Origin of the sequence: Shewanella sp. GXUN23E (assembly GCF_050865035.1) — a bacterium.
Classification (GTDB): Bacteria; Pseudomonadota; Gammaproteobacteria; order Enterobacterales; family Shewanellaceae; genus Shewanella.
On sequence record NZ_JBOZWP010000003.1, the window covers coordinates 173,015 to 288,357 of the forward strand.

The 115,343-nt window shown below is 54.3% G+C and carries 111 protein-coding genes and 1 pseudogene (2 of these 112 running past the window's edge); 64 read left to right on the forward strand and 48 right to left on the reverse strand.

Annotated elements, in window-relative coordinates; translation table 11 throughout:
- Positions 1-356: the end of a rhomboid family intramembrane serine protease GlpG gene (gene glpG / locus ACRRUX_RS04535; protein ID WP_432527614.1), read on the forward strand. Its footprint begins 478 nt before the window's first position; 356 of the gene's 834 nt are visible here — the last part of the coding sequence; its start codon lies beyond the left edge, outside the window; the stop codon is at positions 354-356.
- Positions 357-492: 136 nt separating this feature from the next.
- On the opposite strand, the gene elbB is transcribed toward glpG, so the two are convergent.
- Positions 493-1,146, reverse strand: a complete 654-nt coding sequence (elbB, locus tag ACRRUX_RS04540; protein ID WP_432527616.1) for an isoprenoid biosynthesis glyoxalase ElbB — start codon at positions 1,144-1,146, stop codon at positions 493-495.
- Positions 1,147-1,532: 386 nt separating this feature from the next.
- Between elbB and polA the strand changes: the two genes are divergently transcribed.
- The gene (polA, locus tag ACRRUX_RS04545; protein ID WP_432527618.1) at positions 1,533-4,289 is read left to right on the forward strand and encodes a DNA polymerase I; all 2,757 of its coding nucleotides are present in this window, start codon (positions 1,533-1,535) and stop codon (positions 4,287-4,289) included.
- A gap of 817 nt (positions 4,290-5,106) precedes the next feature.
- On the opposite strand, the gene yihA is transcribed toward polA, so the two are convergent.
- A complete protein-coding gene (yihA, locus tag ACRRUX_RS04550) occupies positions 5,107-5,757 on the reverse strand; it encodes a ribosome biogenesis GTP-binding protein YihA/YsxC (protein ID WP_432527620.1) in 651 nt (216 codons plus the stop codon).
- 167 nt (positions 5,758-5,924) lie between these two features.
- Between yihA and ACRRUX_RS04555 the strand changes: the two genes are divergently transcribed.
- The 4 genes from ACRRUX_RS04555 to ACRRUX_RS04570 all read left to right on the forward strand — a co-directional run bounded on the left by ACRRUX_RS04555 (position 5,925) and on the right by ACRRUX_RS04570 (position 9,182).
- Complete coding sequence (locus tag ACRRUX_RS04555) at positions 5,925-6,548, forward strand: c-type cytochrome (protein WP_432527622.1); 624 nt, start codon at positions 5,925-5,927, stop codon at positions 6,546-6,548.
- Positions 6,549-7,395: 847 nt separating this feature from the next.
- Positions 7,396-8,055, forward strand: a complete 660-nt coding sequence (locus ACRRUX_RS04560) for a methyltransferase domain-containing protein (RefSeq protein ID WP_432527624.1) — start codon at positions 7,396-7,398, stop codon at positions 8,053-8,055.
- Positions 8,056-8,122: 67 nt separating this feature from the next.
- Positions 8,123-8,674, forward strand: coding sequence for a Der GTPase-activating protein YihI (gene yihI / locus ACRRUX_RS04565; RefSeq protein ID WP_432527626.1), 552 nt, complete (start codon positions 8,123-8,125; stop codon positions 8,672-8,674).
- A 40-nt stretch (positions 8,675-8,714) separates the two neighbouring features.
- Positions 8,715-9,182, forward strand: coding sequence for a DUF2489 domain-containing protein (locus tag ACRRUX_RS04570; protein ID WP_432527628.1), 468 nt, complete (start codon positions 8,715-8,717; stop codon positions 9,180-9,182).
- 68 nt (positions 9,183-9,250) lie between these two features.
- Here the strand turns inward: ACRRUX_RS04570 and ACRRUX_RS04575 are convergent, their stop codons facing one another.
- Positions 9,251-10,528 (reverse strand): amidohydrolase family protein, encoded by a 1,278-nt coding sequence (locus tag ACRRUX_RS04575; RefSeq protein ID WP_432527630.1) that lies wholly within the window; start codon positions 10,526-10,528, stop codon positions 9,251-9,253.
- Between the two features lie 173 nt (positions 10,529-10,701).
- On the opposite strand from ACRRUX_RS04575, the gene hemN reads away from it, so the two are divergent.
- Positions 10,702-12,078: an oxygen-independent coproporphyrinogen III oxidase gene (gene hemN, locus ACRRUX_RS04580; protein ID WP_432527632.1), complete on the forward strand. Its 1,377-nt coding sequence runs from the start codon at positions 10,702-10,704 to the stop codon at positions 12,076-12,078.
- A gap of 63 nt (positions 12,079-12,141) precedes the next feature.
- Here hemN and add read toward each other — a convergent pair whose 3' ends face one another.
- A complete protein-coding gene (gene add / locus ACRRUX_RS04585; protein ID WP_432527634.1) occupies positions 12,142-13,149 on the reverse strand; it encodes an adenosine deaminase in 1,008 nt (335 codons plus the stop codon).
- A 216-nt stretch (positions 13,150-13,365) separates the two neighbouring features.
- Here add and ACRRUX_RS04590 point away from each other — a divergent pair, with 216 nt between their 5' ends.
- Together ACRRUX_RS04590 and ACRRUX_RS04595 are read left to right on the forward strand one after the other, a co-directional pair.
- Positions 13,366-15,222, forward strand: a complete 1,857-nt coding sequence (locus tag ACRRUX_RS04590; RefSeq protein ID WP_432527636.1) for a DUF885 domain-containing protein — start codon at positions 13,366-13,368, stop codon at positions 15,220-15,222.
- A gap of 99 nt (positions 15,223-15,321) precedes the next feature.
- Positions 15,322-16,281 (forward strand): alpha/beta fold hydrolase, encoded by a 960-nt coding sequence (locus ACRRUX_RS04595; protein ID WP_432527638.1) that lies wholly within the window; start codon positions 15,322-15,324, stop codon positions 16,279-16,281.
- A 122-nt stretch (positions 16,282-16,403) separates the two neighbouring features.
- On the opposite strand, the gene flhA is transcribed toward ACRRUX_RS04595, so the two are convergent.
- The 7 genes from flhA to ACRRUX_RS04630 are packed head-to-tail and all read right to left on the reverse strand — an operon-like array spanning position 16,404 to position 22,642.
- The gene (flhA, locus tag ACRRUX_RS04600) at positions 16,404-18,485 is read right to left on the reverse strand and encodes a flagellar biosynthesis protein FlhA (protein WP_432527640.1); all 2,082 of its coding nucleotides are present in this window, start codon (positions 18,483-18,485) and stop codon (positions 16,404-16,406) included.
- 14 nt (positions 18,486-18,499) lie between these two features.
- Positions 18,500-19,630, reverse strand: a complete 1,131-nt coding sequence (flhB, locus tag ACRRUX_RS04605; protein ID WP_432527642.1) for a flagellar biosynthesis protein FlhB — start codon at positions 19,628-19,630, stop codon at positions 18,500-18,502.
- Positions 19,627-20,406: a flagellar biosynthetic protein FliR gene (gene fliR, locus ACRRUX_RS04610; protein ID WP_432527644.1), complete on the reverse strand. Its 780-nt coding sequence runs from the start codon at positions 20,404-20,406 to the stop codon at positions 19,627-19,629. The genes flhB and fliR overlap by 4 nt, the downstream gene beginning before the upstream one ends.
- 1 nt (position 20,407) lies before the next feature.
- Entirely contained in the window at positions 20,408-20,677 is a 270-nt protein-coding gene (locus tag ACRRUX_RS04615; protein WP_432527646.1) for a flagellar biosynthetic protein FliQ, read from the reverse strand.
- A 16-nt stretch (positions 20,678-20,693) separates the two neighbouring features.
- Positions 20,694-21,476, reverse strand: a complete 783-nt coding sequence (gene fliP, locus ACRRUX_RS04620) for a flagellar type III secretion system pore protein FliP (protein WP_432527851.1) — start codon at positions 21,474-21,476, stop codon at positions 20,694-20,696.
- On the reverse strand, positions 21,421-21,768 hold the full coding sequence (gene fliN, locus ACRRUX_RS04625; protein ID WP_432527648.1) for a flagellar motor switch protein FliN: 348 nt from the start codon (positions 21,766-21,768) through the stop codon (positions 21,421-21,423). Before fliN ends, fliP begins: the two co-directional genes overlap by 56 nt.
- Entirely contained in the window at positions 21,761-22,642 is an 882-nt protein-coding gene (locus ACRRUX_RS04630; protein ID WP_432527650.1) for a FliM/FliN family flagellar motor switch protein, read from the reverse strand. The genes fliN and ACRRUX_RS04630 overlap by 8 nt, the downstream gene beginning before the upstream one ends.
- Before the next feature lie 510 nt (positions 22,643-23,152).
- Here ACRRUX_RS04630 and ACRRUX_RS04635 point away from each other — a divergent pair.
- Genes ACRRUX_RS04635 through ACRRUX_RS04670 form a run of 8 tightly spaced genes read left to right on the forward strand, consistent with a single transcriptional unit; the run spans position 23,153 to position 30,830 of the window.
- Positions 23,153-23,995: an OmpA family protein gene (locus tag ACRRUX_RS04635; protein WP_432527652.1), complete on the forward strand. Its 843-nt coding sequence runs from the start codon at positions 23,153-23,155 to the stop codon at positions 23,993-23,995.
- A complete protein-coding gene (locus ACRRUX_RS04640) occupies positions 23,992-25,296 on the forward strand; it encodes a sigma-54 interaction domain-containing protein (protein ID WP_432527654.1) in 1,305 nt (434 codons plus the stop codon). Before ACRRUX_RS04635 ends, ACRRUX_RS04640 begins: the two co-directional genes overlap by 4 nt.
- 23 nt (positions 25,297-25,319) lie before the next feature.
- On the forward strand, positions 25,320-25,655 hold the full coding sequence (fliE, locus tag ACRRUX_RS04645) for a flagellar hook-basal body complex protein FliE (RefSeq protein WP_432527656.1): 336 nt from the start codon (positions 25,320-25,322) through the stop codon (positions 25,653-25,655).
- A 9-nt stretch (positions 25,656-25,664) separates the two neighbouring features.
- Positions 25,665-27,338 (forward strand): flagellar basal-body MS-ring/collar protein FliF, encoded by a 1,674-nt coding sequence (gene fliF, locus ACRRUX_RS04650; protein ID WP_432527658.1) that lies wholly within the window; start codon positions 25,665-25,667, stop codon positions 27,336-27,338.
- Between the two features lie 19 nt (positions 27,339-27,357).
- The gene (locus tag ACRRUX_RS04655; protein ID WP_432527853.1) at positions 27,358-28,344 is read left to right on the forward strand and encodes a flagellar motor switch protein FliG; all 987 of its coding nucleotides are present in this window, start codon (positions 27,358-27,360) and stop codon (positions 28,342-28,344) included.
- Between the two features lie 4 nt (positions 28,345-28,348).
- Entirely contained in the window at positions 28,349-29,071 is a 723-nt protein-coding gene (fliH, locus tag ACRRUX_RS04660) for a flagellar assembly protein FliH (protein ID WP_432527660.1), read from the forward strand.
- A 5-nt stretch (positions 29,072-29,076) separates the two neighbouring features.
- Positions 29,077-30,393, forward strand: a complete 1,317-nt coding sequence (locus ACRRUX_RS04665) for a FliI/YscN family ATPase (RefSeq protein WP_432527662.1) — start codon at positions 29,077-29,079, stop codon at positions 30,391-30,393.
- A gap of 26 nt (positions 30,394-30,419) precedes the next feature.
- The gene (locus ACRRUX_RS04670; RefSeq protein WP_432527664.1) at positions 30,420-30,830 is read left to right on the forward strand and encodes a hypothetical protein; all 411 of its coding nucleotides are present in this window, start codon (positions 30,420-30,422) and stop codon (positions 30,828-30,830) included.
- A 97-nt stretch (positions 30,831-30,927) separates the two neighbouring features.
- Here ACRRUX_RS04670 and flgN read toward each other — a convergent pair whose 3' ends face one another.
- The 3 genes from flgN to flgA form a co-directional block, all read right to left on the reverse strand.
- Entirely contained in the window at positions 30,928-31,389 is a 462-nt protein-coding gene (gene flgN, locus ACRRUX_RS04675) for a flagellar export chaperone FlgN (RefSeq protein ID WP_432527666.1), read from the reverse strand.
- Position 31,390: 1 nt separating this feature from the next.
- On the reverse strand, positions 31,391-31,666 hold the full coding sequence (gene flgM, locus ACRRUX_RS04680; protein WP_432527668.1) for a flagellar biosynthesis anti-sigma factor FlgM: 276 nt from the start codon (positions 31,664-31,666) through the stop codon (positions 31,391-31,393).
- A gap of 150 nt (positions 31,667-31,816) precedes the next feature.
- On the reverse strand, positions 31,817-32,542 hold the full coding sequence (gene flgA, locus ACRRUX_RS04685; RefSeq protein ID WP_432527670.1) for a flagellar basal body P-ring formation chaperone FlgA: 726 nt from the start codon (positions 32,540-32,542) through the stop codon (positions 31,817-31,819).
- A 161-nt stretch (positions 32,543-32,703) separates the two neighbouring features.
- Between flgA and ACRRUX_RS04690 the strand changes: the two genes are divergently transcribed.
- From ACRRUX_RS04690 to ACRRUX_RS04800, 23 genes are all read left to right on the forward strand, one after another.
- Positions 32,704-33,054 (forward strand): flagellar basal body rod protein FlgB, encoded by a 351-nt coding sequence (locus ACRRUX_RS04690; RefSeq protein ID WP_432527672.1) that lies wholly within the window; start codon positions 32,704-32,706, stop codon positions 33,052-33,054.
- 22 nt (positions 33,055-33,076) lie between these two features.
- Positions 33,077-33,493: a flagellar basal body rod protein FlgC gene (flgC, locus tag ACRRUX_RS04695; protein WP_432527674.1), complete on the forward strand. Its 417-nt coding sequence runs from the start codon at positions 33,077-33,079 to the stop codon at positions 33,491-33,493.
- A gap of 9 nt (positions 33,494-33,502) precedes the next feature.
- On the forward strand, positions 33,503-34,168 hold the full coding sequence (locus tag ACRRUX_RS04700) for a flagellar hook assembly protein FlgD (protein ID WP_432527676.1): 666 nt from the start codon (positions 33,503-33,505) through the stop codon (positions 34,166-34,168).
- A 12-nt stretch (positions 34,169-34,180) separates the two neighbouring features.
- Positions 34,181-35,380 carry a flagellar hook protein FlgE gene (gene flgE, locus ACRRUX_RS04705; protein WP_432527678.1) on the forward strand — a complete coding sequence of 400 codons (1,200 nt, stop codon included), beginning with the start codon at positions 34,181-34,183 and terminating at the stop codon, positions 35,378-35,380.
- 9 nt (positions 35,381-35,389) lie between these two features.
- Positions 35,390-36,127, forward strand: coding sequence for a flagellar basal body rod protein FlgF (locus tag ACRRUX_RS04710; protein ID WP_432527680.1), 738 nt, complete (start codon positions 35,390-35,392; stop codon positions 36,125-36,127).
- A gap of 14 nt (positions 36,128-36,141) precedes the next feature.
- On the forward strand, positions 36,142-36,927 hold the full coding sequence (gene flgG / locus ACRRUX_RS04715) for a flagellar basal-body rod protein FlgG (protein ID WP_432527682.1): 786 nt from the start codon (positions 36,142-36,144) through the stop codon (positions 36,925-36,927).
- Between the two features lie 20 nt (positions 36,928-36,947).
- A complete protein-coding gene (gene flgH, locus ACRRUX_RS04720; protein ID WP_432527684.1) occupies positions 36,948-37,610 on the forward strand; it encodes a flagellar basal body L-ring protein FlgH in 663 nt (220 codons plus the stop codon).
- 11 nt (positions 37,611-37,621) lie between these two features.
- The gene (locus ACRRUX_RS04725; RefSeq protein WP_432527686.1) at positions 37,622-38,740 is read left to right on the forward strand and encodes a flagellar basal body P-ring protein FlgI; all 1,119 of its coding nucleotides are present in this window, start codon (positions 37,622-37,624) and stop codon (positions 38,738-38,740) included.
- Positions 38,740-39,162 carry a rod-binding protein gene (locus ACRRUX_RS04730; RefSeq protein ID WP_432527688.1) on the forward strand — a complete coding sequence of 141 codons (423 nt, stop codon included), beginning with the start codon at positions 38,740-38,742 and terminating at the stop codon, positions 39,160-39,162. Before ACRRUX_RS04725 ends, ACRRUX_RS04730 begins: the two co-directional genes overlap by 1 nt.
- The gene (gene flgK / locus ACRRUX_RS04735) at positions 39,159-40,535 is read left to right on the forward strand and encodes a flagellar hook-associated protein FlgK (RefSeq protein ID WP_432527690.1); all 1,377 of its coding nucleotides are present in this window, start codon (positions 39,159-39,161) and stop codon (positions 40,533-40,535) included. Before ACRRUX_RS04730 ends, flgK begins: the two co-directional genes overlap by 4 nt.
- Before the next feature lie 14 nt (positions 40,536-40,549).
- Positions 40,550-41,467: a flagellar hook-associated protein FlgL gene (gene flgL, locus ACRRUX_RS04740; protein WP_432527692.1), complete on the forward strand. Its 918-nt coding sequence runs from the start codon at positions 40,550-40,552 to the stop codon at positions 41,465-41,467.
- A 90-nt stretch (positions 41,468-41,557) separates the two neighbouring features.
- A complete protein-coding gene (locus tag ACRRUX_RS04745) occupies positions 41,558-42,577 on the forward strand; it encodes a hypothetical protein (RefSeq protein WP_432527694.1) in 1,020 nt (339 codons plus the stop codon).
- A gap of 103 nt (positions 42,578-42,680) precedes the next feature.
- Positions 42,681-43,481, forward strand: a complete 801-nt coding sequence (locus tag ACRRUX_RS04750) for a flagellin (RefSeq protein ID WP_432527696.1) — start codon at positions 42,681-42,683, stop codon at positions 43,479-43,481.
- A gap of 375 nt (positions 43,482-43,856) precedes the next feature.
- Positions 43,857-45,218 (forward strand): flagellar filament capping protein FliD, encoded by a 1,362-nt coding sequence (gene fliD / locus ACRRUX_RS04755; protein WP_432527698.1) that lies wholly within the window; start codon positions 43,857-43,859, stop codon positions 45,216-45,218.
- A 14-nt stretch (positions 45,219-45,232) separates the two neighbouring features.
- Complete coding sequence (gene fliS / locus ACRRUX_RS04760) at positions 45,233-45,613, forward strand: flagellar export chaperone FliS (protein ID WP_432527855.1); 381 nt, start codon at positions 45,233-45,235, stop codon at positions 45,611-45,613.
- Positions 45,614-45,621: 8 nt separating this feature from the next.
- Entirely contained in the window at positions 45,622-46,113 is a 492-nt protein-coding gene (locus ACRRUX_RS04765; protein ID WP_432527700.1) for a hypothetical protein, read from the forward strand.
- Positions 46,103-47,461, forward strand: coding sequence for a flagellar hook-length control protein FliK (locus ACRRUX_RS04770; RefSeq protein ID WP_432527702.1), 1,359 nt, complete (start codon positions 46,103-46,105; stop codon positions 47,459-47,461). The genes ACRRUX_RS04765 and ACRRUX_RS04770 overlap by 11 nt, the downstream gene beginning before the upstream one ends.
- 14 nt (positions 47,462-47,475) lie before the next feature.
- Positions 47,476-47,922 (forward strand): flagellar basal body-associated FliL family protein, encoded by a 447-nt coding sequence (locus ACRRUX_RS04775; protein ID WP_432527704.1) that lies wholly within the window; start codon positions 47,476-47,478, stop codon positions 47,920-47,922.
- An 8-nt stretch (positions 47,923-47,930) separates the two neighbouring features.
- Complete coding sequence (locus ACRRUX_RS04780) at positions 47,931-48,650, forward strand: RNA polymerase sigma factor FliA (RefSeq protein WP_432527706.1); 720 nt, start codon at positions 47,931-47,933, stop codon at positions 48,648-48,650.
- Positions 48,651-48,669: 19 nt separating this feature from the next.
- Positions 48,670-49,524, forward strand: a complete 855-nt coding sequence (gene motA / locus ACRRUX_RS04785) for a flagellar motor stator protein MotA (RefSeq protein WP_432527708.1) — start codon at positions 48,670-48,672, stop codon at positions 49,522-49,524.
- Positions 49,524-50,516: a flagellar motor protein MotB gene (locus tag ACRRUX_RS04790; protein ID WP_432527710.1), complete on the forward strand. Its 993-nt coding sequence runs from the start codon at positions 49,524-49,526 to the stop codon at positions 50,514-50,516. Before motA ends, ACRRUX_RS04790 begins: the two co-directional genes overlap by 1 nt.
- A gap of 1 nt (position 50,517) precedes the next feature.
- Complete coding sequence (locus ACRRUX_RS04795) at positions 50,518-50,949, forward strand: PilZ domain-containing protein (protein ID WP_432527712.1); 432 nt, start codon at positions 50,518-50,520, stop codon at positions 50,947-50,949.
- Between the two features lie 5 nt (positions 50,950-50,954).
- The gene (locus tag ACRRUX_RS04800) at positions 50,955-51,239 is read left to right on the forward strand and encodes a hypothetical protein (RefSeq protein ID WP_432527714.1); all 285 of its coding nucleotides are present in this window, start codon (positions 50,955-50,957) and stop codon (positions 51,237-51,239) included.
- A gap of 33 nt (positions 51,240-51,272) precedes the next feature.
- Here the strand turns inward: ACRRUX_RS04800 and ACRRUX_RS04805 are convergent, their stop codons facing one another.
- On the reverse strand, positions 51,273-53,714 hold the full coding sequence (locus ACRRUX_RS04805) for a putative bifunctional diguanylate cyclase/phosphodiesterase (RefSeq protein WP_432527716.1): 2,442 nt from the start codon (positions 53,712-53,714) through the stop codon (positions 51,273-51,275).
- 205 nt (positions 53,715-53,919) lie between these two features.
- Between ACRRUX_RS04805 and ACRRUX_RS04810 the strand changes: the two genes are divergently transcribed.
- Positions 53,920-55,209: a mechanosensitive ion channel family protein gene (locus ACRRUX_RS04810; protein WP_432527718.1), complete on the forward strand. Its 1,290-nt coding sequence runs from the start codon at positions 53,920-53,922 to the stop codon at positions 55,207-55,209.
- Positions 55,210-55,357: 148 nt separating this feature from the next.
- Complete coding sequence (locus tag ACRRUX_RS04815) at positions 55,358-56,455, forward strand: hypothetical protein (protein ID WP_432527720.1); 1,098 nt, start codon at positions 55,358-55,360, stop codon at positions 56,453-56,455.
- Positions 56,456-56,779: 324 nt separating this feature from the next.
- Here ACRRUX_RS04815 and hutH read toward each other — a convergent pair whose 3' ends face one another.
- The 3 genes from hutH to hutC all read right to left on the reverse strand — a co-directional run bounded on the left by hutH (position 56,780) and on the right by hutC (position 60,995).
- Positions 56,780-58,312, reverse strand: coding sequence for a histidine ammonia-lyase (hutH, locus tag ACRRUX_RS04820; protein ID WP_432527722.1), 1,533 nt, complete (start codon positions 58,310-58,312; stop codon positions 56,780-56,782).
- Between the two features lie 2 nt (positions 58,313-58,314).
- Positions 58,315-59,994 (reverse strand): urocanate hydratase, encoded by a 1,680-nt coding sequence (hutU, locus tag ACRRUX_RS04825; RefSeq protein WP_432527724.1) that lies wholly within the window; start codon positions 59,992-59,994, stop codon positions 58,315-58,317.
- A 284-nt stretch (positions 59,995-60,278) separates the two neighbouring features.
- The gene (hutC, locus tag ACRRUX_RS04830) at positions 60,279-60,995 is read right to left on the reverse strand and encodes a histidine utilization repressor (RefSeq protein WP_432527726.1); all 717 of its coding nucleotides are present in this window, start codon (positions 60,993-60,995) and stop codon (positions 60,279-60,281) included.
- 231 nt (positions 60,996-61,226) lie between these two features.
- Here hutC and hutI point away from each other — a divergent pair, with 231 nt between their 5' ends.
- Entirely contained in the window at positions 61,227-62,453 is a 1,227-nt protein-coding gene (gene hutI / locus ACRRUX_RS04835) for an imidazolonepropionase (RefSeq protein ID WP_432527857.1), read from the forward strand.
- Between the two features lie 584 nt (positions 62,454-63,037).
- Here hutI and ACRRUX_RS04840 read toward each other — a convergent pair.
- Positions 63,038-64,591, reverse strand: a complete 1,554-nt coding sequence (locus tag ACRRUX_RS04840; protein WP_432527728.1) for an anti-phage dCTP deaminase — start codon at positions 64,589-64,591, stop codon at positions 63,038-63,040.
- Between the two features lie 72 nt (positions 64,592-64,663).
- Positions 64,664-64,900, reverse strand: coding sequence for a hypothetical protein (locus ACRRUX_RS04845; RefSeq protein ID WP_432527730.1), 237 nt, complete (start codon positions 64,898-64,900; stop codon positions 64,664-64,666).
- A gap of 284 nt (positions 64,901-65,184) precedes the next feature.
- Between ACRRUX_RS04845 and ACRRUX_RS04850 the strand changes: the two are divergent.
- From ACRRUX_RS04850 to ACRRUX_RS04870, 5 genes and pseudogenes are all read left to right on the forward strand, one after another.
- Positions 65,185-65,286 (forward strand): annotated as a pseudogene (locus tag ACRRUX_RS04850) (alpha-amylase family glycosyl hydrolase); the annotation flags it as partial.
- A 90-nt stretch (positions 65,287-65,376) separates the two neighbouring features.
- Positions 65,377-66,411, forward strand: coding sequence for a transposase (locus ACRRUX_RS04855; protein WP_432527732.1), 1,035 nt, complete (start codon positions 65,377-65,379; stop codon positions 66,409-66,411).
- A 294-nt stretch (positions 66,412-66,705) separates the two neighbouring features.
- Positions 66,706-67,878: a hypothetical protein gene (locus ACRRUX_RS04860; protein WP_432527734.1), complete on the forward strand. Its 1,173-nt coding sequence runs from the start codon at positions 66,706-66,708 to the stop codon at positions 67,876-67,878.
- A gap of 263 nt (positions 67,879-68,141) precedes the next feature.
- Positions 68,142-68,414 (forward strand): GFA family protein, encoded by a 273-nt coding sequence (locus ACRRUX_RS04865; RefSeq protein ID WP_432527736.1) that lies wholly within the window; start codon positions 68,142-68,144, stop codon positions 68,412-68,414.
- Positions 68,411-68,869, forward strand: a complete 459-nt coding sequence (locus ACRRUX_RS04870) for a GNAT family N-acetyltransferase (protein WP_432527738.1) — start codon at positions 68,411-68,413, stop codon at positions 68,867-68,869. The genes ACRRUX_RS04865 and ACRRUX_RS04870 overlap by 4 nt, the downstream gene beginning before the upstream one ends.
- A 379-nt stretch (positions 68,870-69,248) precedes the next feature.
- Here ACRRUX_RS04870 and ACRRUX_RS04875 read toward each other — a convergent pair whose 3' ends face one another.
- Both ACRRUX_RS04875 and ACRRUX_RS04880 read right to left on the reverse strand, forming a co-directional pair.
- The gene (locus tag ACRRUX_RS04875) at positions 69,249-70,517 is read right to left on the reverse strand and encodes a Rid family hydrolase (protein ID WP_432527740.1); all 1,269 of its coding nucleotides are present in this window, start codon (positions 70,515-70,517) and stop codon (positions 69,249-69,251) included.
- 705 nt (positions 70,518-71,222) lie between these two features.
- Positions 71,223-72,131 carry a LysR family transcriptional regulator gene (locus ACRRUX_RS04880; protein ID WP_432527742.1) on the reverse strand — a complete coding sequence of 303 codons (909 nt, stop codon included), beginning with the start codon at positions 72,129-72,131 and terminating at the stop codon, positions 71,223-71,225.
- 148 nt (positions 72,132-72,279) lie between these two features.
- Here ACRRUX_RS04880 and ACRRUX_RS04885 point away from each other — a divergent pair, with 148 nt between their 5' ends.
- Both ACRRUX_RS04885 and ACRRUX_RS04890 read left to right on the forward strand, forming a co-directional pair.
- On the forward strand, positions 72,280-72,960 hold the full coding sequence (locus tag ACRRUX_RS04885) for a type 1 glutamine amidotransferase domain-containing protein (RefSeq protein ID WP_432527744.1): 681 nt from the start codon (positions 72,280-72,282) through the stop codon (positions 72,958-72,960).
- Between the two features lie 304 nt (positions 72,961-73,264).
- Entirely contained in the window at positions 73,265-73,945 is a 681-nt protein-coding gene (locus ACRRUX_RS04890) for a haloacid dehalogenase type II (RefSeq protein WP_432527746.1), read from the forward strand.
- Positions 73,946-74,074: 129 nt separating this feature from the next.
- Here the strand turns inward: ACRRUX_RS04890 and ACRRUX_RS04895 are convergent, their stop codons facing one another.
- The 4 genes from ACRRUX_RS04895 to ACRRUX_RS04910 form a co-directional block, all read right to left on the reverse strand.
- Positions 74,075-75,490 carry a phophatidylserine decarboxylase associated domain-containing protein gene (locus ACRRUX_RS04895; protein ID WP_432527748.1) on the reverse strand — a complete coding sequence of 472 codons (1,416 nt, stop codon included), beginning with the start codon at positions 75,488-75,490 and terminating at the stop codon, positions 74,075-74,077.
- A 240-nt stretch (positions 75,491-75,730) separates the two neighbouring features.
- Complete coding sequence (locus tag ACRRUX_RS04900; protein ID WP_432527750.1) at positions 75,731-76,255, reverse strand: type II secretion system protein; 525 nt, start codon at positions 76,253-76,255, stop codon at positions 75,731-75,733.
- Between the two features lie 283 nt (positions 76,256-76,538).
- Positions 76,539-77,900: a hypothetical protein gene (locus ACRRUX_RS04905; protein WP_432527751.1), complete on the reverse strand. Its 1,362-nt coding sequence runs from the start codon at positions 77,898-77,900 to the stop codon at positions 76,539-76,541.
- A gap of 258 nt (positions 77,901-78,158) precedes the next feature.
- Positions 78,159-78,818 carry a cytochrome b/b6 domain-containing protein gene (locus tag ACRRUX_RS04910; RefSeq protein ID WP_432527752.1) on the reverse strand — a complete coding sequence of 220 codons (660 nt, stop codon included), beginning with the start codon at positions 78,816-78,818 and terminating at the stop codon, positions 78,159-78,161.
- 168 nt (positions 78,819-78,986) lie between these two features.
- On the opposite strand from ACRRUX_RS04910, the gene ACRRUX_RS04915 reads away from it, so the two are divergent.
- On the forward strand, positions 78,987-79,481 hold the full coding sequence (locus tag ACRRUX_RS04915; RefSeq protein ID WP_432527753.1) for a helix-turn-helix transcriptional regulator: 495 nt from the start codon (positions 78,987-78,989) through the stop codon (positions 79,479-79,481).
- A 97-nt stretch (positions 79,482-79,578) separates the two neighbouring features.
- On the opposite strand, the gene rnk is transcribed toward ACRRUX_RS04915, so the two are convergent.
- From rnk to ACRRUX_RS04935, 4 genes are all read right to left on the reverse strand, one after another.
- Positions 79,579-79,959, reverse strand: coding sequence for a nucleoside diphosphate kinase regulator (gene rnk / locus ACRRUX_RS04920; protein ID WP_432527755.1), 381 nt, complete (start codon positions 79,957-79,959; stop codon positions 79,579-79,581).
- A gap of 130 nt (positions 79,960-80,089) precedes the next feature.
- On the reverse strand, positions 80,090-80,215 hold the full coding sequence (locus ACRRUX_RS04925) for a hypothetical protein (RefSeq protein ID WP_432527757.1): 126 nt from the start codon (positions 80,213-80,215) through the stop codon (positions 80,090-80,092).
- Positions 80,216-80,558: 343 nt separating this feature from the next.
- Positions 80,559-81,368, reverse strand: coding sequence for a hypothetical protein (locus ACRRUX_RS04930; RefSeq protein ID WP_432527759.1), 810 nt, complete (start codon positions 81,366-81,368; stop codon positions 80,559-80,561).
- A gap of 127 nt (positions 81,369-81,495) precedes the next feature.
- Entirely contained in the window at positions 81,496-82,248 is a 753-nt protein-coding gene (locus ACRRUX_RS04935) for a class I SAM-dependent methyltransferase (protein ID WP_432527761.1), read from the reverse strand.
- A gap of 451 nt (positions 82,249-82,699) precedes the next feature.
- Here ACRRUX_RS04935 and ACRRUX_RS04940 point away from each other — a divergent pair, with 451 nt between their 5' ends.
- From ACRRUX_RS04940 to ACRRUX_RS04950, 3 genes are all read left to right on the forward strand, one after another.
- Complete coding sequence (locus tag ACRRUX_RS04940; RefSeq protein ID WP_432527763.1) at positions 82,700-83,572, forward strand: mechanosensitive ion channel family protein; 873 nt, start codon at positions 82,700-82,702, stop codon at positions 83,570-83,572.
- A 112-nt stretch (positions 83,573-83,684) separates the two neighbouring features.
- Positions 83,685-84,545, forward strand: a complete 861-nt coding sequence (locus ACRRUX_RS04945) for a hypothetical protein (protein ID WP_432527765.1) — start codon at positions 83,685-83,687, stop codon at positions 84,543-84,545.
- Positions 84,546-84,866: 321 nt separating this feature from the next.
- Complete coding sequence (locus tag ACRRUX_RS04950; protein ID WP_432527767.1) at positions 84,867-86,042, forward strand: MerR family transcriptional regulator; 1,176 nt, start codon at positions 84,867-84,869, stop codon at positions 86,040-86,042.
- Between the two features lie 54 nt (positions 86,043-86,096).
- Here the strand turns inward: ACRRUX_RS04950 and ACRRUX_RS04955 are convergent, their stop codons facing one another.
- Entirely contained in the window at positions 86,097-87,284 is a 1,188-nt protein-coding gene (locus ACRRUX_RS04955) for an MFS transporter (RefSeq protein ID WP_432527769.1), read from the reverse strand.
- A gap of 101 nt (positions 87,285-87,385) precedes the next feature.
- Between ACRRUX_RS04955 and ACRRUX_RS04960 the strand changes: the two genes are divergently transcribed.
- A complete protein-coding gene (locus ACRRUX_RS04960) occupies positions 87,386-88,159 on the forward strand; it encodes an AraC family transcriptional regulator (protein ID WP_432527771.1) in 774 nt (257 codons plus the stop codon).
- Between the two features lie 7 nt (positions 88,160-88,166).
- On the opposite strand, the gene ACRRUX_RS04965 is transcribed toward ACRRUX_RS04960, so the two are convergent.
- The 4 genes from ACRRUX_RS04965 to ACRRUX_RS04980 all read right to left on the reverse strand — a co-directional run bounded on the left by ACRRUX_RS04965 (position 88,167) and on the right by ACRRUX_RS04980 (position 91,421).
- A complete protein-coding gene (locus ACRRUX_RS04965) occupies positions 88,167-89,039 on the reverse strand; it encodes an MBL fold metallo-hydrolase (RefSeq protein ID WP_432527773.1) in 873 nt (290 codons plus the stop codon).
- 13 nt (positions 89,040-89,052) lie between these two features.
- Complete coding sequence (locus ACRRUX_RS04970; protein WP_432527775.1) at positions 89,053-90,270, reverse strand: alpha/beta hydrolase-fold protein; 1,218 nt, start codon at positions 90,268-90,270, stop codon at positions 89,053-89,055.
- Positions 90,271-90,510: 240 nt separating this feature from the next.
- Positions 90,511-91,044, reverse strand: coding sequence for a SixA phosphatase family protein (locus ACRRUX_RS04975; protein ID WP_432527777.1), 534 nt, complete (start codon positions 91,042-91,044; stop codon positions 90,511-90,513).
- A gap of 56 nt (positions 91,045-91,100) precedes the next feature.
- Positions 91,101-91,421 carry a heavy metal-binding domain-containing protein gene (locus tag ACRRUX_RS04980; protein WP_432527779.1) on the reverse strand — a complete coding sequence of 107 codons (321 nt, stop codon included), beginning with the start codon at positions 91,419-91,421 and terminating at the stop codon, positions 91,101-91,103.
- Between the two features lie 242 nt (positions 91,422-91,663).
- Between ACRRUX_RS04980 and mtnC the strand changes: the two genes are divergently transcribed.
- Together mtnC and ACRRUX_RS04990 are read left to right on the forward strand one after the other, a co-directional pair.
- A complete protein-coding gene (mtnC, locus tag ACRRUX_RS04985; protein ID WP_432527781.1) occupies positions 91,664-92,347 on the forward strand; it encodes an acireductone synthase in 684 nt (227 codons plus the stop codon).
- A gap of 311 nt (positions 92,348-92,658) precedes the next feature.
- A complete protein-coding gene (locus ACRRUX_RS04990; RefSeq protein WP_432527783.1) occupies positions 92,659-93,090 on the forward strand; it encodes an acyl-CoA thioesterase in 432 nt (143 codons plus the stop codon).
- A gap of 46 nt (positions 93,091-93,136) precedes the next feature.
- Here ACRRUX_RS04990 and ACRRUX_RS04995 read toward each other — a convergent pair whose 3' ends face one another.
- The 8 genes from ACRRUX_RS04995 to ACRRUX_RS05030 all read right to left on the reverse strand — a co-directional run bounded on the left by ACRRUX_RS04995 (position 93,137) and on the right by ACRRUX_RS05030 (position 100,312).
- Positions 93,137-93,538, reverse strand: coding sequence for an acyl-CoA thioesterase (locus ACRRUX_RS04995; RefSeq protein WP_432527785.1), 402 nt, complete (start codon positions 93,536-93,538; stop codon positions 93,137-93,139).
- Between the two features lie 125 nt (positions 93,539-93,663).
- On the reverse strand, positions 93,664-94,116 hold the full coding sequence (locus tag ACRRUX_RS05000) for a methyltransferase family protein (protein WP_432527787.1): 453 nt from the start codon (positions 94,114-94,116) through the stop codon (positions 93,664-93,666).
- 17 nt (positions 94,117-94,133) lie between these two features.
- Entirely contained in the window at positions 94,134-94,913 is a 780-nt protein-coding gene (locus ACRRUX_RS05005) for a phytanoyl-CoA dioxygenase family protein (protein WP_432527789.1), read from the reverse strand.
- 73 nt (positions 94,914-94,986) lie between these two features.
- Positions 94,987-95,676 carry an aspartate/glutamate racemase family protein gene (locus ACRRUX_RS05010; protein ID WP_432527791.1) on the reverse strand — a complete coding sequence of 230 codons (690 nt, stop codon included), beginning with the start codon at positions 95,674-95,676 and terminating at the stop codon, positions 94,987-94,989.
- 204 nt (positions 95,677-95,880) lie between these two features.
- Positions 95,881-97,680 carry an AMP-dependent synthetase/ligase gene (locus ACRRUX_RS05015; protein WP_432527793.1) on the reverse strand — a complete coding sequence of 600 codons (1,800 nt, stop codon included), beginning with the start codon at positions 97,678-97,680 and terminating at the stop codon, positions 95,881-95,883.
- A 119-nt stretch (positions 97,681-97,799) separates the two neighbouring features.
- The gene (locus ACRRUX_RS05020; RefSeq protein ID WP_432527795.1) at positions 97,800-99,062 is read right to left on the reverse strand and encodes a hypothetical protein; all 1,263 of its coding nucleotides are present in this window, start codon (positions 99,060-99,062) and stop codon (positions 97,800-97,802) included.
- Positions 99,059-99,925 (reverse strand): ABC transporter ATP-binding protein, encoded by an 867-nt coding sequence (locus ACRRUX_RS05025; RefSeq protein WP_432527797.1) that lies wholly within the window; start codon positions 99,923-99,925, stop codon positions 99,059-99,061. Before ACRRUX_RS05025 ends, ACRRUX_RS05020 begins: the two co-directional genes overlap by 4 nt.
- A 9-nt stretch (positions 99,926-99,934) precedes the next feature.
- Positions 99,935-100,312 (reverse strand): GntR family transcriptional regulator, encoded by a 378-nt coding sequence (locus ACRRUX_RS05030; RefSeq protein ID WP_432527799.1) that lies wholly within the window; start codon positions 100,310-100,312, stop codon positions 99,935-99,937.
- 89 nt (positions 100,313-100,401) lie between these two features.
- Between ACRRUX_RS05030 and ACRRUX_RS05035 the strand changes: the two genes are divergently transcribed.
- The 4 genes from ACRRUX_RS05035 to ACRRUX_RS05050 all read left to right on the forward strand — a co-directional run bounded on the left by ACRRUX_RS05035 (position 100,402) and on the right by ACRRUX_RS05050 (position 104,148).
- Positions 100,402-101,931, forward strand: a complete 1,530-nt coding sequence (locus tag ACRRUX_RS05035; RefSeq protein WP_432527801.1) for an alpha/beta hydrolase — start codon at positions 100,402-100,404, stop codon at positions 101,929-101,931.
- A gap of 5 nt (positions 101,932-101,936) precedes the next feature.
- Positions 101,937-102,671 carry an ABC transporter ATP-binding protein gene (locus ACRRUX_RS05040; RefSeq protein WP_432527803.1) on the forward strand — a complete coding sequence of 245 codons (735 nt, stop codon included), beginning with the start codon at positions 101,937-101,939 and terminating at the stop codon, positions 102,669-102,671.
- Entirely contained in the window at positions 102,671-103,810 is a 1,140-nt protein-coding gene (locus tag ACRRUX_RS05045; RefSeq protein WP_432527859.1) for an ABC transporter permease, read from the forward strand. The genes ACRRUX_RS05040 and ACRRUX_RS05045 overlap by 1 nt, the downstream gene beginning before the upstream one ends.
- 86 nt (positions 103,811-103,896) lie before the next feature.
- A complete protein-coding gene (locus ACRRUX_RS05050; RefSeq protein WP_432527805.1) occupies positions 103,897-104,148 on the forward strand; it encodes a hypothetical protein in 252 nt (83 codons plus the stop codon).
- A gap of 110 nt (positions 104,149-104,258) precedes the next feature.
- Here the strand turns inward: ACRRUX_RS05050 and ACRRUX_RS05055 are convergent, their stop codons facing one another.
- Positions 104,259-105,263 (reverse strand): GlxA family transcriptional regulator, encoded by a 1,005-nt coding sequence (locus ACRRUX_RS05055; protein WP_432527807.1) that lies wholly within the window; start codon positions 105,261-105,263, stop codon positions 104,259-104,261.
- Positions 105,264-105,372: 109 nt separating this feature from the next.
- Here ACRRUX_RS05055 and ACRRUX_RS05060 point away from each other — a divergent pair, with 109 nt between their 5' ends.
- Positions 105,373-105,558 (forward strand): hypothetical protein, encoded by a 186-nt coding sequence (locus tag ACRRUX_RS05060; RefSeq protein WP_432527809.1) that lies wholly within the window; start codon positions 105,373-105,375, stop codon positions 105,556-105,558.
- Between the two features lie 75 nt (positions 105,559-105,633).
- On the opposite strand, the gene mog is transcribed toward ACRRUX_RS05060, so the two are convergent.
- Entirely contained in the window at positions 105,634-106,167 is a 534-nt protein-coding gene (mog, locus tag ACRRUX_RS05065; RefSeq protein WP_432527811.1) for a molybdopterin adenylyltransferase, read from the reverse strand.
- A 585-nt stretch (positions 106,168-106,752) separates the two neighbouring features.
- Between mog and ACRRUX_RS05070 the strand changes: the two genes are divergently transcribed.
- Positions 106,753-108,069, forward strand: coding sequence for an anaerobic C4-dicarboxylate transporter (locus tag ACRRUX_RS05070; protein WP_432527813.1), 1,317 nt, complete (start codon positions 106,753-106,755; stop codon positions 108,067-108,069).
- Positions 108,070-108,403: 334 nt separating this feature from the next.
- Complete coding sequence (locus ACRRUX_RS05075) at positions 108,404-110,254, forward strand: hypothetical protein (RefSeq protein WP_432527815.1); 1,851 nt, start codon at positions 108,404-108,406, stop codon at positions 110,252-110,254.
- Between the two features lie 972 nt (positions 110,255-111,226).
- Here ACRRUX_RS05075 and ACRRUX_RS05080 read toward each other — a convergent pair.
- The 3 genes from ACRRUX_RS05080 to ACRRUX_RS05090 all read right to left on the reverse strand — a co-directional run.
- Positions 111,227-113,047 carry an alpha-1,3-galactosidase-related protein gene (locus tag ACRRUX_RS05080; protein ID WP_432527817.1) on the reverse strand — a complete coding sequence of 607 codons (1,821 nt, stop codon included), beginning with the start codon at positions 113,045-113,047 and terminating at the stop codon, positions 111,227-111,229.
- Positions 113,048-113,239: 192 nt separating this feature from the next.
- Positions 113,240-114,442, reverse strand: a complete 1,203-nt coding sequence (locus ACRRUX_RS05085; RefSeq protein WP_432527819.1) for a hypothetical protein — start codon at positions 114,440-114,442, stop codon at positions 113,240-113,242.
- Positions 114,443-115,188: 746 nt separating this feature from the next.
- Positions 115,189-115,343 carry the 3' end of an NAD(P)/FAD-dependent oxidoreductase gene (locus ACRRUX_RS05090; RefSeq protein ID WP_432527861.1) on the reverse strand. Its footprint extends 1,030 nt past the window's final position, so only the last 155 of its 1,185 coding nucleotides appear in the window; its start codon lies off the right edge, out of view — the gene reads right to left on this strand; its stop codon occupies positions 115,189-115,191.

Below are 115,343 nucleotides of genomic sequence, written 5' to 3' on the forward strand. Positions count from 1 at the left end.
TGCTGTGGTGGTGGTATCTGGGCGGTAAAATTGAAAATCGCCTCGGCAGTGGCACGCTGGCCATATTACTGCTGGTTGGTGGCACCCTGCCCAACGTGCTGCAGTATGTGATCAGTGGTCCAGGCTTTGGTGGCCTGTCCGGCGTGGTATATGCCCTGGCCGGTTACACCTGGGTGATGGGACAGCGTAAACCTCAGGCTGGCATTGGTCTGCCAAACTCCTACATGGGATTTATGATGGTGTGGCTGCTGCTGGGCTTTACCGATCTGTTTGGTCTGTCCATCGCCAATGGCGCCCATATCGGCGGATTGATTGTTGGCCTGTTGCAGGGATTATTCGACAGCCGCAAACGCTGACAAAGCTTCAATTCAATATAGAGTCTCTATTAACCGCCTCTAGCCTCAATACACAACCTAAATAAAAAGCCCTGCACAATATTGCGGGGCTTTTTTCGTGGTGACCAACATGATCACGAGACAAGCTCAGAGTTGGTTAAGCCAGCTCCAATACCTTGTGTACCAATTTCTCAATACCTGATGCCGCTTCGCCAATGTTGGCCGCCAACATGTAGGCAGGTGTACTGACCAGCTTACGTGCTTCATCCACGACTATCTCGTGAACCGCAGCACTCTGGTGATCGCCGCCCATGGCATTAAATGCCTCAGCGGTACCAGCGTCTGTGCCTATGGTACCTTTGGCTCCAGAGCCGTAAAAATGGGGGATCATCACAGGTGATATGCAGATGAAACCTACTGGCTTACCGGCATCGACAAACTGACTGATGAAGGCTTTAACCTGAGGATTGATTTCACAGTCGGCCCCTTTGATGGCAAAGTTGCACAGATTTTTGGCGGCGCCAAAGCCACCGGGAATGATCAGCGCGTCGAATTCACTGATGTTCAGCTCAGCCGTGGCTTTGATCTCACCCCTGGCGATGCGGGCAGCCTCCACCAACACATTACGACTGGCTCCCTCTTCGACCTCGCCGGTCAGATGATTAACCACATGTAATTGCGGTATATCAGGAGCGAAACACTGGCTGGAAGCCCCGGCTTTGGAGAGGGTCAGCAGGGTCAGCACAGACTCATGAATTTCTGCGCCATCGAACACACCGCATCCACTGAGAAGTATCGCAACTTTTTTCATTAAAACGCCCCTCTTATGTCATATGGTTTTAACAAATCGTTTATAAATTGGTTGATCTGGTCATTATTCGTGCTAATTTAGTTCAGCGTAATTGCCACCTGTTTAAAAATGCCTCACAGGTTCAGCGAATTACCACAGGGAATTAAAAAATCCACAAATCAGGATGATTTGCCAGAAATTTTACCGATCTCACACACTTTTTTAATTCCATTATTTATCAGTCACTTACTGCCAATGCATTTTGCCGTTCAAAAATGTCCTCAGCTTGTTGACTTTTTTCACTCACAGACTTATCCACAGGCTGTGGGGCAATTTGGCGTGGCCGATTTTCCTGCTCTGTGGCATGCTACTCCCATCTCAGATTAATGACTACTGAACCCAGATTTATGCCAAATATCCCCAACAACCCACTCGTCCTTGTGGATGGTTCTTCTTACCTGTACCGCGCCTATTACGCTCCACCACATTTGACCAACTCCAAAGGGGAAGCAACGGGTGCAGTATATGGTGTGGTAAACATGCTGCGCAGTCTGCTCAAACAGTTCAGCCCAAGCCATATTGCCGTAGTATTTGATGCCAAGGGTAAAACCTTCCGCAACGACATGTATGCCGAGTACAAAGCCCATCGGCCGCCAATGCCGGATGATCTGCGCACTCAGATTGAACCGCTGCATCGCATCATCAAGGCGATGGGGCTGCCGCTGATCTCTATCCCGGGTGTTGAGGCTGACGATGTGATCGGCACTCTGGCATTGCAGGCCAGTAAAGACGGCCGCGCCTGTTTGATATCCACAGGCGATAAAGACATGGCGCAGTTGGTGGATGACAACATTACCCTGATAAACACCATGACAGATACCATCATGGGCCCGGCGGAAGTTGCTGCCAAGTTTGGTGTTGGTCCAGAGTTGATCATTGATCTGCTGGCCATGATGGGCGACAAGGCCGACAACATTCCTGGCCTGCCCGGCGTAGGTGAAAAGACCGCGCTGGCCATGCTGACCGGCGTGGGTGGAGTAGATAAGCTGTTGGCGGACCCGGATGCCGTGGTTGCCGTGGGATTCCGTGGAGCCAAGACCATGCCTGCCAAAATTCGCGACAACGCGGAAATGCTGCAGCTCTCTTACGACCTGGCGACCATCAAAACCGACGTCGAGCTGGAACTTGGCTGGCAACAACTGGACCACAAGACAGCAAACAAAGATGAGCTGATTAAGTGTTTTGGTGAGATGGAGTTCAAGCGCTGGCTGGCAGAATTGTTGGACAGTGGCGAATCGGTTGCGTCAACTCAGGTAAACACCGAAGAAGCCCACGACACACAAGTTGTGCTCGAAACCGACTATGAAACCATTCTGACGCAGGCACAGCTGGATAGTTGGTGCGACAAGTTGGCCAACGCCCAGCTGATTGCCGTGGATACCGAAACTACCAGTCTGGATTACATGGAAGCCAAACTGGTCGGCATCTCCTTTGCCATTGAACCCGGCAAGGCCGCTTATCTGCCACTGGCCCATGACTATGTCGACGTGCCAAAGCAGCTGGATATGGATAAAGCGCTGACCCAGCTCAAGCCCTTACTAGAAAACCCGGCGCTGAAAAAAGTGGGGCAGAATATTAAGTACGATATGGCCATTTTCGCCAATGTCGGTATTGAGCTTAAAGGCATCACCTTTGACACCATGCTGGAGTCCTATGTGTTCAACTCTGTGGCCTCACGTCACGATATGGATGGCATGGCGCTTAAGTATCTGGGACACAAGACTGTCAGCTTTGAGGAGATTGCCGGCAAAGGAGCCAAGCAGTTAACCTTTAACCAGATCCCACTTGAGCAAGCCGCTCACTACGCTGCAGAGGATGCCGACATTACCCTGCGCCTGCACCAGCACCTTTGGCCAAGGCTGGAGCGTGAGCAGCAACTGGTGACTGTATTCAGTGAACTGGAAATGCCGCTGGTTAAAGTGCTGTCCCGCATGGAACGTGGCGGCGTGCTGATTGACGCCATGTTACTGGCCCAGCAAAGTGATGAACTGGCCCGCAAAATCGATGAACTGGAAAACAAAGCCCATGAAATTGCCGGTGAGCCCTTCAACTTAAGCTCCACCAAGCAGTTGCAGGAGCTGTTCTTCGACAAACTGGGTTACCCCATCATCAAGAAGACACCTAAAGGTGCCCCATCCACCGCCGAAGAAGTCCTGGTCGAGCTGGCGCTGGATTACCCGCTACCCAAGATTATTCTGGAGCACAGATCCCTGACCAAGTTGAAAAGCACTTACACAGATAAGCTGCCATTGATGGTCAATGCCAGAACCGGTCGGGTGCATACCAGCTATCATCAGGCCAACGCCGCAACCGGTCGTCTGTCCTCCAGTGACCCTAACCTGCAGAACATTCCTATCCGTACCGAGGAAGGACGCCGTATCCGTCAGGCCTTTATTGCCCCGGAAGGAAAGAAGATCCTGGCAGCCGACTATTCACAGATTGAACTGAGAATTATGGCGCACCTGTCTCAGGATGCTGGCCTGCTGCAAGCCTTCGCCGAAGGCAAAGACATTCACCGCGCCACCGCAGCGGAAGTGTTTGATGTCGCCTTTGAAACCGTCACCCCTGAGCAGCGCCGCCGCGCCAAAGCGGTCAACTTTGGGCTTATCTACGGTATGTCGGCCTTTGGCCTGGCACGACAGCTGGACATTCCCCGCGCCGAAGCCCAAAGCTATATCGATACCTACTTCAAGCGCTATCCGGGCGTCCTCAAGTATATGGAAGATACCCGCGCCTCAGCTGCAGAGCAGGGCTATGTGTCGACCCTGTTTGGCCGTCGTCTGTATTTGCCGGAAATCAAGGCCCGAAACGCCATGCGCCGTCAGGCCGCGGAACGTGCTGCGATTAACGCGCCAATGCAGGGTACTGCTGCCGACATCATCAAAAAGGCCATGATCAGCATTCAGGAATGGCTGGACAAAGACACCTCTGGTGAAATCCGGATGATCATGCAGGTACACGATGAACTGGTATTCGAGGTAGATAGCGACAAGGCTGATTCGCTGAAAACCAAGGTGTGCGAGCTGATGGCAGCCGCCGCAGCGCTGGATGTTGAATTACTGGCAGAGGCAGGCATAGGCGACAACTGGCAACAGGCTCACTGATCGCCCGCAGACTCAGGAAGCTAAAATCAGGCACCAGAGCCCGGAAATGCCTTTGGTGCCTGACAAAATACAGACGTAAAAGGGAGCATGGACAGACAACAAAGCCCATGTCCCAGAAACAGAAAAGTACAATCCATCACAGTTCAGTCACTGAACGGTAATGCGTAACCAAACGTCAATTCATACTGCAAGGTAACCGCTTCAGTCGGAAACCTGTAGCAGAGGGATTGGCGTTTTTTATTGCTGACACACCCCGAATTCGTCATCCAGACCACATTAATGTAATAAAAGAACAATCCAAAACGGTTTAAGGCATAGCTAATCGAGATCTATGTCACATTGTTCGTTGTTTTTTTAGAAAACTGTTTTTCAATTTCCGGCAAATGGCGTAATATTCTTGGCGTAGGGTACAGAGGTTAAGATGTTCTATCTTTCAGACCTTTATTTCACTTTTTAGTGATTGCCAAATTCTGGCGCCCCGGCAAATTATTTGCCGGGGCTTTTTTTATGCCCGTAAGAAAATTTAGAGTAATTACTTTAAATGTTCATTTTTTCGCTGTATGCTTTCTTCATTGAGAGCCAAACACAGTCTTCGGCCCCAATCCGAAGTCTTGATGGAACTTGAGTCTTGTTGAATATTTTTTAGCTTCTCCCCAAAAGAGCTAAGTATTTTTTGGCCGGTGACCCAGTCCCCGGCTATTTTTTTATGTGTGCTTTCCATCCAGAATCCCATTGGAGTGCCGGTAAATCAGGCCTGGCAAACAACAGGCATAAAAAAAGGCGCCCAACGGGCGCCTTAATCGATGAACAGCAACAGTTACTCTGCCGCCTCCTCTGCATCTTCCAGCCAATCCGGATGGCACCATTCATTCAGGATATTCAGCACCTTGGCTTTGCCGGTTCCCTTCAGAGATGAGAAAGGCTCAATCTGCACCCAATCGCCAAAGTCCACCAATGCCTTACGCACTTCATTGACGGTTTTCATTCTGGCGCTTTGTGCCAGCTTGTCGCATTTTGTGAGTAGCGCCAATACAGGGATTTCACTGGCGACCGCCCACTCGATCATCTGCATATCAAGATCTTTCAATGGGTGACGGATATCCATCAATACCACTACGCCACTCAGGCAACGGCGCTCCTGCAAATATTCACCCAGTGCATTTTGCCACTTTATCTTCATGGCCATCGGCACCTGGGCAAAACCATAACCGGGCAGATCCACCAGACGGCGCTGGTCATCCAGAGCAAAAACGTTGATCAACTGGGTACGACCAGGCGTCTTACTGGTACGGGCCAGGTTCTTTTGTTCTGTCAGCGCATTCAGCGCACTGGACTTACCCGCATTGGAGCGGCCGGCAAAGGCAATCTCCACACCAGTGTCACCGGGCAAATGCTTGTCCAGATGGGCAATATCCGGGGCACTGATCAGGAATTTTGCCCGGCGAAAGTCGATTTGGGGATTTGTCACGTATTACTCCAAAAAAGGATCAACTTTTGTCATAAATATCGAAGAGTTGCTTACATTTTCACGTTTTCATGTAAAATATAAGACGGATCACAGTTATCGTATCTTATCATGCTTGCGGGTCTTCCTTGTAAGCTCAGGACAATAAACAAACAAGAAGTTGGAACGCCATGAAAAAGTTAGCCCTCGCGTTGTCAGCCGTCGCCGCCATCTCGCTACCCGTTAGTGCTCAAGGTGACGCTGAAGCTGGAAAAAACAAGTCTGCTGTTTGTGCTGCCTGCCACGGTGTTGACGGCAACAGCATGATTGATATGTATCCCAAACTCGCCGGACAACATGCTGCTTATGTAGACAAGCAGTTGCATGATTTCAAAGATGCCATGGCCTCTGGCGGAGCCAAAGGTCGGATGGATCCTATCATGATCGGCATGGTCGCTGCACTGACTGAGCAGGATATGGCAGATCTCGCTGCGTTTTATGCTTCACAAACTCAGGCACCTGCACCAGCCGCTCAGGCTCCAGACTTGGGTGAAAAGCTGTATAAGGGTGGAGACATGTCGCGCGGCATCACAGCATGCGCCGCCTGTCATGGACCAAATGGTGTAGGCATGGAGTTGGCGGGCTTTCCCATGGTATCTGGTCAGCATGCAAACTATATCAAAATTCAGCTAAACAAGTTCCGCGATGGTACCCGCAACAACGACCTCAATGGCATGATGGGCGACGTTGCCAAGAAGCTCAGCGACCAGGATATTCAGGCTCTTTCGGTATATATTTCCACACTTAATCAATAACCTGTTGCTAACACAAAGGCGCCTTCAGGCGCCTTTTTTGTAAATCCAGTTTACGTTAACGTCACCATTGCGACATTTAACCTTGACACAAGTCACACATTCAAGTTTAATGACTCCCGCATCGGAGCGAACCCAACTGGTTGTGCAATAACTTAAATAACAACAATCAGAGTTCGGTGCTTTACATTCAAGATATAAGAATAACGAAGTCAGATAATAACTATAAAGCTGAAGACCACTCGTCAAATAATAATAACGAGTAGAGATCTCAACTTGAGATTCAGGTCAGGGACTATCGGGAATGGCCATCATGGCCTAGAGCTGTAAAGGCACTCCCAAACGTCGAGGGAACCACTCCACCCGGAGACTGATAGCAGGATGCCATCAGTGCAATGGAAGCATAGCTTTGGATGCAACGGCTGGATGCTGGTGTCACTGGATGTGAACAACATGGATGGTTGTATTTCGTCATAGATGACGGTTGATGTGGTGGTAGTTGAGACCATCTACGGAAATGGCCTGGAGGACTCAGGTCAGGACGAAAACGTCTGGAAGACAAAAACGAAAAACAAATTGCATGGAAAGCAAACAACAACAAAAGGACTAGACCGGGAAAGTCACATAGCCAGTACGGATACTGGGATATCAGAATAGGTGTCACAGACACAATATTCAGGCGGCAGTGAAAACTGCCGCTTTTTTTATTGCTCACTTTATTCTTAAGCTTATTGCCGTTGCCATTCATCCTTTTGCTCACTGAGAAATCCGCGATGCTCACTGATGGGTCAGTGCCAGTGCAGGCGTTTGGGTATATAATCTCGCTAAAGTTGTAAGATCCTGATCTCCAATGCCAATATGTCCCCTGTGCCAAGACAGTCGCCCTTCCCGTTTCTTGACCGACAAGAAACGCAGCTACTTTCGCTGCCCAAGATGCCAATTGGTATTTGCCGATCTTCACAGCCAACTGCCTCCTCAGGCCCAGCAGCAACGCTTTAACAAGCTCAATCCGGCAAGACAGAAGCAACTGTCTTTGTTCATTAATGTACTTATCGAGCAGCTTGCCGGCATCACCAGTGGTCCTCTGGAGGGGCTCAATTTTGGTGGATTGTTGCCCGATTCGGTTGTGACCCTGCTGCAACAGCAGGGCTATAGTCTGAGTCAATACGATCCATTTCTGGCACCGGATCATACTGTGTTGCGACATAGCTACGACTTTGTTTGCAGTTATCGGGTATTTGAACACTTCAACTATCCACTGCGGGAGTGGGCCCTGTTGTGCCGTACCCTGAAACCCGGTGGTTTTCTGGCTATCAGCACCCGCTTGCTGACCGATCCACAACAATTTGCCAAATGGCACTATAAAAACAATCCAGCACACGTCAGTTTCTATTGCCAGGAGACTTTTGAATATCTGGCCGCGCACCACGGCTTTACGCTATTATTTGCCGCAAATGACCTCATTCTGATGCAAAAAGCAGCAGAATCTGATATAACACGCACCCCCTGATTATCCCCAGCCCGCAAGACTGCGCTGGCACATGGGATAAGGACACGAATTTTTAGTAGAGAATCCTATGTCTCGCAGCAAAAAAACACGCAATATCAATGAGAACGGCGCTAAATTTGCGCCAAGAAGCAAAAAAACTGAACGCAAGGTTGCCACCAAGAAGCGTGATACCGGTAACAAGTCCGGCAGCCGCTCCAACGAAGGCTCCCTGCAACAGGCTTCCGGTAATGGTAAAGGCGGCAATCAAGCCAAAGATCCACGCCATGGCAGCAAACGCCCTGTGGCGCTGGCGCTTCCTGGTCAGACTCAGCAACCTGTGGCAGAAAAGGCGCAAAAGCCAAAGCAGCCGAAGATGACTGACGAGCAGCGCCTGCTGATGCTGGAAGAAGATCCACGTCTGAATGAGCTGCTGGATATGCTGGAAGAAGGCCGTGATCTGCCTGCGGCCGATCAGAAGTGGCTGGACAAGCAACTGGCTGAAATTGAAAAGCTGATGGAGAAGCTCGGTCTGTCTGAAGAAGAGGACTTTGCACCAAGCAAGTCAACGTCTGATGATGATCTGCTGGACAGATTCGAGTCCGGCTTTGACGCTCTGAAGCAATATCAGGATAAAGACTGAGGACTTAACAGTCGGTTTGGACACCCGGTAAGGAGGCACAGTGTACACCCCCTGGATAATCTTGGGCGCAGCTATCATTCTGACCTTAGGCGGCTACGCAGCTTATCTGTTAGTCAAATTGCAACAGCAGCGCCAGCAGATCGCCAAAGCCAGAGCAAAAAAGCAGGCTGAAGCCGATGCCAAGCGAACTGCTATTTTGGATGACATCCGTTATATCGCGCAGGCGATGGTCGATGACAGATGTGAGCTTTCAGAAGGTGTGGTGCGTATTGCCAGATTATTTGACCGGCTGTCACTCTCTGAGCGGGTGGCTCCCGACTATCCGCAGCTGTTCAGCCATTTTGCGGTGATCAAAGACCATCCGATTATGGACGCCCGCCAAGCGCTGCCCAAACAGGAGCGAATGAAACTGGATCTGCAGCGGATGAAGTCAGAAGCCGAGCATGAAGATGCCATTCTGGCGGAGGCCAAACGACTGGCAGAGTTCTCTCTCAAGCCAGCACACTGAGCCGGTGATTCAACACAAAAGGCGTTGCCACCATAGGGTTGCAGCGCCTTTTTGATTTGTGACAAAACTCAGTTCTGCACCACGGTTTCGCCGGATTTCATCACCCAGGCTGGCGACAACAGCAGACTGATATCCTCAAGCGGGTTCCCTTTAACCCCGACGAAATCGGCATAGCGGCCAGCCTCGACCGCACCAACTGACTCATCCCCCAGCACCCTGGCCGCCACCGATGTGGCACTCTTGATGGCATCCAACTCATCCATACCTGCCTGGGTCATCAGCACAAACTCGCCGGCATTCTCCCCATGGGGAAATACCCCGGCATCAGTACCAAAGGCGATCAGTACACCAGCCTTATAGGCATCGGCAAAAGTCTGCTTAATTTGCGGACCGATTTTCTCCGCCTTGGGACGCACAATATCGGGATAGAAACCGTCGACTTTGGCCTGTTTGGCCACATATTCCCCGGCAGACAATGTCGGCACCAGCGCCACACCTTTCTTTTTCATCAAACCAAACAGCGACTTATCCATATAAGTGCCGTGCTCTATGGTGGTGACTCCCGCCTCAATCGCGCGGCGAATGCCCTCTTTACCATGGGCATGCACCGCCACCTTAAAGCCATAGTCATTGGCGGCACGAACCACTGCCTGCAATTCATCCTGGGTGAACTGGGGATTTTCACCACTTTTGGCCACAGACAACACCCCGCCCGTGGCAGTCAGCTTAATCAGATCAGCGCCCTCTTTGTAACGCTGCCGTACCGCCTTGTAGGCATCTTCCGGGCTGTTTATTACCCCCTGCGCAGGGCCGGGATCGCCCATCAAATCATGTTTATGACCATTGGTAGGATCAGCATGTCCGCCTGTTGTAGCCAGTGTTTTGGACGCTGTGTAGATACGTGGCCCGGGCAGCAACCCGGCATTAATGGCATTACGCAGCGATACAGTGACATTATCCCGGTCGCCCAGATCCCGCACGGTGGTAAAGCCAGCTTTAAGGGTGATATTGGCGTTGGCTGCGGCTCTGAGCGCCAAATCAGCCGGATTCTGGGTAAAGGGATCCATATAGGCACCTTTGCCACCTTTGGAGCTCAAATGAGTGTGCATATCGATAAAGCCCGGCATCAGGGTGCCATCCCGCCAGTCAATCACCTCATCATCTGTCCCGGGCTGACGGTAGCCGGATTCGACTGCAACCACCCGCTCACCGTCCACCACCACGGTGACGGCCTCCCTGGGCCGATCATCCAAACCGTCGATTAATCGCCCGGCGTGGATCAGCGTCTGGCCGTGAGTCGGCGCACAAATTGCCAATAAAACCACAGACAAGCAAAAACTTTTCATAGATAGTCCCTATCCAATCATCACATGGAGCTGGTGCGAAGTGATGAAAACACCGTCAAACCGCGCCGGATACACTTGTTAGCGGCAGTTGTTTTTTCTACCTGGATCAATGTTATTTGATCGTAAAAACGGCATACTTCGCACAATACTAAATTACCCTCGGAGGACACGCCTTGAATCAGCCCACCAAAATCAGCTGGGATCAGTCGATGATCGAAAAATACAACTACAGCGGTCCCCGTTACACCTCTTACCCGACGGCGCTGGAGTTCAACGATCAGTTCACTGAAGCGGATTTGCTGAAGGCGATCGAGCACAGCAAGAGCGACAAGTTGTCACTCTACATACATATTCCTTTCTGTGCCAAGCTCTGCTACTACTGCGGCTGTAACAAAATCGTAACCCGCCACCAGCATAAGGCGGATCAGTACATTGAGTATCTGGCCCGGGAAATTGCCAACCGTGCCCCTCTGTTTGAGAAGTACACTGTCACTCAGATGCACTGGGGCGGTGGCACGCCGACCTTCCTGAGCGAAGAGCAAATCCTGCGTCTGAGCAAGCTGCTCAAGCAGCACTTCAACTTCGCCGATCAAGGTGAATTCTCCATTGAAGTGGATCCGCGTGAAATCGAACTGACCATGCTGGATACCCTGAAGGAAGCTGGCTTTAATCGTATCTCCATCGGGGTGCAGGACTTCAACAAAGAAGTACAGGTGGCCGTAAACCGTGAGCAGGATGAAGACTTTATCTTCGCGCTGATGGCCAAAGCCAAAGCCATGGGCTTCCAGTCTACCAACGTGGATTTGATCTATGGTCTGCCACACCAGACACCGGAAACCTTTGCCCAGACCATCGCCCGTATTCTGGATCTGTCTCCGGACCGTTTGTCTGTGTTCAACTATGCGCACCTGCCATCCCGTTTTGCTGCACAGCGCAAGATTAAGGATGAAGATCTGCCATCGCCACAGCAGAAGCTGGACATGCTGCAGCAAACCATTGAAACCCTGACCGGTGATGGTTATCAGTTTATCGGTATGGACCACTTCGCCAAGCCGGATGATGAGCTGGCCAAGCTGCAGAACGAAGGTCGCCTGCACCGCAACTTCCAGGGTTACACTACTCAGGAAGAGTGCGATCTGCTGGGTCTGGGTGTGTCTTCCATCTCCATGATCGGCGACTGCTACGCCCAGAACCAGAAAGATATCCGTCCTTACTATGAGTCACTGGACGAAACCGGCCATGCCCTGTGGAAAGGCTGTAGCCTGAACCGTGACGACGAAGTGCGCCGCGCGGTGATCAAACAGCTGATCTGCCACTTCGACCTGGATATGGCGCAGATGGATGAGAAGCTGGGCATCACCTTCGAAGAATACTTCGCCGAAGATCTGAAACTGATGCAGACCTTTATCGATGACAAGCTGGTTGATATTACCGACCGCAAGATCACCGTCAGCCCCACCGGCCGTCTGCTGATCCGCAACATCTGTATGTGTTTTGATGTGTACTTCCGCGAGAAGGCTCGTCAGCAGCAGTTCTCCCGGGTTATCTAACGGGATGCCAGGACAGCAAAAAGCCGCTCAGTGAGCGGCTTTTTTGTATTTAAACAGCAAGGCTCAGGGCAAATAATCCTGCTTGGCGTAATACAGCGCCTGCCGCTCACTGGCTGATAGAAATGCCATCTCCACACCATTGCGCTGCACCTGCTCCAGCTCGGCATCGGTCAGCCCCAACTCAGTTTGGGCAATCCGGTATTCATGCCCAATATCGATATTGCTGACACCCGGGTCATCAGTATTCAAACTCACCGGCACGCCCGCATGCAGGAAGGTTTTCAGCGGCTGCTGCGCATAGCTGGCCACGGTGGAGGTCTGCACATTGCTGGTCGGGCAGGACTCGATGCCGATATTGTGTTTGGCCAGATACTCCATCAGCACCGGATCCTTAACGGCATTCACCCCGTGACCAATACGGGTCGCTCCCAGGTCGCGCACCGCATGCCAGACACTTTCCGGGCCTTTGGCTTCACCGGCATGCACAGTGATCCCCAGCCCGGCATCCCGCACCCGCTTAAAGTGGGCATCGAACAGTTCTCCGGGGAAGCCTATCTCATCACCGGCCAGATCCACCGCAACGATTTTAGGACGCTGGGACATAATCGCATCCAGCTCAGCCTTGCAGGCCTCAACCCCAAATGAGCGCGACATGATACCGATGAGATTGGTTTTCACATGGGTCTCTTTCACCCCCAGTGACACCCCATCAATCACGGCTTCCACCACACCTTCCAGCGGCAACCTGTGGTTCATCGCCATATAGTAAGGGCTGAATCTCAGCTCGGTGTAGTCCAGCCCTGAGACATGGGCGTCCAGCACATTCTCATAGGCCACCCGCTTAACGGCATCCAGATCGGCCAGCACGGCCACCATCCAGTCCAGCTTTTTGAGGAAATCCACCAGACTGGCTTCTTTCCCCTGGATTTGCACGAAAGGCGCCAGCAATTCAGGTGAGGCCGCCGGCAAGGCAATGCCGTGTTGTTGCCCCAGCTCCCAAATCGTATTGACCCTGACATTACCATCCAGATGCCGGTGCAAATCCACCAGTGGAATGGAACTGTTAATCATGCAAACCTCACTGTTATTGTTCTGATATGTATATAAGGAGTCTATCACGGCAAACAATTTACTGATAACTCAGTCACAGGTTTGAGCGCCCTGAAATCCACCAGGTTTTGCTGAATTGACCAGATTTCAGGCATAATCCTGCAACAATAATAATCAAAGTCATAACATTGCGCCTGTGAGTGTCATGGCGATGAACAATAATCACAAGGAAAGAAGATGCAGAAACTTGCCCTCGGTGTCGCCATCAGCCTAATCCTGAGCGGATGTCAGCTCAGCAACGCACCAACATCCCCGAAGCAGGCCCAAACCGGACAGACGGCTCAGACACAAAGTTCGCAGGCGCATAGCCCTGAGCAACTGGTGAACAGCCCTGAGCAACAGATGCAAAACTCTGAGCAACTGGCGTTGGCAGATATCATAGCGGCGGACTGGCAGCTTAAACTGATGCGCAGCCCGTCACTGGCTGCCGCCAAAGGGGATAAATCTGCCGCCGGTAAGCTGACCGACATGTCGCCTCAGGCGCTGGAGCAGGAGTATCAGGCACAGCTGGCATTGCTGCAGCGGCTGCGCGCCCTTGACAGCGACAAGCTCAGCCAAACCGAGCGCATCAATGCCCAGATCCTGGCCTATCAGCTGGCCGACAGCACTGACATGTACCGCTTTAAAGACCACTATGCCCCCATCTCCTCAGAAAGCGGGTTTCATGCCTATATCACCAGCATCAGCCAGGGCCGCTTCAACACGGTGGAAGACTATGACAACTATCTGGCAAAACTCAGCGCCCTGCCTGCCTACTTTGCCCAGCAAACCTATTGGCTGAAACAGGGACTGGCCGCAGGCATCACGCCGCCCAAAGCCACCTTGACCGGCTTTGAAGACAGTATCAGTGCCTATCAGGTCGCGGTGGAGGACAGCGGTTACTACAAGCCCTTTACCCACTTCCCGGCCCATTTCAGTGAGGCCGATAAAACCCGCTTGCAGGCCGCAGGCCGTAAGATGGTTGAGCAGCAGGTATTGCCTCTGTATGACGACTTCTACACCTTTATGACCCGGGAATATCTGCCCAATGCCCGCAACACGATTGCCGCGGCCGATCTACCCGATGGCACTGAGTTTTATGAAAACCGGGTGCGTCACTACACCACGCTGGAGATGAATGCTGATGAGGTGCATCAACTGGGCCTTAAAGAGGTCGCCCGGATCCGCGCTGAGATGCAGCAGATCATTGATGAACTCAAATTTGACGGCAGCTTCGCCGACTTCCTGCACTTCCTGCGCACCGATCCGCAGTTTTATCCAAAGACCCGGGAAGAGTTACTGAAAGAGGCCGCTTATATAGCCAAAAAAGCCGACGCCATGCTGCCCAAGTACTTCGCTACCCTGCCACGCACCCCTTATGGCATCAAGGAAGTACCGCCTGAAATTGCCCCCAAATACACCACAGGCCGCTATTCAGGCTCAGACGATGCCACCGAACCGGGTTACTACTGGGTCAACACTTACGCACTGGACAAGCGCCCCCTGTATGAGATGGAAGCCCTGACCCTGCACGAGGCCGTGCCCGGCCACCACCTGCAAATCGCCCTGAATCAGGAGCAGGATGCCCTGCCCGACTTTCGCCGTTACAGCTATATTTCCGCCTTCGGTGAAGGCTGGGGCCTGTATGCCGAATATCTGGGGCTGGAAGCCGGTTTCTATCAGGATCCCTACAGTAATTTTGGTCGCCTGACCTATGAGATGTGGCGCGCCTGCCGGCTGGTGGTGGATACCGGACTGCACGTCAAAGGCTGGAGCCGTCAGCAAGCCATCGACTATATGGCGGCCAACACTGCCCTGTCGCTGCACAATGTCACCACCGAGGTGGACCGCTATATCTCCTGGCCGGGTCAGGCGGTGTCCTACAAAATCGGCGAACTGACCATCAAACGCCTGCGCAAACAGGCAGAAGATGCGCTGGGTGAGAAGTTCGATATCCGCACCTTCCATGACGCCATTCTGGAAAATGGCTCAGTGCCACTTAAAGTGCTGGAGCAACAGGTGGCCGACTATATTGAGCGTCAGCAAAACAGCTGAAACCATGCCGTGTCGGGGCCTTGAGTGTCGACACGGCTTCCCGCTGCCGCAGATCCCCGTTACACTGTCGCCTGTTTTTACCGTCAGGAAACCGTTTTAATGACCAAACCTCATGTATTTTCAGAAGAAAACTTCACCGGCAGCAAAGCTGGCCAACAGCAGCTGGCGACATTCTGGGAGCAGGTCAGTACAGGTTTCATCTCCGGCAGCAAAGGCTGCAACATTGCCTGGTGCAGTATCCGCCATCCGCACAGTGACAAAGCCATCGTCATCAGCAATGGCCGGGTCGAGTCCTTCCTCAAATATCAGGAACTGATTTTCGATCTGTATCAGCAGGGCTTCAGCGTGTACGCGCTGGACCACAGAGGCCAGGGTCTGTCCGGCAGAATGACCGCCAACCCCTGCAAAGGCCATGTGGGCCAGTTCGATCACTATGTGGATGATCTGCACAGCTTCATCGTGGAAGTGGTCAAACCGGCCAGACACAAGCAGCTATACCTGCTGGGTCACTCCATGGGCGGCTGTATCGGTACCCTGTATCTGCAAAAGCATCCGCAAACCTTCCGCGCCGCCGCGTTTTCAGCGCCCATGTATGGCATTCGCCTGCCGGCGCCCAAGGCGATTATCCGGGTGTTGGCCAAACTGCTGGATAAGCTCTCGGCCAGTGACCCCTGGTATGTGCTGGGTGGCGGCGATTACAAATGCCAGCCGTTTGCCGGTAACGATCTGACCCACAGCGAGGCAAGATACGGCGTGTACCGTACCCTGTATCAATCCCGGCCGCAGATCCAGCTGGGCTCACCCACCAACCACTGGCTGGTGCAGGCGCTGGATGCCAGTGAGCGTGCCATTGACGCGGCCCGCAATACCCGGGTGCCGTTGCTGATCCTGCAGGCCGAGCAGGACTCCATTGTCGACAACTCAGGTCAGGATGCGGCACTGGGCGGTCTGTGTGAGAAACAGGTGATCCCCGGTGCCCGCCATGAAATCTTTATTGAAACCGACGAGCGCCGCACTCTGGCCTTGCAGACGGTGCTGGCATTCTTCGCCCGTCACTGAGCTAAAACGACGCCACTGAACTAAAACGTCGCCGGACACCAATAACAAAGCCCGGTGCGCTGCCTGCGCACCGGGCTTTTAATTACTGCCACTCATGAGGCTGAGCTGACACCGAACAACAGTTAGCCCAGTTGACCGGCCACCTGCAGATCCCGGCTTTCCGGGATCTCATTGTAAGACAGTACATTCAGCCCACGGGCGAACGCCAGCGCATAACGGCCCAGCAGTGGCCGCAGCTGCGGCGGCACCAGCAACATGGGGTGATGGCCTTCAGCGCGGGCCTGTGCCAGCATCACCGGCATCTTCTGCTGCAGCTGCGCCAGCAGCGCCGGCTCCACCGGGAAGCTGTCCAGCGACACCTTGCCCGCCTGCTGCGCCTGATTCAGCGCCGTCATCAGGGTACGCTCCAGCTCAGGCGCCAGGGTCATCACCCTCAGCTCATTGCTGTCACCGGCAATCTGGTTAACGATATTGTGGCGCAGGGCGCAGCGCACATCTGCCGCCAGCAGCACAGGATCTTTGGTGTTCTCGCTGCAATCCAGCAAAGTGGTGGCTATGGTGCGAATGTCCTTGAGCGACACCTGCTCACGCAGCAACAGCCGAAATACCCTGAGCTGCTGGATAGGCGTCAACGCCAGTCCCAGCGACTCAGCCAGCTTGGGCGACAGGCGCGCCAGCCGCTCCTGCAGTGCCACCACATCATCGTGCTGCAGCATCTCTGACAACTGCTCGCGCATCAGGCGCGACACATGGGTGGCAATCACAGTGGCATTGTCCACCACTGAGTAACCCAAATTCAGCGCCCGCGATTTGTGCTCAGGGTCAATCCACACAGCTTCCATCTGGTACGCCGGGTCCCGGGTGAGGATACCGTCCAGCTCGCCAAACACCTGACCACTCTTGATCGCCAGCAGCTTGTCCGGCTCCAGCTCACCGCTGCCGGCCGGATTACCCGCCAGATTGATCTGATAACGATTGGGCGGCAGCGACAGGTTATCCCGCACCCGCACCTCAGACAGCAAAAAGCCCGCCTGCTCCGACAAAGTGCGGCGAATGCCGGTCAGCCGTTTAATCAGCTCCGCCCCGCGGGTGCGCTCCACCAAAGGCACCAGCCGGTAACCCAGGCTCACCTCCACCAGATCTGTGTAGGGCAGCGCATCCCAACTGGGCGCTGCCGGTTCCGCCACCGCGGCCTCGGTTTTCAGCTCCAGTGCAGGCTCACCCTGGTATTGCTGCACGCCCCGCTGCTTCCAGGCCACAAACCCGAGGATCAGCGCAAAGCTTAAGAACACCAGCGATGGCATGCCAGGCACCAGCCCCAGTACCACCATCACCAGTGCCGCCGTGGCTATGGTCCTGGGATTGGCCAGCAACTGCTGACTGAACTGCGCCGGCATCTCTTCAGAGTCCGACACCCGGGTAACGATAATGGCGGCAGCTGTCGCCAGCAGCAGCGATGGGATCTGCGCCACCAGGCCATCACCGATGGACAGCAGAATATAGGTTTTAAAGGCAGCCGCGGCGCTCAGATCGTGCATGAAAATGCCGATGCAGATACCGCCAATGATGTTGATGGCCAGGATCAGTAAACCGGCAATGGCGTCGCCGCGGACAAACTTGGAAGCACCGTCCATCGAGCCATAGAAGTCCGCTTCGCGGGTCACTTCCTGACGGCGTTTGCGGGCCTGCTCCTGATTGAGAACGCCGGCGTTGAGATCCGCATCAATCGCCATCTGTTTACCCGGCAGGGCATCCAGGGTAAAGCGGGCCGACACTTCAGAAATCCGCTCGCCGCCTTTGGTGATCACCACAAAGTTGATGATCATCAGAATGAGAAAGATCACCGCGCCGACAACATAATTGCCGCCGATCACCACCTCACCGAAGGCCTGGATCACCTTACCGGCGGCATCGCCGCCCTGATGCCCTTCAATCAGCACCACCCGGGTGGAGGCCACGTTCAGTGTCAGGCGCATCAAAGTTGCCAACAGCAGCAGGGTCGGGAACACAGAGAAGTCCAGCGGCCTGCGTATCGACACGCTCACCAGCAACACCATGATGGCCAGTACTATGTTGAAGGTGAACAGAATATCCAGCAGCCAGGGCGGCAGCGGCAGAATGATCATCGCCAGAATCGCCAGCAATATCACTGGAATGGCCATGTAAGCCCGGTTATCTGCAAATGTACTTTTGAACCAGTTCATCAGGCAGGCTTCCTTTAGTCTTTGCGCAGGTGAGGTGGAATATCGAAAGCAGGCAGCGGCGATGGCATCGCCGATTTGCCCTGTCTGGCGGCGCGGATCTGCAGCACATAGTGCAGTACATGGGCGACCGCCTTGAACAGACCCGCGGGGATCTGTTGCTCAATCTGGGTAGAGTGGTACACGGCGCGCGCCAGCGGCGGCGCTGACACAATTTCGACGCTGTGGCGGGTGGCCAGCTCCCGCATATACAGGGCCACTTCATCAATGCCTTTGCCAATCACAAAGGGGGCCTCGGCGCGTTTGGGGTCGTATTTGAGTGCCACGGCATAGTGGGTCGGATTCACCAGGATCACATCCGCCTGCGGCACACTGACTTCGGCGCGGGAGCGCGCCATCTGCTGTTGCAGCGCGCGGATTTTCGCCTTGATCTCCGGCTTGCCCTCCATCTGCTTGTGCTCATCCTTGACCTCCTGCTTGCTCATCTTCAGTTCTTTTTTGTGCTGAAAGTACTGATAAGGCACGTCAATGAAGGTGATCAGCAGCAGCCCAGCGCCCAGATACATGAGTGCCAGGCTGATCAGCTCCACGCCTCGGGATACCGCCTCATCCACAGGCAACTGGCTGATATTCAGCAGGTAAGTCAGGTGATGACGGAGGAACAGCCACATGATGGACAGCAGCAGGCTGACCTTGAGCATCGACTTGAGCAGCTCCACCAGCGAGCGGCTGGAAAACAGCTTGCCCAGGCCTTTGATTGGGTCGACGCGGCTGCCCTTGAATAGCGCCAGTGTGAGGTTGAAAACCGGGCCGCCGGGCAGTGCGCCACTGACCAGAGAGAGGATCAGCACCATCAGCATCAGCGGCCCGAGAATGTGCAGCATCGCCAGCAGACTCTGTCCGGCATGGCGCATCATCATCCCCGGGGTATCCAGCTCCTCCCGGGTCAGCATCATGTTGTAAGCGGCCAGCTCCCGCACCCCGGCAGCAAACCAGTCGGCGCTGGTGAACAACAGCAGCGAGCAGCTGATGATAAGCACGCTGGAGGCCAGATCCTTGGAGCGGGGAACCTGCCCCTGCTCTCTGGCTTTGCGCAATTTCTGGGGAGTGGCCTGCTCTGTCTTATCGGCGCTGCCCTGCTGACTCATGGCTGCCCTCCGATAAACTCATACATGGCCTGCAGCGCCTGCAAACAAATATCCGAATAACGGGTCGGCAGGCCGGAAAATGACAGCAGCACACACAGCAACCCCATGATCATCGCCATGGGAAAGCCCAGAGAGAAGATATTCAATGAAGGCGCCGAGCGGTTAAGCACGCCAAACGTCAGGTTCACCACCAGCATAGCCAGCACGGCCGGCAGTGCCAGCATAAAAGCGGCGCCAAACATCCAGGCGAAGCGCTCCACCAGGCCCATCAGCGGCAGTGCCAATATGCCTTTGCCCACCGGCCACAGCTGAAAGCTGTCCACCAGCACGCCAATGGCCACCAGATGCCCATCCAGCGCCAGAAACAGCAAGGTGCCGTACATCAGCAGCATCTGCCCCAGGATCGGTTCACTGCTGCCGCTGCCCGGGTCATTGACCAGCGCCATCGCCAGTCCCATCTGCATCGACATCATGGCCCCCAGCAGGGTCATCACATGGATCATCAAGGTCAGAAACAGCGCCAGCATAAAGCCAATCAGCAGCTGCTCGGTCGCCAACCACAGCGCCGCCAGCGACAGCGGGTCTACCACAGGCACGGCTGGCAGCACAGGCCCCAGCAAGGCCGCCATGGCAAAGGCCAGCAGAATGCGTACTGTGGCAGGAATATGCACATGCCCGAGAAACGGCATCACCATAAAGGCGCCCATCAGGCGGCAAAACGGCCACCAGAAGGTACCGATAAACTGGCTGATGTCGGCGGCAGAAAGACTCAGCATATCAGCCGATCACATGGGGAATGGCGTGGAACAGCCGGTCAAACAGATCCAGCAGTTGCTGCAAAATCCACTGCCCGGCAAAGATCACCATCAGCAAGGTCAGCACCAGCTTGGGCAGAAAGCTCAACGTCTGTTCATTGACCTGAGTCGCCGCCTGAAACACGGCGATCAGCAGCCCAAGCACCAGCCCGGGCACAATCAGCACCAGCACCAGCATCACCACCAGATAGATGGCATCGGCAAAAAACGTGGTGATTTCCATCAATTCCATAGCAGGGTTCCGGGCGCTAGCCAAAACTGGCGGTGAGCGTGCCTACAGTCATCGACCAGCCATCGGCCAGCACAAACACCATCAACTTGAAAGGCAGCGAGATAATCAGCGGCGACAGCATCATCATGCCCATCGACATGAGCACAGACGCCACCACCAGATCGATCACCAGAAACGGCAGATACAGCAAAAAGCCAATCTGAAAGGCGGTTTTCAGCTCAGACAGTACAAAGGCCGGCAACAGCACAAAAAACGGGATTTCATCGGGTTTGAGAGTCACCGGCTCATCGGCGATTTTGAGCATCTGCTCCAGATCGGTTTCCCGGGTCTGCGCCAGCATAAAGCCCCGCAAAGGGGTCTCAGCACGGCTGACCAGCTCAGGCAACTCAATCTGACCGGCGTCATAGGGCAGATACGCCTGCTGATAGATCTCCTCCCCCACAGGGCGCATGATGAACATGGACAGCACCAGCGCGATGCCAATCAATACCTTATTGGGGGGGCTCTGCTGCAGACCCAGCGCCTGGCGCAGGATCACCAGCACGATAATGATGCGGGTAAAGCAGGTGGTCATCATCAGCATGGCGGGCAGAAACCCCAGCACTGTCATCAGCGCCAGGATCTCCAGTTTGATATTCACCTTCTGGGCATCATCGCCCTGACCATAGGTCAGCAGCGTCAGGCCATCGGCCGCCTGGGAAGGAAACACGGCGAGCAGCAGCAAGACTGCCAGCCACAGCGGATTAATCCTGCATTGCGGCAATGCCACCGGCTTCAACCTCCAGCAAGCGCACTCCATAGCGACCATTAACTTCAACCACTTCGCCCCGGCCCAGCAGGGCACCGTTGACGCGGATATCCAGCGGCTCACCGACCATACGATCCAGGGTGATCACATCGCCCTGCCCCAAACGGGTCAGCTCACCCAGCGACATCTCGGCACTGGCCAGCTCCAGACTCACCTGCACCGGCAGTTGATTAAAGAACGCCATGCCGCGACTGGGCTTGCTTCTGGCCACCGGCGCTTCGTCGGCAAACAGATCATCATCCAGCAGGAAATCGTCGTCATTTAACAAAGTGGACTCAGACACGGGTTACTTCCTCTTCTTGATAGGCATCTTGATTCAAACGGGCGACCAGCGCGCCCTCATGGGCATGCACACTGGCGTAAAACAAAGGCCGCAGTCCCAGGGAAACCGGGCAGCGGCGATGCAGATTGAGTGGCAACACATCACCCACATTCAACTGTGACAGGGAATCTACCGGCAGATGCTGACGCCCCACCTCGAGTTTCACCTTCACCGGGATCTGCAGCAGGCGCTGCTCCAGCCGAGCCGCCAGATCGTCGGCAACCTGATGCTGGATAACCGGGGCGCTGAGCAGATTCAGCAGCGCATCTGTCATGGCAAACTGCATGGGCGCTGCCGGATAGTCCTCAGCAAAGGTCAGCTGCCAGCACGCCGCCACATCGGCAGGAATACCGGCGGACAGCACTTCCAGCTGCAACTGTTCATCGTCCAGGGGCCTGAGCGGCATGGTGGCCAGCGCCGCTTTGATAAGCTTCAGCCCAAGCCGGAATTCCGATTGAGTCGGCGCACGCAATGGCGAAAACAACAGGCCGCTCTGACCGCCGTAGTGACTGCTGGCCAGCTGCTCGAGGGTGCAGCGGTCGATACGCCACAGCGCCAGCACCCGACGCTGAAGGCTCAGGGAAAACCAGACATGGTCGCTGCACGCCGTCAGGCTGTGCGCTTCGGGGCTGAGCGTCACCCGCTGAATACCGGCGCCACCCTGTCGCATCAGGGGCTTGAGCACCTGATTGATGTTGCTGCACAGGCGCTGTTGTCCCTGCTCCAGCGCCAGTAACAGACGGCTGCGGGCTAGCTTTTCCTGCACCAAATCCACCGATCTCACAGTCACCTGACTGCCTGCAGGCAGCACCTTTGCTTTGGCAGTAGTTTTCATCCGATTGCCCCGAAATTTATATTTCTTTGAATTGATTTCTTAAATCATATTTTTGACAGCTGACAATTAATTGTCGCCTTAAATATCGCAATTCAAGTCGCGCACATTAATAAACCAAAGTTCATTTATAAGCGACAAAAATAAATCAAAACTTTAATCCAGTGATTAATATTTTTATATTCAGCTCAGTTTTTAATCATCCACATAGATAATTAAACCCGTTTAATTATTATTTGACGCAGCCAGTCAAAATGCCAGTTTATTGACACAAGAACCCAGCCCTGACGCGGAAAACAGAGAGGTTGACACCTTAACACCCCTTAAGCTAATTTGTGCCAACTTTATTTATTCAAGCTAATTTCGCTTGATGCTAAATAGAAATAATTCGAACTTCAAGATAATAAAAAATATAAGAAAACATTCTGTTAGCTTCTCTAACACACGATCAAGTTGAGGATGATTATTATCATGCCGGTTGTTTGTTATTTATTCGGCGCAATATTGTTAAGCATGACTTTTATTTGTCAGGCAAGCGCACAGCCAACCCGTTATCAAACCCCGCTTGAACAGGTGCAATGGCAATTTGAAGGCGATATTTTTCATTGCCGCTTATCCCAGGACATAGCCGGCTTCGGCAGTCTGGCACTGACCCTGCTGCCAGGCAGCGCGCCTGAGCTCAGCCTCAATGCCGACTGGCTCAGCCAGGCCGGTACCACAGTGGCCAGTACCGTCGGCTCCAGCTGGGCACAGGACACAGTCACAGATACCCGCATTCCCATGCACTGGCAGGAGCGCCGCGCCATTGCCCGGGGCCAGCAACTGAACCGGTTCATTGAAGCGCTGGAGCAGGGACACAGCTGGCAGGTCGATATTGAGCAGCACCAGCAGGTCGCCTATCAGCTGACCGCCGCTCCAGTGCGGGTCAGCGCAGCAGTCCAGGCCTGGCGTCAGTGCCGCCGCGATTTGCTGCCACAACCTTTTGAATACGTAAGACAAAGAGCCATTCAGTTTGCTTCTGCCAGTGCCGACCTGAGCGCCGACGCCGAGCAGGATCTGCGTGCCATCGCCCAATATGTCAGAGCCGATGCCGGCGTCAGCGGCGTGATGGTGGATGGCCATGCCGACAGTCAGGGCAACCGCATTGCCAACCTGGTACTCAGTCAGGAGCGTGCGCAGAACGTGGCGTCGCGGTTGATCGAGCTGGGAGTGAACGCCGATAAACTGCAGGTATTCCACCACGGCACCCGCCAGCCTATCGCCGCAGATGACTCTGCCGCCGGACGGCAACTCAACCGTCGGGTGGTCGTCAGACTGGTTCGCGCCGCCGGTACATCACAGGAGGCCGCGCGATGACGCTGCGCATTTCCCTGCCACAGGGCTGTATTTCCGCGCGCTGCCAACAGCAGCTGGATGCGCTGGGCTTCAGCCTTGAATGCGGTATTGCCGCCCCCTGGCTGACACTGGTGGATCTGTCCGGGTGTCAGGCCGCTGAGGTCAGCGCCCGGCTCAAAGGACTGCGCAGTCGTAATCTGGTGGCGCTGCTCAATCCCGAACAAACTGAGCTGGCCAGTGCCGCCATGGGCTGTGGCGCCCAGGACTATCTGCTGCTGCCGCTGGATGAAGTGCAGCTGGTCAATCTGGTGCAGCGCCTGCACCGACTGGAGCAGGCGGATCAACATCTGGTGGCCGCCTCGCCCATCAGCAAACAGTTGCTGATGCTGGCCCACCGCGCCGCCATTACCGATGCCAGCGTACTGCTGACCGGTGAAAGCGGCACCGGCAAAGAGCCGCTGGCGCGCTACATTCACCGCCATTCAGGCCGCAGCGACAAACCTTTTATCGCGGTCAATTGCGCCGCCATTCCCGAACATATTCTGGAATCCGTGCTGTTTGGTCATGTCAAAGGCGCCTTTACCGGGGCAACCCATGATCAGCCGGGCAAATTTGAGCTGGCCAACGGCGGCACCTTGCTGCTGGATGAGATTGGCGAACTGCCGCTGATGCTGCAGGCCAAGCTGTTGCGGGTATTGCAGGAGCGGGAAATCGAGCGGGTAGGCAGTCACAAAACCATTAATCTGGACATTCGCATCATCGCCGCCACCAACAGAGATCTGCGCCAGGCCGTGTCACTGGGGCAGTTTCGCGAAGATCTGTTCTACCGCCTTGACGTGTTGCCCCTGAATATCCGGCCGCTGCGGGAGCGGAAGGAAGATATTCTTCCGCTGGCGGAACATTTTATTCAGCGCTATCAGCACCTGACCCAGGGCCAGAGCTGTTATTTCTCCGACGCGGCCCGGCAATTGCTGCTCAGTCACAGCTGGCCGGGCAATGTGCGCGAGCTGGAAAACTGCATCCAGCGCTCACTGGTACTGCGCCGTGGCCAGGCACTGCAGGCTGCCGAACTGGGCATTCAGGGCGCGCCCTCGCTGCCAGCGGCCACACCGTCAGATCCCCCCGGTGAAGGCCTGAAGGCATCAAAGAAACATGCAGAATTCCAATACGTTATCGATACCCTCAAGCGCTTTGCCGGACACAGGGCGCGCAGCGCCGAATCGCTGGGCATGACCACCCGCGCCCTGAGATACAAGCTGGCGCAGATGCGTGATGCCGGTATCGACATCGACCAGTTGCTTGAACAGGCGCAGGCCGCCTGATCTTCACCCCAAAGGAAGTCACTATGTCACTCCCACTGAACAGTACAGCGACGGATATGCGCCAGACCATGCAGGTCCATCAGGAGCTGGCCAAAGGGGCGATTAAGCCCGCCAATATTTTTGCTGAGCAGGCGGTGCCTGTGTCCTTTGCCGATTTGATGAAGCAGAAGGTCGCCTCGGTCAATCAGGATCAGCAGCTGTCCAGTGCCATGGTCCGGGCCGTGGATACCGGCCAGAGCGATGATCTGGTGGGCGCTATGGTCGCCAGCCAGAAGGCCAGCCTGTCCTTCGCCGCCCTGATGCAGATCAGAAACCGCCTGGTTCAGGCATTCGATGACGTCATGAAGATGCCCATTTAAGGACCCCCCATGTCGACCACCTTAACTCCTTCCTCTTCCGGCTTTGTCACTGATCCCGGCACCGGTATCAAGACAGTGAAACAAAAACTGCAGCGCTTCACCAAAGGCGATCAACAGGTGATCGCGCTGGCGATTCTGGCCTCTGTGGTTGCCTGCGTTATCGTGCTGCTGCTGTGGACCAGCTCCCAGGGCTATCGCCCGCTGTACGGCAGCCAGGAGAAAATCGACTCCGCCAGCATCATCGAAGTGCTCGATGGCGAGGGCCTGAACTACCGGCTGGATGCCAACTCAGGGCAAATTCTGGTACGTGAAGATCAGCTGGGTGAAATCCGCATGCTGCTGGCCGCCCGTGGCGTCAAGGCACAGGTGCCATCCGGCATGGAATCCCTGGGCGATGCTGCGCTGGGCACCAGCCAGTTTATGGAGCAGGCCAAGTACCGCCACAGCCTCGAAGGTGAGCTGTCGCGCACCATTATGGCGCTGGAGCAGGTACGCCATGCCCGGGTGCATCTGGCCATTCCCAAGCGCACCCTGTTTATCCGCGCCGAGCCGGAAAAGCCCACCGCCTCGGTACTGCTTGAACTCTACTCAGGCACTAAACTGCAGGAAGCGCAAATCGCCGCCATCGCCAATCTGGTGGCCGGCAGCGTCACCGGCATGACCCCGGACATGGTGCAGATAGTAGATCAGGCAGGTAACTTCCTCAGTGCCGATGTCACCTCCAATCAGGACATCACCCAGGCCAGGGACAAGCAGCTGAACTACACCCATGAGCTGGAGCAAAGCCTGATCAAACGCGCCGAAAGCATGCTCGACCCAATTCTGGGGGCAGGCAACTATCAGGTGCAGGTGGCTGCCATGGTCAACTTCAATCAGGTCGAGGAAACCCGCGAATCGCTGGATCCGCAGGCGATTGTGACCCAGGAAAACCTCAAGACAGATGAAACCAATAACTCCATGGGGCTGGGCATTCCCGGTGCGCTGAGCAATCAGCCAGCCACGGCTGCAACCGAAGACAGCAACAACAGCCGCAATCTCAGCCAGCACCAGAACCGCCAGTACGCAGTTGGCCGCGCGGTGCGCCATACCCGCTTCCAGCAGATGCAGCTGGAAAAGCTGTCGGTCTCTGTGCTGGTCAACAATGCCGTGGCCGGTGATACCGGCTGGCAGCCGCAGCAGCTGGAGCAGATCACCACTATGGTGCAGGACGCCATCGGCTTTAACAGCGCGCGCGGCGATACTTTCAGCATCAGCAATTTTGCCTTCCTGCCCGCCAAGGAGGTGGTGTTTGAGCCCCTGCCCTGGTGGCAAACCAAAGATTATCAGGCATACCTGAGATACCTGATCGGCGGTCTGCTGGGGCTGGGACTGATTCTGTTTGTGCTGCGCCCTCTGGTCAGCCATCTGGTGCGCACCACCAGCGTGCCGACAAGCCCACAGCCACAACCTGCGCTGTCACAGCAAGCACCGTCAGCCGAGCCGCAGGCCGACGACGAATACCAGGGCCACAGCCTGCCCGGCGCACAGCCACAGCTAATGCAAACCGCACTGGCGCAATCACTGCCACCACCGGGTTCACCGCTGACCGTCAAGATGCAGCACCTTGGCCTGCTGGCCAACGAAGAACCGGCCCGCGTCGCCGAAGTGATCAGCCATTGGATAAGAGACAAAGACAGTGAATGACGAACTGCTGAACATCAAAATGGATAACCTGGAGCAGGCCGCCATGTTGCTGCTCAGCATGGGAGAGGAAGGAGCTGCGAAGGTAATGGCCCACCTCGATCGGCATGACGTGGAGCACCTGAGCTACAAGATGGCGCGGCTGTCCTCCACCACTCAGCAGGAAGCCGAAGCTGTGCTCAATCGCTTCTTCGGCCGTTACGAAGAGCAGGCCGGTATCGCCCGCGCGTCGCGCACTTATCTGCAAAAAACGCTGGATCTGGCGCTGGGTGACAGGGTCGCCAAGAGCCTGATCGACAGTATTTATGGCGATGAAATTAAAACCCTGGTCAAGCGCCTGGAGTGGGTCGATGCCAAACTGCTGGCCCGCGAACTGCTGCACGAGCATGTGCAGCTGCAGGCGGTGATGCTGGGGCTGCTGCCACCGGAAACTGCCGCTCAGGTGCTGGCACACCTGCCGCGCATCAATCAGGATGAAGTCCTGGTTCGCATAGCCCAACTGGGCGAGCTGGAGCGGGATGTGGTCGATGAACTGCGCCAGTTAGTGGAGCGCTGCATGCTGATGGCCATGGAAAAGAGCCACACCCAGGTGTCCGGCGTCCGTCAGGTAGCCGACATCCTCAACCGCTTTGACGGTGACCGCGAGCAGCTGATGCAGCTTATTCGCATGCACGACAAAAAGCTCGCCAGTGAAGTGGCCGATAATATGTTCGACTTCATCATCCTGGGTCGCCAGAAGGCCGAAGTGCTGCAGGAAATCATCGCCGCCGTCGATGCCGACACCCTGGCGCTGGCACTCAAGGGCATAGACGCAGAGCTCAAGCGCACCCTGCTGGGCGCCCTGCCAAAACGTATGTCGGCCGCCATTGAAACTCAGATGGACGCCCTGGGTGGCGTGCCTTTGAGTCAGGCCAATGACGCCCGCCGGCAGATCATGGAGATCGCCAAAGAGATGATGAGCGACGGCAAGATTGAACTGCAGCTGTTTGACGAACAGGTAGTGGAGTAAGCCCATGGAAACAAGACGTTGGCGCCTGAACGGCACCTTTGCCCGCCGTCACCAGTTCGCGCCGCTGCAGGCCCGTGAAGCGGGAGAAGCCGACAGCGGTGAATGGCAGGATTATCAGCAGGCCTTTGATAAAGGCTATGACGAAGGGATCAGTCAGGGCTTTGAAGCCGGTCGTCAGAATGGCGAAGAGGAAGGCAAGCGCGCCGGTTATGCCGCCGGATTTCATCAGGGCCGGGTTGAGGGCCAGCAACAGGGCAAGCTGGATATCGATCAGCAGCTGAATGAGATCATTACCCCCATCAGCGCCCTCAGGGCGCTGCTGCAGGAAGGCCACCAGCAACAGGTGCAGGAGCAGCAACAGCTGATCGTGGATCTGGTGCGCCGGGTTGCCCATCAGGTGATCCGCTGTGAACTGACGCTGCAGCCGCAGCAGATCATGGCACTGGTCGAGGAAACCCTCAGCGCCCTGCCCGCCAGCAGCAAAGATATCCGCATCCACCTGCAACCGGCGGCGGTGAATGAGCTCAAACAACTGGCGCCGGAGAAAATCAAAGACTGGCAACTGGTGGCCGACGCCGGGATCAGTCAGGGCGGTTGCCGCATTGTCAGTGATCAGTGCGATGCCGACGCCTCCATGGAAACCCGGCTCGATGCCTGTATGGATCAGGTCGAGGCGCATCTGGCCCGCCAGGTACAGGCGGACAAGTCCGGCGCAGCCGGAGCCTGAACGCCATGACTGCCGAGCTGCTCAACTGGCCGACTGTGCCCGTTGCCAAAGTGTATGGTCGCCTGACCCGGGTCAACGGCCTGCTGCTGGAGGCGGTGGGCTGTCATCTGGGCACGGGCGAGCGGGCACTGGTGGAGTGCCGTGACGGCTCGCGGGTGGAAACCGAAGTGGTCGGTTTTCACGGCGATACCCTGTGCCTTATGCCTATCTCCCACACCACAGGCCTGATGCCGGGCGCCAGAGTGATGCCCATCGATGCCAGCTACCGCATTCCGGTCGGGCCCGGGCTGCTTGGCCGGGTACTGGACGGTCTGGGAGAGCCCATGGATGGTCTTGGGCCACTCAGCGGCATTCATCTGACGGCGCCCTGTACCCGAGCCCCCAATCCATTGCAGCGCCAGCCCATCAGCCAACCGCTGGATGTGGGCATACGTGCCATCAACGCCCTGCTGCCCGTCGGGCGTGGCCAGCGCCTGGGGGTGTTTGCCGGACCCGGTGTTGGCAAGAGTGTGCTGCTGGGGATGATGACCCGCTTCACTGAAGCCGATGTGGTGGTCGTCGGGCTTATCGGCGAGCGTGGCCGCGAAGTGCGGGAATTTATCGAGCAATCACTGGGCGAGGCCGGACGCCGCCGCGCCGTGGTGATCACCGCGCCGGCCGATACGCCGCCACTGATGCGGCTGCGGGCCATGCGCCTGTGCCATCAAATCGCCTGTCAGTTCCGGGATGAAGGCCGCCAGGTATTGCTGCTGGTCGACTCCCTCACCCGTTACGCCCAGGCGCAGCGGGAAATCGCCCTGAGTCTGGGCGAACCTCCGGCCACCAAAGGCTATCCGCCTTCGGCATTCGCCCAGCTGCCGTCACTGGTGGAAATGGCGGGTAACGGCAGTCATCCCGATGGCAGCCTCACCGCCTTTTACACTGTGCTGGCCGAGGGTGATGACCCCAGCGATCCGGTGGCCGATGCGGCCCGTGCCATTCTCGACGGCCACTTTGTACTGAGCCGCAAGCTGGCAGAAGCCGGTCATTTCCCGGCGCTGGATATCAACGCTTCGGTCAGCCGTCTGGCGTCACAAATCGCTTCTGGCTCGCAGCTGGAGGCCATTTCAACCCTGAGGCAACTACTGGCGCGCTACCAGGAAGTGCGCGAACTGCTGCCACTGGGCGGCTATCAGCCGGGGCAGGACGCCCAGCTGGATATGGCGGTGCGCGCCTATCCCGTCATCGCCGGGTTTCTGCAACAGGGCACGGATGAATGCCACACCACCACAGCCAGTCTTGAGCAGCTGACACAGCTGCTGGCCCAGATACGTCAATCATAGATACGTCAGTCATAGGTTCGTCAATCATGAATGCCCTTATCAGATTATCAGCGCGCGAAGAGGATAAACTCAGGCAACTGGGGGAGCACCGTCGTGAGCTCGGACAAAGGGTTGCACAGCTGCAACAGCAGCTGATCAGCTTAAGGCAGCTCAGTGAGGAATATCAGGGTGGCCGTCACAGCCATGCGCTGCTGTGGCAAAACCAGCAGCAACTGTGTAATCAGCTTGAGCCGATGGACAAGGCGCTAGAGCGGCAACTGGCGCTGACTGTGCTGGAGCAGCAACGGCTGGATAAACTCTGGCAGGCGCAGCTGGGCCGCTGGCAGGGACTGAACTGGCTGGTTCAGCAAAAAAAGCAGGCACTGCAGCAATGGCAGGCCCGCCAGGAACAAAAAGCGACGGATGATCTGGCCGGCAGGCGCAGTCTGCGTCAATAGTCCAAAGAGGAAGTCGGCAACCTTCTGGCTAATCGATACGCCAGCACTCGTTTAACATGCCATTGTTCATATATCTTGTTCAGCCCAATCAGCTGCATCAGCGCGCAGCATATGAATCGCAAGGATAAGGCGTCTGCCCGGCAGCGCCCTTAGGCTGGCTGTGCAGCAGATCGCGGATAAGCTCCTGCTGGCGCACCAGCAAACGGCCATTCTGCTCATTGGCGGCCTGACAGCTTTGTCCCAGTGCCAGCAACTGCTGCCAGCGATCTTTAACCTGCAGCGCCACCGCCCCGGGTAACGCCCTGAGCAACTTGTCCATACCCGCGCCATCGGCGCTGACACCAATAGCCTGCAGCAACTGACTGCGCTGCTCAGCACTTTGGCTGAGGCGAGTGACCAGTGCATCCTGATGGCGATTGTGCTCAAGCAGCGCCTCGTTATCCCGTCCCAGCATCAACTGACGTTGACTCGCCAGCAGTTGCTGCAACTGCTGATAGTCAGCCACATCCTGTGTGATGCCGCGGATAAGCGCCTGCAGCAGGGTTTTCTTGTCTGCCATATCAGGCGTGCTGACGTAGCATGGCAGAGGCGATCTGACTGACATCCAGATCGAAAGTGCCCTCTTTCAATGACTGACGCAGCGCGGCAACCTTGTCGGCATCAAAGTCGCTGGTCGTTTTCAGCTGCTCATGGCCCTGCTCCAGCAGGTGCCAGTCCTGGCTGACGGCTGTCTGTTGCTTGGCCGGCTGAGACTCAGCCTGCTTTACTTGCGTGGATGCGGGCTTCTGGCCGCTGACCAGAGTGACCGCTGGGGTCGTGGTCTTTCTGATTTCCATCAGTGGTCTCCGTTATAGGCTTCTATCCGGTTAAAACGACCGCAGCCGTCAGCGACTGAAATCGACCCATAAAACAACCAGGCTTTGGCTGTCACAGGGCCTTGACTAACACCCGGCGGCAGCTAAAACCTTGCTGTTACCAAACCTGAACTAAAACCGGGTTGCCACCACGCCGGCGGCGATGGGGTAAGCGGTAATCACCTTGCCCGAGCTTAAATTCTTCACCCGGATGGCCTGACCTTCAGCGCCATTTTCCAGCGCCTGTCCCGGCATGCGGGCGACAAATCCGGCACTTTTGGCCTCGATCACCACCTGCTCACCGGCGCTGACCCAATCCTGCAGCTGTAACTGTCGTTGACTGACAGGGGTGTTGGCACGAATGCGCCTGACCACCTGTTTCCCCTGCAATTGCTCAATACGGGTGACCAAAGCTGTATCTGACGCACTTAATGTCTGCCATTGCCAAACAATATCGCCGGCAGCTATGGCTTCACCCCGGGTTTTACTCAGCCTCAGCACCGGCAGTTTGGCCTCCACTTCCACGCTGGCGCGCAGCACCAACTGCCACTTGGGCGCATCACAGCTGGCCCGCAGGGAGATCTGCCCCCACAGGGCAGCCGAATCGGACACTGTCTCAACATCCGGTGTCTGCTCACAGCGGGAGAGTCTGGAAATCCCTGATGGCAGTTTAACGTCCACCCGGGTTTTCAGTGGCGCCAACCCGACACCCTGACGCCACCCGGTCAACCGTTCCAGCAGCAACTGCTGACTTTGCTGCTGCAATTGCGTCGCCGCGCTCGCCACAGGCTCAGTCGCCAGCAGCGGCAGTGACACTGTCCACAGCGCCATCAGCAGGAACCCGATCCATCCCGGCACGGGGAAACGCCGGGGGGAAGTCCCAGCGGGAAAACGGGAAAAGCCTGTTCCGCCAAATCGACGAGAAAAAGAATAACTCATTGTATTTGCTTAATTTAATAAGTTGGCACGCTATTTGGTATCTAGCTTGAAAATGCCGACATACCTTACTGGGAGCCACCATGACTATCAAGCTTGATGAAGCCCTCGGGGTTCACCCCCAGATGCTGGACTTCAGAGTTGAGCGCAGCAAGATGCTGGCCAGCAACCTGGCCAATGCCGAAACCCCTGGCTATCAGGCCAAAGATCTGGACTTTTCCGCCCTGATGACGGGGCTGAATGCCGGTATGCCCATGTCCCGCGAGTATCAGACAGGCTACCGCATCCCCCATCAGGCCAGTGCCGATGGCAATACCGTTGAGCTGGGCGAAGAGCAGGCACGCTTCTCCCAGAATGCCATGGATTTTCAGACCAGCCTGACCTTCCTCAACATGAAGATCAGCGGTATCCGCGGCGCCATCGAAGGCAAATAACTCAGGGAGTTAACCACAGACCATGTCATTCAACGAAATTTACAGCATCTCCGGCAGCGCCATGACAGCCCACACAGTGCGGCTCAACACGGTCGCCAGTAACCTGGCCAATGCCGGGGTGGCTGCCGAAACGCCGGAGCAGGCCTACCGCGCGCTCAAGCCGGTATTCGCCACCAGCTATCAGCAGGTGGCGGGCAAAACCCCGGGCGCCGGGGTGGAAGTGGCCGCCATCGTCGAGGCCGATGCGCCGCTGCAGATGCGCTACGAACCGGATCACCCGTTTGCCGATGAAAAAGGCTATGTGGCCTATTCCAACGTCAACACCATGGAAGAGATGGCCGACATGATGGCCGCCAGCCGCGCCTTTGAGACCAGTGTTGAGATCATGAACCGCGCCCGCAGCATGCAGCAGGGGCTGCTGCAGTTAGGCAACAAGTAAGGACACACCATGTCAGTACAACTTCAGGCCAACGCCGCCAAGGCAAGCCAGGGCAACAATACGGTCACCCCCAATGCCAATGACGCCGCCGCGCTGAAAAATGAATTTATGACCCTGATGATCGCCCAGATCCAGAATCAGGACCCCACCAATCCCATGGACGCCAACGAGTATGTCAGCCAGCTGGCGACCTTCTCTCAGGTGGAAAGCCTGGAGCATATGCGCCAGAACCAGACCACCCAGATGATGATGATGGAAAACCTCGGCATAGTGCAGTCAGCCTCGCTGATCGGCAAAAACGCCATGGTACCGGCCGACAGCGTCGAGCTGGATGGCGACACAGTCAAGGGCAAGGTCTATCTGGACCACGCAGTGGAGTCGCTGGATATCGAGCTGGTCAATGATCAGGGCGAGGTGGTCAGCACCATCAATCTGGGCAGTCAGGAAAAAGGCGACATTGCCTTCGCCATCGACCCGCAGGCGCTGGGTCTGCCCAAGGGCGAATATGAACTCAAGGTTGCCGCCAAAGCAGGGGAAAAAACCGTGGAGGCCAAGAGCTTCCTGTCCGCCCCCATCACCAAAATTCACTTTATCAGCGCCCAAGGCATGATGATGGCCGAAATGGGCCACGGTCTTGGCACTGTGTCTGTGCTGGATATTTCTGAAGTTTCTTAAAAGGATAAGCCCATGTCTTTCAACATTGCCCTGAGCGGCCTGCAGGCCACCAGCCAGGATCTGAATACCATCTCCAACAACATCGCCAACTCCTCCACTGTGGGTTTTCGCGGTGGCCGCAGCGAGTTTGCCGCCATCTATAACGGCGGCAACCCGGGCGGCGTCAACGTGGCCAACACCAGCCAGAACTTCTCCATGGGCGGCTCGCTGACCTACACAGGTCGTCAGTTGGACATGGGCATTCAGGGTGAAGGTTTCTTCGTACTCAATGGCAGCGATGGCACCAAGATGTACTCCCGCGCCGGTATGTTCAGCCAGGATGCGCTGGGCTTTGTCACCGATCCGGCCGGTAACCGGCTGCAGGGCTTCGGCGTGGGCGCTGGCGGACAGTTGCAGAATGGCAGCATAGGCGATTTGCAGATCAAAACCGGTTCACTGCCTGCCAAAGCCACTTCTGAGATTGGTCAGGTCTCCAATCTGGATGCGCGGGTGGATGCCATTGACCCGGCCGTGACGCCGTTTGATGCCAACGATCCGGCCAGCTTCCACTCCTCCGGCACTGTGACTGTGTACGACTCACTGGGCAATGAACACGCCCTGACCCAGTACTATGTGAAAACCGGCGACAACAGCTGGAATGTGCACTACATGATGAACGGCGCCGAAGTCGGGCCTGAGGGTGGCCATGCCATCACCTTCGACAGCAAGGGCAAACTGGCCAGCGGTGGCGATATCACCCTGGATATTCCGGGCATTTCCGGTGCCGACAGCCTGCAACTGGCGCTGGATTATGGCAGCTGCACCCAGTATGCCGCCGACTACAACAACTCCAGCCTGAGTCAGGATGGTTACACCGCCGGTGAGCTCAACGGTATTCGTCTGGATGACAGCGGCATGATCTTCGGCACCTACACCAATGGTCAGGAGCAGCTGCAGGGCCAGGTGGTACTGGCGGACTTCAACAATCCCAATGGCCTGACACCGGTTTCCAACAATGCCTGGGTCGCGACCGCCGCAGCCGGTCAGGCGGTGATTGGCGCGCCGTCATCCGGCACCATGGGCTCCATCACAGGCGGCTATCTTGAAGGTTCCAACGTGGACACCACGGCGGAAATGGTCAGCCTGATGACCGCCCAGCGCAACTATCAGTCCAACGCCAAGGTGCTGGATACCAACTCCACCATGCAGCAGGCGCTGCTGAACGCAATCTGACGGTAAGCCATGGACAAGATGCTCTACACCGCGGCTCAGGGTGCCAGCCGCATTATGCAGGCCCAGACCATTGCCGCCAACAACCTGGCCAACGCCGATACCCCGGGCTTTAAGGCAGATCTGCAGCACGTTGCCGCCATGCGGGTGGACACAGTGCCTGCCGCCCTGCCCACCCGGGTACTGGCGCACACCCAGGACAGCGGCTTTTCCTCAGCCGCCGGTGTGGCACGCGCCACCGGCCGAACGCTGGATCTGGCTATCCGCGGTGACGGCATGTTCACCGTGCAGACCGATGCTGGCGAAGCCTATACCCGCCATGGCGGACTGGTGGCCGACGCCAATGGTCAGCTGACCATAGATGGCCGTGCCGTGGTCGGCGTTGACGGCCCGATCGTGCTGCCCGCCTACCGCGACCTGTTTATCAGCGACGAAGGCATGGTGTCTGTACTGCCTGATGCCGGCGGCATTATCGAAGAGGTCGGCCAGCTCAAGCTGGTCAATCCGCAGCAGGCCGATATCCGCAAGGCCGAGGATGGCCTGTTCTATGGGCTGGACGGCAACGAGCTGGCCGCCGCCAATGATCAGGTACGGGTGGACTCAGGGGTACTGGAGAGCAGCAATGTCGGCGCGGTCAATGAACTGATCGCCGCCATGGATTTAAGCCGCCAGTTTGAAGTTCAGGTGAAATTGATGAAAAGCGCAGAGAAGCTGGCCGACGCCGGTAACCGTCTGCTGCGCGACGCTTAACAGGAATACACACTATGCACAGCGCACTTTGGGTCAGCAAAACCGGTCTGACCGCCCAGGACGTCAAGATGACGACCATTGCCAACAACCTGGCCAACGTCAACACCACAGGCTTCAAGCGTGATCGCGTGGCCTTTAACGATCTGTTCTACCAGACGCAGCGTCAGCCCGGCGGCCAGGTGGATGAACTCAATCAGCTGCCTGCCGGTCTGCAGCTGGGTACCGGTACCCGGGTGGCCGGCACCCAGAAGGTGTTTACTGGTGGCGATATCATGACCACCAACCAGCAGCTGGATCTGGCCATTGAAGGTCAGGGCTTCTTCCAGGTGGAAGAACCCAATGGCGACCTGGCTTACAGCCGTGACGGTCAGTTCTACCGCAATGCCGATGGCCTGATGGTGACCTCTCAGGGCTTGCCACTGGTGCCGAATATCGAGATCCCCGAAGATGCGCTGACCATCACCATAGCCACTGACGGCATAGTCACTGCCCAGCTGGCAGGCCAGAGCGACGCCCAGGAGCTGGGGCAGATCACTCTGGCTCACTTCACCAACCCGGCCGGGCTGGAAGCCCGTGGTAACAATCTGTACCGGGAAACCGATGCTTCGGGTGCCGCCATCGAGGGCGTGCCCGGCGATGAGGCGCTGGGCCAGCTGCGCCAGGGCGCACTGGAAGGCGCCAACGTCAATGTGGTGGAAGAGATGGTGGAGATGATCTCCACCCAGCGTGCCTACGAGATGAACGCCAAAGTGGTGTCCGCCTCCGACGACATGCTCAAGTTCCTCAATCAGGCGCTGTAACCCAGAGATAAGGAGCTGATATGCGGCTTGTTGGACTGTTTCTGCTGCTGGTACTGGGGGGCTGCGCCTCCCATATTCCCGCGCCGGAGCAAAAACCCGGCACCCCGGACTGGGCGCCGCCGGCCATTGACTACACCCTGCCCGACGCCAAAGACGGCAGCGCGTTTCGTGCCGGCTATATGCTGACCCTGTTCAAGGATAAGCGGGCCTATCGGGAGGGCGATATTCTCACCGTAAATCTGGAAGAGAAAACCTACTCCAGCAAGCGTGCCAACACCCAGACCAGCAAGTCGCAGGAGATGTCCATGGGCATTCAGGGCAGCAGCGACGGTGGCAGTCTGGCGGCCAGCGGCGATGGCTCGCTGAGCCGTGGATTCAACGGCGCCGGTTCCACCACCCAGCAAAACCAGCTGACCGGCTCGATTACCGTGACGGTCGCCAAGGTGATGCCCAATGGCGTCCTGCTGATCCGCGGTGAAAAGTGGCTGCGCCTGACCCAGGGGGATGAGTATCTGCGGCTGCTTGGGCTTATTCGCGCCGAAGATATCGACAATGCCAACACCATCTCCTCCCAGCGGATTGCCGATGCCCGCATTATCTATGGCGGTCAGGGTGCCATTGCCGACAGCAATGCCATGGGGTGGGCGGCCCGCTACTTCAACAGCCCCTGGTTCCCACTGTGACAAGAGTGATTATGAAGCGAATTTTTTACGCCCTGGCGCTGTGTATCAGCCTGCTGGCGACACCGACTCAGGCCGCCGAGCGCTACTTGATGGATATCGTCGATGTTCAGGGCATACGTGACAACCAACTGGTGGGCTATGGCCTGGTGGTGGGTTTGGACGGTACCGGCGACAAAACTCAGGTGAAGTTCACCAGCCAGTCTGTGGTCAACATGCTCAAGCAGTTCGGGGTGCAGATTGAAGATGGCACCGACCCCAAACTCAAGAACGTCGCCGCCGTGGCCGTGGTTGCCACTGTGCCGCCACTGGCCAGTCCGGGACAGACGCTGGATGTGACCGTCTCCTCGCTGGGCGATGCCAAAAGCCTGCGCGGCGGCACCCTGCTGATGACCCCGCTGCGCGCCGTGGACGGCGAAATCTATGCGGTGGCCCAGGGTAATCTGGTGGTGGGCGGCGTCTCAGCCGAGGGGCGCAATGGCACCTCAGTCACCATCAATGTGCCCACAGTGGGCAGCATTCCCAACGGCGCGCTGCTGGAAGCCGCCATCAGCAGCAGTTTTGCCGACAATGCCACTGTTACCCTGAATCTCAAGCAGCCCAACTTCACCACCGCCCGCAATATCGAGCGTGCCATCAACGGCCTGTTCGGCCCGGATGTGGCCAAGGCGCAGAGTCATGCCAAAGTCAGCGTGCGCGCGCCCCAGAGTGAACGTGAGCGGGTGACCTTTATGTCCATGCTCGAAGAGGTGCAGGTTGCACAGGGCCGCAAGATCCCCAGAGTGGTGTTCAACAGCCGTACCGGCACTGTGGTGCTGGGTGGCGATGTGGTGGTGCGCAAGGCCGCCGTCAGCCACGGCAACCTGACCGTCACCATCACAGAGCAGCAAAATGTCAGCCAGCCCAACGGCGGCTACTTTGGTCAGGCGACCGGGGAAACCGTGGTGACCAGCGACTCCAAGGTGGATATAGATACCGGCAATGGCCATATGTTCATCTGGCCCGAAGGCACCTCGCTGGAAGAGATAGTGCGTGCCGTTAACAGCATGGGGGCCTCACCCATGGATCTAATGGCGATATTGCAGGCGCTGAGCGAAGCCGGCGCGCTGGAAGCGGATTTGGTGGTGATCTGATGAAACTAACCAATAACCAGGGGGTACTGGGCAAACTGGATGCCGGCGACCTGATCAAAAGCAATGGCGAATACGGCGCGCTCAAGCAGGTCAGCCAGCAGTTTGAAGCCCAGTTTCTGCAAACCGTGCTCAAACAGATGCGCACCGCCAGCGACGTGCTGGCCGATGAGGACAGCGTATTTTCCTCGCAGAATGATGGCATGTACCGCGACTGGTACGACAGCGAGCTGGCCGGGCATTTAAGCCAGGTGCAGTCCACCGGTCTTGCCGAAGTGATGACCGCACAACTGGCTGCCGGGCTTCAGTCCGGCGACGGTGCGGTCGCTCTCAATCAGCATAGAGGACAAGCCCAGCAACAGCCTGTCACCCACGCCATGCAGCCAGCGCTGATCCTGCCGTGGGTGTCCAAGGAGCCGAAATGAAAATGATCAACACCGCCTTATCCGGCCTCAATGCCAGCATGGCGGCACTGCAAACCATGGCCAATAACACCACCAATGGCATGACGCCCGGCTATTCCCGCCAGCAGGTGGTGTTCAGCTCAGTGGGCGGTGGTGCCTATGGTGCCGGTACAGGGGTGATGATTGAAGGAGTGCGGCGCATCTCGGATCAGTATCAGGTGGCCCAGTTGTGGCGCACCAGCTCGGATGTGGGCTTTGCCCAGGTGCAGGACAGCTACTTTGGCAACATAGAGCAGATCTTCGGCGCCGAGGGCAACAATATCTCCAAGGGACTGGATCAGCTGTTTGCCGCCATGAACTCAGCACTGGAGCAGCCCAACGAAATTGCCTACCGCCAGGCGGTACTCAATGAGGCCAACGGCATGGCGCAGCGCTTCAACTCCATCGCCGAAGGCATCAATGCCCAGCAGCAACAGATTGAAGGACAACTGGGCGCCTCGGTCAGCGAGGTGAATACCCTGCTGAAGAACATCGCCGGTTTCAACAAAGAGATCAGCGCCGCCCAGGCCAGCGGCACACCACCTGCTTCCCTGCTGGATGCCCGCGATGCCGCCATCGATGAGCTGGCAGGCCTTTTGGATATCCGCGTAGTCACCGACAGTCAGGGACTGGTCAATATCTCCTTGGCTCAGGGACAGCCCCTGCTCAGCGGCACCACTCATGCCAGTCTGCAAAACAGCACAGATGCGGCCAACCCGGATAAATCCGTACTGGCAATCCGCTTTGGCGATGCCAGCTTTCCGCTGAATGAATCCGCCGGTGGCAGTCTGGGCTCACTGATTGAGTACCGCGACAACAGCCTGAGCCAATCCAAGGCCTTTATCGATGAACTGGCTTCTACCCTGGCCGATGAGATGAATGCCGTGCTGGCCCAAGGCACAGATCTCAACGGCAATCCGGTCACCGAGCCGCTGTTCATTTACGAGGCCGGCAATCCATCCGGCAGCCTGCGCATCAATAAGAACCTCAAGCCCGAGATGCTGGGTTTCGGTAAAGATGGCAGCCCGGGGGATAACTCCAACCTCAAGGATTTAATTGCCCTGGCCGACAAGGAGTTCAGCTTTGACTCGCTGGGCACCAAAGCCTCCATGGGCGATGCCTTCGCCGCCAAAGTGGGTCAGCTGGGCTCCAGTGCCCGTCAGGCCGATATGGACAAAGACACGGCCATGGCGCTGCAGAAAGAAGCCCGAACCCAGTGGGCCGCCACCAGCGGCGTCAATCTGGATGAAGAAGGTGCCAACCTCATCATCTATCAGCAGGCGTATCAGGCCAATGCCAGAGTCATCGCCACCGCCGACCAACTGTTTCAATCACTGCTGTCCAGCTTTAACTAACGGAAGAGACTGATATGCGCGTTGCCATGTTGAACATGTACACCTCCAATATCTACAGCATGCAGAATACCCTGAGCACCATGGCGCATCTGGAGCAGCAGATGGCCAGCAGCAAGGCACTGCTGCGACCTTCCGATGACCCGATCGGCACGGTCAAGGTGCTCACCAGTGAACGTCATCTGGCGGCCACCGAGCAGTACATCAAGAATATCGACTCCCTGTCCTCCAGCCTGGAGCGCAGCGAAACTTACCTCTCCGGCATGGTGGATCTGCAAAACCGCATGCGCGAGATCTCGCTGCTGGCCAGCAATGGCAGCGCCTCGGCCGAAGACAGAGCCGCCTATGCCAGCGAGCTGACCGAGCTGCTGGAAAGCATGGTCGACAGCGTCAACGCCAAAGATGAGGCAGGCAACTATCTGTTTTCCGGTAATAAAACCAATACCGCTGCGGTCGCCAAAGACGCCTCGGGCCAATATGTGTATCAGGGCGACAACAACCACAGAGAGGTGCAGACCTCGGCCAATGCCTGGACCGAAGCCAATGTCACCGCCGGTGAGTTTCTGTTTGCCAATGGCAGCACGGATTTGCTGAATCAGACCCAGGCCCTGATCGACGCCCTCAATGATCCCGCCATGAGCCCGGGTAACAGCGGCTTTGATAACGTCATTTCACAGATGATGACCACCCTGGATGACACCCTGGACAGCTGCAACAGCGCCATTACCGATATCGGTGGCAAGCAGAACAGCCTGCAGCTGGCCAAGGGTGCCCATGAGGAGATGGCATTGTTTAACGAAGAGGTGATTGGCGAAACCGAGGCGCTGGATTACCCCAGCGCCGTGTCTGAGTTTCAGATGCGATTAACGGCGCTGCAGGTCTCCCAGCAAAGCTTTGTCAAAATCAGCAAGCTGAGCCTGTTCAATCACCTTTGAGCTTATACCAAGTTGGTATAACCCCGACTTCTCTTGCGGCATCAGTGCCCGATCAGCTGATGCCGCCTTTTTATTTTAGGATCAGCACACATGATCAACGGCGTATCCGATGCCCTCAGACTGGCGGGACAATTGGCTCCGGTCAGCCAGACCGTCAAATCCAGCCTCAGCGGCACAGATAAGCCATCAGCCAATGCCCAGGCCAGTGTCGGGCAGTTTCGTGCTACCGCCTTCGAGCGCTGGGCGCAAATGACCCAGGCCCAGCACAGGGTCAGCTCTGCCCAGCTCGCCATTCAGGCACAAAACAGCCTGCTCGGGTCGCTCAAACAGATGCTGAGCCTCATCCCGCAGGCGATGAAACAGCCACAGGCGCAGGCCAGACTGGAGCAACTGCGCAGCCAGCTGTGCAGCAACAGACCCTGCTATCTCGGCCTGCCGCTGCTGGATCATCAGTTCAGCCTGCGACTCAATCCTGCAAGACCGCAGCGCCGGCGGTTTCGGCTGCGCTCAGTCAGCCTGACTACGCCCAAAGCCAGAGATGAGCAGCTGATGTGGCAACTGCCCACCGCGGATGGGCCTGTGGTGCTCAGCCTGCAGCTGCCGGCCAACGCTCAGGCGCAGGAGCTGGCCGCATTGCTGAATATGGCGCTGGCGCCCCATGGCATCGGCATTGAGGGCAGTGAAGATGGCCGGGAAACCCTGCTGGAGTGTGACGAGGCACTCTGGCCACTGCTCAAAGACGGGCTGCAGCTCAAAGGTCAGGGCTACCGCTTGCCCGCAGGCGAAAGCCGGCAGATCAAAGTGCAGGAGATACTGCACTGGCAGGACCCCAGAGAGTGGGATCTGAGCAGCGCTGCCGGACTCAAACAAACCGAAATCAAATTGCAGAAGGTGTATCGCAAACTGAGTGAGCAGATCCGCCAGACCCAGGCTCAGTTGCAGCATCTGGGCACAGTGCTGCACACCCAACCGGCCGCGCCTGAAGCTGAACTGCTGCAAACCGTCAGCACCCAGTTCGCCCAAAGCCCCTTTGCCGGTCAGCTCAAAGCCCTGCTGGCACAGGCCAATCTCGGCCGCCAGCAGGCCAAAGAGCTTTTAAATAACCAATAAATACAGTTAGTTATAAATTATTTTAAGGGATAAATTCAGTTTGGTTTTTGCCTGTCGCTCTTTTCTCTGTGAGACATAGATAATTTCGCAACGGAGACTTACCATGCTGTCTGTACATACTAACTACTCTTCCCTGGTCGCCCAGAATTCTGTCAACAAGAACAACAGCCTGCTGTCAAACGCCATGGAGCGTCTGTCTACTGGTCTGCGTATCAACGGTGCCGCTGACGATGCAGCCGGTCTGCAGATCGCCAACCGCCTGAACGCCAACGTAGTGGGTATGACCACTGCCAGCCGTAACGTTAACGACGCCACTTCCATGCTGCAGACTGCCGATGGCGCGCTGGACGAGCTGACCAACATCGCCAACCGTCAGAAAGAACTGGCGACTCAGGCTGCCAACGGCGTGAACTCCTCTGCTGATATGACTGCTCTGAACGATGAATTCCAGGCGCTGACCACTGAAGCTGCCCGTATCATGAACAACACCGAATACGCAGGTAACAACCTGTTCGACAAGCTGAACGCCGGTGTGAGCTTCCAGATCGGTGCAGGCAGCGCAGAAAAGCTGACCGTAACCGTGGCTGACCCGGCAGCGGTAACCGGTGACCTGACTTCTCAGGCCAACGCCACCACAGCTATCGACACCATCGACACTTACATCGACGCCGTTGGTGCGGCCCGCTCTAACCTGGGTGCCAACATCAACCGTCTGGAGCACACGGCGTCCAACCTGGCCAACGTGACTGAAAACACCACTGCTGCTGCCGGTCGTATTATGGATGCCGATTTCGCCAAGGAATCTGCTGCCATGACCAAGAACCAACTGCTGGTGCAGGCCGGTACCAACGTACTGTCCAAGGCCAACCAGAACACAGGTCTGGTTATGGGTCTGCTGGGCTAATTGGAGCCCGGGTCGGTTCACCCCATCGAAGCGACCCACTTTCTCCTTATACCTCCCGTTATCGTGTGCAACGCCCTCTTTCGAGGGCGTTTTTTATTTCACGCTTGCGCCATAAATGTCTCATCCCGGCTTTAAACCCAGCCCTCCATGGCCGCCTTAAACAAACAGAAGGAAGCGGTTAAACACAGGAAATTTCGGTTCCGCCCCTTCCTCTGCCAAGGGGAAATTCCGCATTTCCCTTACGCCACCAACAAAGCATTAATTGCTTTAAAAAACTGAACCTTACAACTCAACAACCAGCTGGCATATGGCTTGCTATGGCAGAGCACAGACTCCACCCATGGCCTGCGTCCAAACCAGCGCAGGAGGACAAGCATGATTTCCGGAATGAGCGGAGCCCAATTCGCCGAGCAGCTGATCGCCGCCGAGCGCATGGGCAAGGACCAACTCTACAAAGCACAGAAGACCAAGTATCAGGATCAGCTCGATGCCTACAAGCTGCTGGACCGATCCATGGACAAGATCATCAGCAAGCTGGAGAAGCTGGAAAACGGTGCCTTCGAGGCCAAGAAAGCCGAAGTAACCGGTGAGAATGCGGCCATCACAGTCAGCAAGGATGCGCCGGCCGGTGACTATGAGATGCAGGTTCATCAGCTGGCTCAGGCCCACCAGCTGAGCAAGAGTTTCAGCTCGGAAACCGAGTTGCTGCCCTCCTCCGGGGTGCTGAGCATCAATGTCGCCGGCAAGCAGCTGGATCTGGATATGTCTGTGCTCAACGCCGATGGCAGCAAAACGGTCACCAGCCTGCGGGACATGATCAACCAGCATCCGGATAACCCGGGCGTGCAGGCGAGCCTGGTGCGCACAGGAGGTCAGGTTGAACTGATGCTGACCTCCAAAGAAACCGGTGCCGCCAGCAATATGAGCGTGCAAATGAACGGCGCCGACTGGGGCATGACCGAACGCCGTGCGGCGCAGGATGCGCAAATCACCTTAAACGGCATCGACATCAGCAGCGCCAGCAACCAGCTGACCAATGTCATCGATGGCGTGGACATCGAACTCAAGCAGGCCCACAGCGCAGGCCAGTCCAGCATGATCAGCATCAAGGCGGACTATGAGGCCAGCGAACAGGCGGTGGAAGACTTTGTCGATGCCGTCAACGACCTGCTCAATCAGATCAACAGCCTGACCCGCTCTATGGGCGCCGAAGTGCTGGATGAGGACGATAAAGACAAGGACAAAGACGACAAGGATGAGGACAAGGATGACGATCGTCCTACCTCGGTGGATGAAGATCAGATTGGCATTCTCAAGGGTGACAGCACCATTCGTACCCTGCAGGGCAAGCTGCGCAACATAGTGTTTGCCGAGGCCCCCAACGGCATGCGCCTTGGCGATATCGGCATTGAACTGACCCGCAGCGGCAAGCTGGAAATCGACTCGGACAAGCTCACCAGCGCACTGAAAAGCAATCCGGCCGGACTGACCGAGATGTTCACCGCTAAAGGTGGTCTGGTCGATCAGCTGGAAACCACCATCACCCCCTTCACCAAGTTTGACGGTTATCTGGATAACAAGAAGGACACCCTGGACGGCCAGCTGGATCGGGTGGAAGACAATATGGATCGTCATAACCGTCTGATGGAACAGAGATATCAAATTTATCTGGGGCAGTTCACTGCGATGGAATCCGCCATCAATGAAATGAACTCCGCCAGCATGCTGTTTTACTGAGGACATCGCCCATGATGCTAAATGAACAAGATCCTTTCAGCGGTTACCGCCAGGCCAGTCTCGAGGCCAGAGCGGCATCGGCCAATCCCCATGAAATGGTGCGCATGCTGCTGGAAGGCCTGCAGGAAGAACTGGCCCGCGCCGCCGGCCATATGCAGCGCAAGGCCTATGAAGACAAAGGCAAGAGCATCAACAAGTGCCTGAACATAGTGCACGGGCTGGACGCCATGCTGGACATGGATAATGGTGGCGAAGTCGCCGCCAACCTCAATCGTCTGTACGACTACTGCAGCCGCCAGCTGGTCAGCGCCAGTGTCGACAACGATCCGGCCGGACTCAAGCCGGTGGTGGACGTCATCAACCTGATCCAGGAAGGCTGGGCAAACCTGAACTGAGGCACGGCATGACTTCCCCATCAAACAAACACGCGCCCAAGGGTGCAGAAGTGCGTTACTGGCAGCAATTCCAGCAGGCGCTGGTGCGTCACGCCGACAAAGGCGATCTGGATGCGCTGCGGGCGGTGAATCGCAAGCTGGTCAATGCGCTGATCCAGCGCGGCGCACCGCAAAGCCATGCCGAGCTGGTGGCCCGACAGGAGCTGGCGCAGTGCCATCAGGCAATTATCCAGCGGCTTAAACAGGATAAGGATGAGCTCGCCCGCAGCATGCAGGCGTTTCGCGCCAATCAGGACGGGCTGGCCGCCTATGAGCTGACAGCCCTCAGCTCAGTACCAATCCTGAGCTCGAAAGCAGCCCTGAGCCTGGAAACAGCCCTGAGCGCAGGCGCAAGCCAGAAAGTTGCCCTGAGCACTGGCACGAGCACAGCCGCAGAGCCTGCTCAGCAACCGGCATCTGCCCCTCATCAGCAAGGATACCCTTCCCCCTATGGCGATTGATTTATTGTTGAGTCCGCAGGCATCAGCCAGACAGGCGCTCTCAGTCAAACCGGCGCTGGATAGTGCCGGTGGCCGGGAGGACAGTTTCAGCCTGCCAGACACTCAGGCCTCAACTCAGACCTCAGAAACTCGCAAGAGTCAGGTGCAAAGCGCTGACGGCCAGCCCTCCCGCCCGGCAGAGACCGAAGAGGCCAACGACACTGCTGATGCGCATCAAAGTGCACACAGCGTGGCAACTGACGACTCTGGTACGCCAACTGGCGCGCTGGCAGATGGACGGTCAGGTTTGCAGGCAGATATTGACCCGCAATCTGCGACTCAGGGAGCACTGACGCCGGAGCGATTGCTGCCACCCTTTGGTCGGACTATGCCGCAGGGCGCCATTGCAGACACAGCAGCCTCATTGAGTTTCGCACAGATGAGCGGGGCACCGTCAGGTACAGCAGTAACCAGCGCCGCCGGCGCTGTGACCACGACCAACGGCATGGCAATGCTGAGTGGCAAACTGCCAACAGCCGCAGGATCAGTCACTGCGGCACATTCCGGCTCGCAGGCAAGCGCACTGGCGGCATCCGGAGTGATGAGTGCTCAGCCATCGGCCACAAGCCAGTCCGCTACAGGGCAATCGATTGGCTCAGGACTGTTTCCGGGCTCAGGGCTGTCGATAAGCTCAGGGCTGCCTTTTGGCTCAGAACAATTCAGCAGCTCAGGGCTGTCGACCAGCCCGGCAACCTCCAGTCTGCCCTCGGGCGACGGTCTGCCCGGCATGTCTCAGCTGGGCGGCACACTGATGCGCTCAGCGGCCGATACGGCGCCAGCCAATGCGCTGTCGCAGGCTATGGCCAGCGCATCGTCAGTGGATGGCACGGCGACAGACGCCACAGCCCGTCCGCCAATCAGCCAGTGGGGCCCCTTGCCGCTGACCGCCGCAGCCGCGGCGCCCCAGCACGCCAGAGAGTTACTGCCGCCGCTGCGGGATCAGCTGAGATTCCAGCTGGATCAGCGCATCCAGCACGCCGAGCTGCGCCTCGACCCACCGGATATGGGCAAAATCGACCTGAATATCCGTCTCGATGGCGATCGCCTGCACATTCAAATGCATGCTGCCAACAACCAGATCCGCGATGCGCTGCAAAGTGGCCTCGATCGCCTGCGTGCCGAACTGGCGCAGGATCATCAGGGCGATATTCAGCTGGATATCGGCCAGGGCGAACAGCAGGGTCAGCAGCATGCCAGCGGGCGACAGGACAGCCGTCTGGCCTCAGCCACTGTGGCCGACGCTACCACTGAAGCGCCCCATTCAGGTTTGTCGCCCCATGCGGATGGCGGCCTCAACCTGCTCGCCTGACCTCAGGAGAACCTATGTCATTTATCAAAAAGCACGCTAAAACCGCCGTTATCGCCCTGACCTGCTCGGGTGCCGCCTTTTATCTGGGCTGGCAGTCACCGCAGCTGCTGGGTGAACGTTTCGAGCACCCCAAGGCGGCCACTGCAGCCGCCAATTTCTATCCGCTGGAGCGTTTCATTATTTCCGTCCCCGGCGAGGAGTATCAGCACTATGTGCTGCTGGAGCTGGCACTGAAATCCTCCAGCGCCAACGCCAAGCATCTGCTGAGTCAGGCCGACCCGCTGGTGCGCAATTCGCTGATGAAGATGTTTGCCGGAAAGCAGGTGCAGGAGCTGAATCAGCCCGACAACCTGGAGCAGCTGCAAACAGAAGCCAAAGGCCTGTTGACTCAGGTACTTAAAGAGAACCAGTTCGCGGTGCAGATCGACGACGTGCTGTTTACCCGGCTGGTGATTCAATAGGAGAAACTATGGTGAACGCGGAACAACTGGCCTATCAGGAGCCATTGGCGCACTCAGCCAAACGCCTGAGCGAAGCCCAGCTGATGACTCAGTACCTGCCATTGGTGAAACGCTGTGTATCGTCATTGCGCAGCCACTGCGGCCCCATGATGGAACCCGAGGACATGGAGCAAATCGCCATGATGGCATTGCTGGAAGCCGGTCGCCGTTATCCCGGTGACTATGATCCCGGATTTATTTCCTTCGCCGGTCAGCGTATCCGCGGCGCCATTCTCGATGAACTCAGACGCCAGGACTGGCGTCCGCGGCCGGTGCGCCAGCAGGCCCACGAACTCAATGACACAGTGCGCCAGTTGACCCGCGAACTGGGGCGGCCACCGTCGGATACCGAAGTGGCCGGTGCCCTGTCACTGTCGCCCGAGAACTATCGGCAGCGCCTGTTTGCCATTCAGGCCGAGTCCATGGCCAGCCTGGATGATCTGCTGGCCATCGGCTGTGAGCCGGGTCAGGACGAAGGGGAAATTGACCGCTTTCAACGTCATAAGACGCTGGAAGCCGCTATCCGCAAATTGTCCAAAAGAGATCAGGTGATCCTGTCGCTTTATTATCAACATGAACTGAATTTAAAAGAGATTGCCGCCACCCTGGGGCTAACCGAAACCCGTATCTGCCAGCTGCACAAAGCAGCCGTCAAACAGCTTAACGGGCTCTATCAGGAGTGGCGCTGACTCCAACAGGTGACAGCAGATGAATAAATTTGTGGGACTGATCGTGATTATCCTGTCCGTGTTCGGCGGCTATGTATGGGCCGGTGGACTGCTGGGCGCACTGTGGCAACCTGCTGAAATATTGATTATTTTCGGTGCGGCCGTGGGCGCATTGGTAATCGCGACCCCCAAACCGGTACTTCTGGATATGCTCAGCCAGTGCCGCAATCTGTCGAGCGAGCAGGAAGACCCTGAACTCTATCCCCAGCTGTTCGGCCTGATGAGCATGCTGATGACCCAGATCCAGTCACAGGGGCTCAAGGTGCTGGATGCCCACATTGAAAATCCCAATGAAAGCTCGCTGTTTCTGATGTATCCCACAGTGCTGGAGCACCCTCAGGTGCTGCAGTTCCTCATCGACAACCTCAGATTGCAATCCATAGGCAAAATCTCCGCCCATGATCTGGAAACCATTCTGGAGGAGGAGATCCACCGCATCGAACATGACGCCCTGCGGCCTTCGGAAGCCATTGCCAAAATCGCTGAGGCAATGCCGGGCTTCGGTATTCTGGCAGCAGTGATGGGCATCATCATCACCATGTCCAATATCGATGGTCCCATCACCCTGATTGGCGTCAAGGTAGCCGCTGCACTGGTGGGCACTTTTATCGGTATTTTTGCCTGCTACTGCCTGTTCGATCCGCTGGCCAAAGCGCTGGAGCATCAGGTGGAGCGGGATGTGACCCGGCTGCGCTGTATCGCCGCCATGCTGTCGACCTTTGCCAAGGGCAAACCGCCGATGCAGGCCATTGATGCCGGCCGTAAACAGATCCAACTGGAAAACCGCCCCAGCTTTATTGAACTGGAGCAGATGCTGATGGAGCAGCGTTTCTGATGGCCGTACCAAGCGATCCCCTGATTATCCGCAAGCGCCCCAGAGGCACCAAACAAGGCGCCCACGGCGGTGCCTGGAAAGTGGCCTTCGCCGATTTCACCCTGGCCATGATGGCGCTGTTTATGGTGCTGTGGATCATTCAGGTGGCGGATCAGAAAGAGCGGGAAATGGTGGTGCAGTACATCAATGGCGACCTGTTTGCCGCCGGTGAGATGAACCCGTTCGACATCAGCAACAGTCCATCGCTGATTGATCTGCAGGGCAATATGCAGGTGCAGCCGGGCGCGATACCCACCCACCACGCAGGCACAGACAAAGCCGGTGCGTCACTGCATGTGCGGGTTCCTGAGGGTGAAAAACAGACCAAGGCGGGCCTTGGCCCCAAACTCAATTCACTGGTACCCGGCGAGTTTGCCACTCAGGCCCAGCTGGAGCTGCTGGCGCGCGAGCTGGATCAGGTAATCGAATCGGCGCAGATGGGCGCCAACGTGGCACTGCAGGTTGTGCCTCAGGGCATACGCATTCTCATTCACGACAGCGATAAACAGGCCATGTTCAAACTGGGGCAGGCACAGATGCAGCCCTATTTTGAAGATCTGTTGATGGCGCTGGCACCGCTGCTGGGTAAGGTGAAAAACGGCCTGACTATCTCAGGCCACACAGATGCGCTGCCCTATGTAGGCCGCAGCTATACCAACTGGGAACTGTCCAGCGACCGTGCGCTGATCGCCCGCCAGACCCTGGAGTACAGCGGCGTCGCCCCGGCTCAGCTGCTGCAGGTGACCGGCATGGCGGCGCGGATGCCGCTGATCCCCCAAGACCCTTACCACGCCAAAAATCGCCGTATTGAAATTATGGTGCTGACCCGGGAGGCCGCCGAGGAACTCACCGGTCTGCTGACCGGCCAGATGCTGCCCAAAGCCCACCAGGCAGCCCAGATGAATCAACCCAAAGCCAGATACCCGGGCGCGACCTCGGTGCTGGAGCAATAGGATGAGCAGCAAAGACCGGCAGGATCCGCGACGGGCACATCCGAGGATCAGCCTGCGCCTGAGTAAAGACGCCGATCTGCTGCTGGCCTGTGATGGCGTCACTGTCAGCCTCGAGCATCCCCAGTGGTGGAAGCCGGGACGCATTGGCGTGGCCAATATCAAGGACATCAGCCGCGGTGGTGTAGGCCTTATCAGCAGCAGCCGGCTGACTGCCGGCCAACAGTTGCAGCTGAAAATGGATGACATCAGCCTGCCGGTGATTATCACCCATGGCCGCAACGTGCAGGGGCCGCTGAATTTTTACGGTGCCTGCTATCAGGATGTCAGTGATGAGCTGTTGCTCAAAGCAATGAAGTGGGTACGGGCCAAGAAGCGTCTGTACCGTTTTCCCAGAGAGAAGGGAATGAGCTGTTTGTTCATGGATGAAGGATAAATATTATGACCAGTACGTTTAATCGAAGAGGCCCTGACGGCCCGCAAAAAGTCTTTCTGTACCTTATCCTGCTGGGTTGGCTGATGCTGATCTGGCTGGCGCTCAATATCCATTCCATGAGCAGTCGTTACGGCATCATCAGCTCACTGTTGCTGCTGTTATTCAATCTGCTGCTGGTGGCGATTTGCTATCGCCGCGCCCGCCGCACCGACGATGGCTATCTCATCTATCCGGTGGTGGGCTCATCCATCGGCAGTTATATGCTGATTGCCTGGTATTTTCTGGCCTGATATTCAGCCCTGAGGTGCCGGGCACTGGCCTGCTTACACCACCAGTCTGTGCTGTTGCCGGATATAGTCGATAAAGTCGGCTTCCGGCAGTGGCTTGCTGAACAGATATCCCTGGAAGCAGTCGCACCCCAGCGACTGCAGATACCTCAGTTGTGTCAGGGTCTCTACCCCTTCAGCCACCACTTCCAGATTCAATGAATGGGCCATGTCCACCACGGCTTTGACAATCGCATCGGAGGCGCAGTCATCACCGATTTTCTGCACAAACGAGGCATCGACCTTCAGCCGTGACAGTGGCAATGACTGCAGATAGCTGAGAGAGGAATAGCCGGTGCCGAAGTCATCGATGGCGATGTGCAGGCCATGGGCCTTGAGCGCCTTCATGCGTTCGCTGATGGCATCGACATTATTGAGCAGCGCATATTCGGTCACTTCCAGCTCCAGCGACGCCGATGTCACGCCAGAGCGCTGCATCAGCTCAAATAACTGGGGTGCAAACGAAGCCTGATTGAACTGACGGGCACTGACGTTGACCGCAATGGCCGGCACCGACAGCCGGATGTGCGCCATGCGGGTGACAAACCGGCATACCTCTTCCAGCACCCAGTTACCTATATCCAGAATGATGCCGGAGTTTTCTGCCACCGGAATAAAGTCCGCTGGCGAGATAAAGCCGCGCTCCGGGTGATACCAGCGCAGCAGGGTCTCGGCGCTGACCACTTCTCCCCGGGCATCCATGATGGGCTGGAACACCAGAGAGAATTGGTTGCGCTCAATGGCATATCTGAGCTCATTGTGCAGCCACAGACTGTCCAGCGCATTGTGCTCCATGGATTCGGTGTAAATACAGCTGTGATTGCGGCCATCCTGCTTGGCCTGATACATGGCGATATCCGCCCATTTGAGCAGGTTCTCTGGGGTATGACCGCCATTCTCGATAAGACAAATCCCCACACTGGCCGAAATGGTCAGTGGCTGGTGGTCCACCATAAAGGGGCGCGACATGATCTGACGGATCCCCCCGCCCATGGCCTGCGCACGGCGGGTGGCGCTTTCACCGTCCCGTCCCAGGCCATAGGCCAGAATGGCAAACTCATCGCCACCCAGGCGGGCCACCAGCGCATTGTTGGAGAAATATCCCGACAGCCGGTTGGCAACCTGAATCAGCAGACGGTCGCCGGTCTGGTGACCAAGGGCTTCGTTGATGGTTTTAAAGTTGTCCAGATCCAGCACAAACAGGGCGGCAATCCGCGGCTGCTGACTGGCCTGCTGCAGATAGCGCTCCAGCGCATCCATCATGGCACTGCGGTTCACCAGATGAGTGAGCGCATCATGATTGGCCTGATAGGCCATGGCCTCTTCGTTGCGAATACTCTCCGACACATCGGTGTGGGAACCGATAATACGCGTCGGATTGCCACGCATATCCCAGCTGACCTGCATGGCTCTGTCCAGCACCCAGACGAAATGACCATCACGGTGCTGCAGCCGGTGAATGTTTTCAAATTCGGGGATTTCACCGGCAATAAACTGATTCAGCTCCTTGAGCACCTGTTGCAGATCATCCGGGTGAACCCGTCCTGACCAGGTTTCGAAACAGGACTCCAGCTCATCCGGACGATAGCCCAGCATGCCTTTCCAGCGCTCGGACAGGTACACCTGACCGGTTTGAATATTCCAGTCCCAGATCCCATTGTGGGAACCGTCCACCGCAAACAGCCAGCGCTGCTCGCTGTCACTGAGACGCTCCTGCAGATTCTGCCGCTGCTGGCGATACCAGCCCATCTTCTTTTGCAGCAGTTTCATCTCCCGCGACGGACAGCCGCGCATGGTGCCATCAGCGGCAATGCTCTGCAGCGGCCTCACCACCGCGACATACAACAGTCCAAGCGACAGCAGGATCACCAGAATCGCCAGTACCGACAGCACATAAAACCGTTGTTTCAGCTCCTGATACTGGTGTTTGAAAATCGGGGTCATGTCGTACTGAACAAAAATAAGCTGCTGATTCTGTTTGTCATTATCAGCAAGTGATACCGGGTAGTAGGCCTGCAGCCGACTGCGTTTGGGGTCAAAGTCGAAGACTACTTCATGGTGACGCAGCGCCCGTTGATGATAGTCGTTGCGAAATCCGGCGATCATCTCACCGGCACTGGTACCTTCCCAAATCAGGTAGTTGGCATAGTCAATGCGGCCACCGGGACGCACCATCAGATAGGCAGTGAAGTTGGAGTCCAGCGTCAGCAAGGCCAGCTCCTGGCGAATGCGCTGACTGTCGGCACGGGACAGTGCGGTACGCAGAATATAGGACATACGCTGCAACTGCAGCTTCAGCCTGCTCTGAGTTTCCTCCCTGATCTGTTCTCGCTGCTGCAGCCCTTCGTAATGAAAGCCAACCCCCAGAGTCAGGGCTGCGACCAAACACAGGATCAGGGCCGCCAACACAAGCAGTGGCGGTCGGGAAAATATGCGCACCGGGTACCTATAATTATTTGAATATATATGCAGATTAAAGCGACAGAACAATGCTAACTGTTAACAGCTTTAATCGCAAAATGAAACTCGCATCAAATTATTTCAACACAGTAATGTGACAACAGGCCGGATTCTGTCAGACCGGTCGGCACCATTTCGGCATCGTGCTAGTCTATGGCCACTGTATGTTTTTGGAGAACCCATTTTGGACGAAAAACTCAGGCAGCATATTGCCGAGTGGTTGACGGCAATAGGTATAGATGCACAGCCCGCTGAGGGGATACCGACCCTGGTGATGATCATCGCCAGTCTGCTGGTGGCGTTAATCGCCTACATCATTGTACGAAGAGGCGTGATCCGCGCCATCAACATGGTGATCAAGCGTTCAAAAGCCACCTGGGATGACAGCTTCATGCACTTTAAGGTGCTGGAAAAGCTGGCATTGCTGGTACCGGCGCTGGTGATCAACCTGTTGGTCCCCATCGCCTTATCTGAACATGCCCTGCTCTCCAGCCTTATCGATCGGCTGCTCAGCGTCGCCATTGTCGTACTGATGATCCGCGCAGCCTACGCCTCGCTGGATGCCGCCAATGAAATCGCCGACCTCAATCTGGTCAGCCGGCGTATGCCCATCAAAAGCTTCGTGCAGCTGTGCAAGCTGTTCCTGTTCTTTGTCGGCATCATCCTGTGTATTTCGGTGCTGGCCAACCAGTCGCCGGTCATCTTCCTCTCCAGTTTGGGTGTGGCTACCGGTCTGGTGATGCTGGTCTTCCGCGATACCATTCTGGGCTTTGTGGCCGGTATTCAGCTGGCGGCCAACCGCATGGTGAGCCAGGGCGACTGGATCCAGATGGATAAATACGGTGCCAATGGTTCGATTGAAGAGATCTCCCTGACCACGGTCAAAGTGCGCAACTGGGACAACACTCTGACCATGATCCCCGCCTATGCGCTGGTGCAGGACGCCTTTAAAAACTGGCGCGGCATGTCTGAGTCCGGTGGCCGGCGTATTACCCGGGCGGTGAATATCGATGTGGATTCCATCCGTTTTCTGACCGTGGATGATATCGCCCGGCTGGAGCGGATCAATCTGCTCAAGGAGTATCTGGCAGGCAAGAAGAAAGAGCTGACTGAGTACAACCGCAGCATCGAGGCCGGTGAAGATCCGGTTAACGGCCGCTACCTGACCAATGTCGGCACCTTCCGCGCCTACCTCAAGCAGTACCTGATCAAGAGTGACAAGACCCGCAAGGACATGACATTACTGGTGCGTCAGCTGGAGCCTGGACCAACCGGTCTGCCCATTCAGGTGTATGTATTTACCAACGACACCCGCTGGGCATACTACGAAGATATTCAGGCCGATCTGTTCGACCATATCTATGCCATTTTGCCGGAATTTGGCCTGCGGCCATTCCAGAACCCCACAGGCGAGGATATGCGTAATATCAACTCCGTGGTAACGCCCCAGCTGATCAAGCCGGGCCTGGAGTAACCCCTTATGGTCATGGCTGTGCCAGCAGCCATGACCTGAGCTTTATGCCATTCTTCTGCCAATTCCCCCCAAAAGGCTGATTGCCCTTCATCCCCCTGCGCTGGCATCTTGCTGCTCATAGCTCACAAAAATACCAATAAGAGATGTTATGAGATACCTGCTGATCCTGCTGTTGCTGACAGGCCTGCCTGGCTGCAAGAGTACCGGTCCCGCCATTCCGGTTGCGGCGCAAACCAACCAGGCCAGGCTGGATGACACCTTCAAACCCCTCTCCCGCCACACGGCCAACTACTTCTTCGTGGAAAAAATTGATGGTGAAGCCGTTCTCAATGGTGCCGACCGGGCCTATTCGGCCAGCACAGGTCAGGGGCGACTGGTACTGGAGAGTATGTCCAGACCACTTCAGGCCGACAGGACTTATCTCATTACACTAAAAGGAAAAACCCAGCACAGCTCGTCACTGATTGCACTGGCTTCGGGGATTAACACTGTGACCGGCGAAGTGGAATTTACACCACAATCCAATGGCTTCTATAGAGTCACGGGCGGGCTCAGCGAAGACAAAGGCACAATCTGGATTGAAGATCTGCAGGGCAACAGGGTCAGTGCCCTGGTTGAAAGAGTGGCTGAGCAGACCCAGATCGACAGCCAGCTTCCCCCATCCCAAACCGTGCAGGACAAGGCCGAACTGTTTAAAGGTGTCAAACCCGGCGAATCGGTTCAATCCGTGATTCACAGACTCGGCCCGCCGGATGAGACCCAGATAATAGAGGGCAGTTTTTGGGCGGCCAAGCGGGCGCTGGTCAAACATAGTTACACTCAATACGGCAGTATCACCTACATGACCGCCGGTATTAATGGCAAGGAGCCAATCTCAGTGGTGGAGGTGACAGTCGCCATGCAAGCTCCTGAGGATATCGACGCCCTCAAAGCCTCAATGGCCACCGCCAGCGCGCAGCAGTTAAGGCAAACGGCGCAGCGCTATGCCAACAATCCGGGTACCACCAGCAGCGTACTGGATATCTTCGCCCAGAAAATCTGGGATGAACGCAATACTCAGGACAGCACCATGCTGGATGCCATTTCCTGGATGTGTACTGCCATTGGCAGCAGCCGTAATGGCCGTTATCGTCAGGCCCTTGAGGAGATCAGCGGCAATACCGCCGCCAACAAGCTGAAAAAATATGCCGATAAGGCGCTGTCCAAACTGGGCAAGGGTGGCACCCAGTTCCAGTTAAATAAGTAATACCAATTTCATTTAATAGTTGATTTGTTTCAGCGGGAGTTCAATGCGCTTGAGACAAGGCGAGTCGGCGAAGTCATAGTGGTGCTATGTCAAGACGGCTCAACGCAGTATCAAGCGCATTGAAACCCGCACTAAGTGAGCGTGTCAGGCTTCCTGCTTCTGTGTTGCATTGCTCTCAAAGGGAGCCACCCTTAGTCAATCAATGCGCCTTGAATCAGAATCCCTGACACGCTCTGAATTGATCAAACTATTAATGAAGTTGGTATAAAACCCATATCAAAAAATAAACCCGGCCTTGGCCGGGTTTATGCTGATTAATACCCTTTAAAAGCTGGGCATCATGCCTGCAGGCAGGTAGCGGTTGTAGGAAGCGCTGTACAACAGGTCAGTGGCGTTCTCTATGTCAGGGCCGAAGTATCTGTCCTTGTCATAGTAGGCCACCAGTTCGCGAAGCTCAGCCTTGGCCGCCGCCACCGCCTCGCTTGGCTTGAGCGGCGCACGGAAATCCAGCCCCTGAGCGGCCGCCAGCAGTTCAATCGCCAGCACGCCGCGGGTGTTCTCGGCCATATCCCGCAGGCGGCGGGCAGCAAAGGTGGCCATGGAAACATGGTCTTCCTGGTTGGCCGAGGTTGGCAGACTGTCTACCGAAGCCGGATGGGCATAGGTCTTGTTTTCCGAGGCCAGTGCTGCGGCCGTCACCTGAGCGATCATAAAGCCTGAGTTCACCCCGCCGTTTTGCACCAGAAATGGCGGCAGCTTGGACAGGTTGGAGTCAATCAGCAATGCAATGCGACGCTCGGCAATGGCCCCCAGCTCGGCAATGGCAATCGCCAGATTATCCGCCGCCATGGCCACCGGCTCGGCATGGAAGTTACCGCCCGAGATGATGTCGCCATTATCGGTAAACACCAGCGGGTTATCGGTGACGCCATTGGCCTCAACCCCCAACACCTCGGCGGCATGGCGGATTTGCGTCAGACAGGCGCCCATCACCTGCGGCTGGCAGCGCAGCGAGTATGGGTCCTGCACTTTTTCACAGTTGGCGTGGGCCAGGCTGATCTCAGACTCGTCACCCAGCAGATGACGGAACACGGCGGCTGAATCTATCTGGCCCTTCTGACCGCGCACCTCGTGAATGCGCGGGTCAAACGGGCTGCGGCTGCCCATGGCGGCTTCCACACTCATGGCACCAATCACGCTGCCGGCGGCAAACAGGTCTTCGGCGTGGAACAGACCTTCCAGCGCCAGCGCCGTGGAGGCCTGGGTGCCGTTGAGCAGGGCCAGCCCTTCCTTGGCCGCCAGCTCCAGCGGCTCAAGCCCGGCAATCTCCAGCCCCTCTTTGGCTGACAGAATTTGCCCTTTGTAGCTCATCTCGCCTTCGCCCAGCAGCGGCAGACACATGTGCGACAGTGGTGCCAAATCGCCGGACGCACCCACTGAGCCCTTTTCAGGCACGCAGGGATAAACTTCAGCGTTAAGCAGGCTCATGAGAAATTCAATCACCTGCAAACGGATGCCGGAAAAGCCCCGTGCCAGTGAATTGATCTTGAGAACCATCATCAGGCGCACTGTGGCGTCCTGCATATACTGGCCGGTACCGGCAGCATGGGACAGCACAATGGAGCGCTGCAGCAACTGCAGATCCTGTGGTGCAATTTTGGTGTTGGCCAGCAGCCCAAAGCCTGTGTTGATGCCGTAAACGGTGCGGCCCTCATCCAGCACCTGCTGCACAGTGGCGGCACTCTTGTGAATGCCTTCCAGCGCTTCATCGGCCAGCGAAACCTTTACCCCATGACGGCTGATATGGCGCAGCTGAGCCAGAGTCAGCTTGCCGGGATGGATAACTAAGTGCTGCATGATCAATTCCCCTCTCCGTTCAACATGGGCAGATCCAGCCCCTGCTCTCTGGCGCACTTTCTGGCAATGTCGTAACCAGCATCGGCATGACGCATCACCCCGGTAGCCGGGTCATTCCACAGCACACGGCCGACCCGCTTTGCAGCAGCATCACTGCCGTCACAGCAGATCACCACACCCGAGTGCTGGCTAAAGCCCATGCCTACGCCACCACCGTGGTGCAGGGAGACCCAGGTCGCGCCGCCTGCGGTATTGAGCAGGGCATTGAGCAGCGGCCAGTCGGAAACCGCATCTGAGCCATCCATCATGGACTCGGTTTCCCGGTTGGGGCTGGCGACAGAGCCGGAATCCAGATGGTCTCGACCAATCACCACAGGGGCGCTCAGCTCGCCATTTTTCACCATTTCGTTAAAGGCCAGTGCCAGACGTGCGCGGTCTTTCAGGCCCACCCAGCAGATACGGGCAGGCAGGCCCTGGAAGGCGATACGCTCGCGGGCCATATCCAGCCAGTTGTGCAGGTGTGGGTCATCGGGGATCAGCTCTTTCACCTTCTGATCTGTCTTGTAGATATCTTGCGGATCGCCGGACAGCGCCGCCCAGCGGAACGGGCCAATACCTTCGCAGAACAGCGGACGTATATAGGCAGGTACAAAGCCGGGGAAATCGAAGGCGTTTTCCACGCCCACTTCGAAGGCCATCTGACGGATATTGTTGCCATAATCCAGGGTCGCCGCGCCGCGCGCCTGCAGTGCCAGCATGGCTTTCACCTGCACCGCCATCGATGCTTTGGCCGCCTTAACCACGGCCGCTTCGTCCTGGGCGCGCATTGCCTTGGCCTGCTCCAGCGTCCAGCCCTGTGGCAGATAACCATTCAGCGGGTCGTGGGCAGAAGTCTGATCTGTGACCACATCCGGGGTGATGCCACGCTCAACCAGCTCGGCAAACACATCGGCGGCATTGCCAAGCAAACCGACAGACACAGGCTTGCCTTCGGCATCAGCCGCTTTCACCATGGCCAGCGCTTCATCCAGAGTGTGGGCTTTCTTGTCCACATAACGGGTACGCAGGCGGAAATCGATACGGGTTTCATCCACCTCACAGGCAATAACCGAGAAACCTGCCATGGTACCGGCCAGCGGCTGCGCGCCGCCCATGCCACCCAGACCACCGGTCAAAATCCAGCGGCCTTTGGCTACGCCACCAAAGTGCTTCTTGGCGACCGCCACAAAGGTCTCATAGGTGCCCTGCACTATCCCCTGGGTACCAATGTAGATCCAGCTGCCTGCGGTCATCTGGCCGTACATGGCCAGCCCCTGCTTATCCAGCTCGTTAAAGTGTTCCCAATTGGCCCAGTGCGGCACTAAGTTAGAGTTGGCGATCAGTACCCTTGGGGCATCCGCATGGGTTTTGAACACGCCCACCGGCTTGCCGGATTGCACCAGCAGGGTCTCGTCATCTTCCAGTCGCTTGAGCACTTCGATGATTTTGTCATAGCAGTCCCAGTCACGGGCGGCGCGGCCGATACCACCGTACACCACCAGATCTTCCGGGCGCTCGGCCACATCCGGGTGCAGGTTGTTCATCAGCATGCGCATAGCGGCTTCAGTCAGCCAGCTCTTGCAGCTGAGCTGAGTGCCGTGAGGCGCTAAAATCTTGCGGGTCGGGTCGTGTCTTTTGTCCATCTTTCCAACTCCCTCCTGGGGTCCTCTTTGGCCTGTCTGTGCAGGCTGTTTTACAGAGAAACGCTGATTGGGATCAGCTGTGCTTGTGTTTAACTTTGTGCTTCGGCAGCAGGTTTGCCGGCCTATCGCCCGGTTACTTACTTCGTTAACTCTGTACTTACCGGCCTGCTTCTTGCCGATTTGCCCGTCTATTGGTGTGCATTTACTTGTATAGCTACTTGTATAAGTGAGACCCTAAAAACCAGTACTGCTGCAGGTTCTGCCAACCCCCTGCAGCTCGGGCGTTACTCCTTGCCGTTTTTGAAGGTCAGGTGGCCGCCGACCCGAAAACGACTGCCCGGATGCACCAAACGGGCGAAGCTCACCACCCCCTGACGTGACCAGGTGCGGCGCAAAATCTGCAGACAGGGTTCATTGGCCTTGAGTCTGAGCTGTTCTTTCAACTGTTGCCCGGCGGGTATGGCTTCGATAATGTGGCGCGCCTCGGTCAGTGGCGCGACGGTAGACAAATATTCATGGGGAGTGATTTGGGTGAAATCCTGGCTCAGATAATCCGGGATCAATCTGGGATTGATAAAACGCTCTTCCAATTGCAGCGGCGTGCCCTGTTCGCAATGCAGCAGCACAGAGCGAAACACCCGCTCTCCCTCTTCCAGCCCCAGGGCAATGGCAATGGGCGCCATCGCTTTGATCTCTTCCAGCGCCAGTTGCTCAACACTATAACCATGGCCACGCTCTTTGATTTCATCGGCGATATTGCGAATGGCCAGCATGGAGGACTGGGATTTTATTGAGGCCACAAAAGTCCCCAGCCCCTGAGAGCGCTCCAGCACACCGGCCTCGACCAACTCAGTCAGCGCCCGGCGTGCCGTCATACGACTGCAGCAAAACTGCTCTGCCAGCTGATTCTCCGAGGGGACTTTGGCATGCTCCTGCCATTCTCCCGACTCGATCCGTGCGGTAATATGCTGTTTGATTTCAGTGAACTTTGCTGTGGCCATGACAATTTCCCTTGTTACTGGCTGACGCGCCCCGGACTTTTCCAGACCATTGAGCCTAGTTGCTGCGGCATGATCACCGAGGTCACACTGCAAGCAGGTGCATGCCACCTGACAGTCGCGGTCAAGGTTCAATCTGACTGAAAAATCAGCTACAATCGTAGCTTGTATATACAAGTAAATACAAGCTCGTTTACACCATTCACTATAGAGCAACATGGAGCAGCGCGGATGATGGACTGGGACCAGGTTTGGATCGATCTCAATATCGCCACAATGAACCCCGAAAATTCAGAGCCTTACGGAGTCATCCGCGATGGGGTCATGGCCGTTAAGGACGACAAAATTGTCTGGCTGGGCTGCCGCAGTGAACTGCCGGAATTTGATGTTTTGGCAACTCCGGTTTACAGAGGTAATGGCGGTTGGGTGACTCCCGGCTTGATTGACGCCCACACCCACCTGATCTTCGCCGGTAACCGCGCCAATGAATTTGAAATGCGCCTGGGTGGCGCCAGCTATGAAGAAATAGCCCGCGCCGGTGGCGGTATCCTCTCTACCGTCAAAGCCACCCGCGAAGCCTCTGAAGCTGAGCTGTTTGAGCTGGGCCGCAAACGCCTGAATGCGCTGGCCAAAGAAGGCGTGACTACGGTGGAAATCAAATCCGGCTATGGTCTGGAAACAGAAACCGAACTCAAGATGCTGCGGGTCGCCCGCGAATTGGGCAAACACCACCATGTGGATGTAAAAACCACCTTCCTTGGCGCCCACGCCATTCCCCCTGAATACAAAGACAAGTGCGAGGCCTATGTGGATTTGGTGGTCGATGAAATGCTGCCTGCGGTACTGGCAGAAAATCTGGCAGATGCTGTGGATGTATTCTGCGAAAACATCGCCTTCGATCTGCCCCAAACCCAGAAAATCCTGGCCGCCGCCAAGGCCAAAGGCCTGGATATCAAGCTGCACGCCGAGCAATTGTCCAATATGGGTGGCTCGGCACTGGCCGCCAGTCTGGGTGCCAAGTCGGTGGATCATATCGAGTATCTGGATGAGGCCGGGGTTAAGGCGATTGCTGAGAGCGGCACCTGCGCCACCCTGCTGCCCGGCGCCTTCTACTTCCTTAGGGAAACCAAGCTGCCGCCAATCGACCTGCTGCGCCAGCATAATGTCCCCATGGTGATCGCCAGCGATTACAACCCAGGCACCTCTCCTTTCTGCTCCACCCTGTTGATGCTGAATATGGGCTGCACCCTGTTCCGCTTAACCCCGGAGGAGGCGCTGGCTGGCGTGACCCGCAATGCCGCCAAAGCACTGGGTATCGAGTCCAAGGTAGGGGTTTTGAAGGAAGGCATGCAGGCCGACTTCTGCCTGTGGGATATTTCCAGTCCTGCGGAGCTGGCGTATTCCTATGGACGGAATCCACTGGTGCATGTGGTGAAGGATGGGAAGCTCATACATCAATGATGTTTCATCAAGTGATTTGTGGCAGCTCGGGAAAGCTGAGCTGCCATAGAGCATAGCCAAGCTGCGCTTGGCAGAACTGATTTAGCCCCTGCGGGGCTTCCGCTTGAAAGCGGGGAAGTCGTGGAGCTTCGCCCCACACCCGACCAAGAGGGGCTCAACAGCAAGTCCCTCTTGGATCTCCCCTGCCGCCCCAACGGAGCCTAAAACCCTTCGGTCTTATGAATGAAATTGCCTAGCGCTTCAGACGCTCGTCCTTGATTCGACTGAAGCTAGCTCGACATCCATGTATCGCTCACGCCATTTCATCCGAAACCCTTCAGCGGCTCCAATGGGGAGTTAGTGTATTCCTTTACTCACGAGTTATACCTATCATATCCCTTATTCCTCAATACAATACGCGCGATTTAATACACTGGGTCTTGTAGGGAATACAATCATGCTTGAGTAAGGCGCTACCAGATGAATAATTGAAGAGCAAGCCTGTATCGTATGAAAGGACCCCATTAGAGCATGCCATCAAAGGTATAAGTGTTAATTATTAACGATGAAGGAGATAATTCCCCTTCATCATTCAAAACAGAGCTCTATGGCGCGGCTGGAATAGGCGATTTAAATTTCTCTTCTACATCTTCCGCTATTGCCGCCTCAAAATCAAAATAACTATCAAGATATTGAGAGTCAACATGGTATAAGTCATTCACTCTAATTCTAATTGCCTTTCCCTCTTCGTCTTTCCTATTACTTAAAGACTTAAAAAATCTTTCAAACATATCAGGAGATACACCCTCAAATGGATTAAAAATAACTTTATTATTTTCAGAGATATCAGTAATCGCATCTTGATGTAATTTTATTGCTAAACTTTTCTCATAAGGTTCGATATAAACGACTTTATGTATGCCTGCAGCAACGATATGCCGAGCACAGTTGTGACAAGGATATGTTGTTGCGTAAAGAGTTGAACCTATAGTTGATTCGGTCGTCAGTCTAGAGAGAGAAACAATAGCATCCATTTCAGCATGAATAGCCCTTGAATATTCAATAAGAGACTTTATCTTTGTTTCTTCAGAAATTCTATTTGTTAAAATAATGGCATCTTGTTCATTACTTACCTTAGTCTTAACGATATCCAAGATCTGTTCTTTTAATATGTTTTTATGTTGATCATTTGAACATCGACCTTTATGGACACATCGGAAATCACTACTTGAACTATCAGTATATAATCCCCCTCCATACTCTGGAACATCGTTACAGCCTGTGGCAATAATACGGCCTTGCTTATCTACAATGGCAGCGCCTACCTGTCTAGATAAACATGCAGATCTCAACGAAGCGGAATATGCAGCATGCATCCCAACCTCTTCTTCTGTAGGAGTAATACCATTATAGCCATGTATCAACTTAATAAAACGCTCTACTGACCTCTCCAGAAATACACTCTGATTATGAGTGTTTCTAATGAAAAAGTCAGATGATTCCAATGTTTTCTCTACTTGTTGACCATATTTATCATCGCTTTTGCGATCTCTTCTAATAAGATCATCGATTTCAGATTTATCTAGTCCTTCTTCCTCTAAATTAATTACTCTTTCTTTCTCTGTTCTAATAAGTCCAAACAAAAAGAAGTTTTTTGGGTAGACCTTTCTTAATATTTCCACTTCTGAAGGGTGTTTCAGCTGATCTACTATATATGCAATTTTTACACTTGGTTTTTCTACATTCCCATCAACTTCTGCACTCTTATTGTGAGCCTCTTCTCTACGATAGGAAATCTCTGTTACGGCACAACAAGCAAGAATATGATTTTCATGTTGCATTCTTAATTGATCACCTAAGTCCTGCAATTCAGTATAACGCTTTGCACCCTTAAGAGCATTTAGATTTGGACGTTTTGATGCATCTTGCTTATCAATTATCAGCTTACTTACTCTAATATGCTTAACTTCATAACCGAAAGATGTAAGTGTTCCTATCAATGTATTTTTCAAAGACTTGACGCCAGAACCAATAGCTCCACACAATCCAATTACCAACTCTTGTGATCTGCGACTATCGATTCTTTTAGATAAATCTTGTTTTTCTGTTTTTCGAACGTTCTGCTTATCTGTTTTTTGCTGAGCGCTTTCCCTAGCCATAAAAAAATCCTCAAGTATACTTGCTAAGTATATTTGAGGATTTTTTTATTAAAATCAACTAGCTGACAAAGATTACCACTTTAGTCTTGCGGCAGCCTTCAATACATTAGCTTTAGCACGCTCTCTACCTTTAGAAACAATAGAAAACTCTACAACTTTTGAGCTGTTTGGTTGCTTATCTTGCTTCTTCGCAGTGCTACTATCTCTGCTTTTATAATCACTAATGTACGAAACCATATGAATTCCTTGATTTTTATTGTTGTCGCCAAGTGTGTTGCACAACCAATAAAGAGGCGACATTTTACTCATATTTGCTCTCCTAGCAAGTTAAAGAATAATGCAGTCGTTTAGATTTTTCTATGTTTTGAGTTGTTAAAAATTATGACAATTCGTGCTTCTTGTATGTACACTTCGTCATGACACTACATATAGTGTTATGACCGAGCAATACACACAAAATACTGTTTTATTCATTTCAAAAAGCCGGGACATATATGGACGCTCCGAAAAGCCGGGACAGCCATGTCTTTTTGCACTCCCACCACCCCTCTACTAGGCTTTGAAGTCACATTCACCGCCTTTTGAGGCTCGCTATGACCACTGCCCGCCGTCAGTTGATTGATGCTGAGTCAACGCCCTTCTACCACGTGATAAACCGCTGTGTGCGCAGGGCGTTTCTGTGTGGTGAAGATAAACAGAAAAGCGGGGACAGCCATGCCTTTTTGCGCTCCCATCAACCCTCTACTAGGCTTTGAAGTCACATTCACCGCCTTTTGAGGCTCGCTATGACCACAGCCCGCCGTCAGTTGATTGATGCTGAGTCAACACCCTTCTACCACGTGATAAACCGCTGTGTGCGCAGGGCGTTTCTGTGTGGTGAAGATAAACATACCGGCCAAAACTATGAACACAGGCGCGGTTGGATAGTGAATAAAATCAAGCAGCTTGCCAGCGTGTTTTGCATTGATATTTGCGCTTATGCGGTGATGAGCAACCACTATCACCTGGTTCTGAGAATCGACACGCAAGCGCTTCGGCAACTATCACAACAGGATGTTATTACCCGCTGGACAACCCTGTTTAATGGCAATGTGATTGCCCATCGCTACTTACAGGGTGATGAACTATCTGAAGGCGAGCAACTCGTGCTGGATAAGCTGTTGACTGAGTGGCATGAACGACTGGGCAGCATCAGCTGGTTTATGCGTTGTGTTAACGAAGAAATTGCCCGTAGGGCCAACATAGAAGACAGCTGCAAAGGGGCATTCTGGGAAGGACGCTTTAAATCTCAGGCGCTGCTGGATGAACAAGCGCTGCTGGCCTGTATGATGTATGTGGATTTAAACCCCGTTAGAGCGGGCATCGCAGACTCAGTACAGGAGTCAGATTTCACCTCGGTTCAGGAGCGTATCAATGAACTCCGCGAACAAAATCCATCTGCCCAACCACAACGGCTTACCCCCGGCGATATTCAGCTAAAGCCCTTATTAATGTTCGATGGCTCTGTCGGTGAGCTAAAACAAACAGGTATTCCCTTTCACTTTGCTGATTATCTTGACCTTATTGACTGGACTGGCCGGGCGATCAGACCGGATAAGCGCGGAGCCATTGCTGCTACCCGTCCAAAATTACTGAATGAGTTGGGGATCGCAACGGATGCCTGGTTACTCTCGGCCAACGAGTTTCGCCGTCAATACAGCACCATTAGCGGCAGTTGGGATGCGATGTGCGCAATGAAGGAAAAATTCGGCGGCAAGTGGAGTCGCGGCAAAGGACACAGCCAAAATTTGCACCCGACAAACCTATCGCGATCTGTTTAAAGGACAATCCCGATATCCAGAAATGCCGATACCGGCACAATGTTGCCGACCGACGGTATAGATGCCAAAGCTTAATGCCGAGTTGTCGTATCGGGTCGACTGCCTGTTCAACGTAAATGGCACCAAGCGTCATTACCGCAGTGTTATGCGCTGCCTTCGCTGATTCATCTTCAGCCTCTACCGTCCCCGCAAACGTAGAAATTTTCATCTACAGGCAGACCGTCAAAGCAATATTTCTGCAATATATCACTCATAGGCTTTGCGCCTAGGGACGAACCATGACTAATAACATCAATGAAGATTTCCTCGCTTTCCTGGAGCAGCAGTGGCTTGCTGTTAATGCTGGCCGCTGGTTTGGCGGTAACGTCTTTTTGGGGACATCGACAGTGGGAGATACAACAACTGCAGGCCAATCAGCTGCAACAGGAAGAGCAGATGTTTCTCGCCGGGATCAGGCCTGCGATAGCCGGTTATCTTGCCAGCGGGGATGCAGGCAAGCTGCAGCTTGCTCATGAACAATTGAGTGAATTACAGCAGACACTTCCCGGCCAAAGCGGCGAAGAGTACACGGCGCTGCAGACTGAAATCACCACATTGCAATCCAGACTGACAGGATCTGTACGGGACGCAGGTAAACTTTCTGCCGAGCCAAGAGCCCTGCTGGCCAATGCTGAGCGGGAACTGCTGGACTTAAATCGCCGTTTGCAAAGCTATGCGCTGCAGGGCATATCCACGTATCCGGAAAAAGCGGCTGTCATCTTAGATATCTGCTCCGCACTGCCAGCGATTTTGTACCAGTCGGCGCAACTGTCTCAGCATTATTTGATCGACAGCCAACCCCAGTCGCAACAAGCACTGGAAAATGTCGTCAGTCAACAGCAAAGCTGGGGCGAAAAATTGCAGCAGTCCGAGCTACTGGGACTGTACTATCAGGAAGAATCAGATGAATTTGCGCTGGGCAATGCTCAGCCGGAGCGCTATGAAATCGGTGAAAACCTGATTGCAGCCATCGTCAGTCTACTGCAGCGTTACCCCAAAGAGATCCGCAATACCGAGCAGCTGCTCAATGCCAATCAGGCGGCAAAGCAGGCGCTGGCCGCCAGTACCAACGCCATTGAGCAAAGTTTGCTGGCCCTCTCCTCAAAGCAACGTCAGCAATTCAATCAGCGCCAGCAGCAACTGTCTTTGCTATTTACGCTGTTGAATGCTTCGCTGTTTTGCTTTGCGCTGGGTTTTTTATGGTTTCAGCGCAAACACATAGTCCTGCCGATCGCCCAGCTCAGGCAGGCCTTTAAAACGCTGCTGGAAACCGGCCAGCGCCAGCATCTGCAACTTTACAATCGTACCGAAACCGGCGATATCGCGGGATATTTCAACCGTTTGATAGACAGCTTCAACGCCGATGATGAGTCAGAAAGAGCGGACAGCCATAACTCTAAGTTCTTTGGAATCCATGTAACACATTGATAAATATCGCCATACCTTACTTTATGCAGGTCAGAATTAACTTCGCCAGCCACTCCTGCTGGACGCAGTGCTGACAAACTGCCAACAATGGTGACTGATTCTGGCAAAGATAAGGAAAGCGTATGGCGGGGCATCAGGTTTCCGGCGGCTGTCTGTGTGGTGCGGTGACAGTCACCTTCAATCAACCGGTGAAATGGGTGGCGCATTGCCATTGCAGCCAATGTCAGCGTACGCATGGTGCAGCATTTGTCACCTAGCTGGGGGTGGATGACACACAGGCCAGCATCAGTGATCCGCAATGCAAGCTCAGTTGGTTTGCCTCCTCAGCGCAAGCCAAACGAGGCTTTTGCAGCCATTGTGGCAGCAGCCTGTTTTTCACATCCGCTCGCTGGCCGGGAGAGTTGCATATCACCCGCGCCAGCCTGCATACGCCAATAGACACTCAGCCGATGGCTCATGTGTTTGTCGATACCCAGGTGGATTGGGTCGAGCTGACAGACCATCTCCCCAGAAAAACGGAAGCCGAAGTGTCATGAACCCCCTTCAGCCAACAACGGATGCAGCTCAGTGCCGCATAGCCAGGACTACAGATGCAGCCGCCATTGCCGTGCTGACGGCAGAGCTGGGATATCACACCACTGAGGCGCAAACCCTTGGCATTCTCACCACACTGCTGGGATCGCAAGAGCACGGAGTGTTTGTGGCACTGTGGCACGATGAAGTGGCAGGCTGGTTGGTGATAGAACGTCGGCTGACACTGGAAACCGGCTGGAAGGCGGAAATCACCGGACTGGTCGTCAGCGAAAAATGCCGCCGCAACGGCTTGGCGGAGACCCTGGTTAGGCAGGCAGAAGACTGGTGCCGACATCAAGGGTTGGAAAAGCTGCTGGTACGCTCTGATGTCAGGCGTGACGCGTCACACCGCTTTTATCAGGCCATCGGATTTACCCCGACCAAAGTCAGTCAGGTCTATTCCAAGTTGTTGTCTTAATTACTGATGGGACGAAGGCGTAGAGGTTGCGGTGAACCACTAACAGTCACTTAGGTCTATGCGACCAGTTCAACGACATCAGTTAGCCACGGGCGTGCAGAAAGACTCATATCACTGGGAGAAGGCAAAAAAATGAAGTCGGCACCTGCACTTCCATCCACTCTCATGGCCGAGTATGAACGCTAATAGACCAGACAAAAACACCCGCTGCCCTGACCTTGTCGACTGCCATAAAGCAATAAAATCATACAGTTAAAAATAAGCCAATGACATTCCATATTGGGGTGCCAGTCGACAGCGACCAATTTAACCAAGCGATAAAAAGGCGAAGACGTTGCTGTCTTCACCTTTTTCACCAACACATCAGACCCATAAGGGACTACTTGACGGCCGGTGGGGTACCTTCGCCGTTGGATACAATGGCATCCATCTGCACCAATGCACCAGCCGGAATGGCCGCCACGCCAATAACCGTTCTGGCAGGCAGCTCACCATTGAAGAAAGTGGCATACACATCATTGATGGCTTCCAAATCTGCCACATTAGTGACCTGGATATTAACTTTGACGATGTCGTCCATCACGTGGCCAATACTCTCCACAATGGTTTTTATATGGTTCAGACACTGTCTGGCCTGTTCATGAATGCCCCCGGCGACAATATTACCGGTTTGCAGATTCAGCGGCAGCTGACCGGAAATGTTGTTGTAATGGGAGAAAGCGACGGTTTGGGTTGACAGCGGACTGACCGGTGCCAGCTCAGTATTGTGCGGTTTGATGACGATACCGTGGCGATCTTCCACCTTTTGCGGCGGCGTACCATCGCCATGAGAAACAGTCGCATCAATCTGCACCAGCGCATCCATCGGCAGGCCGCTGGTCACCACCACAGAACGTGCAGGCATATAGCCAATAGTTCTGGCTATGCCGCAGTCTGGGAAGAAAGTGGTATAAGCCTGATTAACGGCATCCAGATCAGCCAGATTGCGCAGATGGATATTGATTTTGACAATGTCATCAAATGGCACATCAATTCCCGCCAGAATGGCCTTGATGTTTTTCAGACATTGAGTCGCCTGCTCTTTGGCACCACCGACGACTATGTTGCCACTGCTGACATCAATCGGCAGCTGCGCGGCAACATGGCTGTAGTGGGAGAAAGCCACACAGTGGCTGGCAAGAGGGCTGACAGGCGCGGCAGCGACATTACGGACAATTTTCACCAGATCGCAGGGAGCCTGGGTTCCTGAACCTTCACCATTGGTGATCACCGCATCCATCTGCACCAGTGCGCCGGCCAATGGTAAGGCGGCTACCGCCAATACCGTGCGGGTAGGCTGATAGCTGGCGAAGAAGCGGGCATAAACTTCATTGACAGCTTCCAAATCCATAATGTTCTTCAGGTACACGTTCACCCGTACCACATCATGCAGTCCATGACCTATGCTCTCAACGATCGCCTGAATATTAGCCAGACACTGAGCTGCCTGGACTTTTACATCACCTTCAACCAACTTGCCGCTGACAGCATCCACCGGCAGCTGAGCAGAAATATTGTTGTAATGAGAGAATGCGACTGTTTGGCTACAGGCGGCATTTAATGGTGCCTGCTCCGTGTTTCTTGAAACTTTGATGATACCGCTGGTCATATCCATCTATTCCCTATTTGATATATTATTAAAGGAGATAATTCATATTGCCTGTTTTCCGATAGAACCTGGTTGTTTTTCATCTATTAAATAATAATAACCATCATGCAATCGGTAATATTTATATATGCTGGCAGGAGTTATAATAAATAATTAAAGAGTAAAAAGAATGATCAAGATCGTATTATCAACAGATTACAACTTATATGTGTTTTTATAAAAATCAGCAAACGCACCACAAAAACAAACACCAATAAACTAAGCAACAACACAGAACATTAAACCGATATTAAGCACAAACAAAACACAATACTCCGACATTAAAGCCAATAAGGCGGCATCACCAATCTAGCCTCACGTTAACTGAAATCATCAAACTCAGGAACTAAAAGATTCGTCAGGCATATCTTGCCGGTCAATAAAAATAACTAATGCCAGACCACCAACCAATATAAAACAAATGACTCAACCAGATTTTTACAGCCCAAAGCAGAGGAGTTCAGCAATCCAATAAAATAACAAATGAGAATATATAAACCGAAAAATAGTCTCCCAATCAACACCTGTTAATTCGGCGTTTCTGGGCAAACAGCTATCTCTCATCTCAATCGAGGTTTCACCTTCCGGGTAATGATATCAGTCTGCGCTTATTCAAAGTTCATTGCGCCGCGATACAGGCGCAACAGCAGAGCGAAAATCGCTCTGTCAGCGCCCCTGCATCATTTCCGCAGCCAGCTGCTGTATTGTCGAGCGCAGCCAGCGATGAGCAGGATCAAGGCGATAGCGGACATGCCAGCCCATTTGCACCGGAAAGGTGCCCAAATCAACGGGAGCAGGCAATATTTTAAGACGGGGATCCCGCTCGAGGCTTTTACAGATAAGCCAGGGCAGAGTTGCGCAGTAATCTGTCACAGCCAGCATTTCAGGCACGGCCAGAAAATGGGTAACCGAAACGGCCACGTCCCGCCTGAGATTTTGCTTCTCAAGCGCATGAAACAACCCGGCGCGCATTTTTCCCGGGGGCAATACATTCACGTGTTTGAGCTTTTCATATTGCTCACGGGAAATACTGTTACCGATACCGGGATGGTCTTTACGCACGACACAGGCCAGACCGTCGTCCATCAGATGTTGAACAATAAAGTTGTCCGGCAGAGAGACAATCCGCCCCAGAACCATCGCAGTAGTCCCGGAAATGGCGCCGGTTTCGGCGATATCGTTGCCAAATGCGGTCATCCGAAACCTGATATTGGGTGCCTGCACCCGCGTTTTTGCAATAAGGGCCGGCATCAACACCAGTTCCACATAACTGTTGGGCGCCAGCGTGAACAGACGCTCGGCGTTTTCAGGCTGAAATGTCTGCTGATTCAGAACCAGCTCATCCAGCTGCGCCAGAGCCACTTCAATCCCTGGCGCCATCTCTTCCGCCAACGGCGTCGGCTTGATGCCATACCTTTCCCGAATAAACAAAGGGTCTTGAAAAGTATCCCGCAGGCGATTCAGGGTATTGGACAATGCAGGCTGAGTCATGCCCAGACGCTCAGCAGCCCGGGTCACGCTGCGCTCTTCCATCAGCATCAGAAATACCGGAAACAGGTTCAGATCGTATCTCATCCAGATATATCCTCGTGTTTATATCTAAGATTGTAGAACTAAATTTCTTAAATATGTGGGAAGGCGTCAGTATCGTCTGACCAATCGCCGACAGGCGGGTCTGAATCGCGCTCAGCCAATGGCGCTTATTTAACAGAAGGATCCCAAGATGAAAGTTCTGATAGTACTGACCTCTCACGATATGCTCGGCAATACCGGCAAGAAAACCGGGTTCTGGCTTGAAGAGCTGGCGGCCCCTTATTACACCTTCAAAGACAAAGGGGTTGAAGTCGTGTTCGCATCACCTAAAGGTGGACAGCCGCCACTTGACCCCAAAAGCAATGAACCCGGGTTCCAGACCAAAGATACCCAGCGGTTTGAGAATGACTCCGGGGCGCTGGCGCAATTGGCAACGACCGCAAGACTGGAGCAGGTTAACCCGGAAGATTTCGATGCCATATTCTACCCGGGCGGCCATGGACCACTGTGGGATCTGGCGGAAGATGAGCGCTCAATTTCGCTGATTGAAACCTTTTTGGCGGCAAATAAGCCGGCAGCGCTGGTGTGTCACGCACCAGGAGTATTGCGTCATGCCAGGAAACCTGATGGCCGACCGCTGGTCGAAGGCAAACGGGTAACGGGCTTTACCAATACCGAGGAAGCGGCGGTGGAACTTACTGAGATAGTACCGTTCCTCGTTGAAGATGAACTGAAAGCCCGGGGCGGATACTTCTCGCGCGGCGATGATTGGGCACCCTATGTGGTCGAGGACACACTGCTTATCACCGGGCAAAATCCGGCATCGTCAGCGCCAGTGGCCAAGGCGCTGCTTAACCGGCTTGGCATGTAAGCGCAAATGGGGCAAATGCTCAGGTTCAGTCTCGCGCCTTCGTTCGTCAGGTATAACCGCCTGACTCAAATGACGTTTTAAGGCTGGGCCGGGCTGCCGCCAATCACCCAAACCGGCAAATCCGCCGCGTTCTGTACAGTCAGCGGCTTTCAACACTGAGAGTAGCTGTCGGGCGATGTCGTAATCCCGGCATTGTAATCATGCCGGGGTTAAACCAGACTGGGGTTTGGGGAGCGGGCATTGCAATGGCGCGCTCCTTAATCGTTCTTACAGAGAAGCAGTATGTCTCAACAGGAGGTCTGTCATGCCCCGTGATACTTTGCTGTTTGATATCAATGAGTCAACGCTCAACCTGAATAATCTCAAACCCTTGTTCAAGGATGCATTTGGTGATGAAGAGCGAATGTCGCTGTGGTTCTTCACCCTGCTGCATACCTCTACCGTCTGCGCATTGACCGGAGTGAAAACTGACTTTGCCTCTCTGGCTCGGGCCGCACTGGCCTCGCTTGAGGTCAGATTTGACCGTCCGCTGTCAGATCAGCAGCGCAATGGCATTATCGAGGCTTTCGCGGCGATGCCACCTCATGGAGATATGCCGGCAGCCCTTAAGCAGCTCAGACAGGCTGGTTATCGCATTATTGCGTTCACCAACTCGTCACTGAACTTTGTAAAGATGCAAATCAACAATGCCGGCCTGGCTGACGACTTCGATGACTATGTTTCGGTGGAACAAATTGGCAGCTTCAAGCCGGACTTAAAGGCGTATCAGTATGTTGCCTCAGCAGTTAACCGTCCGCTCAGTGAATTAAGGCTGATTGCAACCCACGACTGGGATACCCACGGCGCACTGAGTGCAGGCATGCAGGCGGCTTACATTGACCGCACCCATCTACCCTACAACCCTTACTATCTGCGACCTGAAATCTGCGAGCAGCAAATGGATACTCTGGTGCAGCGGATTATTGCGGCAGATAAACACCGGTAATCCGGACGCTTCAGACGCCAGCACAGCCGCGCTTGCAGAAAAAGAACGGCATGAACAGAAGAGACGGACAAATCTGCCAGGAAAATCCCTGAGCAGATTTGTCATGATAGTAAAATTCAGTCAGATCAATCAGTTGTTAACTGAGGCGATAACACTGCCCACCGGAATCGGCTTGTCATCGTTGCGGTGACTGATGGCATTAATCGCCCAGTCTTCCAATTTCGCCCTGTCTTTCTGGAAGATCATCATATGAGTAGAACCACCGAATTCGAAGTGACCGATTTCAGTGCCTCGACTGATGGCAACCGGCTCCTCACCTTCACCCACCATATAGTAGCTTGGCTCAATCATGCAGGTAGAGACTTCCACCATACCGATACAGACCAGCGCCACATAACCAAAGGCTTCATGTTCAAAAATAAAGATAGCCCGGGTAGCAACCTGACCTAGATATGGCTGGGATTCAGTACCTTCCCAGGTGCCGACATTTTCTCCCTGACCCGGACGCTGGGCGAAGTAGGTGCCGGGTTGAACCCAGGAGCGCACAATCTTACCGGTCAGCGGAGCATTCCAGCGGTGGTAGTGGGTTGCCGACAGGAAGCCCTGATAGATCTGGCCACCTTCAAACAACTTAGCCCACTGCCGCTGACCGCCAAAAATATCCAGCAGAGAGTAGTTAACGTCTTTAACCCAGAAGTCGCTTTGCAGTGACACATCCGTTGCATATTGCCAGGGTGTGGTTTCACAACCTATGTTGATCTGGGTGCGCTCATCCCCGTGGAATGGTCTGGCTCCGGGCACAAATTTGCGCAGGAAGAAATCATTCCAGGAATTATAACCATAGCCAGGCTTATTCTTATCATGGACCATTTGATCCCAGACACCGGCATCCCACGCTGCTTTGGAAATCCATGAACCATTTTTTTCAGGATCGGTAATATCCAGTTTATCCAGTGAACGACCGCTTTTCAGGAAGGTATTCCAGGCATTCAATACATTTTTAAAACGCTTGTTGAATGTTACATCGTGGAATAATGCCAAGCCTGAGTCAGTTGCCATGGCGACCGCCAGAAAACCATTCATAGGAGTTCCGACCATAGCCGAGGTATTGAATGATGGCGAAGTACAAATAATTTCATTAAGAATCTCAAAGAAACTATCATAGCTGTCGATCCAGATAGCGTCACCATCGCCTCTGATTTCCTGCTTGGTTTTCTCATCGAGATTTCTTATAAAATTATTCGCCTCTTCAATCATCGATAATACTCTCATGCGGTATACACTATGAGATGTTACCCATGATTTAAATTTCTGAATTTCAGGATGAAGCGGTTCAAGTGCGCCGGATAATTTTTTACTCTGAATATGTTCACGTAATGGCACCAGGAATTTGGAGGTTGCCCATATACGGTTTGGTAACCAGAACCCCATTTGCACCGGACCTGAATTTTCAATATTTCTGATATTGGATTGTTGTCCTTCGATGGCACGTTCAGTGGTACTTGGTTGCCTGTCACTTGCTGGTGAATTCATAATGCACTCCATATTTAGTCACGCTAAATGAATTCACTACAAGTTAGAATAACTGCGGCCCTTTATAAAGCACTTCCGGCAATATGACGCATATTTCATTGGCGCTTCATTAAATTCAAATTCTTAAAATAAATATTGAATATAGCTAAGCAAGGTGCAGCGCTGAAATACGCAGGCAACTGCCCATCGTTTGCTGTCGATACCCGGCAACATCGGCAGACGTCTGGGGAGATGCCCGAAGATCTGCTGCCATCAACAGCCGGAGGTATCGATGCTGAATCCCTGGGTTGTGCCGCTGTGGGCGTATTGGGCATAACACTTGCCGTTGCCCAGGCTGACATCGTTTTCATCCAGCGGGAATCCGATACGCGAAACACTGTTGGTCTCATACACGAACACCCGACCATAGCGGGCGGTATGATTGCCTCCGGCAAAGGACTCTGTGTCGGGATCGCCACCGAGATTGATAAAGGTCTGTATCAGAAAACGTGCAGGATTGGTCGACTCACTGCGGGTCTCAGGATAGGCATTGTGAAATTGATAGGGCCCGAAATCGGTATCAACAGTTACATCGGCACCGGTTTTCCCCTGAATTTCAGCCTTTACATGCAACAGGGTAACAGCGCTTTTCAGAGACCCCAAAAAGCCTTCAACCGTGGCGGCCCTGGCATCATTTTGCAGATTGATAAACTTTGGCGCCGCAGTAACCGCCAAAATGCCCAAAATCAAAATGACCACCACCAGTTCAATCAGAGTAAATCCTTGTTGCTTGCTCATGTCTCAGTCCTTAACGTCGGCAAACCGCAAATTCAGGCAAGGATGTTATTAAAGGCTGATTATTTAGGCAAACAGGAATTGCCATGGTTGAATATTTTGAGTGTTGATTAATTTGCAAAATATAAACCCTAGCGCAAACCAGAAATCAGAAGTACCGGCTGATAGCGCTCAAATCCTGAAGGCACTGCCACGCCTTTTTATGGCATCAACAAATAACCAAGCCACGGTACATCAGTGCTCCGTGACTTGAGTGATTCGAGGTTAACGCCAGTGCCAGCCCGTACTATTGGAATGCCTGCAGTCGATAGCCCCAGGTTTGGGTGTCGTCCGGAGTCAACACCAGAGTGAAATCCAGATTATCCCTGAGCTGCAGCGCCTGGCGATGCAGCAGCGTCAGGGTATCGTTGTCCTTGCGCTTGACTACAGTCACTGTGTAGCTGTCTCTGGGTAGAGTGATCTTCAGGTTCTCGGTAAAGTCCCACTTGGTCACCTTGTAGTCCGCCGTTTCCACTGTCTCATCGTTGCGCACAAAGTACACCTCCAGCCCGGTGGTTCCGGGAGCCAGATTCATCAACTGCACTTCGTATTGGTAACTGCGGGGCGTCAGATTATGACTGATGACAGTACCACGCAGTTGCTGTTCGGCGTCGGGGTACAGCAGAATCGACTTGGAATCACTCTGGTTGTAAGTCACCAGCAGGTTATTCAGCAACATTTCGCCGCTGGCAACATCGCTGACCGCGACGTCATAGTCACCAAAACGGGTAGGCGTAAAATTGGATATCGTCCATTTGCCAACCTGAAGCTCATGATCATCGCCGGACTTCCCTTTGATTTGCGCCTTGAGCACATCAAATTGCTGAACCCCGTTATAAACCCTGAACTGTACCTGCTCATCAATATCCGGCGCTGAAGTCACCTCTTTGCTGCCGCTGAGTACATCCAGCTTAACCCCCGCGGTGGCCGCCCCAAATGCAGGCCGGATAACCAGTTTATAAACGGTTTTGGTATTAAGACTCAGTTCAGCAGTCGTAAAGAAAGGCTCATTGCTGCCCGCCCTGGCGAGATAAACCACGTATTTTCCAGTTTCCAGAATCTCAGGTTCAGTACTGTCTTTATATGCAATTTGCCCCAGATATCTGGCACCGCTGAAGCCATCATCCTTCTTACCGATATAAATCCCGATATCGTCACTGTCTTTACTGATATGAGCGCCGATAACCTGCATATAACTGGTCTTATCGTCATTGTCGTTCTTCTCATTCAGAGCAGTTGTCGTGAACTGAATATCTATAAAATCAGTTTGCTCATAATCTCCCGCCAGAATGAAAAGGTGGTTGTCACCAGCCGCCAGATTTATATCCTGTGCGTGAAACTCCACCTCACTGTTTTCTGCATTTTTACCGATAACTTTCAGAGAATTGCTGCCGGTTGATACAGAGTATCGCTGCATAGCCTGGCCAAAATTTAACGCGCTGTAATCTTTGTCTTCAAGGGATAGGTAGGTTGACGTACTGTCTGGTGAGCCATTGTAATACTGCACATAAGCCACCGCTTCCTGAGAGTCATCTTTGCTGTCACTACCACATCCTGCGACAGTTAATACCATTCCCAATGCCAACAACAGTTCTGTTGTTATTTTCACTTTCGCCTCCACAATCAGATTTACACTTTTTGCAAAACGACTCCTTGCATTAGCTCCGACTGAATTAAGACGAAATTAGTTCAGGATATTTTGTGACACTTTGTATCGGCATCAATATTTCAATCTACCAGAAAGCCAATTTAAAACCGGATAGCCTGGCAAAACCACAGATACCAGTGGCATCACCTGAGTAAAAACAACGTGCATTTCTGTTCGTCAACGGCAGTGTCATCCAGCGGTCGCACCCGCCACCACACCTCACTCTTTACCCGATTTGAAGCCGGTAATCATAGCTCTTACCAGATTTTCACCATGGGCACGGGAGGATAAGTACACACCCGCCAGATGAAGCACCACCAGCAACAGCGTAAAGTTGACGAAAAACTCATGAATCTCTTCCCAGAATTCTTCGCCCTCATGCTCTTTCGTCGATGCCTGGTCGCTGTGATGTCGCTCATCTGCATCAGCTTTTTCTGCTGAGCCAGACACAGAAATATTTGCATGTGCGCCATTGTCGATTGCCGTTACCCGGGCGATGGCAAACGGCCCCTCACCTTCGTAACCCAAAGTTTTAAGGCCGCTGAATCCGGTACCCAGCAAACTGACCAACAGGGCCACCACCATCAGTCCACCGGCCGGATTGTGGCCCTCATAATGTGCTACTGAACCACTGAACAGGCTTTTGAGGTAACGGAATGCGGCCACCGGCGAGCGCACAAAATCTGAGAATCTGGCGTGTTTGCTGCCAACAATGCCCCATACCAGGCGCACCAGAATCAACCCCAGAATCACGTAACCACTGATCACATGCAGCGATTGCCACTCATCCCCCGACAGATAACTGACGATAAAGGCCAGTACCAGCGACCAGTGAAACACCCTGACCAATACATCCCAGACATATTTTTTATCTTGCATGGCAAACGCTCCTGTGTGATGAGTAAATAAAGACGCCGGATGACCGCGCGTCTACCCGAATTCGGTGTGGAAATTATCGGTTTTCACTCTGCCGAATACATGGGGCAAACGCCTGAAATCCATGGTTTTAGGACATATGCCGGATAACCAAAACCACAGGGACGGAGCATGCAGGGAAAAGATGCCATCACCATAGGTGTACTGCTGCTGGTGATATTGGCCAGTGGTCATGATTTGTATGCAGATATCAGCCAGGGCGCGTCCCGACTGCATTTACTGCAAGAGGGGCTGTTACTGTTGGTTGCAAGCCTGCTGCTGAGCTGGATTCTGACCAGTCTGCACCGACAAAGACGGGAAATCACCGCGTTGAAACAGGCACTTGAAGACGCCCGTAACCTGCCACTACCAACGGACGCAGGATTTCTCGATGCAAGACACAGATTGTCAGAAGTCATCGCCCGACAATTTCAGCAATGGGACCTGTCCCAAAGTGAGCAGGAAGTGGGGCTGTTGTTGCTTAAAGGGTTATCGCTGCGGGAGATTTCATTATTGCGGGGCACGGCAGAAAAAACCATTCGCCAGCAGGCTTCCGCCATTTACAAAAAGGCCGGAGTTAATGGCAGGCACGCCTTTGCGGCCTGGTTTATAGAAGACTTTCTTTGAAAGGCGCTGGCAACCCCGGGCCACCTTGCAACAGCAAACCAGCCCGGAGCAGCTATTCAACCAACGATGTCAGGGATGACATACCGCCCTGACATGCTCACTGTTGCATCACATCAATGATTTCGATGGTTTTGACTTTTTTATTGGGCATTACCCAGTCGAGCTGCTGACCTTTTGAAAGGCCAATCAACGCGCTGCCTACCGGTGCCAGAATAGAAATATCATCCGGCCCCTCAATATCCACGGGATAAACCAGCCGCTTGATATAAACCTTCTCTTCGCCGACAAAACGGAATATTGCCGTTGAGTTCATGGCAATCACGGTTTGTGGCATTTCATGGTTATCAAAAACACTAGCTCTGGCAAGCTCCTCTTCCAGCGCGCCAATATTGTCAGTCGCCATATTGGGCTCTTCCAACAACGATAAAATACCATTCAAATCATTTTTTGAAATATAAATAGGAATATCTGCAGACATATTAAACCCAACAGAATAAAAGCTATCAGCCAATCACCGACAGCTTAAATATAATGACACTAACTTAATATCGACGATAAGACACAGGCATCATGCCGGTGCATAGGACATTGGTTGAAATCAAGCCCGCTCAGTCAGCCACACCGGACTTTTTCTTGCGGACGTTTACAACGCAATTGTCTTCGTGTTTATGACGTTTCAATCGCCGTTTTTCTTTTATTGTTAACTGCGACTTTTTCATATTTTTCTTGTCCATGATCACTCCTGAATAACCCAGTCCAGCGAATAATAAAATCCACCGGACAGCAAAAATAAATATTGATATTTATGCAAGGCACATCAACAGCCTGAACACTATATTAGTATCGGTATTTTTTATTTCAAGCCAGTTAATCAACCATTATTTAACAAGAAGTTGAAAAGACTAATTATCACTATATATTGGGCGTAAGTCTTGAAACGGCTACAACCCCGAAAGTTTATGCGGTAAAAGGCCAAAAATAGACACAAAATAAAGATGTGGATTGGCAAAGTTCGCCACAAACAGACACCTCTGCTGCAGCCAACCTTGCCGACACCGGCATGGACAGGGAAAGAAGTTACCAGGGAACCGTCATATACAGACGAAACAGCGTGTCGGTATCCCAGGGCAAAATCGGCAGATAGTCAGGATCACCTTTTGGCAGGTGATCATAAGGGTCGAGGTTGTAACGGCTTTGCTCCAGCGACAAGACCATCTCGGAGTCAGCCACCCACTGACTGGTATCCGCCGTCAGGCTGGCGCGATATTTGGTTTCCAGAGTTTCGCTGCCATCCGCCCAATACTCCACGCCCGCCGCCAGCTTCCAGCCCGGAGCCAGCATATAGTAACCACTGGCATCGACAGTCCAGGCGGTGGCATCGTTGCCAAACTCACCGCGCTCAAAGCCGCGTTCCTTGGGCACATCATCGTCTATCTCCAGAAAGAAGTAGCCCACCCCGGCCTGCGCCCTGGCGCCAAATGCAGGACGGGCATAGTCAAGCACCAACGAAGGATAGAACTTAATCTGCTTTTCGACCGAACTGACGGTATTACGCTTACCGCGCAGATCGACCTGCCAGTCCAGCGACAAATTTGGCGTCAGCGTCAGCCAATTGCCACGAACAAAATAAGCAGACTGAAACCATACCGGAATATGGTCTGGGTCCAGCTTGTCCTTGTCGATATCCACATACACATCGGCATTGCCTTTGGCGACTATGCCGTTATCACTCAGGTAGTCGAAACTCAGCGCCACGTTGCCGCCAAAAGTATCAGAACTCTCTACCTGAAAATCATGCACGCCATAGCTGAGATACCAGTCCAACCCCGACGCTGAGGCGGGAGTCGCGCCCAATAGTGCCAACATGCCAGCAATTGTGTATTTCATATTTCCTCTGTTTCCTGAAGCCTTCAAGGATGAAGGCATATCTGTCTTTCTGATATTTACTGTACAACATTCAGGCATAAACGAAACAATGACCAGCACGTCCGGCCGCCTGCAATGACCCTTGCTGTTATTCCTCATCACCCCGGGAGCCCGGTTTTTGCGCTGCGATCAGCAACAGCATTGGCCGTTGCGCCTCTTCCGCCAGCGAAGGTAATCTGGCGATCTGCCGGGTCGTTGGTCCCCATTCCTGTAAATGGCGCAGCATAAAACCGGCATTCAGCAGGCAATTAATGGTTGTTCCGAGAGTTCTGTGGTACTTGATGACGCCTTTGGCCAGCCAGTCACTCTGACGTTCACCTTCGGCCTGATAGTCGCTGACGCCCCAGAAGCGATTCCCCTGATCATCCACTAGCCAGCCCTGATGGGGTGAGCAGGTAAACACAGGATGCTCGGTAGAAAACACCAGCCAACCACCCGGTTTCAACCCCTGATATGCCTGCTGGAATACCGATTCAAGCTGCGGTAAATAATGCAGCGCCAGCGAGCTGTAAATCAGATCCGCACACTCGCCGGGCAAAGTCAGCGAATTGAGATCATCCTGTCGATACTCAATCGCACTGTCCCGGGTCATTTCCCGCGCCTTTTGCAGCATTTTGGCAGACAGATCGACACCAAGTACGCTGGATGCCCCCAGCTCCCGCGCTGCACGGCAAAACCAACCATAACCACAGCCAAGATCCACCACCTTGCGCCCGTTCAGTGCTGGCAACATGGCCTTAATTGCCGGCCATTCCGGCGCACCATCCAAGCCATGAACCGAGCGGGGCAGCTGCCCATAGGCATCAAAAAATGCCTGATTGTCATAAATATTCTGCGACATAAAAGTCTCCATTGTGGTTTTCTGAACGGATAAAAAAGCGAACGGTGACCCGTTCGCTTGAAGATTGCCTGTGTGGCAGATACGAAAAGGGCCACGGATGAAGATTCATCTGTGGCCCTGAAGATTTTCGCCTGCACGCAGTCACCTTTCCGGAAGAAAAGGTTATCTGCGCAACATGGCGACAAATTGGGAGAAAGCTCAGGCTTTCAGTTCAGGCTCCGGACAAAGCTTCATCGCATGCATAAGTACGGAGCACACTCGGGTCACGCGCTGATCCGAGGCAAAAAGAGTCATGGAAAAAATCCCTGATAAATGTGGAGCCGATTCTAGGCTGACCAAAGGCGATTAACAACTCTCCCCAACCTCACTTACGTCTTTTGTGCTGGCGACATTTCAACCAGATGAATATAGAGTAACAATGGCAAAGCTAACCGGAACAGGAAGCCCGCTGATGGATAAACTCTCCAGCCTGCTGAATTACCCTCTTTTCAGCCTGAATGACAGGGTCATTACCCTGGCTGAGGTGCTGGCACTGCCGCTGTTGATCATTGTCAGCTTTTTATTACTGGGTTTTGTCATCCGCATTGTTAAAACCAGGATGAAAGCCAAAAACAAAGATCCGAATCTGATCCAGCTGGTCGAGCGGGTACTGTATGTGCTGGTCATCGCCATGGTGTTTATTACCAGCCTGCAATTGCTCAACATCCCGATTACCGCCTTCGCCTTCCTGTCCGGTGCCATTGCCATTGGCTTTGGTTTTGGCGCCCAGAACATCATCAACAACTTCATCAGCGGCTGGATCCTGATAGGCGAAAAGCCAATCAAAATCGGCGATTTTCTCGAGGTGGAAGGGGTTAAAGGTGTGGTCGAGGAGATCAATACCCGCTCCACCCGGGTACGACGCACCGACGGCGTGCACATGCTGATCCCCAACAGCAAATTACTGGAAAATACCGTCATCAACTGGACCCTGAGAGACCGGCTGGTACGGGGCACGGTATTGGTTGGCGTGCAATACGGCAGTGATTGTGATCGGGTTGCCGCCATCATGACGGAGGTGGCCAAAGCTCAGCCTGAAGTGCTGCCCATGCCGGAAGCAACGGTGTTTTTTCAGGACTTTGGTGACAACGCGCTGATGCTGGAGATTTACTACTGGATCAATTCCACCCTGGATGGCGGCCTGCGGCAGGTCTCCAGCAATATCCGCTTCGAGCTGTACCGCAGATTTAATGCCGAAGGCATAGTGATCGCCTTCCCGCAGCGGGATATCCATCTGGATGGTAGTCTGACACTGCTCCAGCCGCCGCCCCGTTCAGAGTCTTGAATGTTACTCACTACATTAGCAAATTCAGTAGCATGCATTACACTACAAGAGCACAAAGCGACTGAATTACGCCCGACTGCCGGGCCATGAAAAACAAAAGCAGGGAGAGCAAATGCGCGCAGGGAAAGCAGCAATCGGCCTCATATTGGCTATCGGGACGCAAACCGCTTACGGCGGCGACTGGCGTATCAGTGTCGGCGGTTTCTATGCGGAGTCAGACTCCAGCATCAAAGTGACCGACCCCATTGTGGGCAATGATTTTAAGCTGGATCTGGAAACAGATTTACGCCTGGAAGAATCCCTGCTGTTGCCCTTCTTCGAGTTGAGCTACTCGCCGTCTCCCGGCCATTTGTGGTATCTGGACTGGAAGCAATTGCATCGGCAGGGCGAAAACCAGGCCATCACCCGTCCCTTTGAGGTCAACATCAAAGATACCGTGTATCAGGTGCAGGCCGGCGCCCACCTCAACACCCGGCTGGACATCGACATCATCCGCCTTGGCTATGGTTACGACCTCTACCAGGCCGATGACTATACCCTGACGGCAACCCTTGGCCTGCACACTATGTTGATCGGCACTGTGCTGGAAGGCGAAATCGGGGCTTGTCTTGCCGGAGAGTTGGGTAATCAACAATGTGGGCAAACCCCCATTCCCCGGGTGGTGGAACATGATGTGACCGCGCCACTGCCGGATATCGGTATTGCCGGTCGCTATCAGCTGTGGCCGGGCGTCGAACTCAACGGCCACTTTCAATATTTCTACATCAAACTCAGCGATCTTACCGGCGGACTGACCGATGCCAAACTCGGCGTTTCGGCCAATATAGCGAAGGATTGGCAAATCTCGCTGGCATACAATTATTACAGAGTGAACGTCGAAGTCAGGGACACTGTCCACGACATTAAAGTCGCTGACTACAATGTCCGCTACAGCTTCACGGGTCCCAATCTGTCAGTCAGCTATCGGTTCTGATGGACACTGGGATTGCCCTGTTCATACAGACCCGGCGTGAGACAGGACACCGGCGTGTTCCTTTGGCACAGCCCCTGGACTATGCTCTGAGAAAGGGCCCTGAGAAAGGGCCCTGAGAACGAACACTGAAAACCGGCCTTTAAAACCAGCCCCCAGATAAGTCCTAAAACATAATCAAACTTCAGCCGCCTGACACCCAGGCGGTCTGCCCGACGATCCTGGGGACTGGATGTCAGGCGCATCAACATTCAGCCTTGACCTGTCTATAGCTTCATAGTTTATCGTTAAGTCCAGGTTGCCATTGACTATCAAGGCGCACAATTGACCCATTACCGCATCAGCGAACTGGCACAGGCGGTTGGCCTGTCCCGCTCAACCCTGCTGTACTACGAAAAGTTGGGATTAATCACCGGCAAACGCCAGAGCAATGGCTACCGGATCTATACCGACAGGGATCTGCAACGTCTGCGGCTGTTGCTGAAACTGCAAACCGGTGGACTGACGCTGAAACAATGCCAGGCCTGCATCGAGGCCAAAGTCGACAAGACGCTGCTGAGCCAGCGGCTGGCAGCACTGGATGAAGAGATTGCCCAAAAGCAGGCATCCAGAGACCTGCTGGCCGCACTGCTGGGACAAGGTAAGCTCAAAGATTGGCACGCAGCTGTGGATGAAATCGCCCCGGACGCCCATCTGGAATTTTTAATGAATCAGGGTTTCAGCAAAAAAGAAGCGCTGCGCCTTAAGTGGATATCCAAAGACATGAACGAACACGAACAGTATATGGCTGACTTTATGAAGGTTTTTGAAGCGCTGGAGCGTTGGGGGCCGGGCAGCGAAGCCGATACGTTAAAAGCGCTGCACGCCGTACCCTTTGCGCCACAACAGCTCCTGGAAATCGGCTGCGGCAAAGGTCTGGCAACCCAAGTGCTGGCCGCCCATACCCAGGCCAGTATCACCGCCATGGACAACGAAGATTCGGCGCTGGCAAGCCTTATACAACTGGCCGATGCAGCCGGGTTTGGCAACCGCATCAACACCATCAATGCCGATATGACAGACATTCCGCTGCCTGCTGGCAGTTTCGATCTGCTGTGGGCTGAGGGCAGTGCCTACATCATGGGGGTAGACCAAGCGCTGCAACGCTGGCAGCCGCTGCTGACCGATAACGGGGTATTGGTGCTGAGCGATTTGGTGTGGCTGACCGACAGTCCCAGTGAAGATGCGGTGGCATTCTGGAAGCAGGATTACCCTGCGATGACCTCGGTGGAAACCCGCCTCAATCAAGCCAAAGCGACTGGTTATAAGGTGCTCAACAGCTTTACCCTGAGTGAAAAAGCCTGGCGCAACTATTACCAGCCGCTGGATGCCAGAGTGCAGGCGCTGCAATCCCAGATGCCCGACTCAGCCGCACTGGAAGCGATTGCCAGAGAAGTGGATATCTTCAAACGCAGATTGGGCGAGTTTGGCTATCAATTCTTTGTGCTGCAAAAGGCCTGAGTAGCTAAGTAGCTAAACGCTGAAGCAACAAGGGGAGCATTGCTCCCCTTTTTATCACCCTATGGTTTTTCTGCTGCACAGTCGACTGCATAAACGGGACGCCTTACCCATCAACAACACGCCCAGCATCAGCGCTGTGGTAACCGTCAACACCACACCCAAGTCGCCACACTGACCCGACAGTTGCAGGCCCAGCCCCAACAGACTGTAGTAAAACAGCCCCAGCAACGCACCGGCAGTACCCGCCCACTGGCGGTATTGGATAAGCGCCTCACACAGTACATTGGGTACTGTCAGAGCAAAACCGATACATATCAGCGCCTGCATGACCAAAAACCACAGGCTATGCTGACTCAGCAGTACCCCGGGCGCACCAAAGGCAGCGCAGCATACGCCCAGATACACAAGCTGTTTAGCCTGATAGCCTGCTTTAAGCAGCTTTTGATTCAATACACTGCCCGCCAATGTGGCCAATGCCAGTACCAGACCAGTGGATCCGTAACTGCCAGCGTTCATCCCCAGCTTCTGGAACAAAAACGGCGCCAGCTGGAAGTAGGCAAATAACAGCAGATTGAAGCCAGCCACCAGCAAGGCTGAGCGCCAGATATGGCGGTCTGACAGCATGCACATCGCCAGTGACATCACGCCCCGCACATCACAGTCGGCCGCTTGGCAGTGCTCACTCTTGCGGGTTTCGCCCAGCTTTCGCCAGCTCATGCCAAGCAGTAGCAAGGCAAGCAGGCCCAGCACCGCAAACATGCCCATATAGCCAGCCCTGTCGACCGTCAGACCGCCCAGCAGCATGCCCAATGCCGGACTGATCGAAATGCCAATGCCAATCACAGCAAAGGCCCGGCTCAACGCGTCCCCTTCAAAGCGGTCACGCAACATGGTCTGTACCACAATAGAGCAACTGGCCGCACCAAAGGCACTGACCGCACGCAGCAGCAACAGCAGCTCGAAATCCTGACAAAACAGCGCCGATACGGCAGCCAAGACATACAAGCTCAGGCCAGCCAATAATGCCGGTCGTCTGCCCTTAACATCGGCAACCACACCCCAGCACACCACGCCGATCGCAAAGGTGACAAAATAGATGGATAGCGTCTGCCCGGCCTGAGATTGGCTGACCGCAAATGCGCTGGCAATATCCGTCAGCGCCGGGCTATAGATGGTTTCCGCTATTTGAGGAAACATGATCAGCAACACCAGCAGCAGGAAAGATTGAGTTGATGTGTTCATCCCGAGTCTTCTTCATTGTTTGAGGCTGGCAAGTATGGGACACGGGCCGTATGATCCTGTAACGTGAAAAAGACCAAAAACATCAAAATAAGGACAAGGTGATGCGATTGGATGCACCTCGGGCATTTGACCCGGATGCCGTAGCAGGAGAGGTTGTCGGTATTGCTCTGCAAACCGGCCAACACGACTCCGGCATTCACAGTCATAAACGCAACCAACTCCTGTATGCCTACTCAGGATGCATTCGGATAGACTGTCAGGACACCCTTTGCATACTGCCTCCCAATCGCGCCGCATGGATCCCCGCAGGCACAAAGCACAGGGCAACCATGACCAGAGTGGTTGAGTACAGATCGGTTTACTTCACTGAGCAACCTGAGTTGTCGGACCCGCAGGAACTGGTGATTCTGGAGGTGAATCCCTTGCTGCGAGAGCTGATTGAACGCATGGCGCAATGGCCGTGGCAACAGTCCAGAGCACGCAGTCAGCACACGCTGGCACTGTTTTTTGAAGAGTTGGCGGACGCCAGACAGCAGTCATTGTCACTGAGGCTACCGAAAGACAAGCGCTTACAGCAATGGTTAACTCGTTTGGAGCGTCAGCAGCTGACCCTGCCGCCCCTGAACCAGGCTGAGCAGCAAATCGGTGCGAGCGCCAAAACCATAAGTCGTTTGTTCACCAAAGAAACCGGACTGAGCTATCAAAGTTGGCGGCAGCAATGGCGTCTGCTGCGCGCCATTGAACTGTTGTCGATGAAAATGCCGATCAGTGAGGTGGCTTTCCGCCTGGATTTTTCCAGCGACAGCGCCTTTATCCACTTTTTCAAACAGCAACTTGGCTGCACGCCCAAACAGTTCTCTTCGGTGCAGCCCTGATGACTGACTAGACGCCCTGATACAGGGTATTAATCCACTTTTCTTCGGTAATAAAGGGCCAGCTCCAGCCGTCAAACTGCGCCGGCATACCCTCGGCCAGCAGCTGCTCCAGCGTCTTGCCAGCGGCCTTTTGCGCCTTGATCCAGTCGATACTGGCGGCAATCATATCGGCGAATTTTTGCAGATCCCTCTTACTCGCCAGTGGGCCATGACCGGGAATAATTTGCGTATCGTCGCCCACAGCTGCCAGCACCCTGTTCACCGCATCCAGATAGCCCTGCATGCTGCCGCCGCCCTTAAGATCCACATAGGGGAACATGCCATTGAAAAACAGATCCCCCATATGCACCACATTGGCGCCATCCCAGTAGATCACTGAGTCGCCATCGGTATGACCAGCGCCCATATGGGCCACTTTTAGTTTGTCGCCATTGAAGTAGACATTGATGCCCTCGTCATAGGTGACTACCGGCAGCGCGCCCTTGGCGGTTTTACCGTCTGTGCTCAGGCGGCGGTAGACATTGTCATGGGCCATAATGGTGCCAGCCTCGCTAAAAGGCTGATTACCGCCCACATGGTCACCATGGTAATGGGTGTTGATGATGTATTTGGGCCTGGTACTCATGCCTTTGCCCGGCGCCAGTTTATCCAGCGCGGTTTGGATTTTGCCTGCCAGCGGCGCAAACTGATCATCGATAATCAGTACCCCATCCTCGCCGGCACTGACGCCGATATTGCCACCGGAGCCGGTGAGCATATACACCCCGGGTTTGAGCTCAGTGGCAACTATCTCCACCTTGGCAAATCTGTCATGGTCGTCGGCCATCGCAATGGGCGCTGCCAGCGCCGCCATTACTGCCAATCCCGTCCAATTATGCATATCCCTGTCTCCGTTATAAATTCACGGCTTCGCCGGTTTTGGCATCAACCAGTTTCTCCAATGCCTGACCATAATGACGCTGCCAGAATGGATGCTGTGTCTGCCTCAAGGCCTTATCCAGCTGTACTTTGGCCTTAGCCACCTGCCCCTGCCTGGCCAATGTTGTGGCGTAGCGATATCTCAGACTGTGGTTATCCGGCAGCGCCTCAACACTCTGGGCAAATACGTTGAGCTGTGAAGCAGGATCATCTATCGATTCAGCCAGCGAAATCAGCGAATCGGCAGGTGATACCTCAAAGCCATACACCCGCTCAGACAGCGCCCGGTAATGGGCCACAATGGCCGCGACACCTTGCTGGCTGACCTCGGAGTCAGGCGCCAAGGGCTGATGGATATCATTGAAAATAAACTCAATGCCATGGGCAGTGGCCAGCACAGGCTGAGTCATATAGTAACTGCCATTGAAGCGCTGGCTTTGCCAGTTAAGCCCATCTGGTGCATAGGCTTTCAGCAGAGCTTCCAGTTCGTCAAAGCTCGTCAGCTGGCCTTGTTCAAAATCGCTGTCACTGGTGGAGATCTGTAGAAATACCGGTCGATTGGAGAGTTTTGGCGCAATGGCTTTAAGCTGCTTCGCGCCGTCTTTGAGCACATAGGCAAAGTCTTTACTCAATACCGGGCTGGCAGCGATATAAGCGTTGAACAACTCAGGCCGGTTGAACAAGGTATAAAGCACCAATCCGGCATTGCCGGTAAAGCCATTCATAATACGAAAGCCATTGGTGGGATATTTTTTATCGATAGCGGGCAGCAGTGCCTGCTGATAGAAGTCCAGCAAGGCTTGATTGCCTTGCTCCTCAATGGCAACCCCCTTGAGTTTGCCCAAGCCTTCATGGCCGTCAGGCGCGGTCACCACTATGGTCTCAACCCAGGGCCAACCGCCGTTATGGCTCATCCAGTCCTGCATACCGGCCAGCAGCGCCTGGGCTCTGGGGTGTTGCTCAAACATCACCACATAGCGCTTATCCGAGTAAGCATTAAAGCCCTTGGGCAAGGTCACGGTAAACACCGCCGGCTCATCCCCCAGCAGCGGCGAGGTCACTGTCAGCGTCTCTGTGGTGACCTTGTCAGTGATGGTGTTTGCCTCTGCCGAACTATCCCCGGCGATGGCTTGGGCTACCGGTGCCAGTGACAGCCCCATTGCCAGCATGGCAACAGTCAACATCCTGTTCATATTCAATACCTTGATTTTCCGTGGGAATAAGCATTAGCCGAAGCTAACCAAAGCATGTTCAAAAAACAAGCGCCGCCTGGTGTAAGCCAAGCCCAGGGTGCCAATAGCCAGAGGTTATTCGGAAATAGTTGGCTATTCGGAGATAGTTAGCCATCCGGAGATAGTGGAGTAGCAGGAAATGGGTTCAGTTGTTTAACACCCCGAGCTGAAGTGTCGGCAATCCGAGGTAAACAGTGTCATTTACCGGGGCGACACGAGCCACTTGGGGCCATCAAACCTGAGCAAACGGCCGCCACCTTTGGTCAGCTGCGACCATGCAGTGACGTTCAGGGTGAACTGCACCAGCGCACAGGTAGGGATATTGGCACTGAACCCGCCACCGTCGAGCCAATCCGCCAGTTCATTGAAGCCAGGGTTGTGACCAAACAGGCACAGATGATGGCAGTCATCGGACTGCTGGCGGATAAGGTCAATAAGCTGATCCAGTGATGCATGGTACAGGGAATCATTCAGTCCAAGCTGCCCCTCTGGCAGTCCACAGGCGTGGATAAAGCCGCAGGCAGTAGCGTGCGCGCGGATCGCCGGGCTGGAGAGCCAGACATCCGGCCCAGGAGGAGTGCCCGTCCTGCACAGCAGCGCAAAGTGCGCCGCCATCTTCGGTACGTCCCGCTCGCCTCTGGCATTGAGCGGCCGTAGTACATCTGCCAGCAACGGATTGTTCCAGCTGGATTTAGCATGACGAACCAGGGTCAGACTCAGTAAGGATCCCGCCACAGAGGCAACTCCAGCGCGAAGGTTAATCCAGTGCCATGGCTATTCCATAACAATGGCTATTCCACCACCACGGCCGTACCGGAGGCTGATACCATCAACATACCGTTGGTCTGGCCCATGACTTCATAATCCAGGTCTACCCCCACCACGGCGTTGGCGCCCAATTCCGCAGCCCTTTGCTGCAGTTCGGCCAGCGCAATTTCGCGGGCATGTTGCAATTCGCGCTCATAGGTCCCGGAGCGGCCACCCACCAGATCCCGGATACCGGCAAACAGGTCTTTGAATAAATTGGCCCCCAATATGGCTTCCCCGGCGACAACACCCCGATATGCCGTAATCCGTTTGCCTTCGATGGTTGGGGTAGTGGTGACTATCATCTTAAGTTCCTTTTCAGCCAGATCTGTAAAATCTGAAACTACCATCGCAAGGTGAAAAAATCCGCAAAAACATGGTAAAAATCATTCATTTTTAAACGGTATTCCGGCCCCTAAGTGCTGGTCAAAAATGCCAATTCACTTTAGGATCAGAGTTCCGGGAAGTCCTGAGGAAGTGTTGTCCGGCTGCGTGATGCATCACTCACTTACCTTTACACAGAAAGCTATGATGGAGTAACAATCATATGGGTATCAGAGCCATAGTCGTGGATACCGCGGGTACCACTACAGACCTGGACTTTATTCACAACGTCCTGTTTCCCTACTCGGTCAAGGCGCTGCCAGAGTTTCTCGAACGTAATCAGCAGAATGTACTGGTAGACAACTGTATCTGTGACGTCCGCGATATCGCACTGGAGCCCGATGCCTCACTGCAGCGGGTCACTGAAATCCTGCAGCAGTGGGTTGCCGAGGATCGCAAAGCCACACCACTGAAAACCCTGCAGGGGCTGATCTGGAAAGAGGGCTATGCCAAGGGTGAGTTCAAGGGTCATATTTATCCTGACTTTATCGACGCCATCAAACGCTACACCAGCCAGAATGTCCGGGTTTACAGCTTCTCCTCCGGCTCGGCCGAAGCCCAGGCCATGCTGTTTGGTCACAGCGATGCGGGCGATTTAAACCCCATGTTCAACGGCCATTTTGATACCCGTACCGGCAGCAAACTGGATAAGCAGGCTTATCTGAACATTCTCAATACCATCAGCCTCAAAGCCAAACAGGTACTGTTTGTATCGGATCGGCTGGAAGAGTTAAAAGCAGCGTCTGCCGCTGGCCTGCAGGTCTGCCAGATGGTGCGCGAGGACAAGGTTCGTACCGGTGATTTCCGCACCATTCATCACTTTGACCAGCTGAACTTCGAGCAATAATCCCAAACAGGGTTTATTGTCAGGCAAAGGTAAACAATCCACCGGTTTCAATGCCAGTTCGCAGGCAGCACCTTAGCGCCAGCGAACTGCCCAAAACGGGAATACCAAGGGAGACCTACTCAGGTCTCCTTTTTTGTTACCCGCTTTTCGCCCGTCGTGAAGATTGGCGACAATCACTAACAACATACAAAAGGGATAACAACCGGGCATCAATAATCCTCCGGCTGGCACCTGCCCTTGTGAGTTATTTCTGCGACTGTTACCCTGATATTTAAACAAGCGTTTAACACAACTGCATCAGGGATAAGAGAATGGAAGATTTTATCGGTCGTTACCCAGTTCATACGGAAATCAAAGTCGCCTGGGGAGAAATGGATGCCCTGCAGCACGTCAACAATGTCGCCTACTTCCGCTATTTCGAAACCGCCCGTATCGACTTTTTACTGCAAACCGGGTTGATATCCATGTTGCAGGACAAGCAGACCGGCCCGGTGCTGAGTGAGACCACGGCCAAATACAAACGGCCGGTGACCTTTCCCGATACCCTGATAATCGGTTCTTACATCAGCGACATTCAGGAAGACAGATTCGTGATGCACTACGAGGCCTTCAGTCAGGCCCAACAGGCCATCACCACCACCGGCAGCGCCAAAGTGGTGATGTTCGACTTCAAAACCGGCCAGAAAGCATCACTGCCGGACCATGTGCTGCAGGTGCTGAAGCAACACTGCCGCGATGCATAACCACCTCGCCTTCATCAGCGATAACCCCAGAAGTTAATCAGCGAATTCAGTTCGTTACCATATGGGCCGCCAGTGCCGCTTTGATTGGCTCCGGAATGGGTTCACTGCACTCGGCATCATAGTTGTAGTGAACCATAGTCGTGACCGCCTGCGCCGTCATCTTGCCCTGCTGCCAGCAGCGCTGGCGCAGGTCAAAACTGGCGCTGCCGATACGTGCCACTTCAGTGGTGATAGTCACCACTGAGCCATAGTAGGTGGGCGCCTTAAAGGCGATATTGTAGCCGGCGACAATCAGATTCCAGCGCTGCAGATCCAGCAACGGATTGAAAATCTCAAATACCGGCGTTCTGCCCGCCTCAAACCAGCCGGGTATCACGGTATTATTGATATGCCCAAGGGCATCGGTTTCATTGAATCTGGGGGTTAGCTCGAGGGTAAAAGCCGTCATGGCACATCAGTCCTTGTCTGTTACCAACCTGTGTTGGCTATCTCTTCAATCACAGCACTATAACCATGAAGCATCATCAGGTTAAGCCACGAAGATAACCCGGCAATGTCTGCAGCTGTAAACTGCTACAGCCAGCGCCTGACCGTCCGGCAATAGCTTAGATACTCATCGCCGAACAGGGCGGTCAATGCCCGCTCTTCGGGTTTGATTTGAAATGCCGTCAGATACCAGATAAACAGTGGCACCCACGCCAGCGCCAAGGGATCGGCCAGATAGCCGCCCCAGCCAGTCAGCGCCAGCGCAAACCCCAGATACATGGGGTTGCGGGTATATTGATAAATGCCACCATCAATCAAGCAGGATGCCTTTTCAGGCCGGGTTGGATTGACCGTAGTCTGGCCCCGGCGAAAAGCCTGCACGCCGGCAAAGGCCACCGCAAAGCCTGCAATACCGAATCCCAACAGCCATCCCCAGCGAACAGCGTCTGCCCATGCCCAGCCAAACCCTGCCCGCGAGCTCAGCCAAGCGGCGCCCACAAACAGCAACACCAATAACAAAGGGGGGATTTTAAGCGCCATGCCAACATCCTTTTGGTTCATTTTTTCAGTATGTTAGCAGTGGTTTCAAAGGGCTGTGGCCAGACCAAGACAGCCAGCGTATCCGCATCCGGCAGACAGTCGTCCCGGCCATATTGCAGCAGCTCAGGCAAGGGGTCGCAAAACAGTATATCCAGCGCCAATCTGTCCATACCGTATAGCCCGCGGTGAATACAGTTAGCGTCAAACAGCAGCATGTCACCAGCCTGCAAAGGCACTTTCACGCCGCCGGGCAGATCATCACTGGGTCGGCGACCTGCCTGACCAAGACGCACATCCAACTGTATCTCAGTGTCCCAGTGTTTGTGGGAGCCGGGGATAAATTCCAGCCCGGGTTCATCGTATAACGCCAGTCGCAGATGCAACACTGATGGGCCGGTGAGTACCGCCTGTTGCTCGGCCAGCGACAGATGATACTGGCAATCCCGGTGCCAGTAATTGCGCTGGCCGGGATTGACCGGGTTGAAAAACAACTGAGTATTGAGAAAACCGCAACCAACGGGAAACAGTGGCGCCATGATAGCCCGCGACTGCTCTCCGCCCAGAAACTGAAACAGCTGCCGGCGCTGATCAGCATTGAGATAATCAGGCCCGGTCAGGTAGGCACTGTTGATCGCACGGCTTTGATAAAACGCCTGGTTATCAGCCTGCCAACGGACATGAAAGGTCGCGATCAGCTGTCTTAGCCCGGTCAATTGTGACTGGCTTAGGCTGGCGCGAAAGCATTGAAAACCATCGCGCTGAAAGCCGCGATAGTCTGGCATCACTGTGGCTGGCATATATCATCCCTGGGATTAACAGCGCCCATTGAATAGCGCTGCTCAATCATTGAACCCGGCAATCCGCCTGAGATCAAGCCAGCGCCATCTGAACCGCCGCCTGAGCATGAATGGCCGTGGTATCAAACAGGGGAATCTCGGTGTCAGCCTGCTTCACCAGCAGACCTATCTCGGTACAGCCGAGGATAATGCCCTGCGCGCCCTGTCCTGCCAGGGCTTCCATAATCGCCAGATAGTCCTGACGCGAGCTGTCATTAATCAGCCCCTGGCACAATTCCTGATAAATCACCCTATGCACCACATCACGGCCGCCTTCATCTGGCACCAGTACCCTGATGCCTTTGGCCTCAAGACGGCTGATATAAAAGTCCTGTTCCATGGTAAAGCGGGTACCCAGCAGGCCAACACAATCGATACCGGCACCAAGCAGCTTATCTGCCGTGGCATCGGCAATGTGCAGCAGAGGAATATTGATGACCAATTCAATCTGAGGGGCGACCTTGTGCATGGTGTTGGTGCAGATCAGCAAAAAGTCGGCACCGGCAGCTTCAACACCCACCGCAGCCTTGGTCAGCATCTTGGCAGTGCAGGCCCAGTTGCCCTCATGCTGCAGCTTTTCAATTTCAGCAAAATCGACGCTGTTAAGCACCAGTTTGGCACTGTGTAAACCACCCAGTTGCTGCTTTATTCCCTGATTGATCATGGCATAGTAACTGGCGGTAGACTCCCAGCTCATGCCTCCCAATAATCCTATCGTTTTCATTGGTTTTAGGTATCCGAAGTTGTAGATGTACAGCTGATTTATCCCCAGCATAACCGCCTTTCACGGCGACTGCATCTGCCCACTGTGGCGGCAGGATCACAGTTTGAATATCTGCCTGAACCAGTATCCACTGGCTGAAAATGCCAATCCCGGAACATAAAAAAGGACGCCCCGGGGCGTCCTCTCATTCTGCTCAACTGGATATCAGTTGTTGTACATGGCGTTAATTTCGCGCGCGTACTTGTGATAGATCATCTTGCGGCGCAGCTTCATAGTCGGGGTAATGAGACCCGCTTCCATGGAGAAGGCTTCAGGCAACAGCGTGAACTTTTTGATCTTCTCAAAGCCGGCCAGTCCCTGCTGCATCATCTTCAGACGCTGCTCGAAATGCTCAACCACGTGGCTGTGGCGCAGCAGTTCAATCGGTGACTCATAACTCAGACCTTTTTCACGGGCCCAGGATTCCAGCGCTTCAAACGCAGGCACAATCAGCGCCGTCACATAGTTACGGGCATCAGCCACAATGGCCACCTGCTCGATGTATGGGCAGCAGCCAACGGTGCCTTCCACCCGCTGCGGCGCGATGTACTTGCCGTTGGAGGTTTTCATCAGCTCTTTGATGCGGTCGGTGATGTACAGGTTACCCTGAGCATCCAGACGACCGGCATCACCGGTTTTCAGCCAGCCGTCTTCAAAAGTATCGGCAGTTTCCTGTGGTCGCTTGTAATAGCCGCGCATCACGGTATCACCGCGCACCAGAATTTCATTGTCGGTGCCCAGCTTCACTTCCAGCTCAGGCAACACTTTGCCGTTAGATCCCAGCACCCGGTTATCCAGGGTGTTGCAGGTTACTGTGGCGGTGGTTTCCGTCATGCCGTAACCACACAGCACAGGCACATCAATCGCCTGGAAGAAGGCACTGACCTTAGTATCCAGCGCAGCGCCACCGCAGGGCATAAACTTCAGGCGGCCACCCAGCAGATTACGCAGCTTGGAAAACACCAGCTTGTCGGCCAGTTTGAATTTCAGCGATTGCATGAGTGAGCTTTTACTGCGGCCCTGGCTGACTTCAAACTGCTGTGAACCCACATTCAATGCCCAGTAAAACAACTTGCGACGGCCAGTCGGCGCCTTGCCCACTTTATCCATCACGGCGCTGTACACCTTCTCCAGAAAACGTGGCACCACGCACATGGTATGGGGACGCACTGCGGCAATGGCTTCTTTTACCCGGTTGGTATCACTCAGATAGACGTTATGACCACCACGGCACAGGGCATAGAAGCTCCAGCCACGCTCAAATACATGGGACAGCGGCAGGAAGGCCAGCGACACATCACCCGGGGTGAAGGCCAGTTTGGCATCATGCTGACGCACGGTAGAGGCGATATTGCGGTAATCCAGCATCACACCTTTAGGGTCACCTGTGGTGCCTGAGGTGTAGATCAGGGTCAGCAGGTCGTCCAGATTGGCAGCCTCAATACGGCTGGCAAGCTCAGCCTGCTGTGCGTCCTGAGGCTGGAAGTCCGCCAATACAGTGTCTAGATGGAAGTGATGTTCAGCATCGTCAAGTTCGACAGTTGCATCGAACACCAGCACATGGGTCAGGGAAGGACACAGACCCAGCAACTTCTGCGCCATGGCATACTGGCTGGCATCGTTGACGAACAGCACCTTGGCTTCGGCATCATTGATGATATAAGCCGCCTGCTCCAGCGTGCTGGTAGGATATACGGGAACCACTACACCGCGGGCTTTGAGGGTTGCCACGTCGGCGCAGGTCCACTGCGGGCAGTTCTGCGACAGGATAACGACTCTATCCTGCACATCAACACCTAAAGAAATTAACACTTGTGCCAATTTGTTACTGATGGACGCAAATGCCTGCCAGCTGACCTTGGCCCACGGGCCGGACAGCTCGAATCCCTCCAGCGCTGTGGCCTGAGGGCGAGCCTCGGCTTGCTGCTGAAGAAGTTTAATCACATGGTACTGGCTTAGGGACATAAGGTTAAAACCCGCTTTTAGCTTACAAGTGTTCCGGTTTTTGGCGGATTCTAACTGAACATTTTTTGAAAGCTAAGCCTTTTTGGATTAATTTTGCTTCCTCTCACAGAAACCCGGACTCATCCGATGAGTCTGCCAATCCCCGTCACACCCCTGTTACAAGCCCATCTCAGCGCCATCAATCCCAGAGCCACGGCCGCAAAATGCCATAGCCACCACAACTCTGCCAGACCGGAAGTTGAGGTCATTTTTATCAGAATACCGGCAAGGGTACTGTAGCCAATCAGGCACAGCATCAACCAGGGAAGATGTGCAGAGCGCTGACACAAACTTCCCGCCGCCAGACACCAGGCGCAACCGGCCAACTGCAGCAAGACCAGTTGCACCAGCCATTGCCAATCCAGGCCGCTCAACGGATTCAGCAAAGTCATGATCAACAGACTGAGCAGCGCCAGCAATATCAATAGCCGCAGCTGTGACTGCCACATCGCCTGCGCCAATCCCCTGCGGCCATCAAATACCGGCAGTACCAGCAAGCTCTCTGTGCTCTGACGTCTGAGAATGCGGCTCCAGTGCACCAATAAACAGGCGATCCCGGCCCCCTGCAGCAGGATGAAGCCAACCGGAAAATGAATCTCAAAGGCAGGCAACAGCAAACCGGCCAATAGCGTGCCCGCTGTGAGCATAAACAGAAACCCTGCCAGCATGGGACCGGTATAGAAACTGATGGGAAACAGCAGACGCGATAGCCTGTCAGCCAATGAGTTATCGGACACGCCAGGCAACCACATCCAGCCGGTTTCCACACCTGAGACAGTGATATTTTTGGCGTTTGGATGCCAGCGCAGTGTGTCGGCACGGCTCAGCTTGTGGCACAGCGTCAGCACCAATAACACAAACAGGGTGCCAGGCAGCCAGAGCGGCAGCAATATCACCAGATTGTCGACGAAAATCAGCGCCAGATAGGTAAAAAATGACAGATAGAAAAAATTGGGCGCTCTGAGAGTCAGCAACATAAAGGCCGCCGACAGGCTGCAGGCCAGCAGCACAGGATTCAGTGCCGGCGGATAACAGGCGGCTATCAGCACCAGGGTCAGCAAAGTGACCAGCGTCAGTACAAACGCCAGTTGGACAAGGTAATGAGAACTTGCCCCCGGGATCAGCAGCAGGTTTTCCTGAGCACGCAGCCGCACCAGTTGCAGCGCTCCGGCAGACCACACAGATACCAGCGCCAGCGAGAACATCAACCCCAGCATCTGGGGCTTGCCCAGCAGCAAAAACAGTGCGCCCGTCAACCAGCCCACCAGCGCCGCCTGCAGGAAGCTGTTGCAGCCTACGTCCTTCAGCCACCACTGACTCAACCCCTGCGACCACCGTCTCATCGGTTGAGCTCCCCCCTGTTCATTTCCATGTAGAGGCGCTCAAGATTCACGGTTTCTACCTGGGCCTGAGGAATAAGCTGATCGGCATAGCCGTCGACCAGCACCGAATAGCGATTCTGCGCCAAGACCGTCAGCCCATCCGGCAGGGCGCGCATATCAGCGCCCTGGGCAAAATGCAGCAAACGCAGCTGTTCTCGCAGCAGATCCAGCTCCCGCATCAGCACCAACTTGCCCTGACGGATCAATGCCACATGGCTGGCCACCCGCTCCAGATCTGAGGTGATATGGGTGGAAAACAGCACACCTGAGCCGGATTCCAGCGCCAGCTCAAACAAATCCGTCATAAAGGCCTGACGGGAAATGGGATCCAGGCTGGCGACCGGCTCATCCAGCAACAGCAGCTGTGGCCGGTAGGCCATCGCCATGATCAGTGCCAGCGACTGCCGCTGACCCCCTGACAACTGCTGCACCCGTGTCTTGTCATCCAGCTGGAAACGACTGAGCCACTGTGACTCAAGCTCCCGGTCCCAGTCGGCATAGAAGCTGGCATGCAGCGCCAGCGCCTGACGCACGCTAAAGCCTTCATACCCGGCCGGCTGCTGCGGCACATAGCCAATGCGGCTTTTGGCCTCACGACTCAGTTGTGCCGGTGACTGCCCCAGCGTCCTGATGTCACCGCCGTCGATATCTATGATGCCCATGGCTGCGCGCATCAGGGTCGACTTGCCTGCGCCATTGGGACCCAGCAATCCAATCACCATGCCGGGCGCCAGTTGCAGATTGAAGCTATCCAGCGCCCGCTTGTCGCCAAAGGCTTTATCAACCTGTGTAAATTCCAGCAGCAGGCCTTCCAGCTCCGACATTTCCATCTCCTATGATTCCTGCCAACGCGCTTCAATCAGCGACAGCAGCTCCTGCCTGTCCACCCCCAGTTGCCGCGCCTGCTCCACCAGCGCATCCACCTGAGGCGCCAGCAACTGCGCGCCCTGGATGGCATTTGCTCCCTGCCCCTGCGCCACCTGAGTCGGCTGACCACGGCGACGCTCCAGATACCCCTGCTCAACCAGATTCTGAATCGCCCGGGAGACTGTCATGGGGTTGACCGTCAGGAAATCAGCAATTTGCCTAACCGAAGGCAGGGTGTCTCCGGGCTTAATCTGTCCACCCACGATAAGCCGTACCACCTGCTCCTGAAGCTGGCGGTAGATCGGTTCACCACTGCTGGGGTTGACACGCAATAAATCCAACATTAGCCTTACACTGTATTAATACATTGATACACTGATACACCACTCAAGTTAACACAGACTTGTCCGGATCGCCAAAAGGAAATCAAGCTATGCGCTATCCACAATCGACATCATCAGGGCCTGTCCGTCGCGGCATTTCACTGATCTATATTGGTCTGCAGGGAATGTTCACATCCTGCGCCCTGCTGCTCGCCGGCATCACGGCGGCTCAGGCAGCCAATGACATCTTTGCTCATACTCAGGCCTGTCATATTGAGGGTATAGACGAAAAAGTCCGCTGCGGCAGTGTCACTGTGGCGGAAAATCCCGATAAGCCGGATGGCAGACAGATTGATGTGCACTATGTAGTGCTGCCGGCGATTAAAAATGCCGATCCCGACAAGGCGCTGCTGGCGATTGCCGGCGGCCCTGGCCAGTCTGCCATTGAAAACGCCGCCTACTTCAATCAAATGCTGGGCAAAGTTCGCCAGTTCAGGGACATACTGCTGATAGACCAGAGGGGAACGGGTTTGTCCCAGCCGCTGGCGTGCGAAGACATGACCCCCATCAATGCCCTGGCCTACAACGATGAAAATCTGGATATGCCGGCGTTGACCCAGGCCTGCCTGCAACAGCAACAGGCCGATGTGACCCAGTATGGCAGCCTCAGCGCCGTCAGGGATTTCGAGGCCGTGCGGCAGGCCGCAGGTTACAGCAAGCTGGATATTTACGGCATTTCTTACGGCACCCGCATGGCGCAGGTGTATCTGAAACACTATCCGCAGGTGCTCACCACTGTCACTCTGGATGGGGTCGTCCCGATGCAACAGAACCTCATGTATATCAGTGAGGCGATTGCCCGGGCCACCGACCTGATGCTGACCGATTGCGAACAAAATGCCGCCTGTCAGCAGGCTTTTCCGCAGCTCAGAAGCCAGCTTGCCGAAGTTGAACAACAATTGGCGCAGCAGCCGGTATCCGCCAAAGTCAACGACCCCATGTCCGGCGAGGTGTCTGAGCTGCTGCTGACCCGCAGCAAATTTCTCGGAGCCATCCGCATGGCCCTTTACTCACCCACTACCCGCAGCCTGCTGCCCTACGCCATCAACCAGGCTGCGGCAGGGAATTACCAACCCATTCTGGGGCTGTACGGCCTGACGACAGACGGTGCAGGGATTGCCATGGGTATGCATGCCAGCGTGGTATGCGGTGAAGATATCCCCTTTGTCGATGACACAGTGGAGCAGGTAGCCAACCGCACTTTTGTCGGCAGCGAGATGCTCAGCAGCCTGCGCGAAGTGTGCAGCGTGTGGCAGGTGCCGCCGGTAGACCCATCGTTCCACCAGCCGGTGAACAGTGATGTGCCTGTGTTGTTGCTGTCGGGCGAGATGGACCCGGCCACGCCCCCCAGCTGGGCAGAGTTGGCTATGGTTGATTTGCGCAATGCCACTCACCTGATCTCCCCCTATGCCGGGCACGGCGTGGCCTCGCAAACCTGCGCCAACGGCCTGATCGCAACCCTGGTAAAAACCGGTTCGCTGAAGGAGCAGGACGCCAGCTGCCTGGACCGGGACATCAGCCGCAGCTTCTACCTCAACGCCAATACCGTTGAACCTCTGGCCACCGCCAACAAGGAGTAATCACCATGATCAGCGTAAACGACCTGTATAAACGAATTGGTGATGTTCAGGCGCTCAACGGCCTGAGTTTCACCGCCCGGGACGGCCAGATCACCGGTCTGCTTGGCCCCAACGGCGCGGGCAAAACAACCTGCCTGCGCACTGTGTTTGGCTTGCTCAAACCCGACAGCGGCAACGCCGAGGTGGAAGGCATAGACGTCGCCCTTAACCCCACCGCCGCCAAACAACAATTGGGACTGTTCCCGGATCCTTTCGGTTTGTATGAACGGCTGACCCCCAGAGAATACATCCGCTTCTTTGCCGAGCTCTCCGGGCTTGCTCGGGAGCAGGCCAAAGCCGCCACCGACAAAGTCATCCTGGATCTCAAACTGGATGACATTGCCGATCGTCGCTGTAAGGGATTTTCCCAGGGGCAACGAATGAAAACCGCATTGGCGCAGGCCATAGTGCATCGCCCCCGCAACATCATTCTGGATGAACCGACCCGCGGACTGGATGTAATGAGCACCCGGGTGCTGCGCGGCATGCTCAAGGATTTGCGGGATCAGGGCCACTGCGTGCTGTTTTCCAGCCATGTTATGCAGGAGGTGGCCGCGCTGTGTGATCAGGTTATTGTCATGGCCGCCGGTAAGGTCGTTGCCGTGGGCAGCCCAGCCGATCTGTGTGCCCAGACCGGCCACGACTCACTGGAAGAAGCCTTTATTCAACTGATCGGCACTGACGAGGGGATAGCAGCATGATGAGCAAGATAATTACCCTGGTGCGCAAAGAGTTACTGGACGCCGCCCGCGACAAACGCTCAGTGATGGCCGGGCTTTATTACGCCATAGGCACGCCATTGATTATGTGTGGTCTGTTTTTCGTGCTGATCGGTCAGTTGACCAGCCCGGAAGACATGAAGATCACCATCAATAACCAGCAATATGCGCCGGATCTGGTGCGTTATCTGGCCAACAAAGGGGTGCTGCACGGCGACCAGGACGATGCGGATCTCAAGGCGATTAGCCTGACCATTACCGAGCAATACCCGACGCAGATGAGCAAGGGACAGCAGGCGGAAGTGATTCTGGAAGCTGACAAATCCAACGAAAAGCTGCAGAAATCAATTCGCCGCCTCGAGCAGCAATTGCAAAGCTACAGTATGGAAGTCGGCAGTCTCAGGCTGCTGGCCCGCGGTATCGATCCCCGCGTGGTGCAGCCGATTAAACTCAGGGTAGAAGATCAATCCACCGCCACCTCCCGCGGCGGCTTTATTCTGGGTGTGGCCATTTTCACCATGATCTATGCGGTGTTTATTTCAGGCATGAATCTGGCCATCGACACCAGCGCCGGTGAGCGCGAGCGCAATTCACTGGCACTGCTGCTCAGCCATCCAGTGTCGACCCGCGAACTGGTGAGCGCCAAAATCCTTGCGGTCACCCTGTTTGCCCTGCTGGGGCTGGCGCTTATTCTGCTGGTGTCCAAGTTTGCCTATACCTTAGTACCCTGGCAGGAACTGGGCTTCAGCATTCATATCTCACCTGAGTTTATGTTGCTGATGTTGCTGGTCGGCACTCCTGTGGCACTGATGGCTGCCAGTCTGCAAATCTTCGTGTCCTTTATGGCCAAGACCTTCAAAGAAGCCCAGTCCTACCTGACCATAGTGCTGATCATCCCCATGGGGATTTCGATGATGGCCAGTTACGAAATCGCGCCGGACACTTTGCAGTGGCTGCCGGTTTCCGGCCAGCAACAGGCATTGATGGCCTTTGTCAAAGGCCGGGAAATTCCCATGCTGCAGTTGTTGATCTCGTCAGCCTCAACGCTGCTGATCGCGCTGGTGATGGCGCTGGGGCTGGAGCGTATGCTCAAGAGTGAGAAAGTGGTCTTTGGTTTGTGATTGAATTTGTAATTAGGTTTGTAATTGGATTTGTGATTGCGAACATCCCGGCGTTGCCGGGATCCCCTTAAACATGGAGGTTTGATATGGAAAACGATTATGCACTGATGACGGTTATCACTGTATTTGTCATCTGTGTGTCAGCATCTGAGATGTTCAAAATCTGGATGAAGAGCCGCAACGCTTACACCAGATCAGGCATTGGCAAGGCAGATAAGACACAGGTTGAGCAACTGACATCTGAAAACGCCCAGCTTAAAGCGCGCATCGCCACGCTGGAGAAAATCGTCATAGACCCGGCCTATCAGCTGGGTCAACAGATAAAAAACCTCAAATAACCACCAGCTAAGGATAACGTCACGATAACGGCTTATCCCTGGGAACTCATCAGTGAGCACTCGTCAGTGAACAAAGTGCGGCCCGGGCTGCGCTTTGTTCGCATTAACAATCAACAACAGCTGTGGCTGTTGAATTTGATGCGATAGGCCCGGGGGGATAAAGAGGTTTGCTGTAAAAACAGTTTGCGGAACGAACTGCTGTCACCATAGCCGACCCGCTCAATAATCTGCTCCAGTGCCATATCAGTGGTTTCCAGCAGCCGCTTGGCTTCATCGATGCGCAGTTTTTGCCAGTAGCTGCCGGGCGTTTCATTCAATGCCAGTTTAAAGCGGCGAATCAGGGTGCGTTTACCCAAGGCAAATTGGGCCGCCAGCTCATCCAAACTCAACGAGGCAGCCAGGTTTTGCTGCATCCACTCCTGCGCCGCACGCACCTGACTGTCCTGATGTTGATTCAGCTGGAACGACATGGTCATAAAAGGCTGCTGGGAACTGCGATTGGGCGCCACCAGCAGCACTTTCGACAATTGATGGGCCACCTGCACTCCGACGAGCATTTCCACCATATGCAGCGCCAGACTCAGACAGGCACTGGTCGCCCCGGCGGTATGAAACTGGCCATCTGCAACGACCAGCGAATCCATACACAATTCAGCTCTGGGAAAGCGCCGGCGAAACAGTTCAGACAACCACCAGACAGTCGTCGCGCGCACGCCATCCAGCAAGCCCGTGGCTGCCAGCACCAGAGTACCTGAGCAATAGGCGGCTATCGGCTTGCCGGTGCGGGCATAGCGCTTGAGAGGTTCAACAAAGGGCGCAAAAGCCTGTTCAAATTCAGCCAGCCCAATCTCATTGGTGACAAAGGCCGACGCCAGCAGCACCGCATCAGCCTGCAGCAAATCAACTTCATCGATTGCCCGTGCCGGCAGGGCAAAGCCCTGATTGGTGCTCACCGCCTGACCATCAGGGCTGATCAGATGCACATGAAATAACTCATGTTGAGCGGCAGGTTCCTGCCGTTGCCAGTAGAGATTACAGAAGCTGAACACATCCAGCAGGCTGCTGATGCCACTGGCCACCACGTTACCCGCCGCCAGAATCATGATCTTCTTCATTGCCAAGCCCTAAATGTCACTTTATGACCAAATATTGTCAATAATGACACTCACGCAGTGCCTGTCCAGTTTTTAAACTGTTCCCAGTCAGACATACAGGAGCTACAGGATGCTGTCTCAACCCCAACGAAAACTCATCGCCTTGGGCTATCTGGCCATCAGCTGGAGCCTGCTGCTGTGGCTGCATCTGCATATTGAGCCCAATGTCTTCGCCCACATGGTGGCTATCCCGGTGCTGATGCTGGCCACCGGTATTTCGGCGTGGCGCTTCTGCAACAGGGACTGCTGTCCGTAAACAAAAAAGAGCATCCATTATTGATGGATGCTCCTGAGTTTCATCTCGGGCTAGAAAGATGAAATTTTAAAAGGCTCACTTGGCCTTTGGGCGAAACGGCTTGATGACCGCTTCGTTACATTCCAGATAAGGCCCTTCCATCAGATCGATACAGTAAGGTATCGCCGGAAATACGGCATCCAGACATTCACGGATCGACTTGGGCTTGCCCGGCAGGTTCACGATCAGACTGTCGCCACGCAGACCGGCGGTCTGACGGGAAAGGATGGCAGTAGGTACGAACTTGAGCGACTCGGCGCGCATCAGTTCACCAAAGCCGGGCATCATGCGATCACATACAGCCTCAGTCGCCTCAGGTGTCACATCGCGTTTGGCAGGTCCCGTGCCACCTGTGGTCACAATCAGGCTACAGTTCAAATCGTCAGCCATGGTGATCAGCGTGGCCTCAATCACATCCTGCTCGTCCGGGATCACCTCATACACGGGCTCCCACTCTGAAATCAGATATTCGTTGAGGGTTTCAATAATGGCCTTTCCGGAAATATCTTCATAAACACCGGCGCTGGCGCGGTCGCTGACGGTAACGATACCGATTTTGGCTTTAGCCATGATTGCTGTCCTTTGACTGAATTACGCATTAAGGACAGGAATAAAACACAACTGCTCATTTTTCTCCAGTAAAACCGCCTGCGATTGCCGGGATGAGCAGTGAGGCCGCCACCGGCGGTGACCCTTTATACCAACTTCATTAATAGTTTGATCAATTCAGAGCGCGTCAGGGATTGTGATTCAAGGCGCATTGATTGACTAAGAGTGGCTCCCTTTGAGGGCAATGCAACACAGAAGCAGGATGCCTGACACGCTCATGCAGTGCTGGGTTCAATGCACCTGATACTGTGCTCAGCCGTCTCAAGCGCATTGAACTCCCGCTGAAACAGCTCAACTATTCAATTACGCTGGCTACCAGCAGGTTAGCCGCAGTCAGCCTGTGACATTCAAGCCGATGAGTTGCCGCAGCTCACAAAAACGGCTTTAGCCAACCCATTGTCACAAATGCATTTTTCAGCACTTCTTTATATCACCAGCTGTGATCCGTCGCCCTTTTCCGGATGCCATCCTTGGCTATAACTGCATTGCAGGTCAGCTCTGATGCCCTGCTCTTAAAAAACCGAGCTGAAACAGGGAGAATCAGCCATGTTCTATGTCCATATGCTGTTGTTGTTGGCGGTGATCTTTATTGGTATCCGCTATGGAGGAGTCGCATTCGGCCTGTTCGGCGGTTTGGGTGTGTCGATAATGGCCTTTGTCTTTGGCATAGCGCCGGGTTCACCACCGGTGACAGTTATGCTGATTATTCTGGCGGTGGTCGCAGCATCAGCCACCCTGGAAGCCACCGGCGGCCTTAAGTTGCTGGTGAAATTTGCCGAAAAGCTGCTGCGCAAACACCCCGACCATATCGTCTTTCTCGGTCCACTTTGTACCTACTTTCTGACCGTGCTGGTTGGCACAGGTCACTCCGTCTACCCGCTGTTGCCGGTGATTTACGACGTTGCATACAAGAAAGGCATTCGCCCCGAGCGCCCCATGGCAATCGCCACTGTTGCTTCACAGATGGGGATTACTGCAAGCCCTATCGCTGCAGCCGCGGCCGTGGTGATTGCGACCTCTATGGAGAATGGCCTGGAGCTGAGTCTCATCAGCATTCTGCTGGTGACAATTCCTGCCACACTGACCGGGGTTCTGGTTGCCTGCGCCTGGAGTCTGAAGCGCGGCAAAGATCTGGATAAGGACCCGGAATTTCAGGCAAGACTGCAGGACCCGGAGTTCAGGGCTTCACTGGTCGATGCCGATGCCCAGTCTCCCTCAGAAGATGGTAAAGACCCAACCGCCAGTCGGGGCCTGACAGTATTTCTACTGGGTATTCTGATGGTGATTCTGGTGGCCATGTTCGGTGATGTGCTGCTGCCGGAAAAGGTCGGCATGTCCAAGGCGATTCAGTTTCTGATGCTGGCGGTTGGCGGGGTTATCCTGCTGGTCACCAATATCGACCCCAAGAAAATTGTCACCAGCAATGTGTTTACTGCGGGGATGACCGCCGTGGTGATCATCTTTGGTATTGCCTGGCTCAGCGACACCATTATCGGTCATCATAAATCCTATCTGGTCAGCCAGATCAGTGACATGGTGAACCTGTATCCCTGGAGTTTTGCCATCGCCATGTTTGTGGTGTCGGCCTTCCTCAAGAGTCAGGCCGCGGTACTGACCATTATGCTGCCGCTGGGCTTCTCACTGGGGATCCCGCCTTATGTGCTGATTGGCGTATTGCCAGCCTGTTATGCCTATTTCTTCTTCCCCTTCTACCCCAGCGATCTGGCAGCTATCAGCTTTGACCGCACCGGCACCACCCGAATTGGCAAGTACATTCTGAACCACAGCTTCCTGATCCCCGGCTTTATCGGAGTGACGGTGGCGACAGTGACCGGCTACTTTATCTCGATGGCCATTAACTGACGACCCGATTGGCCGCGCCACCCGCTTATGGCGCGGCCTTTGCCTCCCGACAATCCGCCAGCTTACCGCTGTCTGCCAGCATCAAATCCGACGCCCAACCATCCCCATCTTCAGCTCACCGCACCCAGATGCCCCAAAATCATCTGCAGCAGATGCCTGCTGCCAAACAACCACAAGACAGCAATAAATCCCAAAAAAACAGCTTTCTTTTGAAATCATCAGCTTAATTTTATCCGTCTTTTATTTGTAATATTTATATTGCTTATTATGGAGGATTCGTGGAACTTCGGTAATTGGCTCTGCCAACAACTATCAATAACCAAGAGTTTTCGCGATGAAAAAAATCATTCCAATAGTCGTGGGAATATTGTTTGTATCCCAATTAACTGCGTTTGCTGCGGAACCTGTCAGTAAAGGCGATATCAGCGAATTCAGTGGCTCCATCACCAACATCAATGTTCGGGACTATGGTGCCACGCCCAATGATGGTATCAGTGACTATACCGCCATCACTCAGGCGCTGAACTATGCCCTGTCGCTCTCTAGCTCGTCCCAACCTGTCTCGCTCACATTTGATGCCGGGACCTATAATTTAGCCAACTCAGACACCAGCGACATTTACTTCTTCTCCCGCTCCGGCCCGGACAAGAAGCTCTGGATCAAGGGTAATGGCACCGTATTGGTGTCGAGCAGCATCAACAAGGGTTTTTTCCAGTTTGAAGACTTCAACAAAGTGTTGATCAGCGGCGTAACGCTGGATCTGGAGACTCAACCCAATTCGGTGTCTCGTATTGATTCAATAAACACCAGCAACAACAGCATTGATGTAACCTGGCTAGCAGACTCAAAATCATTGGCTCCGAATGCGTCGGCGTTCAGTGAAACCTCCTCCAACTATGGATTCTTTCTGGACAGTGGCAGTCAACATGCCAACTTAAAGGGCAAAATACTCAACAACAGCAACATCACCAGCGCCGTCAGCGATGTCACTGCACTTGGCAACAACCGCTACCGCGTTAAGTTTCCACAGTCACGTCTGATCCAGGGGGTCACCCAGGGCGGTTTGTTCTTCCGCACCGCCAGAGTCAATGGCAGCACCAGCATTCGTCTGCATGCCAACCACACGGCTTATGTGAAAGACGTAACGATTCATGCGTCATCGGCCGGGACCTTCAACTGCGCAGGCAATCACTCGCTGACATTTGAAAACATTACTGTGAACCCCGGACAGGGCCGTTACTATGCGACCAATGCAGATGGCTTTCACCTGAAAACCAACCGCCGCATTTATATCGACAATGCGTATATGGAGAGCATAGGCGATGACATGCTCAACATGTCTCAATCCAGCGCCGTCAATGTGCTCGAATGGCTGTCATCCAGCAGTATCAAGGTGCGCTACAACTCCGGGCTGAATGCTTATCAGGTTGGCGATCAGGTGCACTTCTTCGACTCCATTAATGCAGAAATTCTGGCCCGCAGGCAGATTACAGCCATCTCCCGCGTTGACAATACAGTGACCCTGAGTTTTAACGGAGATATACCCTCATCTTTTGGTCAGTCTGATGACATCTGGATGCAGAACTTCTCATTTGAAGGTGCGGTGATTAAAAACAGCAGCTTCCTGAAAAGTCGCCGGCATGGCTTGCTGATCCGCCATCCCAATGTGCTGATCACCAACAATAATATTAAGTTCAACAGCGGTAACGGCATTGCCATCAATACCGAAAATGGTACCGACGGTAATTTCAGTGAAGGTTATATAGGCCATCATGTTGATATCACCAACAACCTGTTTGAGCGCAATAGTTTCAACGCAGGCATGCTGGCAGCAGACTATGAAACCCCGGGGCAAATCGCGTTATATATTCAGGGAAACAATGCCCTGAGTGAAAACAAAGTGATTTACGTGGTGAATATCCTGCAAAACACCTTCAAAAACTGGGTATCACAGGCAATTTCAGTCACCAGCGCCCGCAATATCACTATTGATGACAACCAGTTCGATACCAGGGTATCAGCGGGTTACATCACACAGCGCAATATTGTTGGGGTCGATGCAGTGAACAACGTCAAAGTCCGCAATAACAGCTCGATCAACGACATCAAGCCTAACCTGCCGTTTGTCGGAACCACCTCTTTGTCCACCAGCATTACCGAGAACAGCAATACCATCAGTCGGTAATAAAACGGCTGGCTCCTGCGGGAGCCAGCTTTCTAACAGGATTCAACAGGTATATCCGGCGCTGAAGCGCGTTTGTTAAAGCGCTCCCCGCACCAAAGGGTGACCATCAGTGACTGTTTCTCCCGAATACTCCGGCCATCATCAGGCGTTCGCCCCACCAATCATCGCCCCATTCAAACGCGCAATAGCGCCTCCGCTTTGAAAACCAGATGCAAATCCCGTGGTGGATGGTTCTTTACCAAGACACATCCGGCCATCTGAGCGCAAGGCCGGTCGCTCTGGGCAACCTCCCCTGACCGAAGGATAATACCAATTTCATTTAATAGTTGATCTGTTTCAGCGGGAGTTCAATGCGCTTGAGACAAGGTCATTAACCGCTCCTGCGTTAATGACATTCGCCACATCCATGTGGCTTGCGAGCAGGCAAAGTCATAGTGGTGCTATGTCAAGACGGCTCAACGCAGTATCAAGTGCATTGAAACCCGCACAGCGTGAGCGTGTCAGGCATCCAGCTTCTGTGTTGCATTGCTCTCAAAGGGAACCACCCTTAGTCAATCAATGCGCCTTGGATCAGAATCCCTGACACGCTCTGAATTGATCAAACTATTAATGAAGTTGGTATAGTCTAGCTGAGCCATAACTTGCCAAGCAGGCGTCGCCAGGGCGGGTGATAAGCGCTCCCGGGCTTTTTTGCCCCCGTCAGAAAACCAAGAGGAATGTGTCCGTGACTTTCTACTGAACGCAAATCAGACAGCCATGGAAGTGTTGATCTTGCGACAACACAGATAACCTCAAGCCGGTTCATTCTGTATTGAATAAACAGGCCAGATGGGGATGAAAAAGCGGACATAAGAGAACAGACATAAAGGGGCAAATGCCCCCATTTGCCCCTTCAGCTATTTCAAATCAGGGCTTCAGGCCATGACTTCAAACTATGACCATGAACCTGAGTTCCTCCCCCCGAGCTCTGCGTCAGTCCGCCGGCTGACTCCCGTTGGCAGGAGCCTTGGTGCTAAGAGAAGCCTTGCTGGCGTCATCAGCACGAATTAATTCCTTTGCCTCGCCGACATAATCATTGCCATAGAGCTGAATGTTCTGGCTGTTGGAAAACTCAAACACAGGCGCATCCGGATACAGAGGTGGACGGCTGGCATCTGTTACGTGACGAATATGGTTACCCGCAACCTTGATATTGTTAACTCGGTCAGCCCAAACCACCCTGTTATCGAAGGTAATTACGTCGTTATCGACAAATTGTATATTACTGTCGAACAATTGCCGGGCATCAAACCCTTTACCCAGTCTGGGCGTGATCGTCAAAACGGCATGTTCGCCGCCTGAATAGGCGCAATGTTCAAAGCGGTTGTTGCGGATGGTGACATCGGTAACCGCGCCGGACTCATACCAGTAGTGGCTTTCCCCACGCAAAAACACGCAGGACATCATTGAATAGAAACGGTTGTTCTCAATCACTATCTTCTTTGGCGTTTTCAGCACGATACTGCGTGCCCTGTGGTCACCAATCTGACTGTTTCTCAGCGTGAATGTCGGATTCCAGGTTTTGTTCTCCAGCAAATCGCCAACCTTTAACGATTCAGGCAACGGCTGACTGAAGGTGAGCTCAACATATTGCTCATTGACCGGCTTGACCCCAACAACTTTATCAACTTGCTGGCGGCTGACATCCGGCTTATGGATAAACCACACCTCGTCCCCTTCGCCTGCAAACTCAAATCCCAGCTGCTCAAAATGCATCAGCTCAGCTCTGACGCTGTGGTCGTCAAGAATCGCATCGACTTTCACGTAAGTGCCGTGGACATTCACACCGTCGTCCAGCATATTCTCGAACCGGCTGTTTTCGATAAGAATATCACCGCCACAATTGGCAAAGTGGGAAGCGTCGGCAGTACTGCTTATCACCCGGTTGCCATGCTCTTCATCTTTCAGCACCACGGCACTGTTGAGTATGCTGATATCTCTGGAGCGTTCGAACAAAAAGGCCATCCCCAGGGCATGATGCACTTTGACACCATCGAGCAGAATGTTATTTGAGTTTCGCACCTGAAACGCTGGAGCATACCTGTCGTTGTCGCGGTCGCCTTTGGATGTCCACCAAAAGCCGACCTGCGGATACTGCTTCAACTCTTCATACAGCCTGATTTTTCCACCGGGGAGTTTTTCCACCCGGGATGGGAAGCTGCTGAAGTCCCAGGCGCCGTGTACCACCCGTTTGTTGACAGGATCAAAGTACAGTGACGAACCCGGATAGGGATAATTGAAGTCATCAACATCAGGAAACAACAGCCGCCCTTTGGCAACCCTGGCCTGCTGTCCGGGTAACGGCAACAATTCCACCCACCCCTGCTGCGGGTTGACGGCAGTCACTTCGGCGGTAAAGGTAAAAGGAACATCCCAGTCCACAGACACATCTCTCACCTTGATGTTGTTACTGTTATAAAACTGGAATGGCGCCATCTGCCCGTGGAATATCAGCTCAGCATCATTCCCTTCAATTTCAACGGCATCAAAACCATCGAAAACAAACGCAGATTTTTTCAGACCGTTGCCATGATTGGTGATGACCCGGTAAGCCGAGTAAGCATAATCAGGAAAAAATTTGTAGGTCCCTTTTTGCAGAACAATACGGATATTTTTACTCTTTGCCGCTTCAATTGCCCGGCGCAGTGCCGGGGTCATGTCACCCTTTTCCGGCTGCAGATTAATGACCTCTGTCGTTACCGCAGCAGCGGCAGTACTGAACAACAGACACAAGCAAACCAACACAGACTTCATGCAACTCATCCCTCTGAATTTTGATAATGCAGGAATACTCAGGGTCTACCTCAGACAGCCTTTATGGCGATCAGTCCCCGTACCACTTCAACAAACAACATAACTTTCGCCCAATTCCCTGCGGCAAGAGCCGGCGAAATCATGCCAGCAATCAGCTTCATATCATTGACGCCGGACTATGCGGCATCAGTATCAATGACAGCCGGCAATAGTCACCACCTGATGATTTTCGTCTTCGATCACGCCGTTGATGATGCTGACATTTTCAGCGCAGACATTACGGGCCCTGGTCGTCACCAGAATACTGCGGGCAAATGCATTGATACTTTTGATATTTTCCAGCCTGACGTTATTGACGTTGAATAAAGCAAGATTGTCATCACCGGTAGAGTCCAACCGGCAATTCGACACGGAAATGTTGTTCATTGGCAGGTCGTCGGGCTGATTCAACTGAATTCCGCCCCCGCTGGCAGAGAGAATCGGCGCCTGCCCGGCGATGCCTTTGGTTGTGGCAATCAGGCAATTACTGATGCTGATGTCGTTAAAGGCAACCTGATTGCCGTCGTTGTCCGTCGCTCCACGGATAATACCGCGGGTACTGTGAGTCCATTTGACGTTGTCCATCGTCAAACGCTCTCCCCCCAGAAATTGATAGGGAAAGCCGGATTTCTTGGCTTTAATGGCGACATAGTCACCCGGCTTATATCCTCTGCTGGCCAGATCCAGCTTCTCGTCTGCGAGATAAAACAGCCACTTGTTACCATCAACAAACTGCGGGGGATAGGCTAAGCCGCCACGATAGCCATATTTCACCTGATCATTATTGGTTTGAATAATGAGTGGCTCAGTCGTACTGTTGGTTGCCCTTCTCAGGTAGTGCCCCAAATCCCTGAATCGCCATAGAAACTCCGGTGATGGATAGCCATCATGGATATCAATGATGATTTCCCCTGGTCTGCTGCTGACTACATTGCCCTGAGTTGCTGAATAAGCCGCACGGGTAAAATGCATATCCTGCAAGGTGAGTCCATTGACCATTTTGCCAAACAGGGCAACCTGTTCGAAGTCGTTGAATACCAATGTTGTTTTGCCTCTCCCCTGGCCCCGAAACACCAGTTTCCCACTCTTGCCTGTATATAACTCATTGAACAGTAAAGTCCCGGCGGCATCAGGATTCGACTCCAGATAAAACCGTCCAGCCGGCAAAGTGATGGTCGCAACACTGTTCAGGTTTGTACCATGTCCCAAATAAACAATGGCTTCGTGTATGACTTCATTCAACTTAACGGTGGTGACATCTGCAGCATCCAGCAGCCACTCCCTGTCAGCCGCCACCGAGCTGGAAATGCAGGACGTACCAAAGATAACAACGCCTGATAAGATGAGGGACTTCATCGCCTTGATTGCCTGCAACATAGTAGTGAGTCCCCGTTTATCAGTGAAAACTCTTCGAAGCTATTGCCATATTTGTAATATAAATACCTTATTTACACTGATTTACAAAATGTGACTGGTACGATCAGAGCCGGAGATCTGCATCATTCAGGCCACCGGCATTTCAAGCCCCGGAAACAGCCAATAAGGCGCAGCAGGCGATTGAATATTTAATTGTTGCGAAATGAGGTAACCCTGATAGCTGCCAAACAGGGTCGCCGAAGGTCATCAGCAAGCCCCCGTGATTGCCACGAACTCTGTTACCAGAAACAAATGATGCCAAGAGCCTGACTGTCATCAGTGTTGTTCATCGGCTATGGAATGGAGCAGCTGAAAAATGACATTGCTCAACGGTCATCATTAACCACAGCGCCAGCAATATTTCTTACAGATTGAATTTAATGGGGTTTACCATGATTAATGATCGGCATTTGCAGCGTAAGGAATGGTGACGTCAGGGAGACTGAAGGCAAGAAGGCCGACCCGCAAATAATTGTATGAAACCTCTGGCGATGACCCTAAGCAGCTCTGGCCGGAGACGTTTTTCGCTGCACCGGCATTATTTGCCAGTGCGATTGCGCGGGCCAGTGAACCAGTCTGCCATGTCGCGCAACGATTATAGTGAACGTGCCGGCTGATCCCCAAAGGCGCCCCACAAAGGCCCTTTGATGTTACTCTCAGACCGGTTCTCAGGCTGGCCAAAACCGCTAAACCACCTCTCCGGCGGCATAACCAGAGCTCCAGGCCCATTGGAAGTTATAGCCTCCCAACCAGCCACTGACGTCCATGACTTCACCAATAAAATACAGACCAGGCACCTTTTTCGCTTCCATGGTCTTGGAGGACAGCTCGTCAGTATCTA

Coding starts and splice junctions, on each gene's coding strand:
- flhA (WP_432527640.1), bottom strand. CDS start 18,485: ATGAACTGGTTCAAAAGTACATTTGCAGATAACCGGGCTTACATGGCC.
- ACRRUX_RS04930 (WP_432527759.1), bottom strand. CDS start 81,368: ATGAAATACACAATTGCTGGCATGTTGGCACTATTGGGCGCGACTCCC.
- ACRRUX_RS04945 (WP_432527765.1), top strand. CDS start 83,685: ATGCGCGCAGGGAAAGCAGCAATCGGCCTCATATTGGCTATCGGGACG.
- ACRRUX_RS04970 (WP_432527775.1), bottom strand. CDS start 90,270: ATGAACAGGATGTTGACTGTTGCCATGCTGGCAATGGGGCTGTCACTG.
- flgK (WP_432527690.1), top strand. CDS start 39,159: ATGAAAATGATCAACACCGCCTTATCCGGCCTCAATGCCAGCATGGCG.
- ACRRUX_RS04910 (WP_432527752.1), bottom strand. CDS start 78,818: ATGCAAGATAAAAAATATGTCTGGGATGTATTGGTCAGGGTGTTTCAC.
- ACRRUX_RS04730 (WP_432527688.1), top strand. CDS start 38,740: ATGAAACTAACCAATAACCAGGGGGTACTGGGCAAACTGGATGCCGGC.
- hutU (WP_432527724.1), bottom strand. CDS start 59,994: ATGGACAAAAGACACGACCCGACCCGCAAGATTTTAGCGCCTCACGGC.
- fliR (WP_432527644.1), bottom strand. CDS start 20,406: ATGCTGAGTCTTTCTGCCGCCGACATCAGCCAGTTTATCGGTACCTTC.
- ACRRUX_RS05025 (WP_432527797.1), bottom strand. CDS start 99,925: ATGTCGGAGCTGGAAGGCCTGCTGCTGGAATTTACACAGGTTGATAAA.
- mtnC (WP_432527781.1), top strand. CDS start 91,664: ATGGGTATCAGAGCCATAGTCGTGGATACCGCGGGTACCACTACAGAC.
- ACRRUX_RS04875 (WP_432527740.1), bottom strand. CDS start 70,517: ATGACCAGCGGTATCATCAAAGTTTCAAGAAACACGGAGCAGGCACCA.
- ACRRUX_RS05060 (WP_432527809.1), top strand. CDS start 105,373: ATGCTGTCTCAACCCCAACGAAAACTCATCGCCTTGGGCTATCTGGCC.
- ACRRUX_RS04790 (WP_432527710.1), top strand. CDS start 49,524: ATGGCCGTACCAAGCGATCCCCTGATTATCCGCAAGCGCCCCAGAGGC.
- ACRRUX_RS04775 (WP_432527704.1), top strand. CDS start 47,476: ATGTCATTTATCAAAAAGCACGCTAAAACCGCCGTTATCGCCCTGACC.
- flgH (WP_432527684.1), top strand. CDS start 36,948: ATGCGGCTTGTTGGACTGTTTCTGCTGCTGGTACTGGGGGGCTGCGCC.
- ACRRUX_RS04925 (WP_432527757.1), bottom strand. CDS start 80,215: ATGGACAAGAAAAATATGAAAAAGTCGCAGTTAACAATAAAAGAAAAA.
- ACRRUX_RS04990 (WP_432527783.1), top strand. CDS start 92,659: ATGGAAGATTTTATCGGTCGTTACCCAGTTCATACGGAAATCAAAGTC.
- ACRRUX_RS04935 (WP_432527761.1), bottom strand. CDS start 82,248: ATGTCGCAGAATATTTATGACAATCAGGCATTTTTTGATGCCTATGGG.
- rnk (WP_432527755.1), bottom strand. CDS start 79,959: ATGTCTGCAGATATTCCTATTTATATTTCAAAAAATGATTTGAATGGT.
- hutC (WP_432527726.1), bottom strand. CDS start 60,995: ATGGCCACAGCAAAGTTCACTGAAATCAAACAGCATATTACCGCACGG.
- ACRRUX_RS04595 (WP_432527638.1), top strand. CDS start 15,322: ATGACCAAACCTCATGTATTTTCAGAAGAAAACTTCACCGGCAGCAAA.
- ACRRUX_RS04665 (WP_432527662.1), top strand. CDS start 29,077: ATGACTGCCGAGCTGCTCAACTGGCCGACTGTGCCCGTTGCCAAAGTG.
- ACRRUX_RS04640 (WP_432527654.1), top strand. CDS start 23,992: ATGACGCTGCGCATTTCCCTGCCACAGGGCTGTATTTCCGCGCGCTGC.
- mog (WP_432527811.1), bottom strand. CDS start 106,167: ATGGCTAAAGCCAAAATCGGTATCGTTACCGTCAGCGACCGCGCCAGC.
- ACRRUX_RS05070 (WP_432527813.1), top strand. CDS start 106,753: ATGTTCTATGTCCATATGCTGTTGTTGTTGGCGGTGATCTTTATTGGT.
- ACRRUX_RS04750 (WP_432527696.1), top strand. CDS start 42,681: ATGCTGTCTGTACATACTAACTACTCTTCCCTGGTCGCCCAGAATTCT.
- ACRRUX_RS04900 (WP_432527750.1), bottom strand. CDS start 76,255: ATGAGCAAGCAACAAGGATTTACTCTGATTGAACTGGTGGTGGTCATT.
- flhB (WP_432527642.1), bottom strand. CDS start 19,630: ATGAGTCAGCAGGGCAGCGCCGATAAGACAGAGCAGGCCACTCCCCAG.
- ACRRUX_RS04815 (WP_432527720.1), top strand. CDS start 55,358: ATGAGATACCTGCTGATCCTGCTGTTGCTGACAGGCCTGCCTGGCTGC.
- ACRRUX_RS04655 (WP_432527853.1), top strand. CDS start 27,358: ATGGATAACCTGGAGCAGGCCGCCATGTTGCTGCTCAGCATGGGAGAG.
- ACRRUX_RS04630 (WP_432527650.1), bottom strand. CDS start 22,642: ATGAAAACTACTGCCAAAGCAAAGGTGCTGCCTGCAGGCAGTCAGGTG.
- ACRRUX_RS05005 (WP_432527789.1), bottom strand. CDS start 94,913: ATGCCAGCCACAGTGATGCCAGACTATCGCGGCTTTCAGCGCGATGGT.
- ACRRUX_RS04635 (WP_432527652.1), top strand. CDS start 23,153: ATGACTTTTATTTGTCAGGCAAGCGCACAGCCAACCCGTTATCAAACC.
- ACRRUX_RS05020 (WP_432527795.1), bottom strand. CDS start 99,062: ATGAGACGGTGGTCGCAGGGGTTGAGTCAGTGGTGGCTGAAGGACGTA.
- ACRRUX_RS04880 (WP_432527742.1), bottom strand. CDS start 72,131: ATGAGATACGATCTGAACCTGTTTCCGGTATTTCTGATGCTGATGGAA.
- ACRRUX_RS04745 (WP_432527694.1), top strand. CDS start 41,558: ATGATCAACGGCGTATCCGATGCCCTCAGACTGGCGGGACAATTGGCT.
- fliP (WP_432527851.1), bottom strand. CDS start 21,476: ATGGAGTGCGCTTGCTGGAGGTTGAAGCCGGTGGCATTGCCGCAATGC.
- ACRRUX_RS04670 (WP_432527664.1), top strand. CDS start 30,420: ATGAATGCCCTTATCAGATTATCAGCGCGCGAAGAGGATAAACTCAGG.
- ACRRUX_RS05030 (WP_432527799.1), bottom strand. CDS start 100,312: ATGTTGGATTTATTGCGTGTCAACCCCAGCAGTGGTGAACCGATCTAC.
- ACRRUX_RS04890 (WP_432527746.1), top strand. CDS start 73,265: ATGCCCCGTGATACTTTGCTGTTTGATATCAATGAGTCAACGCTCAAC.
- flgL (WP_432527692.1), top strand. CDS start 40,550: ATGCGCGTTGCCATGTTGAACATGTACACCTCCAATATCTACAGCATG.
- ACRRUX_RS04870 (WP_432527738.1), top strand. CDS start 68,411: ATGAACCCCCTTCAGCCAACAACGGATGCAGCTCAGTGCCGCATAGCC.
- ACRRUX_RS04770 (WP_432527702.1), top strand. CDS start 46,103: ATGGCGATTGATTTATTGTTGAGTCCGCAGGCATCAGCCAGACAGGCG.
- hutH (WP_432527722.1), bottom strand. CDS start 58,312: ATGCAGCACTTAGTTATCCATCCCGGCAAGCTGACTCTGGCTCAGCTG.
- ACRRUX_RS04895 (WP_432527748.1), bottom strand. CDS start 75,490: ATGGAGTGCATTATGAATTCACCAGCAAGTGACAGGCAACCAAGTACC.
- ACRRUX_RS05075 (WP_432527815.1), top strand. CDS start 108,404: ATGAAAAAAATCATTCCAATAGTCGTGGGAATATTGTTTGTATCCCAA.
- ACRRUX_RS04710 (WP_432527680.1), top strand. CDS start 35,390: ATGGACAAGATGCTCTACACCGCGGCTCAGGGTGCCAGCCGCATTATG.
- motA (WP_432527708.1), top strand. CDS start 48,670: ATGAATAAATTTGTGGGACTGATCGTGATTATCCTGTCCGTGTTCGGC.
- ACRRUX_RS04855 (WP_432527732.1), top strand. CDS start 65,377: ATGACCACAGCCCGCCGTCAGTTGATTGATGCTGAGTCAACACCCTTC.
- ACRRUX_RS05055 (WP_432527807.1), bottom strand. CDS start 105,263: ATGAAGAAGATCATGATTCTGGCGGCGGGTAACGTGGTGGCCAGTGGC.
- ACRRUX_RS04885 (WP_432527744.1), top strand. CDS start 72,280: ATGAAAGTTCTGATAGTACTGACCTCTCACGATATGCTCGGCAATACC.
- fliH (WP_432527660.1), top strand. CDS start 28,349: ATGGAAACAAGACGTTGGCGCCTGAACGGCACCTTTGCCCGCCGTCAC.
- flgM (WP_432527668.1), bottom strand. CDS start 31,666: ATGGAAATCAGAAAGACCACGACCCCAGCGGTCACTCTGGTCAGCGGC.
- yihI (WP_432527626.1), top strand. CDS start 8,123: ATGTCTCGCAGCAAAAAAACACGCAATATCAATGAGAACGGCGCTAAA.
- ACRRUX_RS04765 (WP_432527700.1), top strand. CDS start 45,622: ATGACTTCCCCATCAAACAAACACGCGCCCAAGGGTGCAGAAGTGCGT.
- ACRRUX_RS04590 (WP_432527636.1), top strand. CDS start 13,366: ATGCAGAAACTTGCCCTCGGTGTCGCCATCAGCCTAATCCTGAGCGGA.
- add (WP_432527634.1), bottom strand. CDS start 13,149: ATGATTAACAGTTCCATTCCACTGGTGGATTTGCACCGGCATCTGGAT.
- ACRRUX_RS04800 (WP_432527714.1), top strand. CDS start 50,955: ATGACCAGTACGTTTAATCGAAGAGGCCCTGACGGCCCGCAAAAAGTC.
- fliE (WP_432527656.1), top strand. CDS start 25,320: ATGTCACTCCCACTGAACAGTACAGCGACGGATATGCGCCAGACCATG.
- ACRRUX_RS04690 (WP_432527672.1), top strand. CDS start 32,704: ATGACTATCAAGCTTGATGAAGCCCTCGGGGTTCACCCCCAGATGCTG.
- ACRRUX_RS04725 (WP_432527686.1), top strand. CDS start 37,622: ATGAAGCGAATTTTTTACGCCCTGGCGCTGTGTATCAGCCTGCTGGCG.
- ACRRUX_RS05015 (WP_432527793.1), bottom strand. CDS start 97,680: ATGTCCCTAAGCCAGTACCATGTGATTAAACTTCTTCAGCAGCAAGCC.
- ACRRUX_RS04845 (WP_432527730.1), bottom strand. CDS start 64,900: ATGAGTAAAATGTCGCCTCTTTATTGGTTGTGCAACACACTTGGCGAC.
- ACRRUX_RS05050 (WP_432527805.1), top strand. CDS start 103,897: ATGGAAAACGATTATGCACTGATGACGGTTATCACTGTATTTGTCATC.
- ACRRUX_RS05035 (WP_432527801.1), top strand. CDS start 100,402: ATGCGCTATCCACAATCGACATCATCAGGGCCTGTCCGTCGCGGCATT.
- ACRRUX_RS04780 (WP_432527706.1), top strand. CDS start 47,931: ATGGTGAACGCGGAACAACTGGCCTATCAGGAGCCATTGGCGCACTCA.
- fliS (WP_432527855.1), top strand. CDS start 45,233: ATGCTAAATGAACAAGATCCTTTCAGCGGTTACCGCCAGGCCAGTCTC.
- ACRRUX_RS04700 (WP_432527676.1), top strand. CDS start 33,503: ATGTCAGTACAACTTCAGGCCAACGCCGCCAAGGCAAGCCAGGGCAAC.
- ACRRUX_RS04840 (WP_432527728.1), bottom strand. CDS start 64,591: ATGGCTAGGGAAAGCGCTCAGCAAAAAACAGATAAGCAGAACGTTCGA.
- polA (WP_432527618.1), top strand. CDS start 1,533: ATGCCAAATATCCCCAACAACCCACTCGTCCTTGTGGATGGTTCTTCT.
- ACRRUX_RS04860 (WP_432527734.1), top strand. CDS start 66,706: ATGAAGATTTCCTCGCTTTCCTGGAGCAGCAGTGGCTTGCTGTTAATG.
- ACRRUX_RS05010 (WP_432527791.1), bottom strand. CDS start 95,676: ATGAAAACGATAGGATTATTGGGAGGCATGAGCTGGGAGTCTACCGCC.
- ACRRUX_RS04965 (WP_432527773.1), bottom strand. CDS start 89,039: ATGCATAATTGGACGGGATTGGCAGTAATGGCGGCGCTGGCAGCGCCC.
- ACRRUX_RS05080 (WP_432527817.1), bottom strand. CDS start 113,047: ATGAAGTCTGTGTTGGTTTGCTTGTGTCTGTTGTTCAGTACTGCCGCT.
- ACRRUX_RS05000 (WP_432527787.1), bottom strand. CDS start 94,116: ATGGCGCTTAAAATCCCCCCTTTGTTATTGGTGTTGCTGTTTGTGGGC.
- ACRRUX_RS04995 (WP_432527785.1), bottom strand. CDS start 93,538: ATGACGGCTTTTACCCTCGAGCTAACCCCCAGATTCAATGAAACCGAT.
- ACRRUX_RS04955 (WP_432527769.1), bottom strand. CDS start 87,284: ATGAACACATCAACTCAATCTTTCCTGCTGCTGGTGTTGCTGATCATG.
- hutI (WP_432527857.1), top strand. CDS start 61,227: ATGGACTGGGACCAGGTTTGGATCGATCTCAATATCGCCACAATGAAC.
- ACRRUX_RS04795 (WP_432527712.1), top strand. CDS start 50,518: ATGAGCAGCAAAGACCGGCAGGATCCGCGACGGGCACATCCGAGGATC.
- ACRRUX_RS04560 (WP_432527624.1), top strand. CDS start 7,396: ATGCCAATATGTCCCCTGTGCCAAGACAGTCGCCCTTCCCGTTTCTTG.
- flgE (WP_432527678.1), top strand. CDS start 34,181: ATGTCTTTCAACATTGCCCTGAGCGGCCTGCAGGCCACCAGCCAGGAT.
- flgN (WP_432527666.1), bottom strand. CDS start 31,389: ATGGCAGACAAGAAAACCCTGCTGCAGGCGCTTATCCGCGGCATCACA.
- ACRRUX_RS04915 (WP_432527753.1), top strand. CDS start 78,987: ATGCAGGGAAAAGATGCCATCACCATAGGTGTACTGCTGCTGGTGATA.
- ACRRUX_RS04940 (WP_432527763.1), top strand. CDS start 82,700: ATGGATAAACTCTCCAGCCTGCTGAATTACCCTCTTTTCAGCCTGAAT.
- flgC (WP_432527674.1), top strand. CDS start 33,077: ATGTCATTCAACGAAATTTACAGCATCTCCGGCAGCGCCATGACAGCC.
- ACRRUX_RS04575 (WP_432527630.1), bottom strand. CDS start 10,528: ATGAAAAGTTTTTGCTTGTCTGTGGTTTTATTGGCAATTTGTGCGCCG.
- ACRRUX_RS04980 (WP_432527779.1), bottom strand. CDS start 91,421: ATGATAGTCACCACTACCCCAACCATCGAAGGCAAACGGATTACGGCA.
- ACRRUX_RS05040 (WP_432527803.1), top strand. CDS start 101,937: ATGATCAGCGTAAACGACCTGTATAAACGAATTGGTGATGTTCAGGCG.
- flgG (WP_432527682.1), top strand. CDS start 36,142: ATGCACAGCGCACTTTGGGTCAGCAAAACCGGTCTGACCGCCCAGGAC.
- fliD (WP_432527698.1), top strand. CDS start 43,857: ATGATTTCCGGAATGAGCGGAGCCCAATTCGCCGAGCAGCTGATCGCC.
- fliF (WP_432527658.1), top strand. CDS start 25,665: ATGTCGACCACCTTAACTCCTTCCTCTTCCGGCTTTGTCACTGATCCC.
- ACRRUX_RS04615 (WP_432527646.1), bottom strand. CDS start 20,677: ATGGAATTGATGGAAATCACCACGTTTTTTGCCGATGCCATCTATCTG.
- ACRRUX_RS04960 (WP_432527771.1), top strand. CDS start 87,386: ATGCGATTGGATGCACCTCGGGCATTTGACCCGGATGCCGTAGCAGGA.
- ACRRUX_RS04555 (WP_432527622.1), top strand. CDS start 5,925: ATGAAAAAGTTAGCCCTCGCGTTGTCAGCCGTCGCCGCCATCTCGCTA.
- ACRRUX_RS05045 (WP_432527859.1), top strand. CDS start 102,671: ATGAGCAAGATAATTACCCTGGTGCGCAAAGAGTTACTGGACGCCGCC.
- ACRRUX_RS05085 (WP_432527819.1), bottom strand. CDS start 114,442: ATGAAGTCCCTCATCTTATCAGGCGTTGTTATCTTTGGTACGTCCTGC.
- elbB (WP_432527616.1), bottom strand. CDS start 1,146: ATGAAAAAAGTTGCGATACTTCTCAGTGGATGCGGTGTGTTCGATGGC.